The following is a 115,343-nucleotide window of genomic DNA, read 5'->3' on the forward strand; positions in this document are numbered from 1 at the left end:
GCTCACGGCCCGCGGCGCACGCACGTCGGCGGCGCTGTGGTGGGCCGGCAGCTCGGCCGTCGCCGTCGGGGCGATGACGCCGTTCCTGCTGTTCGCGCACAACCAGGTCTGGCAGGTCAACTGGATCTACCCGGTGAGCTGGCATTACGCGTTCGACATCATCTTGCGCCAGTATTTCGACCACAGCGTCGCGCTGGCCGTGCTGAGCGCCGTGCTGATCGTGGCGGCGGCGGTGGCCCGGCTGGCCGGGGTGCCGGCGCCGCCGGGCGACCTGCGCCGGTTGTTGATCCTCTGCGCGGCCTGGATGGTGATTCCCACCGCGCTGGTGGTCGTTTACTCGGCCGTCGGCGAACCGATCTACTACCCGCGCTACCTGATCTTCACCGCGCCCGCGATGGCCATCGTGCTGGCCGTCTGCATCGTCACGCTGGCCCGCCGCCCCTGGCCCATCGCCGGCGCGGTGCTGCTGTGCGCCGTTGCCGCGCTGCCGAATTACCTGTTCGTGCAACGCTGGCCGTACGCCAAGGAGGGCTGGGACTACAGCCAGGTCGCCGACCTGATCGGCTCGCACGCCGCACCCGGCGACTGTCTGCTGGTGGACAACACCGTGCCGTGGCGGCCCGGCCCGATCCGCGCGCTGTTGGCCACCCGGCCCGCGGCGTTCCGGTCACTGATCGACGTCGAACGCGGCGCATACGGCCCCAAGGTCGGGACGCTGTGGGACGGCCACGTCGCCATCTGGCTGACCACGGCCAAAATCAACAAATGCTCGACCATCTGGACGATCACCAATAAGGACAACTCGCTGCCCGACCATCAGTCCGGGCAATCGCTGCCACCGGGCAGCGCATTCGGGCAGGCCCCCGCATATCGATTCCCCGGCTATCTCGGCTTCCACATCGTCGAGCGGTGGCAATTCCACTACTCGCAGGTTGTCAAGTCCACCCGCTGACGACGACGGCCGCCGGCCGCGTGAAGTTCCGGATGCTGGGTAGCTTGACGGCATGCAGATCTGGCTGACCGGGGCGCCGCTGCTGGGCGGCAGCGTGCAGGGCGCGCGGCATGCCGTCGAACTGTTCGCGGCGTTCGGGTTGACGGCGCTCATCGGGCTGGAGCGCACCATCCAGGGCAAGAGCGCCGGTTTGCGGACGCAGACGATCGTGGGCACCTCCTCGGCGCTGATCATGTTGGTCAGCAAGTACGGCTTCAGCGACGTGCTGTCGGCGGGCAGCATCGTGCTGGACCCGTCTCGCGTTGCGGCCCAAGTGGTTTCGGGGATCGGATTCCTCGGTGCCGGCATCATCATCACCCGGCGCGGTGCGGTGCACGGTCTTACCACGGCGGCCGCGGTGTGGGAATCGGCGGCCATCGGTTTGGCCACCGGCGCGGGCCTGCTGCTGCTGGCGATCGCGGTCGTCGGGCTGCACTTCGTGAGCGCGCTGGCGTTCAATACGGTGGAACGCCAACTCAATGCGCGGCTGCGCGGCACGGTCCGGTTGCGCATCATCTACGCCAACGGCCGCGGCGTGCTGCGCGAGCTGCTGCGTCTTTCCGGGCAGCGCGACTGGCAGCTCACCGAGCTCGACGCCGACCCGCACGACATCGACGACGGCGAAGTCGCGGTGTCAATGACGTTGTCGGGAGCCAAGATCGCCGATGCGGCGCACGTCTTCGCCGAGGTGGACGGGGTCGCCGCGGTGCTGTCGGCCGATGATGCGACGGACTGAATTCAGCCGACGTTGCCGACCGGCTGCGCCTGGCGGGTGGCCCGGGTGGCGGCGTAAGAGACGGCCACCCCCGCCGCACTGAGCGCGGTGAAGACGGTGAACAGCAGGTGGGCGGCCATCTCGTCACCCCCGGTGGCGGTGTTGACGACGACGCCCGCCAACCCGGCGCCGATCGCGGCGGAGGTCAGCTGGACGGTGTTGATCGCCGCCGAAGCGGCGCCGCCCTCGGCCGGGTCGTTGACCGACGCCATGGCCCGCGCCGACAGATGCGGCCAGGCCATCCCGATGCCCGTGCCGGCGACCAGCAGCGCCACCGCCCACAGCGCGGCGGTCCAGGCCGACCCGTCGCCGTGCCGGGCCACCGCCCCCAGCGCCAGCCCGGACGCCGCCACGAGCGGCGCCACCATGACCACCCGTCCCACCGTGCGCGGGTTCTCCAGGGAGGCGCTGACGATCTCGCTGACCGTCCAGCCCAGCGCGAGCGCCGCTCCCAGGAAGCCGGCCGCGATCGGGGTGAGGTGGGCCAGCCGCTGACCGAACAGCGGCACATAGGTGTTCACCATCGCGGCGGCCATCAGCACGCCCATGGTCAGGTAGATCCACTTCAGCGGCCCCGGCGAGAACACGCTGGGCGGCAGGATGGCGGCATGCATCCGCCAGTCGACGATCACGAACAGCCCGACCAGCATGATCCCGGCCGCCAGTAGCCCGAAGGTCTCCGCGGTGTTGTGCGGGATCTGCGCCACGCTGACCGCCAGCGCGGCGACACCGATGATCAGCAGCGACCACACCGGCACCTTCATCCGGGGTATGGCGGGGGCCGGGTCGACGCGGGCCAGCGCGACCGGCACCAGCAGCGCCATCAGCGCGGTCAGGACGGCCATCACCACGAAGGCCCAGCGCCAGATCCCGAGCTGCGCGAACAGCCCGCCCGTCGCGGGCCCGACCACGGTCGCGACGCCCCACATCGCCGACACCAGCGCCGAGCCGCGGGTCCACAACCAGCGTGGCAGCGCCGAGTTGATCACCGCGTAGCCCAGGCCGGCCAGCAAGCCGCCGGCCACCCCCTGCATGGCGCGCCCAGCAATCAAAACATGCATATCGGGTGCGGCACCGCAAACCAGGCTGGCGACGCCGAACACGGCCAGCCCCAGCAGATACGACGCCCGCGCGCCGACGCGCAGCAGCATCGGATTGACCATGGTGGCCGCGACCACCGAGCCGACCAGATACAGCGTCGTCACCCACGCATAGAGCCGACTGCCGCCGATCTCGGCGATGGTGTTGGGCAACAAGCTGGTGGTCAGGAACTCATTCGTGGCGTAGAGCGCCACCCCGCCGGCGAGCAGGATCGAGGTCCTCAGATACCTGGCGCCCAGCAGCTCTCGCCAGCCGCCGGTGATGGTCGCCGCATCCGTCACCCCTCTACCGTATGGCGTGCCGCGGCGATGCGAGCTGGAGATCGGTTGCCAGCAAACTCATTTCAGGCCGGCGGCGTCCATCCCGCGCAGCTCCTTCTTCAGGTCGGCGATCTCGTCGCGGAACCGCGCGGCCAGCTCGAACTGCAGGTCGCGGGCCGCGGCCATCATCTGCGCGGTGAGGTCCTTGATCAGGTCGGCCAGCTCGGCGCGGGGCATGTTGGTGGTGTCGCGGCCCTCGACGATGCCGGCGCTAACGGCCCGGCCGGGCTCGCCCTGGGCGCGCCGCCCGCGGGACATGCTGCGCCCGGAGCCGATCTCGACGGTGTCGGTGTCGTCGGCCTCCCGGTAGACCTGGTCGAGGATGTCGGCGATCTTCTTGCGCAGCGGCTGCGGATCGATGCCGTGGGCCTCGTTGTAGGCGATCTGCTTGGCCCGGCGCCGCTCGGTCTCGTCGATGGCCTCCTTCATCGACTCGGTGATGGTGTCGGCGTACATGTGCACCTCGCCGGAGACGTTGCGGGCGGCGCGGCCGATGGTTTGAATCAGGCTGCGCGCGGACCGCAGGAAGCCTTCCTTGTCGGCGTCCAGGATCGCCACCAGCGACACCTCGGGCAGGTCGAGGCCCTCACGCAGCAGGTTGATGCCGACCAGCACGTCGTACTCGCCCAGCCGCAGCTGGCGCAGCAGCTCCACCCGGCGCAACGTGTCGACCTCGGAGTGCAGGTAGCGCACCCGGATACCCATCTCCAGCAGGTAGTCGGTGAGGTCTTCGGCCATCTTCTTGGTCAGCGTCGTGACCAGCACCCGTTCGTCGGCCTCGGTGCGCTTGCGGATTTCGCCGATCAGGTCGTCGATCTGCCCCTTGGTCGGCTTGACCACCACCTTGGGATCGACCAGCCCGGTGGGGCGGATCACCTGCTCGACGAACTCGCCGCCGGTCTGGCTGAGTTCGTACGGGCCCGGGGTGGCCGACAGGTAGACCGTCTGGCCGATGCGGTCGGCGAACTCCTCCCAGGTGAGCGGCCGGTTGTCGCAGGCCGACGGCAGCCGGAACCCGTACTCGACCAGGTTGCGTTTGCGCGACATGTCGCCCTCGTACATGCCGCCGATCTGCGGGACGGTGACGTGGGACTCGTCGATGACCAGCAGGAAGTCTTCCGGGAAGTAGTCGAGCAAGGTGGCCGGCGGCGAGCCCGGGCCGCGGCCGTCGATGTGGCGCGAGTAGTTCTCGATGCCCGAGCAGAATCCGACCTGGCGCATCATCTCGATGTCGTAGTTGGTGCGCATCCGCAGCCGTTGGGCCTCCAGCAGCTTGCCTTGGCCCTCCAGTTCGGCCAGCCGCTCGGCCAGCTCCTGCTCGATGGTGGAGATGGCGTGGGCCATTCTTTCCGGGCCGGCCACGTAGTGGGTGGCCGGGAAGATCCGCAGCGAGTCGACTTGGCGGATCACGTCGCCGGTCAGCGGGTGCAGGTAGTACAACGCCTCGATCTCGTCGCCGAAGAACTCGATGCGCACGGCCAGCTCTTCGTAGGACGGGATGATCTCGACGGTGTCGCCGCGGACCCGGAACGAGCCGCGGGTGAAGGACAGGTCGTTGCGGGTGTATTGGACGTCGACCAGCAGCCGCAGCAGGGCGTCGCGGGGCACCTCGGTGCCGACCCGCAGCTCCACCGAGCGGTCCAGGTAGGACTGCGGCGTGCCCAGGCCGTAGATGCACGACACCGAGGCCACCACCACCACGTCGCGGCGCGACAGCAGGCTCGAGGTCGCCGAGTGCCTGAGGCGCTCGACGTCGTCGTTGATGGAGCTGTCCTTTTCGATGTAGGTGTCGGTCTGCGCGATGTACGCCTCGGGCTGGTAGTAGTCGTAGTACGACACGAAATATTCAACCGCGTTGTGCGGCAACATCTCTCGCAGTTCGTTGGCCAGCTGGGCGGCCAGCGTCTTGTTGGGCGCCATCACCAGCGTGGGCCGTTGCAGCCGCTCGATGAGCCAGGCGGTGGTGGCCGACTTGCCGGTGCCGGTGGCCCCGAGCAGCACCACGTCGCGCTCCCCCGCCCTGATGCGGCGCTCGAGCTCGTCGATGGCGGCCGGCTGGTCACCGGCCGGCGCGTGCGGGCTGACCACCTCGAAGCGGCCGCCGGCTCGTACCAGCCCTTCGACGGCCTCCTCGGCCGGGCGGTACTCCGAATGCGCGACTACTGGATGTTCCGTGGCAAATGCCATGTCACCAGGGTAGAGGCGATCACCGACAAGTGCGGCGGGGCGGGTTCGCGAAGGTGGCTCACGCTGGTCGCGCGGTGACCGGATCGATCACGGTGGGTCGGCGTACAAGCGCGGTTCGTTGACCACCCGATGCGTTTGCTCCGGGCGGTGCTGCGCCAACGACGGTGCCGTCGGCGTGTAGCGATGCTCATCGTCGATGTCTGATGGGTGTTCTGGAAGGCCTGGGTGTCGATCGCCTCTCCAGCAGATCGTGTCGGTTTCCCCGGGCTGACGGGAAAAGTGCCCGGGCCAATTCTCCTCGAGATCTAGCAAGTAGTAGTACAGCACTGCCTCATCTACGTCCGGCCAGGGACTCGGGTCGAGGATCGATTCTCTGGTGTCGCGGACCAAGCCCCAACTGATGTCGGATGGCGGAGCCTGGTACACCAGGTACATCATCGGCCCTTCTGTCCATGCGTGCGACACCAGAAACGTGTAATGCCCTTCTGCCGCGTTGGCAAACTGGTTCTGGTTCACTATGTGTTGCAAGAGCTTTCGCAGAACGTCGGCTGCGAATGCGCGTTGCTCGTCCGTGTGTTCAGTTGATGGGCACATTGTTATTCACCCATGGCGGCGTCAAAGTCCACCCCGGACGGATCTCCACCACTCCACTTCCTCCCGGGAGGGGGAACATGGTGATCACCCCTTTCTGTCCCCCATCTGACACATCTGCGCGCCCAGAACGCGGATCGACGACGATCCTCATCGTCAGACTCTCGCCAGTGTCCTGGCAGCTCGCGATCCCCAGGGGACCTCTCGTGCAGTGAGCGCGATCGACCGAAACGTCATACCGAAGCGTACCGTCCGGCTGGCGCACGGGACGGCTGTGGGAAATCAGGTCTTTGAACACGTTGGGATTGACTATTCCGTGCTTCCAGTACGCCTTGTCCCACCCGAACCCCCTGTCCGTCTTAGCGTTGTAGTAGCCCCGCCGCAGCACGACATGGTTGCCGTCGAGATCGGTTGCCTCGGCCACCACCTCGTTGACTGGATAGGATCCGTTGGGCGGTGGATCTTCTTTGAAGGTGTGGTGGTCGACCGCTTGGAATTTCGGTTTGCGCTGAGGCGCATCGGAATCCGGGGTTTGCGGAAACGTGTCGCGGATTCCGGCCGTGGCCGCGGTGACTCTGCCGGCGACCTGCTGGTCCAGGGCGACCAATTCAGCGGCGCGCCGGCGTATGTCACCGGCGAAGGCTTGCGCCTGAGCCTGCCGGGCAGCTCGCTGCGCAGCCGAACCACCCGTCGAACGATCTGCGACCGACATGTCTTCGTACACATCGAAGCCCGACCGCGTGGCGTCCTCGACGGCGTAGCGGACTCGCGAGCGGGCCGCGACCAACTCGCAGGCGCCGCTTCGGGCGACTCCGGCCGCTGCCCGCAGTTGGTCGGCGACCCCGCTGGTCTTCCCCACGTCGTCGTGCGTCGCAGCGTGCAACGCGTCAGCCGCGCGGCCTCGCCAATCACTGGACAGACCGTCCCGCCAGACTTGGTGGATGACTGAGTAACTCCGCTCGCCGACGGCCTCCCAGTGGCGGGCGGCGTCGGTCAGGTGTTGGGTCGGCCACGCCAACACCTGCGAGAGGTCGGGGAACCCCGCCACCACTGCCATGGCCTACACGGGGACCGTCGAATGAGCCGCCGAACGGGCCACCGCGGCCATCGCGTCCGCCGAGTCCGCCTCGTTGGAGGCGTAGCGCCGGCCCGCCTCGGCGACACGACGTGAATGCGCCTGCACCCGGGTGGCAAGCCCAGCCGTGAAAGCCGTGACGTCGGCATGAGCGGCGTTGACCGCGGCCACGCTGGCCTGCCTCGGCAATCCCGAGGCCGTCGGCGCCGCTGGAACGTGCAATTCGCCCACTGCCGTCGCCCAGCGACCAGCCATCGCTGCCAATCCAGCGGGGTCCACCCGCACTGCCTGCATAGGTGGGGATTTTATTGGGAATGCGACGCGGCGAAAGTCAGTCAGCGCCAGGCCCACCCGTGCCACATGCGTCACGTGCGTACCTGTCCGGAAGGACAACGTGTCTCCCAAACCCCCTAGCGCATCCGCTAGCGAGTTTGAAACTCACCTCATGGTGTCCGGAGACCCGGCACCCCGAGGCGGCAAAAGGTGAGGCGCCCGGAGACGGCACCCGGAGTCGAGGCGCCAAAAGACAACTACCCAGCGGGACGCGTCCACGTGCGGGTGACCGGATCGCACTGCAGCAGGTAGCCGTCACTGGAGGTGCTCATGGCGAACACCGAGGTGCCCGGCCGGTCACACGAGCTGCCGGCCGCGTGCACGCCCATGGTGATCGGCGCCTTGGCCCAGCTGCTGCCCTCGCAGACGATCTGCTCGTTGTTGGTCGGGTCGTAGGCGACCTTGCCGACATCGCTGCACAGCCCGCCCAGCACCGGCGGCGCCGGCGCGGTCGCGGTGGGCGAGGCGTTGATCACCGAAGCGGGATCGGCCACGTTCACTCCCGGCGGCACGTCGCCGACCCGGGTGGCCACCACCGGCACCCGCACCACCGCCCCCTGAGCGCCGCACTCGTTGCTGAGCACCGTCTCGGTCTCGGTGCCGCGCAGCGTCCCGTCGCTCTGCGGCGCCAGCGACCAGGCGATCGTTTCCTGCTGAGTCGCCCCGGCCGGCCCGCCGGGCCGGGTGCAGCCCACCCGCTGCTGTTCGGGCGCGCCCTGCCAGTAACCGCCCACGAAGCGCAGCGTGTCCGTCTGGCCCCCGTCGGGACCGCCGGCCGCTTGATGGGTTGTGTCGTCCAACCGCGTCCCGGTGGCCGCACACCCGCTGCTGGTGCACGCCGACCGGAAGGCCCACCAGTTGGTACCGGCTCCGTCGTGGCGGATCCCGATGCCATTGGTGGTGCGCTTGGTCTGGTCGTAGTCCAGCTTGTAGGTCCCGTTGAGCACCGGTCCGCCCGCGATGGGCGCGGCGACGGCGGCGGGCGGCGACGGTTTCGACGCGAGCGCGGGGTTGGCCGGCGGAGCGCCGGGCTGAAACGAGTAGAGCACCGACCAGGTCGCCGCGACCGCGACGAGCACCGCGCACACCAACGCGGCGGCCCACCGGGTTTGCGGCGAGAACCGGTGCGTCACGGCGGCGATGACACGGCCCGGCCCGCGCCGGCGGTGCGCCGGCGACGCGACGGTGCGCGACCGGGCATCAGGGCCGATCGCCGCGGCGCCGTCGCACTCCCGGCCGACGGCGGCGGCGAACGCGCGACACTGGTCGAACCTGTCCTCGGGCGCCTTGGCCAGGGCCTGGCAGAACACCTCGTCCAGCGCGGCCAGCTCGGGCCGGAAATCGCTGAGCCGGGGCGGGTCCTCGTGCAGATGCTGACCGATCACCGCGATCGGGTTGGAGTGCTGGAAGGGCGGCGCACCGGTGAGCAGATGGAAAGCCGTTGCGGCCAAGGCATATTGGTCTGCCCGGCCGTCGATGGGCGAACCGGTCAGCTGCTCGGGCGCGGCATACGCCACCGTCCCCACCGCGACGTTGGTTTCGGTGATCCCGCTGATGTCGCCCAGATGCCGCGCAACCCCGAAGTCCGCCAACAAGATTCGCCGCTCCCCCGCTTCGGGATGGGTGAGCAGGATGTTGGCCGGCTTCACATCGCGGTGCAGTAGGCCGCGGGCGTGCGCGTAGTCCAGCGCGCCCGCCACCGCCTGCACGATGGCCGACACCTCGTCCAACGGCATGCCGTCGGGGTAGCTCTCTTTGACCAGCCGCGAGGCGTCGGTGCCCTCGACGTAGTCCATCGAGATCCACAGGTGGCCGTTGAATTCACCGCGGTCGTGCACGCCGACGATGTGCGGATGCCACAGCGTCGCGGCCAGATCGGCCTCCCGGTTGAACCTTTCGCGAAACTCGGGATCGACCGTCACCGCCTCGGCGAGCACCTTGATCACGTCGCGGCGCGGCAGCCGGGGATGCAGAGCCAGGTACACCTCGGCCATACCGCCGGCGCCCAGCTGCCGCAAAATGGTGTACCCGGCGAACGACGCTCCGTTGCCTATCGTCAGTCGCGGCCCGCCGGGCTCGCTATTCCCTTGCGCCGCTGCGGGTTCCGGGTGCGGACGGGAATCGACCGGCGGGATCCGGCGAAACAGCTGCCCGATGGGCATGCCGGGCAGCGACTGAAAACCCGCGCGCAGCGCCGCGCGGGCCTGTCGCGGGTTGCTCAACAGTCGCCGCCCGGCCCCGATGCGCCGGGTAGTTCCCTTGTGCTCGTTCACGTCTGCCTCGCCCCCTCGTCACCGGTCGCCTCCACTGTGATGCGGATCGCACCCGCGGCTGGTCCGGACGCAGTCTGCGTGCACCCCTCCCGTTCGAATAATGCCGCACGCCAGTGGGCGATTCGCCTCGGCAGGTTATGAAAGCGCTGTGAGTGACCGAACCGAAACAAAGGGAAGTCACAGCCGCTACTCATGGAGGCACTGTCGACGCGGGCCGATACTTGAGTGGTGACTCGACCCGCCCCGCCCATCCTGACAATTCGGCACGACGGGTCCCAACGATCCTTCGCAGCCGGCCACGAGGTGGTCGTCGGACGCCACGTGCAGGCCGATGTGCGCATCCCGGATCCGCGGATCTCGCGTGCGCATCTGATCCTGCGTTTCGAGCAGGGCCGCTGGCTGGCGATCGACAACGGCTCGCTCAACGGCACCTACCTCAACGGCTACCGGATGCCGGTCGTCGACATCCACGACGGCCAGAGCATCCACGTCGGAAACCCGCACGGCCCGCGGCTGACCTTCGCGCTGGGGCCGCAGCAGGGTCACGCGGGCCACCCGGCCCGGCCCCGGCCGAGTCATGACTCCGGGCCGCCGACCCTGACCTGGACCGCGATCACCGAGCAGACCAACCCGACGCGCCCGCCGCGGCGCCCGGTGCCGCCCCGCCGGCCGGCCCGACCGCCGAGCACACCGCCGGAGGAACGCACCGTCATCGTCCCCGGCTCGCCGGCCCGATCGCGCGTCGCCCCGGCGAGCGCTCCGGCCGGGCCACCGCGGACATCGCCCACGCCGGCAACGGAATTCACCGTGATCGACGCCAAGACGGCCGACGTGTCGAACCTGGCGACGCGGTTCGTGAAACTGCTGTCCCCGCGCGCCTCCTCGGCCGCGGGCACGGCCGGCGCCATGACGATCGGCCGTGCCGCCGACAACGACATCGTCGTCGCCGACGTCCTGGCGTCGCGCCACCACGCGACGCTGGTGCCCACGGCGCTGGGCACCGAGATCCGCGACAACAGCGTCAACGGAACCTTCGTCAACGGCACCCGGGTGGGTTCGGCGATCCTGTCCGACGACGACGTCGTCACCATCGGCAACGTCGACCTGGTGTTCCGCGACGGCACGCTGACCGAACGCGGCCAAACCGCAACGCGCAGCGGCGGTCTCGAGGTGCGCAACGTCACCTACGTCGTCGACGACGGCAAGCAGCTGCTCGACGACATCTCGCTGACCGCGCGGCCGGGAACGCTGACCGCGGTGATCGGCGGGTCGGGCGCCGGAAAGAGCACCCTGGCCCGGCTCATCGCCGGCTACACGACGCCGAGTTCGGGCTCGGTGACGTTCGAGGGGCACAACATTCACGACGAGTACGCCTCCCTGCGCAGCCGGATCGGCATGGTGCCGCAGGACGACGTGGTGCATCGCCAGCTGACCGTCAACCAGGCGCTCGGCTACGCCGCCGAACTGCGGCTGCCGCCCGACACCGGCAAGGCCGACCGCGCCCGGGTGGTCGCTCAGGTCCTCGAGGAACTCGACCTGACCAAGCACGCCGACACCCGCGTCGACAAACTGTCCGGTGGGCAGCGCAAACGCGCCTCGGTGGCCCTCGAACTGCTGACCGGGCCGTCGCTGCTGATCCTCGACGAACCGACCTCGGGCCTGGATCCCGCGCTGGACCTTCAAGTCATGACGATGCTGCGCCAGTTGGCCGACGCCGGCCGGGTGGTGCTGGTGGTCACCCACTCGCTGTCCTACCTGGACGTGTGCGACCAGGTGCTGCTGATGGCTCCGGGCGGCAAGACGGCCTACTGCGGCGCCCCCGACCGAATCGGCCCGGCGATGGGAACTACCAACTGGGCCAAGATCTTCACTCAGGTCGGCGCCGATCCCGAGGAGGCCAACCGCCGCTTCCGGGAACAGCGCGAGGCCCAGCAACGGTCCCATAAATCCGACCGCGCCGACGAGCCCGAAGATCTGGGCGAGCCGGTGCATACCAGTCTGCGGCACCAGATTTCGACGATCGCGCGCCGGCAGGTCCGGCTGGTGGTGGCCGACCGCGCCTACTTCGTCTTCCTGGCGCTGCTGCCGTTCATCCTGGGTTCGCTGTCATTGACCGTGCCGGGCCACAACGGATTTCGCGTTCCGGCGCCCGCGGCCGGGACACCCGACGAGGCCGCGCAGATCCTGGCCCTGCTGCTGCCGGCCGCGGCATTCATGGGAACCGCGTTGACGATTCGCGATCTGGTCGGCGAACGCGCCATCTTCCAGCGCGAGCAGGCGGTGGGCCTGTCGACCACCGCCTACCTGCTCGCCAAGACCGCGGTGTTCTGCGGCTTCGCCGTGCTGCAGTCGGCGATCGTGACGGCGATCGTGGTGATCGGCAAGGGCGCCCCGACGCGCGGCGCGGTGCTGTTCGGCCATTCCACCGCCGGCGCCGTCGCCGAACTGTTCGCCACGGTCGCGGCGACGTGTGTCGCCTCGGCCGTTCTGGGCCTGGCCATCTCGTCGCTGGTCCGCTCCAGCGAGCAGATCATGCCGCTGTTCGTCGTCACCGTGATGGCGCAGCTGGTGCTGTGCGGCGGCATGGTGCCGGTGACCGGCCGGCTGGGCCTGAACCAGTTGTCGTGGGCGATGCCGGCGCGCTGGGGCTACGCCGCGGCGTCGGCCACGGTGGACCTGCGCCATCTGGTGCCCGATTCGCTGCTGTCGCAGGATCGGTTCTGGCTGCACACGCCGGGGACCTGGCTGCTCGACATGGGCATGCTGGCCGCGCTCGCGCTGTGTTACGCCGTCTTCGTGCGGTGGAAGATCCGGTTGCGCCGGTGAGGAATGGGTGAACGGCCGGTAGGGTGACATCATCCACCCTCCCAAGCATGAGACGTTCGACCTGCGGGCCCGCACCAACACCGATCCGAAGGGCATCGTGCGGACCGTCGACGAGTATGCGGTGCGGCCGTGGGGCCTGTACCTTGCCCGCCCCACCCCCGGCCGCGTCCAGTTCCATTACCTCGAGTCGTGGCTGCTGCCGTCGTTGGGCTTGCGCGCCACGGTTTTTCACTTCAATCCCGGGCACGAACGCGATCACGACTACTACCTGGACGTGGGCGACTACCTGCCCGGGCCCACGGTGTGGCGTTCGGAGGACCACTACCTGGACATCGAGGTCCGCACCGGCATCCGCGCCGAGCTGACCGATGTCGACGAGTTGCTCGATGCCCTCCGGCACGGCCTGCTCACCCCGGAGGTCATCGAACGGGCGATCCAACGCGCGGTGGCCGCCGTCGACGGGCTGGCCCGCAACGGCTATGACCTGACCCGGTGGCTGAGCGAGATCGGCATGGAACTGACCTGGCGGGGACGCGCCGCGGCGCCGGGGCCGGCGCCGTGACCGACTTCGCCGCGCTGCCCGATTCCGTGCGTGCCGCGCTGCGAGACGAGCCCGTGCCCCAGTGGTGCTCGCCCACGCTGGCCACCCTCACCGAGAAGCGATTCTCCGACCCGCACTGGATCTTCGAGCGCAAGTTCGACGGCATGCGCTGCCTGGCCTTCCGCGACGGCGACCGGGTCCGGCTGCTGTCGCGAAACCGCAAGCCGCTCAACGGGACCTACCCGGAATTGGTGGAGGCGCTGGCCGCGCAGCGCGAGACGCGCTTCGTGCTGGACGGCGAGGTGGTGGCGTTCGAGGGCCGCCGCACCAGCTTCGCCCGGCTGCAGGGCCGGCTGGGCATCACCGACCCCGACGTGGCCCGGGCATCGCCGGTGCGTATCTACTACTACGTGTTCGACCTGCTGCATCTCGACGGCAAGTCGACCGTCGCGGTGCCGCTGATCTGGCGTAAGAGATTGCTGCGCAAGGCAATCGACTTCACCGATCCGCTGCGCTATGCACCGCACCGGGTCGGGGACGGGATGGCCGCGTACCGGGCGGCGTGCGGTCGTGGTGACGAGGGTGTGATCGCCAAGCGGGCCGAATCGGCCTATGACGGCCGCCGCTCGGAGAACTGGTTGAAGTTCAAATGCGTGCGCGACCAGGAATTCGTGGTCGGCGGCTACACCAGCCCCAAGGGCAAGCGGCTCGAGTTGGGCGCCCTGCTGCTGGGCTATTACCAGGGGGACCAGTTGCACTACGCCGGCAAGGTGGGCACCGGTTTCGACGAGGCGACGCTACACCGCTTGCACCAGCTGCTGTCCGGGATCGCTTGCGACACAACGCCGTTCACCCGGAGTTTGGTGCCCGAGGCCGGCGCGCACTGGGTGCGCCCGGAGCTGGTGGTCCAGATCGGGTTCACCGAGTGGACCCGCGACGGAAAGCTACGTCACCCCCGCTATCTCGGCATCCGCACCGACAAGGATCCCACCGAGGTGATCCGGGAGACGCGCTGATGCCGGAACTGCCCGACGTGGAGGGATTCCGGCGGCAACTGGCCGACGCGTTGCCGGGGCGACGCGTCCGGCGGGTGAAGGTGCACGATCCCGGGATCCTGCGCAACACCACCGCGACGACGCTGGCCCGCCGGCTGACCGGGGGGCGGTTCGCCGGCCCGCGACGACACGGCAAGTGGCTGGTACTGCCCACCGACGGCCCGACGCTGCTGATCCACAGCGGAATGACCGGCCGCCCCTACTATTGCGCCGACGGTGCCGCCGAGGACCGCTACCAGCGCCTCGTGGTGTCGCTGGACCAGGGCGAACTGCGCTACACCGATCTTCGCAAATTGCGGGGAGTGTGGCTGGCCGACGATCCCGACGATCTGGTGCCCATCACCGGCCGGCAAGGCCCCGACGCGCTGGGTCTTGGCCTGCGCGATTTCCGCGACGCGCTGACGGCGCGCTCGGCCCTAAGGCGGCAGCTCAAATCCGCGCTGATGGACCAGTCGGTGCTCGCCGGGCTGGGCAACCTGCTGGTCGACGAGATCTGCTGGCGGGCCCGGATCCGCCCCACCCGCGCGGTCGCGGACCTGGACGACGACGAGGTGAAGGCGCTGCACCGCGCGATGACGCAGGTGCTGCGCACCGCGGTGCGGCATGGCCGGGTGCCGGGCCTGCCGCGCTGGCTCACCGGCGCCCGCGACGCGCCCGACCCGCACTGCCCCCGCTGCGGCGGCCGCCTGGACCACGCCCGGGTGGGCGGCCGGACCACCCTGTGGTGCCCGCGCTGTCAGCCCGGGTAATCTCGGCGCATGAGCGCCAGCAACCACAGGTTGATGCCGATCGCCGCCCTGATCATCATCGCGGCCGGCTCCCAGCTAAGTCCGGCACCGGCACGGGCGGATCTGCACAACATCACCTACCGGGCCAGGATCGACGCCGTCACCACCGGCAGTCAGGCCACCTTTGTGACCAACGGCGGCCAGACCAACACCGCCGCGCTGAGTTCGATGCCCGGCAACGCCTTCGAGGCCGACACGGTGCTGCCCGACCCGCAGCAGGCCGGGATGCGCATCGTGCTGCACTTCCCCTACGCGGCGAACGTGCACTGCGAAATCGACGTGGACGACGACGTTTTCGTGCAGACCGATCAGATGGTCAGGCCGGCGCCGGGCAACACCGACCCCATGAACGGGGCCCTGCAATGCGGCGCACCGCTGCCCTGAGGCCCCGCGGCTAGGGTTTCCAGCCCGTCGAGTCGGCCCAATCCCAGGCCCGCCGGTAGGCGTCGCGAAACCACGGCTCCTTGACGGCGACGTAGGCGTCGATGTCACCGTCGGCCCGCTGTTCGGCGCTGCGCTTGACGGCCAGATAGTCGGCCCGAGCATCGGGGTCGGCGGTCAACCAGTCCACGAACAGCAGGGCGAACTGCTGGCCGGGCCAGCCGTCCACCCGGATGTGCACGTTGGTGGGCCGGCCCGGGTCCGCCGAGGCGTGAATCCGCTTGTGCCACAAGGCCGGATCGTCGGTGTGATCGTAGCGCTCGACGGTGCTGCGGGCGTCGGGCTTGGCGACGTCGGCGGTGATGTGTTCGAGGCGAGGGTATCCGGCGGCCAGCAACGGTTCGACGAGTTCGTCGGCGGCGGCCAGGGATTCCACGGTGATCTGGATGTCGATGACGTCCTTGGCCGCGAAATCCGAATCCCCGGGCAACGCCGTGGAGCCGACGTGGTCGACGCGCAGCGCCCGATGGCCGGATGCGGTCTTGAGCCGGTTGACGATTCGCTGCGCCTGGGCCGGCCACTCGGGATCGGGCGGCACCAACCGCACCGGCGCCCGGGCGATCTGACGCGTGCTCAGGTTGTGGGTGAACGGCACGATGCGCTCGTTCCACACCTGCTGGGCCCGTTGCACCAACTCCGCCGGGCTGCCCGAGTTGTCCAGCCAGATGTCGGCGACGGCGCGGCGCTGCTCGTCGCTGGCCTGAGCGGCGATCCGGGCGCGGGCGTCGGCTTCGGCCATGCCGCGCTGCTCGACCAGCCGCCGCAGCCGCACCTCGACATCGGCGTACACGATGACGACGAGCGGGAACAGCGGCGCCATACCGGATTCCACCAGCAGCGGAATGTCCTCGACCACAACGGAATCCGCGGGCACCGACGCGATTATCTCGGCGCGGCGCGCACCCACCAGCGGATGCACGATCCCGTTGAGCGTCTGACGAGCGGCGTCGTCGGCGAAAGCCTTGGCCGCCAACGCCGGCCGGTCCAGCGATCCGTCCGCGAGCAGGATGTCGCGTCCGAACGCCTCGACCAGCGCCGCCAGGCCCTCGGTACCGGGCCGGACCACCTCACGGGCGATGACGTCACCGTCGACGATGATCGCACCGCACTGCGCGAACGCGGAGGACAGCGCCGACTTGCCGGCGCCGATGCCGCCGGTCAACCCGATGCGCAGCATCAGCGAGCTGAATCAGGCGTTGCCGGCGAGCTTTTCCCGCAGCGCGGCCAGTTGGGCGTCGCTGGCCAGCGAACCGCCCGCCTTCTCCGCCGGTGCGCCGTTGCCGGGCGACTGCTCGCCGCCGGCGTGCCCGGCCGCCTCGGCCGCGGCGAACTTCTCCATCTGCGCGGTGTGCATCTTGTGCCGGCGCTCGGCCTCGGCGTAGCGGGCCTCCCACTCGGCGCGCTGCTTCTCGAATCCCTCGAGCCATTCGTTGGTTTCGGGGTCGAATCCCTCGGGGAAGATGTAGTTGCCCTGCTCGTCGTAGGAGTCGGCCATGCCGTACTTGGCGGGGTCGAACTCCTCGGTGTAGTCCTCGTTGGCCTGCTTGAGGCTCAACGAGATCCGGCGCCGCTCCAGGTCGATGTCGATGACCTTGACCATCGCGTCGTCGCCGACCGCGACCACCTGGTCGGGCACCTCGACGTGGCGCTCGGCCAGCTCGGAGATGTGCACCAGACCCTCGATGCCCTCCTCGACGCGCACGAACGCGCCGAACGGAACCAGCTTGGTGACCTTGCCGGGCACGATCTGGCCGATGGCGTGGGTGCGGGCGAAGTGGCGCCACGGGTCTTCCTGAGTTGCCTTGAGCGACAACGAAACCCGCTCGCGGTCCATGTCGACGTCGAGCACCTCGACGGTGACCTCGTCGCCCACCTGCACCACCTCGGACGGGTGGTCGATGTGCTTCCAGGAGAGCTCGGAGACGTGCACCAGGCCGTCCACACCGCCCAGGTCGACGAATGCGCCGAAGTTGACGATGGAGGAGACCACACCCTTGCGGATGGCGCCCTTCTGCAGCTGGTTGAGGAACTCGCTGCGCACCTCGGACTGGGTCTGCTCCAGCCAGGCGCGGCGGCTCAGCACCACGTTGTTGCGGTTCTTGTCCAGCTCGATGATCTTGGCCTCGATCTCCTTGCCGATGTAGGGCTGCAGATCGCGGACCCGGCGCATCTCGACCAGCGAGGCGGGCAGGAAGCCGCGCAGGCCGATGTCGAGGATCAGGCCACCCTTGACCACCTCGATGACGGTGCCCTTGACGGCCTCGTCCTTCTCCTTGAGCGCCTCGATGGTGCCCCAGGCGCGCTCGTACTGAGCGCGCTTCTTGGACAGGATCAGGCGGCCCTCTTTGTCCTCCTTGGTGAGGACCAGGGCTTCCACCTCGTCTCCCACGGAAACGACCTCGTTGGGGTCGACGTCGTGCTTGATGGAGAGCTCGCGGGCGGGGATGACCCCTTCGGTCTTGTAGCCGATGTCGAGGAGCACCTCGTCCCGGTCCACTTTGACGATCGTGCCCTCGACGATGTCGCCATCGTTGAAGTACTTGATCGTTTTGTCGATTGCGGCGAGAAAGTCCTCGCTGGAGCCAATGTCGTTGACGGCTACTTGGGGCGAGGTGACGGCGGGACTCGGCATGTTGTTGGGTTGCTCCGGACAGGTTTGGTCGTAGGGACAATTGGGATTTACCTGTCGAGGCTACTCGACTGTGCGCAAGCTGGCCAAACCCGGACCCGCCGCGTCACCCGGTCCGCTGCGCCACCCGGGTGGTGAAGGTGCCGTGATAGCTCATCGGGACATGAAACGGCAGCCACGCCTCCGCGACCGGCCCGTCGGCCACGTGCGCCGCGTCCACCACCATCAACCTGCTGCGATGCCGCGATTCGTCATAGCCGACGGTGAGCAGCCACCCGTCGTCCTCGGCGGTGCCGCCGGGCCGCGGCACGAAGATCGGCTCCACCAACACCTGCCCGGGTGGGCAGTACGTTTGCGCCTCGCCGGTGCGGTGGTCGACGCGGGCTATCCCTTGTCCGGGGAACCTGGCCGGGTCCTGGACGGTCAGGTAGGAGACGTGGTGGCGCATGGTGCCGCGGCGGGGGTCGATCTGGGGGAATTCGCAGCCGAAATCGGCCAGTGGCTCGCGAGTCACCCGGCCCGACGCCGCGATCCGGAACCGGGTGAGCACCACGGCGTCCTCGATGGCTCCGTAGTCGTCGACCTGCGCGATGTCCGAGCGGATGTGCGCGGTGTAGTTCTTCATGCCGGCGTAGGTCTGCGGCGCGAACCGCGGCAGTTCGACGACGACGTCGTCGCCGTCGTCGTAGGCGTTGGTGAAATGCCAGTGATAGAACGGGTCGGTCTCGACCACCCGGACTGCCCCGCCGTCGCGTGGGGCGAGCACGAAATACGACGGCGCGTCCGGCTTGAAACGTATGGATTCCCAATAAGATTGGCGGCCGGTCAACGCCCACGGGTTGATCCGCAGCGGGGACAGCACGAAGACGGCGTAGCGCGTGGTCAACGCCATGTCGTGCACCACGCCCATGCCCGGCAACGGCACCGCGCGCAGGTATCGCGTCACCCCGTCGGCGCCGGTCTCATACAGGCGCAGCCGCACCCGGGGCACCGCCTCGGCGGCCAGCTCCCGCAGCCGCCGCAGCCGCCGGGGACCGCGCAGCGCATGGCCGGGGTCGATGCGCGGGACGTACGGGTCGAAGCCGAAGTTGACCTTGGTGTTGGTCATCGGGTCGTAGCGGTAGTGCGCCGAATAGGCGCGCACCGGACCCCGCAGCGCCCCGCCCAGGTTGCACGGCCCGATGGTGTCCAGCGTGTCGAGGTCGAGTTCGTGCGGTGGCCCGCCCTCCCACAGCGCCAGCAGCTGGTTGCGGTTGACCATGACGCTGGTGTTGGCGGTGTTGGCCGGCAGCCGCAGCGCATTGGCCGGCGGGCCGCCGGGTCGCTGGTAGGCGAACCCGCGGTCGACCAGCCGCCCCGCAGCGGTCGACCTCAGGTAGTGGCGGGTGCGCACGAACCGGTTGCGGAACCGCACCCCGGACCCGTCGAGCACGAACGCGCTGACCATCCCGTCGGCGTCGAAAATGCTCTCGACTTGCGTCGATCCCACCGTCCAGCGGCCCGAGCCGTTGCGGTACAGGGTGCCGACGAGGCCGTCGGGCAAGGTGCCGGTGATGTCGGTGACGTCGAGGTCGGTTTCGCCGGCGATGTTTTCCCAGTAGCGCGACGGCGCTTGCACGTCTGCCAGAACCATAAAAGACAGTGTGTTTATTAATGGGGTCCGCTGTCAATGGTTCTGATGTCGTCGGCGTTGAACGGCAGCGCCGCGCCGCCGTCCCAGCACAGCGCGGTCAGGTGTTCGACGAGCTCGGCGCGGGGCATGGTGCCGGCGCGGCACCACCATTCGGCGGCCGACACCGCCGACCCGACGATGGCCCGCGACCACGGCGCGGCCGCCCGGCGGGCCTGCTCCGACCCCGAGGAGGTCGTCAGCATCTGTTCGACCGCCCCGGCCAGCTGTTCGAAGACGCTGGTGGACGGGTCGCCGGTCAGCGCCCGGTACAGGTCGGGCTCGGCCTGCATCCACGCGCTGATCACGTCGAAGAACAGCGCCATCCGCTGCCGTAGATCGGTGGAACCCGCTGCGCGCGTGGTGATTTCGCCGAGCAGCCGCTGCGCGGTTCGCCGGCTCAGCTCGGCCAGCAGCGCGTCCCGCCCGGGGTACATCGCGTAGACCGCCGACCGGACGAAGCCCGCCTCACCGGCGATGTCGACCAGCCCGGCGGACGGGCCCTTGGCCCGGATGGCCCGCTCGGCGGCGTCGAGAAGCGCGGTGCGCCGCTCGTCGGGATCGACCCGGGAACCGGCCGGGCGACCGCGACGGCGTCTCGCCGCAGGCATGGGCGGTGGTCCTCAGTGCGCCGCAGCGTCCCAGCTGCGGCCGTAGCCCACGGACACCTCCAGCGGGACGTCGAGCGGGTAGGCGCCGCCCATCTTGTCGCGGGCCAGCGCTTCCAGCTGCTCCCGCTCGCCGGCCGCGACCTCGAAGAGCAGCTCGTCGTGCACCTGCAACAGGATCCGCGACCGCAGGCCCGCCTCCTTGATCGCCTTGTCGACCTCGATCATGGCCACCTTGATGATGTCGGCGGCGCTGCCCTGGATGGGCGCATTCAGCGCCGCCCGCTCGGCGGCTTCGCGTACCTGCCGGTTGCTGCTGTCGAGCTCGGGCAGGTACCGGCGGCGGCCCAGCACCGTCGAGGTGTAGCCGTCCTTGCGGGCCTGTTCGACGACGGCGTGCAGGTAGTCGCGCACCCCGCCGAACCGGGCGAAGTAGGCGTCCATCTGCTCCTTGGCCTCCTCGGTGGAGATCTTGAGCTGTTGCGACAGCCCGTAGGCGCTCAGCCCGTAGGCCAGCCCGTAGGACATGGCCTTGACCCGGCGGCGCAGCTCGCCGGTGACCTCCTCGATGGGCACCCCGAAGGCGCGGGAGGCCACGAACGAGTGCAGGTCCTCCCCCGTGTTGAAGGCTTCGATCAGCCCGGCGTCCTGGGACAGGTGGGCCATGATCCGCATCTCGATCTGGCTGTAGTCGGCGGTCATCAGCTCGGCATAACCGTCGCCGACCACGAACGCGTCGCGGATCCGCCGGCCCGCCTCGGTGCGGATCGGAATGTTCTGCAGGTTCGGCTCGGTCGACGACAATCGGCCCGTCGCCGCGATGGTTTGGTTGAAAGTGGTGTGGATGCGCCCGTCGGAGGCCACCGAGTTGAGCAGCCCGTCGACGGTGACCTTGAGCCGGGTGGCGTCCCGGTGGGCCAAAAGGTGCTGCAGGAACGGGTGGCCGGTCTTGTCGAACAGCGACTGCAGGGCATCCGCGTCGGTGGTGTAGCCGGTCTTGGTGCGTTTGGTCTTCGGCATCTGAAGCTCGTCGAAGAGCACCGCCTGCAACTGTTTTGGCGAGCCGAGGTTGATCTGCTTGCCGATCACCGCGTACGCCGCCTCGGCCGCGTCGCGGATCTGGTGGGCGAAATCGCTCTGCAACTCGCTGAGCAAGTCCAAATCGACTGCGATACCGGCGTTTTCCATTCCGGCGAGCACCCGCTGCACCGGCAGCTCCATGCCGCTCAACAGCGAGGTGGAGTTGATGCGGGCCAGTTCCTCGTCGAGCGCGTCGGCCAGATCCAGCACCGCCACCGCCCGCAGGATCAGCGTCTGCACCGCCTGGTCGTCGGTGCCGTCGGTGTCATCCAGCAGCGAAAGCTGTTGCTGCTGAGGGTTTTCCGCGCGCAGCTCGCGGCGCAGATAGCGCAGCGCCAGATCGTCGAGGGAGAAGCTGCGCTGACCGGGCCGCACCAGGTAGGCGGCCAGCGCGGTGTCGGAGGTGACGCCGGCCAGCGTCCAGCCCCGCCCGGCCAGGTCGTGCATCGCCAGCTTGGCCTCGTGCAGCGCCTTGGGCGGACCGGGGTCGGCCAGCCAGGACGCCAGCGCGGCTTCGTCGTCGGGATCCAGCGCCGAGGTGTCGATGTAGCGGCCCTCGCCGTCGGCGGAGACGATGGCCAGCGCGGTGCAGTCGGCGTCGTAGGCCAGGTGGGTGCCGGCGACGGCCAGCCCGAAGCGCTTGCCGGAGCTGTGCTCGGCCAACCACACCGCCAGTTCGCCGGCTTCCAGCGCGCCGCCGCGCACGTCGAAACCCTCGTCGACCTCAGGCTCCACCGCGGCCAGGGTTTCAAACAGCCGGTCGCGCAGCACCCGGAACTCCAGGTCGTCGAAGAGCCGGTGGATCTGGTCGCGGTCCCAGGGCTGCAGCCGCAGCGTGTCGGGCGTCTGGGCCAGCGGCACGTCCTTGATCAGATCGGTCAGCTCGCGGTTGCGGATCACGCTGGCCAGGTGTTCGCGCAGCGCGTCGCCGACCTTGCCGCGTACCGAGTCGACGTTGTCGACCAGCGCCTGCAGCGACCCGTATTCGGCGATCCACTTGGAGGCGGTCTTCTCCCCCACACCGGGAATGCCGGGCAGGTTGTCGCTGGGGTCGCCGCGCAGGGCGGCGAAGTCGGGGTACTGCTGGGGGGTCAGCCCGTATTTTTCGACGACCGCCTCGGGGGTGAAGCGGGTCAGCTCGCTGACGCCCTTGCGCGGGTAGAGCACCGTCACGTTGTCGCTGACCAACTGCAGCGAGTCGCGGTCCCCGGTGACCACCAGCACCCGGTAGCCCTCGTTCTCGGCCTGGGTGGCCAGGGTGGCGATCAGGTCGTCGGCCTCGAATCCCGGCTCGGCGAGCACCGTGATGCCCAGCGCCGCCAGGACTTCCTTGGTGATGTCGATCTGGCCGTGGAACTCGTCTGGGGACGCCGAGCGGTTGGCCTTGTATTCCGGGTAGCGATCGGAGCGAAAGGTCTGCCGGGACACGTCGAAGGCCGCGGCGATGTGGGTCGGGGCCTCGTCGCGCAGCAGGTTGATCAGCATCGCGGTGAAGCCGTAGACCGCGTTGGTGGTCAGCCCGCCGCGGGTCTTGAAGTTCTCGGCGGGCAGCGCATAGAACGCCCGGAACGCCAGCGAGTTGCCGTCCAGCAGCATCAGTGTCGGCCGGTTTTGTTCCTCGCCGGCCCCGGCGGCGGTTTTGGTGGCGGTTTTCGTCGCGGCTTTCGTGGCGGGCACGGCTCTCACTTTAGGCACCCGCTACGACGAGTTCCGCCCCGCGACCGCGCCGCCGGCAGAACTGCAACACGTTTCAGTTTTGTGCTGCCGCTGGGTACGCTGACCCGGTGCCCGAAGTCATCCGACAACAACCGGCGGTCGAGGGATGGTTCGCCACCGACGAGGCCGGCGCCCCGCACCTGATCGGCAGCAAATGCCCCCAGTGCGGCACCTACGTCTTCCCGCCCCGGGAGAACAACTGCCCCAATCCGGGTTGCGACGGCGACGCGCTGGAATCGACTCCGCTGTCCAGGCGGGGAACGCTGTGGAGCTACACCGAGAACCGCTATGCCCCGCCCCCGCCCTACCCGTCCCCGGACCCGTTCGAGCCGTTCGCCGTCGCCGCCGTGGAGTTGGCGAAGGAGGGTCTGATCGTGCTGGGCAAGGTGGTCGAGGGCACGCTGGCCGCCGACCTGAAGGTCGGCATGGAGATGGAGCTGACCACGATGCCGCTGTACACCGACGACGACGGCGTGCAGCGCATGGTGCACGCGTGGAGGCGCGCATGACAACCCCGAGCACCCCGCCCGAACCGCTCTACATCCTCGGGGCGGGCATGCACCCCTGGGGCAAGTGGGGCAACGATTTCACCGAATACGGCGTGGCGGCGGCGCGCGCGGCTCTGGCCGAAGCCGGCCTGGACTGGCGTCAGATCCAGTTGGTGGCCGGCGCCGATACCATCCGCAACGGCTACCCGGGATTCGTCGCGGGCGCGACGTTCGCCCAGAAGCTGGGATGGAACGGCGTGCCGGTCAGCTCCAGCTACGCCGCGTGCGCCAGCGGGTCGCAGGCGCTGCAGAGCGCCCGGGCACAAATCCTCGCGGGCTTCTGCGATGTGGCCCTGGTGATCGGCGCCGACACCACGCCCAAGGGCTTCTTCGCCCCGGTCGGCGGTGAGCGCAAGAACGATCCCGACTGGCAGCGGTTCCACCTGATCGGCGCTACCAACCCCGTGTACTTCGCGCTGCTGGCGCGGCGGCGGATGGACCTCTACGGCGCCACACTCGAGGACTTCGCCCAGGTGAAGGTGAAGAACTCGCGCCACGGCCTGCAGAACCCGAATGCCCGCTACCGCAAGGAGGTGTCCGTCGAGGACGTGCTGGCCAGTGCGGTGGTGGCCGACCCGCTGCGGCTGCTGGACATCTGCGCCACCTCCGACGGCGCGGCCGCGCTGGTCGTGGCCAGCGCGAAGTTCGCCCGCGAACACCTCGGCTCGCTGGCCGGTGTGCCGTCGGTGCGCGCGGTCAGCACGGTGACTCCGCGCTACCCCCAGCATCTGCCCGAATTACCGGATATCGCAACGGATTCCACGGCCGCGGTGCCCGCGCCGGATCGGGTGTTCAAGGACCAGATCATCGACGCGGCCTACGCCGAGGCCGGTGTCGCGCCCGAGGACCTGTGCCTGGCCGAGGTGTACGACCTGTCCACCGCGCTGGAGCTCGACTGGTACGAGCACCTGGGCCTGTGCCCCAAGGGTGAGGCCGAGGCGCTGCTGCGCAGCGGCGCCACCACCCTCGGCGGCCGGGTGCCGGTCAACCCGTCCGGCGGGCTGGCCTGTTTCGGCGAGGCCATTCCCGCGCAGGCGATCGCTCAGGTCTGCGAGCTGACCTGGCAACTGCGGGGTCAGGCCACCGGCCGGCAGGTGGAGAACGCCACGGTCGGCATCACCGCCAACCAGGGCCTGTTCGGCCACGGCTCGTCGGTGATCGTCGCGCGATAGGGATTGCCGGCGGCGCGGGCTTCGAGTGTGAAGCCTGGGCTTCGAGTGTGAAGCCTGGGCGAGCCCCCTCGGCGTGTCGTCGCCAACGATGCACACTCAACGCCAACGATTCACACTCGACGGCGGCGGGCTACTCCTTGGGCGTGCCCAGCGTCTCCAGCACCACCTCGGCCACCCGCTTCATCGTGGTCCGCCGGTCCATCGCGGCACGCTGGATCCACTTGAACGCCTCGGGCTCGGTCATGCCCTGCTCGGTCTGCAGCAGGCCCTTGGCCCGCTCCACCAGCTTGCGGGTCTCCAGCCGCTCGGACAGCGTGGCGACCTCGCGTTCCAGCTCGGCGATCTCGCTGAACCGGCTGACGGCCAATTCGATCGCCGGGATCAGGTCGCTGATGGTGAACGGCTTGACCAGGTAGGCCATCGCCCCGGCGTCGCGGGCGCGCTCCACCAGATCGCGCTGACTGAACGCGGTCAGCACGACGATCGGCGCGATGCGCTTGCTGGCGATCTCGGAGGCCGCGTCGATCCCGTCGCGGCGCGGCATCTTGACGTCCATGATCACCAGGTCCGGGCGATAGCGCTCGGCCAGCTCGACGGCTTCCTGCCCGTCGCCGGCCTCCCCGACGATCTCGTACCCCTCCTCCCGGAGCATCTCGGCGAGATCCAGTCGAATGAGCGCTTCGTCTTCAGCGATCAGGACCCGGCGCGGCACAGCAGCGTCGGTGTCGGTCGTGGGGCCTGTCATGACGGACATTGTGTCGTGAACGCCTCAGACCAGCGAGCGCGGGGGCGGTGTGACGGGTGAGGACACCAAATCCTCTAAGGTGGTAGGCCGATAAGCCCTCGTATCCCAACTGGCAGAGGAAACGGATTCAAAACCCGTACAGTGTGAGTTCGAATCTCACCGAGGGCACCACCGCTACCCGCCGCACGCCGCCGGTCCGCGGCGTCCGGAATTTGCATTCATCCGATCCCACGGTCTGCGAAATCGACCAAATACCGACCATGGGTATGAAATAAGCGCAATTTTTAAACCTGGCGCCACCAAAAGCTCGAATTCGTCGCATTCCGGCGAAATAGCTGAGGCGCGACAAATGAATTCATCAAATCCTTTCGCCGGGACCCTCGAAAACACCGGCCGGGCTGGCGCGCAGACCCCTCGACAGCGCGGTCGCAGCCCAGTGGTGGGCACCGATCGAGACGGGCAGCCGAGTCAGCCGCCGATAGAACCGGTGACGCAAACCTGGTTTGCCGCAGACACATTCAGCCCCGGCGTATCGTTGCCGATCGAATCGCCGGCCACCCGAAGCAGCCAACTCGGCTGACCGCACGCGGCGCTGCAGCCGCCCATCAGCACCGCGGTGAGAACAAGGATTAACGCAAAAACGAATCTTTTTAGACCCGCCATCAGGCACCCCTTGGTCGAGGCGAACGCACGTCCGACACAGCCGTCGAACATGTGTCAGATAACCCAAACGAATGACGCGCAAACCCGATTACAACCCGATAACGAAAGTCGTATCAGACTTGGGAAACTTACGGGGGCGAAAACGGCGATATTCGTCCGACAGTCGACAAGATTGCCTGCTCAGCGGTTAGGCTTGCTGCGTGGCGGCCAAGAGTTGTGGTGCCGCACCGCTATGGCCAAACGGCTCGTCGAAGCGCCCGGACTGTGTGGCCGCGGCGCGGGCCCAGTCGCGTGCCCGCAACCAGCACTACGCCGACAGCGCCGCGCGCCAGTCCCGGGTACTTGCCATTGCCGCGTGGCTGGCCGTGTTGGTCTGCGCCGACTTCATCCTTCTGCAAGTGGTCACCGGGGCGTGGACCTGGCAGATCGTTTCGCTCAACGTCGTCGCCGCGTTGATTTTCGCGATCGTCCCGTGGCTGCACCGGTTCGGTGACCTGGTCGCCCCGCTGACCTTCCTCGGCGCGGCCTATGTCACCGTCTTCGTCAGCTGCTGGGACGTCGGCACGGCATCGGGCGGGCAGTACTTCTTCCTGGTGGGCGCCTGCCTGGTGCTGCTGGTGATGGGCATCGAACACACCGTGCTCGCGGCCGTCCTGGCCGCGATCGGTGCCGGGCTGGTGATCGCCGTCGAGTTCGCCTTTCCCCGCGACACCGGGCTGCAGCCGGCCTGGGCGCAGTCGATGTCCTTCGTGGTGACCATCGTCTCGGCCTGCATCATGGTCTTCGTCGCGGTGTGGTTCGCGCTGCGCGACACCCAGCGCGCCGAGGCGGTGATGGAGTCGGAGTACCAACGCTCAGAAGCGCTGCTGGCCAACATGTTGCCGGGCAGCATCGCCGAGCGGCTGAAGCACTCCGACGGCGACATCATCGCCGACAAATACGACGACGCCTCGGTGTTGTTCGCCGATATCGTCGGGTTCACCGAACGCGCCAGCGGCACCGCCCCGGCCGACCTGGTGCGGTTCCTGAACCGGCTCTACATCGCCTTCGACGAGTTGGTGGACAAACACGGCCTGGAGAAGATCAAGGTCAGCGGCGACTCCTACATGGTGGTCAGCGGCGTGCCGCGGGTCCGGCCGGACCACGCCGCCGCTCTCGCCGACTTCGCCCTCGACATGGTCAAAGTTGCTGCGGCACTGAAGGATCCGTACGGCCGACCGGTGCCGCTGCGGGTGGGGATGGCCTGTGGACCGGTGGTCGCGGGTGTGGTGGGCTCGCGCCGGTTCTTCTACGACGTGTGGGGCGACGCGGTCAACGTGGCGTCACGGATGGAATCCACCGACTCGGTGGGCCGCATCCAGGTACCCGAGACGATGTACGAGCGGCTCGCGCCCGAATTCGTGCTGCAGGAACGCGGCCGCATCGAGGTCAAGGGCAAGGGTGTGATGCGCACCTGGTATCTGATCGGCCGCAAGCCGGCCGAGGCGCCCACCGATCTGGTTACCGAGCAACCACACACCGCGCACGTCTGACCAAAGTCCCTGTACCACGGCCAGCGTTTGTGCCAGACTGCGGCCATGACTATGTCCCCTGGCTCCCCTGTTCCAAGCTTGCTGCCGCATCTGTGGAAATCCGCTCTGCTGTCGGGAATTCTGTCGCTTGCCCTCGGTGTCCTGGTGCTGGTGTGGCCGGGAATCTCCATCCTGGTCGCCGCAGTCGCCTTCGGCGTCTATCTGCTCATCACCGGTATCGCCCAGGTGGTATTCGCCTTCTCGCTGCATGTTTCGGCGGGAAGCCGGGTGCTGTTGTTCATCAGCGGCGCCGCCTCGCTGATTCTGGCGCTGCTGGCGTTCCGCCATTTCGGCCAGGGCTACGCAATTCTGCTGCTGGCCATCTGGATTGGTATCGGGTTCATCTTCCGCGGCGTGGCCACCACGATCTCGGCGGTCAGCGACCCGAACCTGCCGGGCCGGGGCTGGAACATCTTCCTCGGGGTGATCAGCCTGCTGGCCGGCATCGTCGTGCTGGCCTCGCCGTTCGAATCCATTGTCACGCTGGCGATTGTGGTGGGCGCGTGGTTCGTGGTCATCGGGGTGTTCGAGATCATCTCCTCGTTCGGCATCCGCAAGGCGTCCAAGACCCTCGCCGGCTGAGGCCGGCCGGTAGCGGAGGCCCGGGCCTATCTACTACACTCTGTCGTAGCCGTTGGTTCGGGCCTCCGCAGTTCGGGAGATGACGGATGAATGTCGTCGATATTTCGCGGTGGCAGTTCGGTATTGTCACCGTCTACCACTTCATCTTCGTGCCGCTCACCATCGGTTTGGCCCCGCTGCTGGCCATCATGCAGACGGCGTGGGTGGCCACCGGGAACACCGCCTGGTACCGGTTGACCAAATTCTTCGGCAAGCTGTTTCTGATCAACTTCGCCATCGGCGTGGCCACCGGGATCGTCCAGGAATTCCAGTTCGGCATGAACTGGAGCGAGTACTCGCGGTTCGTCGGTGACATCTTCGGTGCGCCGCTGGCGATGGAGGGACTGTTCGCGTTCTTTTTCGAATCCACCTTCATCGGCCTGTGGATCTTCGGCTGGGGCCGACTGCCCAAGCTGATTCACTTGGCGTGCATCTGGATCGTGGCCATCGGCGTCAACGCGTCGGCCTTCTTCATCATCGCCGCGAACTCCTTCATGCAGCATCCGGTCGGCGCGCACTACAACCCGGCGACGCGGCGTGCCGAGCTGGACGACATCTTCGCGCTGCTGTCGAACAACACTGCGCAGGCGGCGTTTTCACACACCGTGACCGGAGCGTTGCTGACGGCGGGCACCTTCGTCGCCGCCGTCAGCGCCTGGTGGATGGTGCGCTCCCGCGCCGGCGGATCCACCACGCCCGCCGCGGAAACCGAGGCCCGCACCATGTTTCGTCCGGCGGCCATCCTGGGCTGCGGGGTCGTGTTACTGGCCACCGTCGCCCTGTTCTTCACCGGTGACCGCCAGGGCAAGCTGATGTTCGTCCAGCAGCCGATGAAGATGGCGTCGGCAGAATCGTTGTGCCACACCCAAACCGACCCCGACTTCTCGGTGCTGACCATCGGCACCCACAACAACTGCGGCAGCGTCACCGAAGTGATCAAGGTGCACTACGTGCTGCCGTGGCTGGCCGAGGGCCGGTTCAGCGGCGTGACGCTGCGCGGGGTGAACGAGCTGCAGCAGCAGTACCAGCAGCGCTTCGGCCCCGACGACTACCGGCCGAATCTGTTCGTCACCTATTGGTCGTTCCGGCTGATGATCGGATTCCTGGCGATCCCGGTGTTGTTCGCGCTGACCGTGCTGTGGGTGACCCGCCGCGGGCGCACACCGCGGCAACGCTGGATATCGTGGTTCGCGCTGCTGACCATTCCCACCCCCTTCCTGGCCAACATCGCGGGGTGGGTGTTCACCGAAATGGGGCGCCAGCCCTGGGTGGTGGTGCCGAACCCGACCGGCGACCAGGCGGTCCGGATGACGGTCCGCGAGGGCGTGTCCAACCATGTGCCCGGCATGGTGATCACGTCGCTGGTGACCTTCACCCTCGTCTACGCGGTGCTGGCGGTGGTCTGGTTCTTTCTGCTCAAGCGCTACACCGTCGAGGGTCCGTTGGAACACGACGCGGAACCCGCTCCGCCGCGGGCACCCAGCGATGACGAGGTGGCGCCGCTGTCCTTCGCCTACTGACGGGGCACACCTACCACATAAGGAGCTGAACCGATGGGACTGCAAGAGGTGTGGTTCGGCATCATCGGGATGCTGTTCCTGGGTTTCTTCATCCTGGAGGGCTTCGACTTCGGGGTGGGCATGTTGATGGAACCGTTCGCCCGGGTCGGAATCGGTGAGCCAGAACCGTTGCGCCGCACCGCACTCAACACCATCGGCCCGGTGTGGGACGGCAACGAGGTGTGGTTGATCGTCGGCGGCGCGGCCATGTTCGCGGCCTTTCCCGGCTGGTACGCCACCGTGTTCTCCACGCTGTACCTGCCACTGTTGGCGATCCTGTTCGGGATGATCCTGCGCGCCGTGGCGATCGAGTGGCGCGGCAAGATCGACGACACCAAGTGGCGCGGCTGGGCCGATTTCGGCATCGCCGCCGGGTCGTGGCTGCCGGCGGTGCTGTGGGGGGTGGCGTTCGCCGTCCTGGTCCGCGGGCTGCCGGTGGACGCCGACGGCCACATCCACCTCTCCGTCACCGACGTGCTCAACCCCTACACGCTGTTGGGTGGCCTGGCCACCGCCGGGCTGTTCCTGTTGTACGGGGCGGTGTTCGTGGCGTTGAAAACGTCCGGTGCGATCCGCGACGACGCCTACCGCTTCGCCGTCTGGCTTTCGCTTCCGGTGACGGGACTGGTTGCGGGCTTTGGGCTTTGGACCCAGCTCGGCTACGGCAAGAACTGGACCTGGCTGGTGCTCGCGGTGGCGGTGGTGGCGCAAGTGGCGGCGGTGCTGTTGGTGTGGCGGCGCGCGTCCGACGGCTGGGCGTTCACCTGCCTCGCGCTGGTGGTCGCCGCCGTGGTGATCCTGCTCTTCGGCGCGCTGTATCCGAACCTGGTGCCGTCCACACTGGACAGCCGGTGGAGCCTGACCATCTACAACGCGTCCTCGACGCATTACACCCTCAAGGTCATGACGTGGGTAACGGCGATCATGGCCCCGGTGACGGTGGTGTACCAGGCGTGGACGTATTGGGTGTTCCGGCAACGGCTTTCGGCCGACCGGATCCCGGCGCCCGTCGGGCTGACAAGGCGCCCGTCCTGAGCGGTGAACACGGCACCAGCCGGGCGCCGCTGGACCCGAGACTGTGGCGGTCCTCGAGGCCGGTGCGCCGCTACCTGGTGGCGGCGGTGGGCTGCGGGGTGCTGATCTCGGGCTGCGCGATCGGCTCGGCCGTTGTGCTGGCCGGCATCGTCGCGCGCGTCGTCGGCGATACCTCCGCCGGCGGGATGCGCTCCTGGCCGGCGCCGCTGTCAATCCTGTTGGCGCTGTGGGCCGTCCGGGCGGTGGCGCATTGGCTGCAGGCCCGGCTGGGGCAGCGGGGAGCCAGCGCGGTGATCGCCGATCTGTCCGGGCAGGTGCTCGCCGCGGTCACCGCCCGCCCGCCCGCCGAGTTGGCCGCGCAACGCGACGAAGCGGCGGTGGTGGTCACCCGCGGCCTGGACGGGCTGCGGCCCTACTTCACCGGATACCTGCCGACGCTGATGCTGGCCGCCATCCTGACCCCGGCCACCGTGGCGGTGATCGCGGCCTACGACGTGAAATCCACCGTGATCGTGGCGATCACGCTGCCGCTGATCCCGATCTTCATGGTGCTGATCGGGCTGGCGACCCGTGACCGCTCCGCGGCGGCGCTGGCCGCGATGACCACCCTGCAGGCTCGGCTGCTCGACCTGATCGCCGGCATCCCCACCCTGCGCGCGCTGGGACGAAGCTCGGGTCCCGACCGGCGCATCGCCGAACTCGCTGCCGCGCACCGCCGCTCGGCGATGGCGACGCTGCGGATCGCCTTCCTGTCGGCGCTGGTGCTGGAATTGCTGGCCACGCTGGGGGTGGCGCTGATCGCCGTCGGCATCGGCCTGCGTCTGGTGTTCGGCGAGATGACACTGGCCGCCGGTTTGACGGTGTTGCTGCTGGCGCCGGACGTGTACTGGCCGCTGCGCCGCATCGGTGTGGAATTCCATGCCGCTCAAGACGGAAGAACCGCCGCCGGCGCGGCGTTCGCCCTCATCGGCGAGCCGGGCGGGCCGAGCGCCGCGAAGGTTCGCACCCGCACCGTCACCGCCCGCGGCGCGCCGATCCGTCTGGAACACCTCAGCGTGGCGGGTCGCGACGGCCAGGCGCCCTGCGACCTGAGCGCGGTGATCGAACCCGGCGCGGTGACCGTGCTGACCGGGCGCAACGGCGCCGGCAAGAGCACCACGCTGCAGGCGATTGCCGGCATCACGGCGCCGTCGTCGGGCCGGGTCACCGTGCGCGGTGTCGACGTCGCCGACCTGGCGCCGCGCGGGTGGTGGGCGCAGTTGTCCTGGCTGCCGCAGCGCCCGGTGCTGGTGCCGGGCACCGTCGACGACAACCTGCGGCTGTTCGGCGAACTCGACGACATCGAAACCGCCTGTGCCATCGCGGGTTTCGACACTGTGCTGGCCGAGCTGCCCGATGCGGGCGCCACCCTGCTGGGCCGCGGCGGAGTCGGCCTGTCCCTGGGTCAGCGGCAGCGGCTGGGCCTTGCCCGCGCGCTCGGATCGCGGGCCGCCGTGCTGCTGCTCGACGAGCCGACCGCGCACCTGGACGCGGGCACCGAAGAACGCGTGTTGCGGGCTGTCGTCGAACGGGCCCGCGCCGGCGCCACCGTCGTCGTGGTGGGGCACCGCGAGCCGGTCCTGGCCATCGGCGACCGGGTGGTCGCGGTGTCCGCCGACCGTGGAGCACGTTGTGCCGCGGCCTGATTCGTTCGCGTCCGCCTCCAGCGGCAGGCCGCTGCTGGCGGCCGCGGGCCTGCTGTCGCCCCGGCTGCCGCGCCTCGCCGCGGCGATCATGCTGGGGGTGCTGTCGCTGGGCAGCGCGCTGGCGTTGGCCGGGGTGTCCGCGTGGCTGATCACCCGCGCCTGGCAGATGCCGCCGGTGCTGGACCTGTCCGTCGCCGCGGTCGCGGTGCGGATGTTCGCGATCTCCCGCGGCGTGCTGCACTACTGCGAGCGACTGGTCACCCACGACACGGCCCTGCGGGCGGCCGGCGCCGCGCGGGTGGCGGTATACCAGCGGCTGACGCGCGGCGGCGCGGCGGCCGCCGTCCGGCTGCACAGCGGCGAGCTGGTGGCCCGGGTGGGCGCCGATGTCGACGAACTGGCCAACGTGCTGGTGCGCGCACTGGTGCCGATGGGTGTGGCGGCGGTGCTGGCGGTGGCGGCGACCGCGGTCGTCGCCGCGATCTCACCGGCGGCGGGCGGGGCATTGGCGATCTGCCTGCTGGTCGCCGGCTTCGTCGCGCCCCGCCTGGCGGGCCGGGCCGCCGCGACTCAGGAAGACATTGCGCGCCAACAGCATTCGCAGCGCGACAGCGCGGCGATGCTGGCGCTCGAACACGCCCCCGAGCTGCGCATCGCCGGTCTGCTGCCCGACGTCATCGCCGAATCGCAACGCCGCCAACGGGCGTGGGGCGCCGCCCTGGACGCGGCGGGCAAGCCGGCCGCCGTGGCCGAGGCGATGCCCACCGCGGCGATCGGGGCCAGCGTGCTGGGCGCGGTGGTGGCCGCCATCGGCATGGCGCACGCCGTCGCGCCCACCACCCTGGCGGTCCTGATGTTGCTGCCGCTGTCCGCATTCGAGGCGATGACGCCGCTGCCGGCCGCCGCCGTCCAGTTGACCCGGTCACGGATCGCCGCGCGCCGCCTGCTCGAGCTCACCGCGACAGAACCCCCGCGGCCGGCCGGGTCCGCACCCCGGCCGACGGGCCCGGGCCGGCTGACCGCCGACATCCAGTCCGGTCACGACGGCGCGGCCCGCGAGTCCCGCGTGACGCTGGACCTGCCGCCGGGGGCGCGGCTGGCCGTCACCGGCGCCAGCGGCTGCGGAAAGACGACGCTGCTGATGACGCTGGCCGGTCTGCTGCCGCCGCTGCAGGGACAGGTGGTGCTGGACGGCGTCGCGTTGAGCGAGCTCGATGAACGCGAGTTAGCAAGGGCCATCGTCTTTTTCGCCGAGGACGCGCATGTCTTCGCCACCACCGTCCGGGACAACCTGCTGGTGGCCCGCGGCGACTGCCCCGACGACGAACTGACCGACGCGCTGGGGGCGGTCGGGCTGGGCGACTGGCTGGCCGGGTTGCCCGACGGCCTGTCCACGGTGTTGACCGGTGGCGCGCAGGCGATTTCGGCGGGCCAGCGGCGCAGGCTGTTGCTGGCCCGCGCGGTGATCTCCCCCGCCCGCATCGTGCTGCTCGACGAGCCCACCGAGCACCTCGACGCCGGCGACGCCGAGCGGCTGCTGCGCGACCTGCTGGCGCCGGATTCGCGGCTGCTGTCCCCGCCGCGCACCGTGGTGGTGGCCACCCATCACCTGCCGGAGGGAATCGGCTGTCGCGAACTTCGCGTCGATCGGGGCCCGGCCGCCGGCTAGCGATGCCTACAGGTGCCGGCGGCGCGGCAGGAATTCCAGCGACAACAGCACGAACAGCAGCGGGACGATCTGGGTCATGGAGATCACCGCGTAGCGCCGCCCGTCCAGTGCATGCCACTTGCGCACGTACCGGTACAGCGACTCCAGCGCGATCAACGGGTCGAGCACGTGGGTCAACCGGTAGAAGATGCGCCGGGTCCAGCCGCGGTTCTTGTCCTCGAAGATCTCCGGGAACGCGGCGAAGGCCAGCGATACCCGTTGCGCCCCACGGTCTTTGCCGGCCATGACAATGTCGACGCTGAGCCGCTCGTCGAGTCCGTTGGGGGCGCCGCGGCGCCGCCACGGCACGTCGAGGGTGATGTCGCTGCCGCCGCCGGCGGTGGCGTAGCGGTGAAACGCCTGCACCTTGCCCGTCGCGTCCCTGGCTATGATCAACAAGATTCCGGGGAACCGCCCTTCGAGCACCCCGTCGAGGTTCATGTGGAAGCCGCGATCGGCGTGGGCCCCCTTGGACGACTCCCGCACCACCTCGGTCAGCTCGGCCAGCAGCTCGTCGCTGAGTTCCTGCTCGGCGACGATTTCGGTTGTGACGCCGCAGTTGTGGGTGCGTTTGACGGCCTGACGCAGGTTGCGGAACTTGCGGCCGACCATGTCGAAGCTGCTCACGTCGACGACCACGTCGCGCCCGATCGGTATGGGCCGCAACGTTTGTCCCAGGACCGCCGAGTCCTTCCACAACTCGAGGCGCCGCTCGCTGCAGCCCACCACGGCGATGCGCCATCCGTGGGCGTGGCAGGTGGCGGCGAAATCGGCGACCAGTTCCGGGAAGTGGGCCTCGTCGCCGATCGGGTCCCCGCTGACCACCGCGATCCCCAGCCGCGTCCGGTAGGCCAGCGCGGCGCTGCCGTCGGCGCTGAAGTGGTAGCTCTTGCCGGTCTGCATGGTGAACGGCGCCAGCGCGTCGTCGCGGGTGGCGTTGATCAGCTCCCATATTCGCGGCAGGTCGGCGGGCCGCGGGTGCGACGACGTCGGCCACATCAACACCGTTCCCGAGCCGGCGATCAGCACGTCGCCCAGCAGGTCGAAGGACAACACGTGCAGCCCCAGCCCCGCCAGCACGAAAAAGGCGGCGACGGCGGCGTGCATCGTCGTCACCGGCCGGCCCAGGAAGATCCCGCGCGCGATCCAGGCCACGGCGACCAGGACGGTCAGCGACCAGGCCAGCCGATCGGCGTAGTGCCAACTCGGATTGCTGTGGTGGTGCACGAGGATCTGGATCAACCAGCACGCCGCGCAGAACAGTGCCAGGGCTCCGATCAGCCGGGCCGCCCGCGAATCGGCGGAAACCACAACGCGTTCCCCCGCGCGCGGTTTGGTTGCGACGTCCACCACCGGCCCGTTCACCCTCACCTCCCGATGCGCTGACAACAGCCGGGCGGCTGTGCGCCGCCTCTGCACCGAATACCCGGCACCGTCAAAATTACGCCCGAGCCGGCTCGTATCGGCCGGTTTCGGGCCGATATCCTGCAGCTTTTGCGTAACGGTTTACCGGCGGGCGGAGGGAAAGTATTTCAGCACACCCTCCTGCACGACGGTGGCCAGCGGTTGCCCGGACCGGTCGAAGAAATGCCCGGTGCCCAGCCCGCGCGAATCCGCGGCCACCGGCGACGACGTGGAGTACAGCACCCAGTCGCTGAAGTCGACCTGACGGTGAAACCAGATGGAATGGTTGGCCGAGGCGGCGAAAATGCGGTCGAATCCCCAGGAAAGACCGTGCGTGGTGATGACGGAGTCCAGCACCGTGGTGTCCGAGGAGTACACCATGGTCGCGGTGTGCAGGACCGGGTCGTCGGGAAGCTTGCCCAGCGCCTTGACCCAGACCCGATTGTGGGGCAGCCGCTCCCCTTTCGTCCGCATCACCCACGCCGGGTCGTTGGTGTAGCGCCATTCGATGGGCTGCAGCGCGTTGACGAAGTGCGGCACGGTCTCTTCGTAGCCGCGCAGCAGTTCGCCGATCGTGGGTTGGGTCTCCGGGTCGGCCACCCGTGGCGGGTCGACGCCGTGCTCGAGTCCGCGGCCACCGGCCATGTAGGAGATCAGTGCCGAGGACAGCAGCGTGCCGTCCTGCACCGCGTCGACGCGGCGGTTGGCGAACCGCCGCTCGTCGCGCAGCCGGGTGACGCGGTATTCGATATCCTTGCCGGTGTCGCCGCCGTTGATGAAATGCACCGAGAGCGCGCTGGGGGGCAGGTCGTCGCGAATCAGGCTGCGGCTGCTGGCCACAAACGACTGCGACATGAGCTGTCCGCCGAACGTTCGCATCGGATTCTTGCTGGGATGCGATCCGACGAACAGATCGTCGGCGACGCGCCGGAGGTCCAGCGTCGCCAGCAGCTCCTCGAAGTCGGCCGTGGTGTTCGGCTCCTGGGATTCAGCGCCGGCTGGCACGAGTTCTCCTCTGGTTCGATGCGCCCGCCCGTTTCTCAGGCCGCGCAGCGGCCCGTGTCGTCGCCGGGCGGGCTAGACGTCGTCCTCGCCGATCCGGTGCACGTGGATCAGGTTGGTTGACCCTACTGTGCCAGGTGGCGCGCCGGCGACGATCACCACCAGGTCACCACGCCGGTACCGACCGAGTTCCAGCAGCGACTTGTCCACCTGGCGGATCATGCCGTCGGTGGAGGTCATCATCGGCACGATGAACGTCTCGGTGCCCCAGGTCATGGCCAGCTGGCTGCGCACCTCCGGCCATGCCGTGAAGGCCAGCAGTGGCAGCGGGGTGTGCAGCCGCGCCAGCCGCTTGACGGTGTCGCCGGACTGGGTGAACGCGACCAGCGCCTTGGCGTCCAGGCGTTCGCCGATGTCGCGGGCCGCATACGAGATCACCCCGCGTTTGGTGCGGGGCACGTGGGTGAGCGGCGGGCGGCCGTGGAGTTGTCCTCGACCGCGCAGATGATGCGCGCCATGGTCCGCACGGCCGCCAGCGGGTATTTGCCCACCGAGGTCTCCCCGGACAGCATCACGGCGTCGGCGCCGTCCAGCACGGCGTTGGCGACGTCGGAGGCCTCGGCCCGGGTCGGCCGTGAGTTCTCGATCATCGAATCGAGCATCTGGGTTGCCACGATGACGGGTTTGGCGTTTTCCCGGGCCATCTGGATGGCCCGCTTCTGCACCAGCGGAACCTCTTCCAGGGGAAGTTCGACACCGAGGTCGCCGCGGGCCACCATGATGGCGTCGAAGGCCAGCACGATGGCTTCCAGGTTGTCGACGGCCTCCGGCTTTTCCAGTTTGGCGATCACGGGCACCCGCCGGCCGACGCGGTCCATCACCTCGTGCACCAGCTCGACGTCGGAGGGCGAACGCACGAAGGACAGCGCGACCAGGTCGACGCCCAGCTGGAGCGCGAAGGTGAGGTCCTCGATGTCCTTGTCGGACAAGGCCGGTGCGGAGACGTTCATGCCCGGCAGCGAGATGCCCTTGTTGTTGCTGACCGGGCCGCCCTCGACCACGGTGCAGATGACGTCGTCGCCCTCGATGCCGTCGACCACCAGGCCGACCTTGCCGTCGTCGACCAGGACCCGGTCCCCGACCGCGGCGTCCTGGGCCAGTTGTTTGTAGGTGGTCGACACCCGGTCGTGGCTGCCTTCGCAGTCGGCGACGGTGATGCGGACCGTTTCGCCGTCGGCCCAGTAGGTGGGCCCGGTGGCAAAGCGCCCCAGGCGGATCTTGGGGCCCTGCAGATCGGCGAGCACGCCGACGGCGCGGCCGGTGGCGTCGGAGGCCACCCGCACCCGTTCGTAGGCGGCTTTGTGGTCGGCGTAGTCGCCGTGGCTGAAGTTCAGTCGGGCGACGTCCATTCCGGCCTCGACCAGCGCCAAAATCAACTCGTCCGAATTGGTCGCCGGGCCAAGGGTGCAGACGATCTTCCCGCGTCTACTCACGCCGACCCAGCATAGTCGTGTGCCCGCGTCCCGGCCCGCACATAACGCACGGCGCGCAGTGTGCTGTTACCCACCGAGAACAGTCGGAAACAGGGGGAAGGCGGGCAGGTTACGCAGCACTGTCCACACCAGGGTGGCGACGACGACCGCCGGCACCGCCGCCGCGGGCAGCGATCGCCGGCCGCGGGCGCGCCGAATCAGCAGGAACGCGGCCAGCGTCGGGACGGCGGCCAGCAGGAAGACGTTGTCGTGGACGGCGGCCCATAGCTCGCCGTGCAGCAGGTCGTGTGTCATACGCAGGCCGCCGCAGAACGGGCAATTCCAGCCGGTGAGCCATTTGAACGGACACGGCGGGTAGATCGACGCCGGATCGTGCGGGTCGGCCAGCCCGATGTAGCCGAGCGCGCCGCTGAGTGCCACGGCCGTCCCGGCCGCGACGTGGCGGCGATGACGGCCACCGCGCGCGAGCGGCTGGGATGGCATCACCTGCCCAGCATGCCAGATCGACGCCGGGTCATTGCCTGCCGCTAGCGGCCCGAGAGCCGGTCGCGCAGTCGCGCACCCCAGCGCCGTTTCGTTTCCGGCTGCTGCGGGGCGGTTTCGGGTTCCTCGGCGACGGGTTGCTCGGGCGCTTCGCCGGATTCCTCTTCGGGCTCTTCGCCGGAATCCGCTTCGGGCTCTTCGGTTTCCGGCTCTTCGGGCTCTTCAGCTTCTGGCGCTTCAGGTTCCTCGGCTTCCGGCTCGCCCGCCTCTTCGGCCGCTTCCGTTTCCTCGGATTCCGGCTCTTCGGCCGCTTCCGCTTCCGTTTCTTCGGATTCCGGCTCTTCGGCCTCTTCGGCCGCTTCCGTTTCTTCGGATTCCGGCTTCTCGACGTCCGGCTCCGCCGATTCTTCGGGCCGCTGCGCCGTCGCGTCGGCGCCGGCGGCTTCGGCGCCGTCCGCCGGCGCCGCCACACCCTCGGTCGCCGCCTCGGTCGTCGCCGCCACCGTCGCCGGCTCGGGCTCGGCGGGTTCCTCCTCGACGTATTGGTTGCCGCGCATGCTCTCCGGATCCTCGCGGCCCTTCGGCGCCGCCATCAGATACACCACGGCCCCGATGAACACGAACGTCGAGGTGAACGAATTGATCCGGATGCCGGCGATGTGGGTGGCGGTGTCGTCACGCAACAGCTCCACACAGAAGCGGCCCACGCAGTAGCCGGCCACATACAGCGCGAACAGCCGGCCGTGGCCCAGCGTCAGCCGTCGATCCGCGTACAGCAGCGCGACGAAAATCAAAAGATTCCACAGCAATTCGTACAGGAACGTCGGCTGCACCACCAGCGCGACCTGGCCCGTCGAGACGCCGTCCAGCGAATGCGGGTCGATGTATCCCGACGGGTCACGCCGGTAGAAGATCTCCAGGCCCCAGGGCAGGGTGGTTTCGCGGCCGTAGAGCTCCTGATTGAAGTAGTTGCCGAGCCGGCCGATGGCCTGCGCCAGAATGATGCCCGGCGCCAAGGCGTCCGCGAACGCCGGCAGCGGAATCCCATGTCGCCGGCACCCGATCCAGGCGCCGACCGCGCCGAGCGCCACCGCGCCCCAAATGCCCAGGCCGCCGTCCCAGATCCGCACCGCCGCACCGAATCCGGCGCCGCCGGGGCCCCAGTAGGTTCGCCAGTCGGTGGCCAGGTGATAGAGCCGCCCACCGACCAACCCGAACGGCACCGTCCACAACGCGATGTCATAGATGACGCCGCGTTCGCCGCCGCGCGCCTCCCAGCGGCGGTCACCGATCAGCAGCGCCGCCACGATCCCTGCGATGATGAACAACGCGTAGGCCCGGATCGGCACCGGTCCCAGATGCCAGACGCCCTGCGGCGGGCTGGGGAAATAGGCGAGCAGCTTGGTCACGAGGCGGCCGCCCTCTGCCGAACACCGGCGGCGAGTTCTTCAGTCAGCGCACGCAATGCGGTCAAACCTCCGTCCCCCAGCGCCGACACCAGCGCCGACCCGACGATGACACCGTCGGCGTAGCCGCCGATCTGGGCGGCTTGCTCGCGCGAGCGCACCCCGAGCCCGACCCCGACGGGTATGTCCGAGATCTCCCTGACCCTGCTCACCAGCTCCGGCGCGGCATGCGACACCGCGTCGCGCGCCCCGGTGACGCCCATCGTCGAAGCCGCATAGACGAATCCGCGCGACGCCTCGACCGTCAGCGCCAACCGCTGCGGCGTCGACGACGGCGCCACCAGGAAGATCCGGTCCAGCCCGTGCCGCTCGGAGGCCGCCAGCCACTGCCCGGCTTCGTCGGGGATGAGGTCGGGCGTGATCAGGCCGTAGCCGCCGGCCGCGGCCAGGTCGCGGGCGAACGCGTCGACCCCGTAGCGCAGCACCGGGTTCCAGTAGGTCATCACCACCGCGCGCCCGCCCGCCGCGCTGATCGCCTCGACCGCGGCCAGTGTGTCGCGCACCCGCACGCCGCCGCGCAGCGCGGCCTCAGTGGCCCGGGCGATGGTCGGGCCGTCCATCCCCGGATCCGAGTACGGCACCCCGACTTCGACGATGTCGCAACCCGATTCGACCAGCGCCACCATCGCCTGCACCGAGGTCGGCACGTCCGGGTAACCGGTGGGCAGGTAACCGATCAGCGCCGCCCGATCGTCGTCGCGGCACGCCTCGAAGATCGGCGACAGCCGGCTCGCCTGGCTCTGCTTGACGGTCATCGGTCGCTGGACCCCAACAGCCCGAACCACTTTGCCGCCGTCTCGACGTCCTTGTCCCCGCGCCCGGACAGGTTCACCACGATGATCGCGCCGCGACCCAGCTCGGGCCCCAACTTCAGCGCACCCGCCACGGCGTGCGCGGACTCGATGGCCGGGATGATCCCCTCGGTGCGGCACAGCACCCGAAACGCGTCCATCGCCTCGGCATCGGTGATCGGACGGTATTCGGCACGGCCGGTCTCGCGCAGATACGCATGTTCTGGACCGACTCCGGGATAGTCGAGACCCGCTGAGATGGAATGGGATTCGATGGTCTGCCCGTCTTCGTCCTGCAGCAGGTAGGAGAACGACCCCTGGAACGCCCCGGGCGAGCCGCCGCTGAAAGTCGCGGCGTGCCTTCCGGTTTCGACGCCGTCACCGGCCGCCTCGAATCCCACCAGCCGCACGCCGGGGTCGTCGATGAACGGATGGAAGATCCCGATGGCGTTGGAGCCGCCGCCGATGCAGGCCACCACCGCGTCGGGCAGCCGGCCCGCCTGCGCCTGGATCTGGGCGCGGGCCTCCAGCCCGATGATGCGCTGGAAATCGCGGACCATGGCCGGAAAGGGATGCGGCCCGGCCGCGGTGCCGAAGCAGTAGAACGTGTTGTCGGCGTTGGTGACCCAGTCCCGGAAGGCTTCGTTGATGGCGTCCTTGAGCGTTTTCGAACCGCTCTGCACCGAGACGACCGTCGCACCCAGCAGGCGCATCCGCGCCACGTTGAGCGCCTGGCGCTCGGTGTCCACCGCGCCCATGTAGATCACGCATTCCAGGCCCAGCAGGGCGCAGGCCGTGGCGGTGGCCACGCCGTGCTGGCCGGCCCCGGTCTCGGCGATCACCCGCTTCTTGCCCATCCGCTGGGCCAGCAACGCCTGACCGAGCACGTTGTTGATCTTGTGAGAACCGGTGTGGTTCAAGTCTTCTCGCTTGAGGAAGATCCGCGCGCCGGCCTGCTCGGACAGCCGCGCGGCCTCGTACAACGGCGACGGCCGCCCCGCGTAGTTCGCCTGCAGATAGTCCAGCGTGTCCAGGAAGTCCTGGTTGACGCGCTCCTTCTCGTAGGCGGTGGTGACCTCTTCGATGACGGCCATCAGCGCCTCCGCGACGTAACGGCCGCCGTACACGCCGAAATGCCCACCGGCGTCGGGTTCGTGACGGGTGGGTTCGGCGATCGCTGCGCTCGGAAGCGGAAGGTCCGGACGGGTCCGGGGGGAGATGTCCACCGTCACCAGGGCTCTACGCGGGGATGGCTCATCGGGTTCAACGTTTCGGCGGGGCGGCTCTTCACTGACGTGAGCGGTTAGCGAGCCGGTTTCGGACAGGACGGATGGGTGCCCGCGGTAACCAGGTCGGCGACCGCGGCGCGCGGGTCACCGCTTTTCACCAGGCCCTCGCCCACCAGGACGGCGTCGGCGCCCGCGCCGGCATACGCCAGCAGGTCGCCGGTGCCGCGCACGCCGGACTCGGCGATCCGGATCACGTTGCTGGGCAAGCCGGGAGCGATGCGGGCGAAGCAATCCCGGTCCACCTCCAGCGTCGCCAGATCGCGGGCGTTGACGCCGATCACCTTGGCGCCGGCCCGCAGCGCCCGGTCGGCTTCTTCCTCGGTGTGCACCTCGACGAGCGCGGTCATGCCCAGCGATTCGGTGCGGTCCAGCATCGACACCAGCGCCGACTGCTCCAGCGCGGCCACGATGAGCAGCAGCATGTCGGCGCCGTGCGCACGCGCCTCGTGGATCTGATACGGCTGCACCACAAAGTCTTTGCGCAGCACCGGGATGGAGACCGCGGCCCGGACCGCGTCCAGGTCGTCGAGCGAGCCGTGAAAACGCCGCTCCTCGGTCAACACGCTGATGATGCGGGCGCCGCCGTCTTCGTAGGCGCGGGCCAGTTTGGCCGGATCGGCGATGGTCGCCAGGGAACCCGCCGACGGGCTGGCGCGCTTGACTTCGGCGATGACGCCGATTCCGGGCTCGCGCAACGCGGCCATCACGTCGAGTGGCGGTGGCGCGGCGGCCGCGGCGGCTTTGATCTCCGACAGGCTGATCAGGGCTTCGCGCGCGGCAACGTCGGCCCGGACTCCTTCGAGGATGGAGTCAAGCACGGTAGCCGGACTCATGCCTGTCGTTTCCCTTCGCCCTGTCGCCCGCCGTCATCCCACGGCCACTTCGTTGTTCCCCAGCCGATTGCGACGACGTCAATGAAGGGTAGCGGCCCGCGGCTCGCGTCCCGTCACCGACCCTCGGTGTCGGACCCACTGGGTCGATCGGTCGGGTCGCGCCCCTCGTCAAGGGCGTCCCAGATCATCCGCTCCGACATTTCCGGCGTCTCCGGCTGCTCCAGCATCGCTCCGTCGGCCGCGTTACGTCGCGTAATCGAGCGGCGCGTCGCCGGTGTCGCGTACTTCATTGCGCTCGACCGGGCCGACTTCGGGTCCGACGCGGAACGCATCAGCAGCACGGCGGCGATCAGCGTGAGCGCGGCGACGGCCACCGTGATCCCGGCGCCCAGGTACCGCCGCTCGCTGCCGACCAGCGACATCACCGACAGGTGCGCCAGCTCGGTGCCACGCATCGCGACGTCGGGCACCGCCCACAGGCTGACGCCCAGGTAGCCGACCGCCAGGCTGGCCACCGCCAGCAGGCCGGCCAGCGCGCGCAGCAGCCACCCGCGCACCGCGATCGCGGCGACCGCGGCGGCCAGCAGCAGCAACGCCAGCGGCAGCAACGCCGTCGACCACGTCCCGCCGGACAGGGTCACCGCCTTGGGCGGCCCCAGCCCGTCGAACGAGCGGATCACCACCCACGGCAGGCGCGCGGCCACCCACAACCCCACGGCCGCGATCACCAGCAGCAGCTGGGCGATCCGGATCAACCAGCGGCCGTCCAGCCTCCGCGCGCGGGCCTCGGTCATCGCCGCGCACCCGGTTCGGTCAGCGTCTCGGCGGCCGCGATCGCGCCGAGCACCGCGCGCGCCTTGTTGGTGGCCTCGGTGTATTCGTAGGGGCCGTTGGAGTCCGCCACCACCCCGCCACCGGATTGCACGTAGGCGGTGCCGCCGCGCATCAGCGCGGTGCGGATGGCGATGGCGAAGTCCGCGTTGCCGGCGAAGTCCAGGTAGCCGACCACGCCGCCGTAGAGGCCGCGGCGCGTCTTCTCCACCTCTTCGATCAGCTCCATCGCCCGCACCTTCGGCGCACCCGATAGGGTGCCGGCCGGGAAGCAGGCCGTCACCGCGTCCAGGGCGGTCCTGCCCGCGTCGAGCACGCCGGTCACCGTCGAGACCAGATGCATGACGTGGCTGTAGCGCTCGATGTGGCTGTAGTCGTCGACCCGGACGGTGCCCGGCGCGCACACCCGGCCCAGATCGTTGCGGCCCAGATCGACCAGCATCAGATGCTCGGCGCGTTCCTTCTCGTCGGCCAGCAGCTCCTTTTCCAGCAGCTGGTCCTCTTCGTCGGTCTGCCCGCGCCACCGGGTCCCGGCGATCGGGTGGGTGGTCGCGACGCCGTCGGCCACCGTGACCAGAGCCTCCGGGCTGGACCCGACGATCGAAAAGTCCGTTCCCCCAGCATCATTCGGTACATGCAGCAGATACATGTAGGGGCTGGGGTTGGTGACCCGCAACATCCGGTACACGTCGATCGGGTCGACGTCGGTGTCCATTTCGAACCGCTGCGAGGGCACCACCTGAAACGCCTCACCGGCGGCGATCTGCTCGACGAGGTAGTCGACGATCTTGCCGTACTCCTCGACGCTGCGCTGCGCGCGGTAGCGCGGCTCGGGCCGCTCGAAGGTGGCCACGGTGGAGGCCAGCGGCTGGCCCAGCGCGGCGGTCATCACGTCCAGCCGGGCGACGGCGTCGTCGTAGGCCTCGTCGACCCGTTCGTCGGTCCCGTTCCAGTTCACCGCGTTGGCGATCAGCGTGATGGTGCCCTCGTGGTGGTCGACGGCCGCCAGATCGGTGGCCAGCAGCAGCAGCATGTCCGGCAGGCCCAGGTCGTCGACGGCCAGCTCGGGCAGCCGCTCCAGGCGCCGCACCAGGTCGTAGGCGAAGAAGCCGACCATGCCGCCCGACAACGGCGGCAGCCCGCTCAGCGGCCCGGTGGCCAGCAGGTCCAGGGTGGCGCGCAGCGCCTGCAGCGGATCGCCGCCGGTCGGTGCGTCCTGCGGCACCACCCCCAGCCAGCCGGCTTCCCCGTCGCGCACGGTCAGCGCCGACGGCGACCCGGCGCCGATGAACGACCACCGCGACCAGGACCGGCCGTGCTCGGCCGACTCCAGCAGGAAGGTGCCCGGGCGGTTGGCGGCGAGTTTGCGGTAGGCCGACAGCGGCGTCTCGCTGTCGGCCAGCACCTTGCGGGTCACCGGGACCACGCGGTGCTCGGCCGCCAGCTGGCGGAAATCCTCTCGTGAGGTCGTCGCGGCGAGGTGGGCGTGCACCGACCCATCCTCCCAGACGCGGCCCGGTGGCTCGGCCCGCCCGCGGCCCGGTGGCTCGGCCCGCCCGCGGATGTAACGCCACGGCGAATTCGCGGCCCATTTTCCGCCGTGGCGTTACGACCGGCGGCGGCGCGCGTAGCGTGTCGCCCATGAAACCTGGTGACACCGTCGCGGACTTCGAACTGCCCGACCAGACGGGAACGCCGCGCAAGCTCAGCGACCTGCTCGCCGCGGGGCCCGTCGTCCTGTTCTTCTACCCGGCGGCGATGACGCCCGGGTGCACCAAGGAGGCGTGTCACTTCCGCGACCTGGCCGCCGAGTTCGCCGCCGTCGGCGCCAACCGGGTGGGCATCAGCGCCGACCCGGTGGACAAGCAGGCCAAGTTCGCCGACCTGCAGAAGTTCGACTATCCGCTGCTGTCGGATACCGACGGCGCGGTGGCCGCCCAGTTCGGCGTCAAGCGCGGACTGCTGAGCAAACTGCTGCCGGTCAAGCGCACCACATTCGTCATCGACACCGACCGCACCGTGCTCGACGTGATCTCCAGCGAGTTCAACATGGACACCCACGCCGACAAGGCGCTGGCCACGCTGCGCGCCCGGGCCTGACCGTCACGGGCTGACCGCCAGGAAGACGTAGGCGGCCAGCAGCACCAGATGCACCTCGCCCTGCAGCCGGGTGGCCCGACCGGGCACGACGGTCAGCACGCTGATCACCACGGTCAGGGCCAGCAACACCAGCTGGATGGCGCCCAGCCCGAGCACCAGCGGACCCTTCAGCCAGATCGAGGCCAGCGCGATCGCCGGGATGGTGAGCCCGATGCTGGCCATCGCCGAGCCGTAGGCCAGGTTCAGGCTGATCTGGATGCGGCCCTGGCGGGCGGCCCGCACGGCCGCCAGGGTCTCGGGCAGCAGCACCAGCGCCGCGATGATCACACCCACGAACGTCTGCGGGAAGCCCACCGCGGTGACCGCCCGCTCGACGGCCGGTGACTCCTCCTCGGCCAGCCCCACCACCGCCACCAGCGCACACAGCAGCAGCACCAGGCTGACCAGCGCCTCGCGGGTGCTGGGCGGATCCGCGTGGCTCTCGTCCTCGAACAGGCTCTTCTGCCCCTTCTGCGCGATCGGCAGGAAGAAGTCGCGGTGTCGCACCGTCTGGGTGAACACGAACAGCAGGTAGACCAGCAGCGAGGCGACCGCGGCGAAGGTGAGCTGGCCGGGCGAGAACTCCTTGCCCACCTGGGTGGTGGTGAACGCCGGCAGCACCAGGCTCAGCGTCGCCAGGGTGGTCAGCGTGGCCAGCGCGGCGCCGCTGCCCTCGGCGTTGAACAACGTGACGCCGTAGCGGCGCGACCCGAGCAGCAGCGACAGCCCGGCGATGCCGTTGGTGGTGATCATCAGCGCGGCGAACGCCGTGTCCCGGGCCAGGGTCGCCGTCTCGTTGCCGCCGGACGCCATCAGCTCGACGATCAGCGCCACTTCGATGATGGTCACCGCGGCCGCGAGCACCAGCGACCCGAACGGCTCGCCGATCCGGTGCGCGACCACCTCGGCGTGATGCACCGCGGCCACCACCCCGCCGATCAGGAACAGCGCGGCCAGCGCGACCAGCACCGGCCCCAGTCGCTCGCCCCAGATCAATGCCAGCACGACGACGGCGAGCACCGGCACCACCACGGTCCAGGACAACACGTTCCGGGACAACCATTTCGACATTGCGTGCCATTCTCGTCCAAGTGATGCGCCGACGCCCCCGGAAGTGACTCCCGACACGCTGGTCAGGCGCCGGGCTCGACCTGCCGCCGGCCTGACCCCGCCCTAGTCCTGCGGGTGCAGCAGCACGTCGGTGTCGAAGCAGCTGTGGTCGCCGGTGTGGCAGGCGCCGCCGACCTGATCGACGGTCAACAACACGGTGTCGCCGTCGCAGTCCAGCCGCACCGAGTGGACGTACTGGGTGTGCCCCGACGTCTCCCCCTTGACCCACTGCTGGCCGCGTGAGCGCGAATAATAGGTTGCCTCACGGGTTTCCAGCGTGCGGGCCAATGCCGCGTCGTCCATCCAGGCGACCATCAGCACGTCCTTGCTGCCGCGCTCCTGCACCACCGCCGTGACTAGGCCGTCGGCGTTGCGCTTCAGCCGAGCGGCGATCTGCGGGTCGAGCGTCATCGCACCATCCTCACCGGTATGCCCGCCTCGGCCATGGCGGCCTTGACCTGTCCGATGGTCAGCTCCCGGAAGTGGAAAACGCTGGCCGCCAACACCGCGTCGGCCCCGGCCTCGATCGCGGGCGCGAAGTGTTCGGCCGCCCCGGCGCCGCCGCTGGCGATCACCGGCACGGTGACCGCGGACCGCACCGCCTGCAGCATCTCCAGGTCGAACCCGGCCTTGGTGCCGTCGGCGTCCATCGAGTTCAGCAGGATCTCCCCCACGCCCAGATCGGCTCCGCGGGAAGCCCATTCGACGGCATCGATGCCGGTGCCACGTCGCCCGCCGTGGGTGGTGACCTCCCAGCCCGACGGGGTGGGCACCGCGCCCGGCGGCACCGTGCGGGCGTCCACGGACAACACGATGCACTGGGAGCCGAACTGCCGCGCCATCTCCTCGAGCAGCTCGGGGCGCGCGATCGCGGCGGTGTTGACGGAGACCTTGTCGGCTCCGGCCCGCAGCAGCACGTCGACGTCGGCCACCGTGCGCACCCCGCCGCCGACGGTGAGCGGAATGAAGACCTGTTCGGCGGTGCGGCGCACCACGTCCAGCATGGTGGCGCGGCCCGACGACGACGCGGTCACGTCGAGGAAGGTGAGCTCGTCAGCGCCCTCGGCGTCGTAGACAGCCGCAAGTTCGACGGGATCGCCTGCGTCCCTAAGGTTTTCGAAGTTGACGCCCTTGACCACCCGCCCGTCGTCGACGTCCAGGCAGGGGATCACGCGTACCGCCAGGCCGGTGGAGTTCGGGCTCATCTCAGTAGTCCTCCGGTCGGCCGATATTGCCCAGGATGTCCAGGATCTCGGCGTGCGCGCCGGGTCCGGCGGCCAGCGCCGAATCCGAGGCCGGGGTCCACGGCCGCCCGGCCAGGTCGGTCACCACGCCGCCGGCGGCCCGCACCAGCGCCACCCCGGCGGCGTGGTCCCACACGTGCCCGCCGAAACTGACCGCCGCGCCCAATATCCCGTCGGCGACATAGGCCAGATCCAGGCCGGTGGAGCCGTGCATGCGCAACCGGGACGAGACCCGGCTGAGGTTTTCCAGCACCGCCATCCGGTAGCGCCCCGGGAACCGGCCGCGGGCGTCCGCGCTGAACGATCCGGCCCCGACCAGGGCGTCGGCCAGGTCGATGGAAGTCAGTGGCGGACGCGGGTTTCCGTTCTTGCGCAGCGGGCCGCCGGTCACCGCGGTGTAGCGCTGGTCGAGGAACGGCAACCAGGTCAGCCCGGCCACCGGGTCGCCGTGGTGCAGCAGGGCCAGCAGGATCCCGGCCATCGGGGACCCGGCCGCGTAGTTGAACGTGCCGTCCACCGGGTCGAGCACCCACACCCATTCCGAGTCGACGGCCGAACCGCCGAACTCCTCGCCGTGCACCCCGATACCGGTGGCCTCCACCAGCGCGGCGACCACCTGCCGCTCGATGGCGAGGTCGACGTCGGTGGCAAAGTCGTTGCCCTTCTTGCGGACCGCGGAGTCGGCACGATGACCGGCGAGGAAGGGCTTCGAGGCGTCGTCGAGGATCGCCGACGCCCGCGCCACCAACGCGTCCAGGTCCATGCGGCGTTACTCCGCGACCGCGGCCAGCGCCTGGGGCAGGGTGAATCGCCCGGCGTAGAGGGCCTTGCCGACGATGGCGCCCTCGACCCCGCGGCCGGTGAGCGTGGCGATGGCACGCAGGTCGTCCAGGCTGGACACCCCGCCGGAGGCGATCACCGGGGCGTCGGTGCGGTCGGCCACCGCGCCCAGCAGGTCCAGGTTCGGGCCGCCCAGCGTGCCGTCCTTGGTGACGTCAGTAACCACGTACCGCGAACAGCCTTGCCGCTCAAGGCGTTCCAGCACCTCCCACAGGTCGCCACCATCGGTTTCCCAGCCGCGGCCGCGCAGCCGGTGCTGCCCGTCGAGGATCTGGACGTCCAGCCCGACGGCGACCTTGTCGCCGTGCTCGCCGATCGCCCGGGCGCACCACTGCGGGTTCTCCAGCGCCGCGGTGCCCAGGTTCACCCGGGCGCAGCCGGTGGCCAGCGCCGCGGCCAGCGAATCGTCGTCGCGAATCCCGCCGGACAGCTCCACCTGCACGTCCAGCTTCCCGACCACCTCGGCGAGCAGCTCGCGGTTGGACCCGCGTCCGAACGCCGCGTCCAGGTCCACCAGATGGATCCATTCCGCGCCGTCGCGCTGCCAGCCCAGCGCGGCGTCCAGCGCCGAGCCGTATTCGGTTTCACTGCCCGCCTTGCCCTGTACCAAACGCACGGCGCGGCCGTCGACCACGTCGACCGCGGGCAACAAGATCAACACATTCCCTCCTGAGCTGCTTTTCACAGGCGCTCAATCCAATTGCGCAGCACGGCCGCGCCGGCATCCCCGCTCTTCTCCGGGTGAAACTGCGTGGCCGACAGCGGGCCGTCCTCGACCGCGGCCAGAAACGGCCCCTCGTGGCGCGACCAGGTCAGCACCGCCTCGGGCGAACCCTCCCACTGTTGGGCGGCGTAGGAGTGCACGAAGTAAAACCGGGTGTCGGCGTCGAGGCCGCGGAACAGCACGCTGCCCGGCCCGGATTCGACCACGTTCCAGCCCATGTGCGGGATTACCGGCGCCTGCAGGCGTGTCACCGATCCCGGCCACTGCCCGCATCCGGAGGTCTCCACCGAGAATTCGACGCCGCGGGCGAACAGGATCTGCATCCCGACGCACACGCCCAGCACCGGACGCCCCGCGGCGACCCGCTCGGCGATGATGCGGTCCCCGCCGATCTTGCGCAGCCCGGTCATGCATGCCTCGTAGGCGCCGACGCCGGGCACCACCAGTCCGTCGGCGGCCGCGGCGGCGTCGGCGTCGGCGGTCACCTGCACCGAGGCGCCGACCCGCTCCAGCGCGCGCTGCGCCGACCGCAGGTTGCCCGAGCCGTAGTCGAGGACAACAACCGATTTACTTGTCACAGAACACCTTTGGTGGACGGCACGTCCGACACCCGCGGGTCGGGCTCGACGGCCTGACGCAGCGCACGGGCCACCGCCTTGTACTGCGCTTCGGTGATGTGGTGCGGGTCGCGCCCGTAGAGCACCCGCACGTGCAGCGCGATGCGGGCGTTCATCGCCAGCGACTCGAACACGTGCCGGTTGATGACGGTGTGGTAGGGCACCGAGCTGCCGGCGATCGTGGTGTGCTGCAGGTGATCCGGCTCGCCGCTGTGCACGCAGTAGGGCCGGCCGGACACGTCGACGGCGGCGTGGGCCAGCGTCTCGTCCATCGGGATGAAGGCGTCACCGAAGCGGCGGATGCCCCGCTTGTCGCCGAGCGCCTGGCCCAGCGCGGTGCCCAGCGCGATGGCGGTGTCCTCGATGGTGTGGTGTGCCTCGATCTCGACGTCGCCCGTGGTGCGCACGGTCAGGTCGAAGCTGGCGTGGCTGCCCAGTGCGGTGAGCATGTGGTCGTAGAACGGCACACCGGTCTCCACGTCGACCCGGCCGGTGCCGTCCAGGTCGAGTTCGATGACGATGTCGGATTCCTTGGTGCGGCGCTCGATTCGCGCGCGACGGGCAGCTTGCACGGCGGTCATGGGGCTCCTAACACACGGTCGCGACCCGCTGCGCGCGGCTCGGCTGCGCTTGCGATCGCTCCTACGTTGACGGGGGCCAGCTCGGTGGCGGCGAGTTGGGCGCTGGCCCGCAGGAAGGCGTCGTTCTCCTCGGCCAGGCCAGTGGTGGCCCGCAGGTAGCCGGGGATGCCGACGTCGCGGATCAGCACGCCGGCATCCAGGTAGCGCTGCCAGCTGGCCGGCGCATCGGTGAACTCGCCGAACAGCACGAAGTTGGCGTCGCTGGGAATGACTCGAAAACCCATGCCGGTCAAGGCCGTTGACACGCGTTCGCGTTCGGCGATCAGCGCGGCGACGCTGCCCAGCGTGTCGTCGGCGTGCCGCAGCGCGGCCCGGGCGGCGGCCTGGGTCACCGACGACAGGTGGTAGGGCAACCGCACCAGCAGCATCGCCTCGATCACCGCCGGTGTGGCGATCAGGTAGCCGAGCCGGCCGCCGGCGAAGGCGAACGCCTTGCTCATGGTGCGGGTGACGACGAGCTTGGTCGGATACTCGCCCACAAGCTGCACCGCGCTGGGCTGTGACGAGAACTCGCCGTACGCCTCGTCCACGATCACGATGCCCGGCGCCGCGTCGAGCAGCCGGCGCAGGCCGGACAGCGAAACGCTCTGCCCGGACGGGTTGTTCGGGCTGGCGACGAACACCACGTCGGGCGTGCGCTCGGTCACGGCGGCCACCGCGGCGTCGACGTCCAGGCTGAAGTCGTCGGCCCGGGCGGCCTGCAGCCATTCGGTGCGGGTGCCGTCGGAGATGATGGGGTGCATCGAGTAGGACGGAACGAACCCGATGGCGCTGCGTCCGGGGCCGCCGAACGCCTGCAGCAGCTGCTGCAGGATCTCGTTGGAACCGTTTGCCGCCCAGAGGTTTTCGACTCCCAGTTGGACGCCGGTCTGGGCGGTGAGGTAGCGGGCCAGGTCGCTGCGCAGCTGCACCGCGTCCCGGTCGGGGTAGCGGTGCAGGTCCGCGGCGGCCCGCGCCACCGAGCGCACCACGTCGTCCACCAGCGCCCGGCTGGGCGGGTGCGGGTTCTCGTTGGTGTTCAGCCGCACCGGGACCGCCAATTGCGGTGCGCCGTAAGGCGATTTGCCGCGCAGGTCATCGCGCAGCGGCAGGTCGTCCAGCGTGGGTTGGGGAGTGGCCCGCTGGCCGGTCACCGCTCGAACCTCCGCCGTATCGCCTCGCCGTGCGCCGGCAGGTCTTCGGCCTGCGCCAGGGTGATCACGTGCCCGGACACGTCTTTCAGCGCCGCCTCGGTGTAGTCGACGACGTGGATGCCGCGCAAGAAGGTCTGCACCGACAGGCCGCTGGAATGGCGGGCGCTGCCCGCGGTGGGCAGGACGTGATTGGAGCCGGCGCAGTAGTCGCCCAGGCTGACCGGCGAGTATGGGCCGACGAAAACGGCTCCGGCCGCGCGGATCCGGCCGGCCACGGCCGCCGCGTCGGCGGTCTGGATCTCCAGGTGCTCGGCGGCGTAGGCGTTGACGACCGTGATCCCGGCGTCCAGGTCGTCGACCAGGATGATCGCCGACTGGCGTCCGCCCAGCGCGGCGGTCACCCGCTCGCGGTGCACGGTGGTCGGCAGCTGGGCGGCCAGTTCCGCGTCGGTGGCCGCGGCCAGCTCCTCGCTGGGGGTGACCAGCACGCTGCCGGCCATCTCGTCGTGCTCGGCCTGGCTGATCAGGTCGGCGGCCACGTGCGCGGGGTCGGCGGTGTGGTCGGCCAGGATCGCGATCTCGGTCGGCCCGGCCTCGGCGTCGATGCCGACCCGCGACCGGCACAGCCGCTTGGCGGCGGTGACGTAGATGTTGCCCGGCCCGGTGATCATGTCGACCGGCACCAGCTCGGCGTCTGCCCCCGGCGACGATGCGGATCGTGCGCGATCCGAGGAGAAGCCGGGCCATTCGGCCCCGGTATCGGTCCCGCCGTAGGCCAGCAGCGCCACCGCCTGCGCGCCGCCGACCGCCCACACCTCGTCGACGCCCAGCAGCCGGGCCGCGGCAAGGATGGTCGGATGCGGCAGCCCGTCGAACTGGGCCTGCGGCGGGCTGGCCACCACCAGCGACGCGACGCCGGCGGCCTGGGCGGGCACCACGTTCATCACCACGCTGGACGGGTAGACGGCGTTGCCGCCGGGCACGTACAGGCCCACCCGCTCGACCGGCACCCAGCGCTCGGTCACCGTCGCGCCCGGTCCCAGCGTGGTGGTGACGTCGGTGCGGCGCTGGTCGGCGTGCACGGCGCGGGCGCGGTCGATCATCACCCGCAGGGCGTCGGCGACGGCCGCGTCCAGGTCGGCCAGGGCCTTGTCCAGCGCCGCCTCCGGCACCCGGACCGCCGCCGGGCGGACACCGTCGAAGGAGGCCCCGAACTCCAGCGCGGCGTCGGCGCCGCGCTCGGCCACCGCCTGCACGATGGGTCGCACCTTGGGCAGCACCGTCTCCACGTCGGCGCCGCCGCGCGGCAGCGCCGACCGCAATCGGGCAGCGGTCAGCTCGGCGCCCCGCAGGTCGATGCGGGCCATCGGTGACGCTGGGGTGGGACTCACGGTGTCCATTGTCCCAGAGGAACTCAAGTCGATATCCGGCCGGTACAGCGCCTGGATCGCGGCCGGTACAGTGCCCGTATCGAGGCCGGGATCGAGGCCCTACCCCGCGCCGACAGCACGAGCCGACCCCACGGAGCCGCCATGTCCGCCAAGGATCATCCCAACAACGCCCCGGGCGTCCCGATGGTATTTCCAGTCTGGTTTGAGAACCTTCAGGTCAAGTACCTGAATTCGGCGATCAAGCCGCTCGCGCGTTTTCTTCCCGGGACCGCGACCATCAAGCATCGTGGCCGCACGTCCGGCAAGCAGTACGAGACCGTCATCACGCCCTATCGCAAGGGCAACACCCTGGCGATCGCGCTGGGCCACGGCAAGACGAACTGGGTCAAGAACGTGCTGGCCGCCGGCGAGGCGGACGTGGTGTTCGGCCGCGACCGCTCGGTGCACCTGATCAACCCGCGGATCCTGCCGGCCGGTTCCGACGGCGCAGGCCTGCCGTTCATGGCCCGCGTCCAGCTGCGCTGGATGGGGGTTTTCGTCGCCGACATCGCCTGAGCCGATCGGCGTCGAGTGTGCACTGGTGGCGCCGACACGCCGAGAAGTCGCTACCTGGTGCTACACCGAACGCCCAGGATGCCCACTCGGGCGCCCAAGGCGCCCAGGATGCCCAACCCGCTACATGTCCAGGCCGATGTCGAGCACCCGCACCGAATGGGTCAGCGCGCCGACGGCCAGGTAATCCACCCCGGTCGCGGCGTAGTCGGCGGCGTTCTCCAGGCTGAGGCCGCCGGAGGACTCGAGCAGGACCGCGGGCGCGCGCGCGTCGCGCCGCTGCACGGCCATCTGCGTCTGCCACACCGGGAAGTTGTCCAGCAGCACCAGTTCGGGCTTTTCCGGCAGCACCTCGTCGAGCTGCTCAAGCGAGTCGACCTCCACCTCGCAGGGCAGCTCCGGCGCCGCGTCCCGCACCGCCCGCAGCGCGTCGACCACCGACCCGGCCGCCACCACGTGGTTGTCCTTGATCAGCGCGGCGTCGCCGAGACCGAGCCGGTGGTTGACGCCGCCGCCGACCCGGACCGCGTATTTCTGCAACGCCCGCAGGCCGGGCAGGGTCTTGCGGGTGTCGCGCACCTGGGCCTTGGTGCCTTGCACGGCGGCCACCCAGTGCGCCGTCGTGGTGGCGATCCCGGACAGGTGGCAGATCAGGTTCAGCATGGTGCGCTCCGCGGTCAGCAGACCGCGGGTTTCGGCCCGCACGGTCAGCAGCGACTGGCCCGGCTGCAGGTGGGCGCCGTCCTCGACGCGGTCGAGCACCTGGTAGCCGCGGGCGCCGAGCACCTCGTCCAGCACCAGCAGCGCGATGTCCACCCCGGCGATCACGCCGGGCTGCCGGGGCACCATCGACGCGGTGGCCACCGCCTCGGCGGGCACCGTCGCCAACGTGGTGACGTCGGGCCCGTAGCGCAGGTCCTCGACCAGGCCGCGCCGGATGATCTCGCGCGCCGCGGTGAGCTCGCAGTCCGAGATCATCGTCACACCACCGCCGCCAGCGCCTGCACCAGCACCGAGTTCTGGTCGTCGGCCAGTCGCAGCAGGTTGCTGCGCGCCTGCTCGGGCGCGGCCTGCGGATGCTCCTCGCGGTGGTGGCAGCCGCGGCTCTCGGTGCGGGCCAGGGCCGCGGCCGCGACCGCGCGGGCGGCGACGGCCAACGCCACGTCCTCGAAGTCGCGGCGGCCGCCGATGCTGCGGGCCGGCGCCTGCGACAGGGTGGCCGACAACCGGGTCAGCCCGGCCGCGTCGCGCACCACCGACGCGTCGCGGCTCATCGCGGCCTGCAACTCCGCGCGCGGCGGCGCGGTGTGCGCAACGGCTCGGGCGCCAGCGCGCGGGGCGGCCGGCCTCCGCCGCATGCGCGGCCGCCGCCCTGCCGGCCCGGCCCCCGACCACCAGACCTTCCAGCAGGCTGTTGGACGCCAGCCGGTTGGCGCCGTGCAGCCCGGTGCGGGCCACCTCGCCGGCGGCGAACAGGCCGGGCAGCTCGGTCCGGCCGTACACGTCGGTGACGACGCCGCCGCAGCTGTAGTGCGCCCCGGGCACCACCGGGATGGGTTGGCGCACCGGGTCGATGCCGGCGGCCCGGCAGGCCGCCGTCACGGTCGGGAACCGGTCGGCGAAGTCGAAGATGTGCCGCGCGTCCAGGTAGACGCAGGCGTCGCCGGTGGCTTTCAGCCGCGCGTCGATGGCGGCGGCGACCACGTCGCGCGGCGCCAGGTCGCCCATCGGGTGCACCCCTGCGGTCACCGAATCGCCTTGGGAATCAATCAGTTTCGCTCCCTCGCCGCGGATGGCCTCGGTGACCAGCGGGCGCCGACCGCCGCCGGCGCCGGGGGTGAAGAGCATGGTGGGATGGAACTGGATGAACTCCAGGTCGCTGACCGCGACACCGGCCCACAGGCCCAGCGCGATGCCGTCGCCGGTGGAGCCCTCCGGGTTGGTGGTCGCGCCGTAGAGGTGCCCGAGACCGCCGGAGGCCAGGATCACCGACGGCGCGCTGATGATCCCGTAGCCGTGCGGGTTGCCGACCAGCACGCCGGTGACGGCTTCGTCGCCCATGGAGCCGTCGTGCAGCACCCGCAGCGCCACGTGCCCGGTGCGGATGTCCAGCATCCGTGCGGCGTGGTCGAGCGCGCGCTGCACCTCGGCGCCGGTGGCGTCGCCGCCGGCGTGCACGATGCGGCGCCTGGAGTGCCCGCCCTCGCGGGTCAGCGCCCACTGGCCGGGGGCCGATTCGTCGAATCGCGCTCCGTCACCGACCAATTCGGAGACCGCCGCGTACCCGTCGGCCACGATCGAGTAGACCGCCTGCGGGTCGCACAGGCCCGCGCCCGCGACGACGGTGTCGGCGACATGGGCCTCGACCGAATCGTCGTTGTGCGGCAACACCACCGCGATGCCGCCCTGCGCGTAGTGGGTGGCGGTGGCCCCGCGCGCCTGGTCGGCCTTGCTCAGCACGACGACGCTGCGGCCGGCGCGGTGGGCGGCCAGCGCGGCGGCCAATCCGGCGACGCCGGTGCCGATCACGACGACGTCGGCGCTGTGTGTCCACTGGGGACGGGCGATCATTCGCCACCGCCCGGTTGGCCGATCTCGATCATGCGCTGCACGCTGCGCCGGCCGGCAGCCGCGATGCCGGGATCGACGTGCACCTCGTCGGCGCCCTCGACCAGGCAGCGCAGCAGAGCCGCCGGGGTGATCATCTTCATGTACCGGCAGGAGGCACGGTCGTTGACGGCCTGGAAATCGACTTGCGGTGCGGCCCGGCGCAATTGGTAGAGCATGCCGACCTCGGTGGCCACCAGCACCTTGCGCGCGCTGGTGGTGTTCGCGGCATCCAGCATGCCGCCGGTGGACAGGATCTTGACCCGGTCCGCGGGGAAGGCTCCCTCCCCCGCAAGGTACAAAGCCGAAGTGGCACAACCACATTCGGGATGGACGAACAGCTCGGCATCGGGGTTGGCGCGCGCCCGCTCACCCAGTTCGTCGCCGTTGATGCCGGCGTGCACGTGGCATTCGCCGGCCCACACGTGCAGGTTTTCCCGGCCCGTCATCCGGCGCACGTGCGCGCCCAGGAACTGGTCGGGGCAGAACAGCACCTCGCGGTCGGGGTCGATGGACGCCACCACGTCGACCGCATTGGACGAGGTGCAGCAGATGTCGGTGAGCGCCTTGACCGCCGCGGTGGTGTTGACGTAGGAGACGACGACCGCGCCGGGGTGTTCGTCCTTCCAGGCGCGCAGGTCCTCGGGCGTGATGGAGTCGGCCAGCGAGCAGCCGGCGCGCTGGTCGGGGATCAGCACCGTCTTGTCGGGGCTGAGGATCTTGGCGGTCTCGGCCATGAAGTGCACCCCGCAGAACACGATGGTGTCCTCGGGTGCCTCGGCGGCGATCCGCGACAGCGCCAGCGAGTCGCCCACGTGGTCGGCCACGTCTTGGATCTCGGGCAGCTGGTAGTTGTGCGCCAGGATGGTGGCACCGCGCAACTTCGCCAGGCGGCGAACCTCGGCGGCCCACTGCGCATCGCCGTCCACACCGGTGTAACCGGTGGGCGAGTCGGTGATGTCGGCAACCATGTCTTCAGCGAGCGTGTCCATGCGATTGAGCACCGTCATGGCGGCTCCTTTCCGGCCAGGAGGTTTTCGACTTATAATCGAAAACATGGCCCATGGTAGCACCGCGCACGAAGTGCTCGCGGTCGTGTTCCAGGTTCGCGAAGCAAGCGAACCGGTTACGAAGGGGCGCCATCGGGCGAAACCGCAGCTGAACGTGCTGTTATGGCAGCGGGCCAAGGAGCCGCAGCGCGGGGCGTGGTCGCTGCCGGGCGGGCGGCTGCGCAACGACGAGGACATGACCACCTCGGTGCGGCGCCAGCTGGCCGAGAAGGTCGACCTCAAGGAACTGGCGCACCTGGAACAGCTCGCGGTGTTCTCCGACCCGAACCGGGTGCCGGGCACCCGGATGATCGCGTCCACTTTCCTGGGCCTGGTGCCCTCCCCCGCCAGTCCGGAGCTGCCGCCGGACACCCGCTGGCACCCGGTGAACTGCCTGCCGCCGATGGCCTTCGACCACGGTCAGATGGTGGACAACGCGCGGGCCCGGCTGATCGCCAAGCTCTCCTACACGAACATCGGATTCGCTTTGGCGCCAAGGGAATTTGCCCTGTCCACGCTGCGCGACATCTACGGCGCCGCGCTGGGCTATCAGGTCGACGCGACGAACCTGCAGCGGGTGCTGGCCCGGCGCGGGGTCATCACCGCGACCGGCACCATCGCCCAGTCCGGGCGCAGCGGCGGGCGTCCGGCCGCCCTGTACCGGTTCACCGACGCGGCGCTGCGGGTCACCGACGAATTCGCCGCACTCAGGCCGCCCGGCCTGCCAGGCTAGGCTGGCACAACGGCGTCGTCAGGCGACGCGGTGCTCGACCACACCGGTGGCGCAGGCGACCACGCCCGTAGTGTCGAGAAGTCGCTCACAATGCGGCGATTACGTTTTGGCCACCCGCTGTTCGTACGCGACAATGCCGGGTGGCCACGAAGGGAGCCTCAATGGCGGAGCTCGGCAATCTGGCAGGCACGCACGGCGCGGAATGGATCGCCCGGCCGCCGCACGAGGAACTGCAGCGCAAAGTGCGTCCGCTGCTGCCCTCCGACGACCCGTTCTACCAGCCGCCGCTGGGCTTCCAGCATGCCGAACCCGGCACGGTGCTGCGTTCGCGCGACGTCGAGCTGGCGTTCCTCGGCCTGATTCCCCAGCCGATCAAGGCCGTCCAGCTGCTCTACCGGACCATGGACATGAACGGCGAGCCGGAGGCGACCGTCACGACGGTGATCGTCCCGGCCGACGCCGTGCCGGGCCGGCCCTGCCCGCTGCTGTCCTACCAGTGCGCGATCGACGCCGTGTCGTCGCGTTGCTTCCCGTCCTACGCGCTGCGGCGTCGGGCCAAGGCGCTCGGGTCGATCGGCCAGTTCGAACTCTTCCTGATCACCGCCGCGGTCGCCGAGGGCTGGGCGGTCTCGGTGCCCGACCACGAGGGCCTGCGCGGCCTGTGGGGCGCGCCGTACGAACCGGGTTACCGGGTCCTCGACGGCATCCGGGCCGCCCTGGGCTCCGAACGCCTCGGGCTGTCCCCGTCCGCCCCGATCGGGCTGTGGGGCTATTCCGGCGGCGGGCTGGCCAGCGCCTGGGCCGCCGAGACGTGCGCCGAATACGCGCCCGAACTCAACGTGGTGGGCGCGGTGCTGGGCTCGCCCGTCGGCGACCTGGGCAACACCTTCCGCCGGCTCAACGGCAGCTTCCTGTCCGGGCTGCCGGCGCTGGTGGTGGCCGCGCTGGCGCACATCTATCCCGACCTGGACCGGGTGATCAAGGAGCACGCCAACGAGGAGGGGCGCGCCCTGCTGGACTCGCTGGAGAAGATGACGACCGTGGAGGCCGTCATCCGGATGGCCGGCAAGAACATGGGCGACTACCTCGACGCGCCGCTCGAGCAGATCCTGTCCACGCCGGAGGTCACCTACGTCTTCGACCACATCAGGCTGGGCGCCGCCGTCCCGACGCCGCCGGTGCTGATCGTGCAGGCCGTGCACGACTACCTGATCGACGTGCACGACATCGACGTGCTGGCCGACGCCTATTCCGCCGGCGGCGCGCAGGTCACCTACCACCGTGACGCCTTCAACGAGCACATGATGCTGCACCCGCTGTCGGCGCCGATGACGCTACGCTGGCTGACCGATCGCTTCGAGGGCCGCCCCGTGACCGAGCACCTGATCCGGACCACCTGGCCGACGATGTTCAACCCGATGACCTACGTGGGCATGGCCCGGCTGCTCAAGATCGCCGCCAAGGTGGTCACCGGCCGAAAGATTCACCGCCGCCCGCTGTGACGGCCGCTTCCGCGGCGCGCGCATCGGTCGGCGCGGTCGGCGGCAGCGCACCCAGGTCGTCGCGGGCGTCGGCGGCCGCCCGCACGGCGTACACCAGGGCGGCGATCCCGGCCGGCCACATCAGGCTGACCGCGATCTGCAGCGGACCGTCCGAGAAGAACACCGGCGGCGCCTGGATCACGTAGGCGACCGACGGGCTCTTGCCCAGCGGCACCGCGTCGAAGTCCAGGGCGCCGTAGCGCAGCCGCACCAGCCCCGCGCCCACCGCGGCGGCGACGAGGGCGGCCGTCACCATCGCGACGGACAGGGCCGCCACCATGCCGGGTCCCCGGTGCCGGCGCGACTGCCAGGCCGCCACCGAGGCCACCACCGCCAACACGGTCAGCAGGCCCAGCAGCAGGGTGGGTGCGACGAAGAAGTGCTCGGACTCGTTGCCCAGGTAGTCGTGCACCCGCTCGCCGGAGCGGGTCAGCGCCACCACCGCGCGGATCGGCGGGGCGATCCACGCCCACAGCGCGCCGAGCGACGCGCCGACGACCGCCGACCCGGCCACCACGACCAGAAGGGCGCGCAGCTCGGCCCGGCCGGGCAGCCCGACGGCGGCGACGTCGCCGGTCGGCGCGGCATCGGGTTGCCCGCTCACCGCTGGGTCTCCAGCTCGGCGGAGTCGACCTGACCGTGCCTCGAGCAGCGCGCCCGCCAGCCGTCGGGGCGAACCTGGACCACCATCCGGCGCCCGCACGCCGCGCAGAACCGGGGAGGCTCCAGACCCAACTGGGCCGCCGTCGGCACCACGGTGCCCCCTAGTTCCCCGGTGTAGACGTTGTAGACGCCGGCGCCGACGACTTCGCCCAGGGCGCCCAGATCACCAACCACAAGTTTCCAACCCTAGCCGCGCGGGCGACAAACCGGCGTGCGGGCCGGCTCAGAGGCTGGCATTGAGCCCCTTGAGGGGCATTTGCAGATCGTCCAGCAATTCCAGGTCGGATTCGGCCGGACGCCCCAGCGTGGTCAGGTAGTTGCCGACGATCACGGCGTTGATGCCGCCCAGGATGCCCTTCTTGGCGCCCAGGTCGCCGAGGGTGATCTCGCGGCCGCCGGCGAACCGCAGCATGGTGCGCGGCAACGCCAGCCGGAAGGCGGCCACCGACTTCAGCGCCTCGGTCGCCGGCATCACCTCCAGGTCGCCGAACGGGGTGCCCGGGCGCGGGTTGAGGAAGTTCAGCGGCACCTCGTCGGGACCGAGCTCGGCCAGTTCGGCGGCGAATTCCGCACGCTGCTCGAGGGTTTCGCCCATGCCGAGGATGCCGCCGCAGCAGACCTCCATGCCGGCGTCGCGCACCATCGACAACGTGTCCCAGCGCTCTTCCCAGGTGTGGGTGGTCACCACGTTGGGGAAGAACGACCGGGCCGTCTCCAGGTTGTGGTTATAGCGGTGCACGCCCATCTCGGCGAGCTGCTCCACCTGCTCGGCGGTCAGCATGCCCAGCGAGCAGGCGATGTTGATCTCGACCTCGTTGCGGATGGCCTCGATGCCGGCCGCGACCTGGGCCAGCAACCGCTCGTCGGGGCCGCGCACGGCGGCCACGATGCAGAACTCGGTGGCGCCGGACTTGGCGGTCTGCTTGGCCGCCTCGACCAGGCTGGGGATGTCGAGCCGGGCGCTGCGCACCGGGGACGCGAACAGCCCCGACTGCGAGCAGAAGTGGCAGTCCTCGGGGCAGCCGCCGGTCTTCAGGCTGATGATGCCCTCGACCTCGACCTCCGGGCCGCACCAGCGCATCCGCACCTCGTGGGCCAGCGCCAGCAGGTCGTCGAGCCGGTCGTCGGGCAGCCGCAGCACCTGCAGCACCTGGTCGCGGCTCAATCCCTGGCCGCCCTCCAGTACCTGGCGCCGCGCCACCGCCAGGATGTCCTCGTCGTTGCCGGTCTCGGCCGTCGGTCGCGTCGCCGCTTGCGTCACCAGGTACTCCCCTGCCTCTTGCGGGTGCCCGCGCGTGCGGGCACGTCTGCCATCGATGGCAGCCTGAACGAAAAGGTGTTCAAAGTAGGGTAACGGCCGAGCAACTCCAACCACCCCTGGGTATACGACCATGGTGACCGCGCACGCCCAATTCCTGGCGCACCACTATCTGCTGCTGGCGGTGCCGGCGTTCCTGCCTGCGGTGATCGTGGTGGCCGTGGTGCTGTACGTGGCGCTGCGCGACCGGCGGGCCGACCGGACCAGCACGTCGGCAGGAGCGGAGCCGGCCGGCCCCGACACACCGGACGAAAACCGTGATTGACGCGCCGTGGATCTGGGCATTAAACAATCAATCACGAACCTACTTGGCAGTAATGAGCGGTTGACTTAATCGGATCCTCCGGGGTGGCCCGGCGCGGTTGGGAGGCACGACGATGCGGTCGGACGAACTGACGATTGTTGCTGAGGCACCGGCGCGCGGTGCGGGGTTGAACCAGGTGATCGGGCTCTCGCTCGCCGCGGTGGTGATCACGCTGCTGATGCTGTGGGTCGGCCACGCGCACCGCACCCACCGCATCCAATGGCTGACCCGCATCGCCGACAAGATGGGCGAGAAGTTCCACCGGCCCAACTGGGTCGCCCTGCCGGTGCTGATCTTCACCACGTCGATCATCTGCGCGCTGTTCGGCTTCATCTGGGACGTCAGCTGGCACATCGGCAACGGCCGCGACCCCGGCCCGCTGGCCAACCCGGCGCACTACTTCATCATCATCGGCCTGTTCGGAGTGTTTTTGGGCGGCATGGTGTCGGTGGTGCTGCCGTTCGACAAGCCCGGCCCGGCGGCGGTGCGCATCACCCGCAACTGGTACGCACCGGTCGGCGGTGTGCTGATGGCCGGCTGCGGGCTGTACGCGATGATCGGCTTCCCCCTCGACGACATCTGGCACCGCATCTTCGGGCAAGACGTAACACTGTGGGGCCCAACGCATTTGATGATGATCGGCGGCGCCGGCTTTTCGCTGTTCGCGGTGTTGATGCTGGAGCGCGAAGGCGAGGCCGCCGAGGGTGAGGACGTCTACCACAGCGTCTTCATCAGGTTCTTGCGCTACCTGTCCTTCGGCGGCATGTTCATCGGCCTGTCGGTCTTTCAGATCGAATACGACTTCGGCGTCGAGCAATTCCGGCTGGTGCTGCAGCCGATGATGATCGCCGGCGCGGCGGCGCTGGCCGCGGTCGCCGCCCGCATCACGATGGGCCGCGGCGCGGCGCTGATCGCGGCCGTCTTCGCCATCGCGCTGCGCGGCGCCGTCGCGGTGCTGGTCGGGCCGGTGCTGGGCGCCCCGCTCAACTGGTTCCCGTTGTATCTCGGGCCCGCGCTGGCCGTCGAGTTGGTCGCATTGACGCCAATCTTCAAGCGCCCCATCGTCTTCGGCGCGGTGTCCGGCCTGGGGGTGGGCACCCTCGGGCTGTGGCTGGAGTCGCTGTGGATCTCGGCGGTGTACCACTACCCGTGGCCGGTCAGCATGTGGGCCGAGGCGCTGGCCATGGCGGTGCCGGTCGCCGTGCTGATGGGCATGTGCGGCGCCATGTTCGGCATGGTGCTCACCGGGCAGCGGCTGCCGGGCCGGGCCATCGGCATCTCGGTGGTGGTGGCCACGGTGCTGGTGATCGGCGGCGCGGTGGCCAACGGCCTGCACATCGTGGTGCCGCGGCAGAACAACGCCACCATCCTGCTGACCGACCTGCCCAGCCCACCCGGGCAGCGGATGGTCTCCGCCGACATCCAGCTCATGCCGGCCGACATGGTCAGCCCGGATCCGGAGTGGGTCACGGTGCTGTCCTGGCAGGGCCGGATGCAGAACCACCGCGGCCTGCAGATCGACCACCTGGCCAGGGTCGGCCCCGGCCACTACCGGTCGACGCAGCCGCTGCCGGTGTGGGGCACCTGGAAGACGCTGCTGCGAGTGCAGGACGGTTACACCATGACCGCGGTGCCGATCTACGAGCCGGCCGACGACGCGATTCCGGCGGCCGAGGTTCCGGCGCTGTCGGCGATGAACCGCCCGTTCGTCCAGGAGATCACCATCCTGCAGCGGGAACGCGACCAGAACGCGCCGGTGTGGTTGTTCACCGCCGGCTCGATCGTGGTGCTGTGTTTGACCCTGATGGTGATCGCCAGCCTCACCTGGGGCGCCGGCCGGCTCAACAACGCCGTCGGCGAGCCGGAACCCGTCGAGGACAAGCAGCCGATCCCCCGGGCGGCGTAACCGATGACGCTTCGAGGCACCCTCATCGCGGCGTGGGTGGCGGCGCTGACGTGCGGCCTGGTCGGCTGCGGCGGCTCCCCCGATAAGACCGCGGCCGCGCCGCTGGTCATCGACGTGACCATCGCCCAGGGACAGGTGACGCCGACCAACGCCACCCTGCAGGCCAAGGTGCACCAGCAGATCACCCTGCACGTCACCAGCGATGCCACCGACGAACTGCACGTGCATTCGACGCCGGATCACAAGTTCGCCGTCGCCGCGGCGCCCCACCAGACCTTCCAGTTCGCCGTCGACGTGCCCGGCAACGTCGCCGTGGAGCTGCACCACCTGGACCGCACGATCGCGACCATCCAAATACAGCCGTGAGCCCCGCCCCCGCGGCGGTGGTGCTCGCGCACGGGCTGGGCGGGTCCGGCGACCTGCCGGTGCCCTACGCCTATGCGATGGTCGGCGCGGCGTGGGCGCTGACCTTCACCTTCGCCCTGGTGGCCTTCGCCTGGCGGCGGCCGCGGTTCGATCCGCTCAAGCCGGGCCGGGCGCTGCCGGCGGCGCTGACCGCGTTCGTCGACGCCCGGGCCACCCGATACACCGCGGCCGGGCTGGCCCTGGCCGTGGCGGCGTGGGCGGTGGCCGCCGGTGTCTGGGGGCCCGAGTCCGACGCCAACGCGCTGCTCGGCGCCTTCTACGTGCTGCTGTGGGTGGGGCTGGTGGCGGTGTCGCTGGCGATCGGGCCCGTGTGGCGGGTGATCTCGCCGATCCGCACGCTGTATCTGCTGGCGCGGCGGGTCGTCCCGGAGCGGCTCGCCCGGCCGCGGCTGTCCTACCCAAAGCGCTGGGGGTACCGGCCCGCCGCGCTGGGCCTGTTCGCGTTCGTGTGGATGGAGCTGGCCAGCCCGAACCCGGCGGCACCATCCTGGGTGACGGGCTGGCTGCTGGTCTACGCCGTGCTGATGGCCGCCGGGGCGTGGCTGTGCGGGCAGCGCTGGCTGGCCCGGGCCGACCCGTTCGGGGTGTACAGCATGGCCGTCTCCCGGCTGTCGCCGTTTCGCCGCAATCCGCGGACCGGCCGGATCGTCGTCGGCAACCCGCTCGACCACCTGCCGTCGCTGCCGGTGCGGCCCGGCGTCGTGGTGCTGCTGGCGGTGCTGCTCGGCTCCACCGCGTTCGACAGCTTCTCGTCGTCGCCGACCTGGCGGGGCTTCTCCGATCGGCTGACCCGCGAATTCGCGGCCCCGCCCGCGCTGGCGTCGTCGGTGCTGCGCACCCTCGGCCTGATCGTGTTCATTTGCGTTGTGGCCCTGACCTTTTCACTGGCGGCACGGGCCACCGGCGGGGTCGACGCGCAGCAGCGCCGCGCGTTGCCCGGCCAGATGGCGCATTCGCTGATCCCGATCGTGGTGGGCTACATCTTCGCGCACTACCTGTCCTATCTGGTGGAGCGGGGACAGCAGGCGGTGTTCGCGCTGGCGGACCCGTTCGGCCGGGGCTGGAACCCGCTCGGCCTGGCGCATCTGCAGGTCGCCTACGTGCTGTCCATGCATCCGCCGGTGCTGGCCGCGATCAAGGTGACCTGCGTGGTCACCGGCCACATCGTCGCGGTGATCGCCGCGCACGACAAAGCGCTGCGGCTGCTGCCGGCCGGTCACCAGCTCACCGGGCAGCTGGCGATGATGCTGGTGATGGTCGGCTACACGTTCACCGGTTTGTATCTGCTCTTCGGGGGGTAGGCGTTGCGGCGTGCGCCGCTATCCCGCAACCCGCCCGGCCCCCAGCGATTGATGGCGCGGCGCTCGAGGGAGCAGCCCGCACCGGACCCGCAGCAGCCGGCTCGGCAGGCTGGACGCCGCCGGCCGGGGCTGTCGTGGATCAGCATCCAGTCCAAGGTGATGGTGATGCTGTTGGTGTCCAGCCTGGCGTCGCTCGGGGTGATCGGGGCGGTCGAGTACGTCGCGGCGCGCAATGCGCTGCAGCCGGCCGCGTCCGAGCGGATGGTGCAGCTTCGCGAGGCACAGAAGCGGGCCATCGAGACGCTGTTCTCGGACCTGTCGGACTCGCTGGTGGTCTACAGCCGCGGATCCACCGCGCTGGAGGCGGTGCAGGCGTTCACCGCCGGCTTCGACCAGTTGGCCAACGCGCCCGTGGATCCGGCGCAGCAACGGGCGCTGGTGGACTTCTACACCGAGCGGCTGATCAAACCGTTCGAGCGTGACACCGGCAAGAAGTTGGCCCTGGACGCGGTGCTGCCCGCCGACAATTCGCAGCGGTACCTGCAGGCGCACTACACCGTGGCGGCGGGCGGACCCTTCGAGGGAACGGGGTCCGCGCCCGACGACGCCGGCGACGGCAGCGCCTGGTCGGCCGCCAACGCCCGCTTCAACGATTACTTTCGCGAGATCGCGACCCGCTTCGAGTACCGCGACGCGTTGCTCCTGGACACCCGCGGCAACGTCGTCTACAGCGTGCGCAAGAGCGCCTCGCTGGGGACCAACATCCTCACCGGCCCCTACCGGCAGTCCAATCTGCGCGGCGCCTACGAGAAGGCGATGGCCGCCAACTCGGTGAACTTCGTGTGGATCACCGACTTTCAGCCCTACCAGCCGCAGCTCGGCCAGCCCACCGCGTGGTTGGTCGCGCCGATCGGCGCGCCGGGCAGGGCGGCGGGCGTGCTGGCGCTACCGCTGCCGATCGCGAAGGTGAACCGGATCATGACCGCCGACAAGCAGTGGAGAGCCGCCGGCATGGGCCGCACCGCCGAAACCTACCTGGCCGGACCGGACAACCTGATGCGGTCGGATTCACGGTTGATCCTCGAAGACCCTGAGCGCTACGCGCGCGACGCGGTCGCCGCCGGCACGCCGCGCAACACCGTCGACACCGCGATCCGCTGGGGCGGCACCACCCTGGTCCAGCCCGTCGCCACCGCGGCCGTGCGCGCCGCGCAACGCGGCGAGACCGGAACCGTCACCGACACCGGCTACCTGGGCCGGCGCGAACTGGCGGCGTATGCCCCGCTGTCCCTGCCGAATTCCGACCTGCACTGGTCGATCCTGGCCACCCGGGAAACCGCCGAGGCCAACGCCCGTGTGGTGTCCCTGACCCAGACCCTGGTATTGACCACTACCGCAATGGTTTTCGTGATCTGCGTGGCCGCCCTGCTGGTCCCCAGATGTTCGTGCGGCCCATCCGCAGGTTGCAGGCCGGCGCCCGGGAGATCAGCGCGGGCAACTACGACGTCACCATCCCGGTCACCTCGCGCGACGAGATCGGTGAACTCACCGCCGCTTTCAACGACATGAGCCGCAACCTGCAGATCAAACAGGAGCTGCTGGGCGAGCAACGCAAGGAGAACGACCGGCTGCTGGCCTCGTTGATGCCCGAGCCGGTCGCGCGCCGCTACCGCGAGGGCGAACAGACCATCGCCCAGGAACACCAGGACGTCACCGTGATCTTCGCCGACATCGTCGGGCTGGACGAGATCTCCGCCAAGCTCTCCGGCCGCGAGCTGGTGGGCGTCGTCGACGAGCTGGTCCGCGAGATCGACTCCGCGGCGGAAACCCTTGGCGTGGAACCGATTCGCACGCTACACAACGGATACCTGGCCAGCTGCGGCCTGAACGTTCCCCGCCTGGACAGCGTGCAGCGCACCGTCGAGTTCGCGGTCGAGGTGCAGGGCATCATCGCCCGGTTCAACGGCAGGACCGGCTACCACCTGGGACTGCGGGCCGGGATCAACACCGGCAACGTGGTCAGCGGGCTGGTCGGGCGCTCCAGCCTGGTCTACGACATGTGGGGCGCGGCGGTCAACCTTGCGCACCAAACACGAAGCAGCACAACGCAAACCGGGATCTACGTCACCTCGAAGGTGTATGAGGTGATGCGCGACATCCGCCACTTCACGCCGGCCGGCACGGTCACCGTCGGCGGGGTCGAGCAGCAGATCTGGCAGTTGTCGGAAAGGACCGGGCCGTGAGCACCTTTGACTCGTCGTCGCTGTACTGGGCGACCGCGGTGGTCTTCGGCCTGCCGCTGCTGCTGATCGTCCTCACCGAATGGCACCAGAGCCTGGTCCGCAAGCACAGCCCGCTGGCCCGGCCCGCCTTCCTGCTGCGCAGCTACCTGATCCCGCTGGGCGCGCTGCTGGTGCTGCTGGTGAATGTGGCCAGGATGCCCGCCCAGTTCACCTCGGTGCGGGTGCTGGCAACGGCGTTCGGCTTCGTAGTGGTGGTGCTGCTGCTGTCCGGGCTCAACGCCACCATCTTCGAGGGCGCACCGGAAGGCTCCTGGCGTCAGCGGGTTCCGGGCATCTTCCTGGACGTGACCCGCTTCGTGCTGATCGGTGTCGGGCTGGCGGTCATCTTCTCCTACGTGTGGGGCGTTCGGGTGGGTGGCCTCTTCACCGCGCTGGGCGTGACATCGGTGGTGATCGGCCTGATGCTGCAGAACTCCGTCGGCCAGATCGTGTCCGGGCTGTTCATGTTGTTCGAGCAGCCGTTCCGCATCGGCGACTGGCTGGACACCCCGGCGGCGCGCGGCCGCATCGTGGAGGCCAACTGGCGGTCGGTGCACATCCAGACCGGGCACGGGCTGCAGATCACGCCCAACTCGGTGCTGGCCACCACCTCGTTCACCAACCTCAGCCGCCCGCCCGGTGGGCACCAATTGACGCTCACCGCAACGTTTTCCGAGACGGACCCGCCCGACCGGGTGTGCGCGCTGCTGCGCCGGGTCGCTGACGCGCTGCCGCAACGCCGGCCCGACGCGGTCGCGGCGGCGGTGCCCGCCGGAGGGGGCGAATACCACGTCACGATCGGATTGACCTCGCCCGCCGACGATTCCGCCGCGCAGGCGACGCTGCTGCGCTGGCTCTGGTACGGCGCGCGCCGCGAGGGTCTGCGCCTCGACGGCGCCGAGGACGACATCTCCACCCCCGAGCGCATCGAGCGGGCGCTGCGCATGGTGGTCGCCCCGGCGCTGCGGCTGGGCCCGCCGGATCAGCAGGCGTTGGTGTCGCACGCCCGAATCGTCCGGTACGGGGCCGACGAGATCGTCGAGCACGCCGGCCGCGTCCCGGAGAAGATGACCTTCCTGCTCGCGGGCGGGGTGCGGTTGACCGCCACCGCCCCGGACGGATCGGTGGTCGCGGTCGGCGGCCTGGACGAGGGCTCCTTTCTGGGAGTGACCGCGCTGACCCGCCAGCCCAACCTGGCCGACGCGCAGGCCGTCGCGGAGGTGACCGCGCTGGAGATCGACCGCGAACACCTCGTCGAATTGGTGACCGGCAAGCCGTTGCTGCTGCAGGACCTGGGTCGCACCATCGACGAGCGGCGCGCCCTGGTGCACCGGGCGGTGACCGCCGAGCCGACGCCGTCCCGGGAGCCGGTGTCGTAAGCCATCGCTGTCGTCCCGGGCGACAAGGAACGGGTCAACGCCGATCTGCTCGACTTCCTGCGCCGCTGAATCCCCGCCTAACCGATCGGGTGCTCGACCTTCTTGTTGCCGTCCCAGCGGCGCAAACCCACGAAGCTGCACTCGATCTGGGTGGGCCGGCCGGCGATGCGCAGCGCCCGGCCGAGTTGGGCGCCGCCGACCCGGCGGGCCATGGTGACGTGCCCGGTCCACTGGCCGGGCAGGCTGTTGGGCATCGGTGCGGGCCGCAGGTGCGGGGCACACAGCCGGTGCACCTGGGCGTGCAGGTCCAACAGTTCGCCGGTGGGCACCACCAGTCGGGCGAAGACCACGCTGCCCCGGCCGAACAGCACCGGCGCGCCGATCAGGCACGGCAGCGGTAGCCGGGTACACAGCGGGGCCAGCAGAGCGTCTACGTCGGCGGCGATCGCCTCGGCGACCGCCAGCGTCACGTGCGGCCGGCTCGCCGGCGCCTGGCTGGGAATTCCGGCCGCAGCCAACGCTTTCCAGGTCTGCCGGATGGCCGCCTCGGTGTCCGGGTCGAAGACCAGCTCGATCGAGTGGACCATCAGCCGGCCAGCGCGGTGACCCAGTCGCGGTCGAATGCGCCGGCGCTCACGGCCTCGAACTCGGCGGCGGCCAGCGCCGCCGCCCCCGCGGGCAGCACGGCGCGCACCGGGGCAAGCGCCTCAAGCGCGGGCCGATTCGACGTCTCGACCGGGCCGGGATGTTCGGGCCAGGCGCCGATCACCAGCCCGGCACACGAAAGGCCCTGCGCGGCAAGCGCTTCCAGGGTCAGCGCGGTGTGGTTGAGGGTGCCCAGCGCCGGCCGGACCACGACCAGTACCGCCGCGCCCAGCGCGACGGCGAGATCGCGTGCGGTGACACCGTTTTCGCCGAGCTCGACCAGTAGTCCCCCGGCGCCCTCGACCAGGGTCAGCCGCCCCGGCCGGTCCAGCTCGCCGATGAACCTCAGCAGCTGCTCGCGGCTGGGCAAGGCCATCCCCGCCGCGGCGGCGGCGGCCACCGGCGCCAGCGGCCGCGGGTAGCGGGCCAGCCCGGCCAGCTCGGTCACCCCGGACAGCCGGGCCACCTCGGCGAGGTCGTCGTCGCCGTCGTCGGTGCCGGTCTGCACCGGTTTGCACACCGCCACGTCGATGCCGGCGCGGCGGGCGTGGCAGGCCAGCGCCGCCGTGGCGACCGTCTTTCCGACCCCGGTGTCGGTGCCGGTGACGACCAGAACCGTCACGGCCTCAGCCGAGCCCGGCGAGCACATCGGTGAGCACCCGGCGCGCGACCTCCAGTTCGGCGTCGTCCAGCGACGCGCGGGCGGTCAGCCGCAGCCGCGACGTCCCGGCGGGCACCGTCGGGGGACGAAAGCAGCCCACCCGCACACCGGCATCCAGGCAGGCGGTCGCGGCGGCCACCGCCACGTCCGGGTCGCCCAGGATCACCGACACCACCGCCGACTGCGGCACCTCGCGAACCCGGCAGACCTCGGCCAGCACGCCGGCGTGGCGCAGCACCGCACCGACCCGCCAGGGTTCGGCGCGCAGCACGCCCAGCGCGGCGCGCGCCGCGCCCACCGCCGCCGGGGCCAGGCCGGTGTCGAAGATGAACGTGCGCGCCGCGTCGATCAGATGGGCCCGCACCGCCGCCGGCCCCAGCACCGCGCCGCCCTGGCTGCCCAGCGCCTTGGACAGCGTGGTGGTCATGACCACGTCGGGCGCGCCGGCCAGGCCGGCCTCGAACACCAGCCCGCGCCCGCCGCCGCGCACCCCCAGGCCGTGCGCCTCGTCGACGATCAGCAGGGCCCGGTGCCGGCGGCACACCTCGTGCAGCTCGCGCAGCGGCGCCAGGGCGCCGTCGGTGGAGAACACCGACTCGGTGATGACGACGGCGCGTTCCTCGTCGCGGTCCGCCAGCGCCGCCAGCACCGCGTCGACGTCGCGATGCGGCGTCACTACCACCCGCGCCCGCGACAGCCGGCAGGCGTCCACCAGCGAGGCGTGCGAGTACGCGTCGGAGACCACCAGCGCCCCGCGGCCCGACAGGCCCACGACGGCCCCAAGGTTGGCCGCGTAGCCCGACGAGAACAGCAGCCCGCTGGCCGCGCCGACGTAGTCGGCGAGCTCGGACTCGAACTGCTGGTGCAGCTCGGTATCGCCGGTGACCAGCCGCGACCCGGTCGCCCCGGCGCCCCACAGGCGCAGCGCGGCGACCCCGCCGTCGATCACGTCGGGGTGCTGGGACAGCCCGAGGTAGTCGTTGGAGGCCAGGTCCAGCTCGGTGGCCACGGGCGGCCGCGGCCGCAGCGAGCGGCGCAGCCCGGCCGCGCGGCGCTGCTGTTCGACCGCGTCCAGCCAGGCCAGCGGGGAAACCTCGATGGGTGCTTTCATCGATCTAGAGCCTACGAGAGCCGAGGCGCGCGGCGACCTGCACCATCGCCGAGGCGATCCGGGCGATCTCGTCGGGCGGGCAGATGTAGGGCGGCATGGCGTAGATCAGGTTGCGGAACGGGCGCAGCCAGACGCCGTGGTCCAGCGCCGCCGGGGTGGCGACGGCCAGGTCGACGGGCCGGTCGCATTCGATGACGCCGATGGCGCCGCGCACCCGGACGTCGGTCACGCCGGGTAGCTCCCGGGCGGGTTCCAGCCCGGCCGCCAGGCCGGCGGAGATCTCGGCGACCCGCGACCGCCAGTCCTGCCCGAGCAGCACCTCGACGCTGGCCACCGACACGGCGCAGGCCAGCGCGTTGGCCATGAAGGTGGGCCCGTGCATCAGCGCCCCGGCCTCGCCGGCGCTGATGGCCTGCGCGATGTCGGTGCTGCACAGGGTGGCGGCCAGGCTGAGGTATCCGCCGGTCAGCGCCTTGCCGACGCACATGATGTCGGGGCTGACCCGGGCGTGGTCGGCGGCGAAGAGCTCGCCGGTGCGGCCGAACCCGGTGGCGATCTCGTCGAAGATCAACAGCACGTCGTGCCGGGTGCAGGCCTCGCGCAGGTCGCGCAGATACCGCGGGTCGTGGAACCGCATGCCGCCGGCACCCTGCACGACGGGCTCGACGATCACCGCGGCCAGCTCGTCGGCGTGCCGGGCCAGCTGCGCCTCGAACGCCGCGCTGTAGGCCGGGTCGTAGTCACGGGGCACCTGCGGGGCGAACACCTGCCGGGCCAGGATGTCGGTCCACAGCGAATGCATGCCGCCCTCGGGGTCGCAGACGCTCATCGGGGTGAAGGTGTCGCCGTGGTAGCCGCCCCGCCAGGTCATCAGCCGGTGCTTGGCCGGCCGGTGGCGGCTGCGCCAGTACTGCAGCGCCATCTTCACCGCCACCTCGACCGACACCGACCCCGAGTCGCTGAAGAACACGGTGTCCAGCCCGGCCGGGGTGATGCTCACCAGCAGCTGGGCCAGCCGCGCCGCGGGTTCGTGGGTGAGCCCGCCGAACATGACGTGGTTCATGGCGGCGAGCTGGTCGGACAGCGCCGCGTCCAGCACCGGGTGGCCGTGGCCGTGGATCGCGGTCCACCAGGAGCTCATGGCGTCGAGCGCCCGGACCTCGGCGCCGTCGCGGATCAGGGTCAGCCAGGCGCCGCGGGCGCCGACCGCCACCACCGGGGCGACGGATTCGGCGCCGATGGTGCTGTAAGGGTGCCACAGGTGCGCGGCGTCGATCGCGCTGATCTGCTCGGGCGTCAGCCCGGCCTTCGCCGCGGGCATAGTGATCGAGGGTAGAGCAGCCGATTCGCGCAAAACCGGGCCGTCGGGAAGCATGGGACAGCATGGCCACGCCGCAGCCGCCCGACGGGTCGGGCCCCGACGCAGGGCCCGCCGGCCCGGGCTGGTCCGGCGACGCCCGCGGCCCGGTGGCCGAATACGACGAGGAAGCGCCCCGGGTGCTGCGCCTGCGGCTGGCGGCGTGGGACGTCGTCTGCACCGTCGCCCTGCTGGTCCTGCTCGCGCTGCTGGCCACGGCGACGTCCTGGCCGGAGCGGCTGTTCGGGTTTCTGGCCAATGTCTGCGAGGACGAGACCTGCGGGCCGGTCCCCTACGGGCTGGATCTGTACATCCATCCGGTGGTGTGGGGCGGCATCGGTGCGGCGCTGACCGCCGCCGTGGTGGGCCCGGTGGTGTCCCTCCTGAAGGGCTGGTACATGTCCTTCTGGCCGGTGCTGTCGTTGGCGCTGGTGATGATCAGCTCGGTGGCCGGATCGATGCTGACGATGTTCAGCGAACGCTACTGGCTGTGATCGGGCCGCCCGGCGGCGCCGCCGTTCGCTAGCCGACTGAGACCGAAATCACAACTGCGCATACGGGATTCGCCGCGGCAGTCACCGTCGGGTCACGGTACGACAAAAAATCCCCCGCGACCCTGGCGGCTAAGACCTTCTGTTGTCAAAGTGGCTCTTGTGACTGGTGTGAATACAGCGGTTCGGCCGGCTGGTTCACGCCGCAAGTGGCATGGACGGCGTGCGATCCCAGCGTGGGGGTCCTCGCCCGGTCCATGAACCGGGGCGGACGCGCGAGGTCACCGCGCCGAGGCCCGACGAGTGCCGGAGAGGCCAGGAAAGGCCAGGAAAAATGAAACGCATCTACGCCTTCGCGATCGGTTTGGCCCTGCTCGGGGCGCCGGCGGCGCCGATGGTGGTTCCCGCCGTCGCGACCGCCGACCCGGGCGTCAGGGCGATGGACTATCAGCAGGCCACCGACGTGGTGATCGCGCGCGGTCTGTCGCAGCGCGGTGTGCCGTTCTCCTGGGCCGGCGGCGGCATCAACGGCCCCACCCGCGGCACCGGGACCGGCGCCAACACCGTCGGTTTCGACGCGTCCGGGCTGATGCAGTACGCGTACGCCGGCGCCGGCATCAAGCTGCCGCGCTCGTCCGGCGCGATGTACCGCGTCGGCCAGAAGATCCTGCCGCAGCAGGCCCGCAAGGGTGACCTGATCTTCTACGGCCCCGAGGGCACCCAGAGCGTCGCAATGTACCTGGGCAACAACCAGATGCTCGAGGTCGGCGACGTGGTGCAGGTGTCGCCGGTGCGTACCGCCGGCATGGCGCCCTACATGGTCCGGGTGCTGGGAACCACGGCGCCCACCCAGCAGGTTCCGCAGCAGGCGCCGCTGCAGCAGACCCCGGCGCAGCAGGCGCCCTTGCAACAGACCCCGGGCCAGCAGGCGCCCTTGCAGCAGACCCCGGGCCAGCAACTGCCCACCCAGCAGGCCCCGCTGCAACAGGTTCCGGGGCAACAGGTTCCGGCGCAACAGGTTCCGGCGCAACAGGTTCCGGGGCAGCAGCTGCCCACCCAGCAAGCGCCCCAGCAGGCACCCCTGCAGCTGGCGCCGACCCAGCAGGCGCCGCTGCAACAGCTGCCGACCCAGCAGTCACCGCTGCAGCAGCTGCCGGTCCAGCAGTCGCCACTGCAGCCGGCGGGCGCCGGGCTCACCCGGTAGTCCCGGACCCTGCGCGCCCGTCCGACACCCGCCACCTGCTCCCCCGCCGCGCGCGCGTCAGGAGTCGGTGGCGGGTTTTCGGTAAATTAGCGGTCGATCATGCAGACCCCGTCCCCGTCCCCAGCACCGGTCGCCGCCGCCGATCCGGGCACCTCGGGAGCGCGCACGCCGGGGTCTCGCGGGTTCTACCGCTACGACCTCGACGGCTTGCGCGGCATCGCCATCGCCCTGGTCGCGGTGTTCCACATCTGGTTCGGCCGGGTTTCCGGCGGCGTCGACGTGTTCCTGGCGCTGTCCGGATTCTTCTTCGGCGGCAAGGTCATTCGCGCCGCGCTGAACCCCGCGGTGGCGCTCTCGCCGGTGGCCGAGGTGATCCGGCTGGTCCGTCGCCTGGTTCCGGCTCTGGTGGTGGTGCTGGCCGGCTGCGCGGTGCTGACCATCCTGGTGCAGCCGGAGACGCGCTGGGAGACCTTCGCCGACCAGAGCCTGGCCAGTCTCGGCTACTACCAGAACTGGGAGCTGGCCAACACCGCGTCGGACTACCTGCGGGCCGGTGAGGCCGTCAGCCCGCTGCAGCACATCTGGTCGATGTCGGTGCAGGGCCAGTTCTACGTCAGCTTCCTGGTGCTGATCGCCGGCCTGGCCTACCTGTTCGGCCGCCCCCTGGGCGCCCGGCTGCGCACCCTGGTCCTGGTGGTGCTGGCCGCGCTGACGGTGGCCTCGTTCGGCTACGCGATCGTCGCGCATCAGCAGAACCAGGCGGCCGCCTACTACGACAGCTTCGCGCGGGGCTGGGAATTGCTGCTCGGCGCCCTGGTCGGGGCGCTGGTGCCGCGGATCCGCTGGCCGATGTGGTTGCGCACGCTGTTGGCGACGGTGGCGCTGGGCGCGGTGCTGTCCTGCGGGGCGCTGATCGACGGGGTGCAGGAGTTCCCGGGGCCGTGGGCGCTGGTGCCGGTCGGCGCCGCCATGCTGATGATCCTGGTCGGCGCCAACCTGGCCGGCGATCGCCTGCCGCTGCCGAACCGGCTGCTGGCCACCCGCCCGCTGGTCGAGCTGGGCGCCATCGCCTACTCGCTGTACCTGTGGCACTGGCCGCTGCTGATCTTCTGGCTGTCCTACAGCGGCCACAAGCACGCCGGCTTCGTCGAGGGCACGGTATTGCTGCTGGTGTCCGGCGTGCTGGCGTACCTGACCAACCGCCTGGTCGAGGACCCACTGCGGCACCGGGGCTCCGCGCGGCCGGCGCCCCGGCCCGCCGCGCCGACGGTGCCGTGGCTGGCGCGGGTGCCGCGGCCGACGATGGCGCTGGGGTCGGCGATCGTGCTGCTCGGTGTGACGCTGACCGCGACCTCGTTCACCTGGCGCCAGCACGTCACCGTGCTGCGCTCGGCCGGCAAGGAACTCAGCGTCCTCAACCCGCAGGACTATCCCGGCGCCCGGGCCCTCACCGAACACGTGCGGGTGCCCACGCTGCCGATGCGGCCCACCGTCCTGGAGGTCAAGCAGGACCTGCCCGCCTCCACCCGGGACGGCTGCATCAGCGACTTCGTCAACCCGGCCGTGGTCAACTGCACCTACGGCGACGTGACCGCCGACCGGACCATCGCGCTGGCGGGCGGATCGCACGCCGAGCACTGGCTGCCGGCCCTGGACATGCTCGGCAAGCTGCACCACTTCAAGGTGGTGACCTACCTGAAGATGGGCTGCCCGCTGTCGACCGAACAGGTCCCGCTGATCATGGGCAACAACGCCCCCTACCCGCAGTGCCGCGAGTGGGTGCAGCGCACCATGACCAAACTGGTCACCGATCGGCCCGACTACGTCTTCACCACCACCACCCGGCCGTGGAACATCAAGACCGGTGACGTGATGCCGGCGACCTACATCGGGATCTGGCAAACGTTGTCCGACAACAACATTCCCATCCTCGGGATGCGCGACACCCCGTGGCTGGTGAAAAACGGCCAGCCCTTCGACCCGGCGGACTGCCTGGCCAAACGCGGCAGCACCGCCCAATCGTGCGCCATCAAGCGATCCGACGTGCTCTCCGAGCGCAACCAGACCCTCGACTTCGTCGGGCAATTCCCGCAACTCAAGGTGCTCGACATGTCGGATGCGATCTGCCGGGCCGACATGTGCCGGCCGGTGGAGGGAAACGTGCTGATCTACCATGGGGCCCATCACATGTCGCCCACCTATGTGCGGACCATGGCGCCCGAATTGGGCCGGCAGATCGCCGAGAGCACCGGTTGGTGGTAATCGGCCCCGTAATCGGCTCTGCCGCCTCGAAATACCCCGAAATATGTCCACGCGGCCCGCGCGTGCTTCCCACCGCAGCACGGCCGCAACCTTCGTGAGCGCCGCGCGGCGCGGATAAGGTCAAGAGGTGTCAAGCAACGAACCCGCTTCAGCAGCAGGCGGCGGTACTCACCAACCCGAGGTGCCTACCGTCTGGCCGGGCAGCCCCTACCCGCTGGGGGCGTCCTACGACGGCGCCGGGACGAACTTCTCCCTGTTCTCCGAGATCGCCGAGAAGGTCGAGTTGTGTCTGATCGACAGCCGCGGCGCCGAGACCCGGATTCCGTTGGACGAGGTCGACGGCTACGTCTGGCACGCCTATCTGCCCAACATCAACCCCGGTCAGCGCTACGGGTTTCGCGTCTACGGACCGTTCGAACCGTCGGCCGGTCACCGCTGCGACCCCAGCAAGCTGTTGCTCGACCCGTACGGCAAGGCTTTTCACGGCGACTTCACCTACGGCCAGGCGTTGTTCTCCTATGACCTCAAGGCCGTCGCGGCCGGCGGCGACGACGCCGACCCCGGGATCCCGCCCATGGTCGACTCGCTGGGCCACACCATGACCAGCGTGGTGAGCAACCCGTTCTTCGACTGGGGATCGGACCGGGCCCCGCTGACGCCCTACCACGAAACCGTCATCTACGAGGCGCACGTCAAGGGCATGACCCAGACCCACCCCAGCGTCCCCGAGCAGCTGCGGGGCACCTACGCCGGGCTGGCGCACCCGGCGATCATCGACCACCTCAAGTCGCTCAACGTCACCGCGATCGAGCTCATGCCGGTGCACCAATTCATGCACGACTCGCGTCTGCTCGATCTGGGACTTCGAAACTACTGGGGCTACAACACATTCGGCTTCTTCGCCCCGCACAACCAGTACGCCGCCAACCGCAACTCCAGCGTCGCGGAGTTCAAGTCCATGGTGCGCAGCTTCCACGAGGCCGGCATCGAGGTCATCCTCGACGTGGTCTACAACCACACCGCCGAAGGCAACCACCTGGGCCCGACCATCAACTTCCGCGGCATCGACAACGCCGCCTACTACCGGCTGGTCGACACCGACCTGCGGCGCTACAAGGACTACACCGGCACCGGCAACAGCCTCAACCCGCGCCACCCGCACGTGCTGCAGCTGATCATGGACTCGCTGCGCTACTGGGTCACCGAGATGCACGTGGACGGATTCCGCTTCGACCTGGCCGCCACCCTTGCCCGCGAGCTGCACGACGTCGACCGGCTGAGCGCGTTCTTCGATCTGGTGCAGCAGGATCCGATCGTCAGCCAGGTCAAACTGATCGCCGAGCCGTGGGATGTCGGCGAGGGTGGCTACCAGGTCGGGAATTTTCCGGGTTTGTGGACCGAATGGAACGGGAAGTATCGCGATACTGTGCGCGATTACTGGCGGGGTGAGCCCGCAACCCTGGGCGAGTTCGCGTCCCGGCTGACCGGGTCGTCGGACCTCTACGAGGCGACCGGCCGCCGTCCCAGCGCCAGCATCAACTTCGTCACCGCGCACGACGGGTTCACGCTGAACGACCTGGTGTCCTACAACGAGAAGCACAACATGGCCAACGGGGAGGACAACCGGGACGGGGAAAGCCACAACCGATCCTGGAACTGCGGTGTAGAAGGCCCCACCGACGACCCCGACATCACCGAGCTGCGCTACCGCCAGATGCGCAACTTCTGGGCCACCCTGATGGTCAGCCAGGGCACGCCGATGATCGCGCACGGCGACGAGTTCGGCCGCACCCAGAACGGCAACAACAATGTCTACTGCCAGGACTCCGAATTGTCTTGGATGGACTGGTCTTTGGTCGACAAGAATTCCGACCTGCTGGCGTTCGCGCGCCGGGCCACCACGTTGCGCACCAAGCATCCGGTGTTCCGCCGGCGCCGGTTCTTCGAGGGCGAACCGATCCGCAGCGGCGACGAGGTGCGCGACATCGCCTGGCTGACACCCGGCGGCCGGGAGATGACGCACGAGGACTGGGGGCAGAGCTTCCACAAATGCGTGGCGGTCTTCCTCAACGGCGACGCCATCACCGCGCCCAACGCCCGCGGCGAGCGGGTGGTCGACGACTCGTTTCTGTTGTGCTTCAACGCCGGTGAGCAACCGGTGCAGTTCGTGATGCCGGGCGGCGACTACGCGAAAGAGTGGACGGTGGAACTGGACACCAACGAACCGACCGGCCGCAAAGAAGGCGCCGAGCCGCTGGTGGTGCACGCCGAAGAAGAGCTGACGCTGCCCTCGCGTTCGCTGCTGATATTGCGTAAGACGTTGTGACGCATGGGTTTACCCGTTCTATCCAGCTACCGGCTGCAGCTGCGCGGTGAGTCCAGCGGGTTCGCGTTCACCTTCGCCGACGCGGAACACCTGCTGGACTATCTGGACGACCTCGGGGTGACGCATCTGTATCTGTCCCCGATCATGACCGCGACCGCGGGGTCCAGCCATGGCTATGACGTCACCGATCCCACCACGGTGTCGGCCGAGCTCGGCGGCCGCGACGGGCTGGCCCGGCTGTCGGTGGCGGCCCGGGCCCGCGGCATGGGTCTGGTCGTCGACATCGTGCCCAACCACGTCGGGATCGACGCGCCCCGGCAGAACCCGTGGTGGTGGGATGTGCTGCGAAACGGCCATTCTTCGCCGTACGCAACGTTTTTCGACGTCGACTGGGATCTCGACGAGGACGGCCGGATCGTGCTGCCGGTGCTGGGCTCCGACGACGACGCCGCCGACCTCACGGTGGACGGGGAGCTGTTGCGGCTGGGCGATCTGGCGTTCCCGATCGCGCCGGGCACCGCCGGCGGCACCGGGCCCGAGGTGCACGACCGCCAGCACTACCGGCTGGTCGGCTGGCGCAACGGCGTCTGCGGCTACCGCCGGTTCTTCTCGATCACCTCGCTGGCGGGGTTGCGGCAGGAGGACCCCGCGGTGTTCGACGCCACCCACGCCGAGGTCGGGCGCTGGTTCGCCGAGGGGCTCGTCGACGGCGTGCGCATCGACCACCCCGACGGCCTGTCCGATCCGTGCGGCTATCTGGCCCGGTTGCGCGAACTCGTCGGCCCGGACGCCTGGATCGTGATCGAGAAGATCCTGGCCGTCGACGAGGCGCTCGAGCCCACCCTGCCGGTCGCCGGCACCACCGGCTACGACGTGCTGCGCGAAATCGGCGGCGTACTGCTGGATCCCAACGGCGCCCCGGCGCTGACCGCGCTGGTGGACTCCTCCGGCGTCGACTACCAAGCGATGCCAAAGATGCTGGCCGAGCTCAAGATCCATGCCGCCACGGTCACGCTGGCCAGCGAACTGGGCCGGTTGCGCCGCAGCATCGCGGCCGCCGCCGGCGTCGATCACCCGCTGCTGCCCGAGGCGATCGCCGCGCTGCTCACCAACATCGGGGTGTACCGCTGCGACTACCCCGGCCTGGTCGCACTGCTGCCCACCGCCCTGGCCGAAACTCAGTCCGCGGCACCGCACTTGGGCCCGGCGCTGCAGGTGCTGGCCGCCGCGCTGGCCCGCGGCGGTGAGCCGGCCACCCGGCTGCAGCAACTCTGCGGGGCCGTCACCGCCAAGGCCGTCGAGGACTGCCTGTTCTACCGCGACGCCCGGCTGGTGTCGCTGAACGAGGTGGGCGGCGAGCCGCACCGCTTCGGCGTCGGCGCGGCCGAGTTCCATCACAGCGCCGCCACCCGCGCCCGGCTGTGGCCGCACACCATGACGACGCTGACCACCCATGACACCAAACGCGGCGAGGATGTCCGGGCCCGCATCGGGGTGCTGTCCCAGGTGCCGTCGCTGTGGACCGAGTTCGTCGCCCGCTGGGAGGTCGCCGCCCCCTCCCCCGACCCGGCGACCGGACAATTCCTGTGGCAGAACATCTTCGGCGTCTGGCCGGTCACCGGCGAGGTCACCGCCGCGCTGCGCGAGCGGCTGCACGGCTACGCCGAGAAGGCCATCCGGGAAGCGGCCTGGCACACCTCGTGGAACGACCCGGACGCCGCCTTCGAGGAGGCGGTGCACCGGTGGCTGGACACCGTGCTGGACGGTCCGGTCGCCGGGCAGCTGACCGAGCTTGTCGCCCAACTCAATCCCCATGCCTCCAGCGACGCGCTGGCCCAGAAGCTGCTGGCGCTGACGGTGCCCGGGATACCGGACGTGTACCAGGGCACCGAGCTGTGGGACGACAGCCTGGTCGACCCGGACAATCGCCGCCCAGTCGACTACCGGGCGCGGCGCGCCGCGCTGCAGGCGTTGGAGCATCCGAAGATCCGGGTGGTCACCACCGCCCTGCGGGTGCGGCGGGCCCATCCGGATACCTTCCTGCACGGCGACTACGCCCCCCTGCTCGCCGACGGGGACGCCTGCGATCACGTGCTGGCCTTTACCCGCGGCGCCGACATCGTGGTGGCGGTCACCCGCTGGACCGTCCGGCTGGCCGAAAAAGGTTGGGGCAACACGGTGTTGCCGCTGCCCGACGGCACCTGGAAGGACGCCCTCACCGGCAGCGTCGTGGACGGGCCGACGTCGGCCGCGCAGTTGTTCGCCGAACTGCCCGTCGTGCTGCTGGAGCGACACCATGACTGAGCAGAAGACCGAATTCCGGGTCTGGGCACCCAAACCCGCGCGGGTTCGACTGGACGTCGAGGGCCGGCCGCACGCCATGTCACGCACCGACGACGGGTGGTGGCACGCCGCGGTGGCCTGCGCGCCGGATGCCCGCTACGGCTTCCTGCTCGACGACGACCCCACCGTGCTGCCCGACCCGCGTTCGCCGCGCCAACCCGAAGGGGTGCACGCCCGCTCGCAGCTGTGGGATCCGGCCGCCGCGACCTGGACGGACTCCGCCTGGCCGGGCCGCTCGACCCACGGCGCGGTGATCTACGAGCTGCACCTGGGCACGTTCACCGCGGCCGGCACCTTCGACTCGGCCATCGAGAAGCTGGACTATCTGGTCGACCTGGGAGTCGACTTCGTCGAACTGATGCCGGTGAACTCGTTCGCCGGTACCCGCGGCTGGGGCTACGACGGGGTGCTGTGGTACAGCGTGCACGAACCCTACGGCGGCCCGGACGGGTTGGTGCGCTTCGTCGATGCCTGCCACGCAAGGGGTTTGGGCGTACTCATCGACGCGGTGTTCAACCACCTCGGCCCGTCCGGCAATTACCTGCCGCGGTTCGGCCCCTACCTGTCGTCGGCGAGCAACCCGTGGGGCGAGGGCATCAACATCGCCGACGCCGACTCCGACGAGGTGCGCCGCTACATCATCGGATGCGCACTGCGCTGGATGCGCGATTTCCACGCCGACGGTCTGCGGCTGGACGCCGTGCACGCGCTGGTGGACACCACCGCCATTCACATCCTCGAGGAGCTGGCCACCGAAACAGACTGGTTGGCAACACAATTGGGCCGTCCGCTGTCGCTGATCGCCGAGAGCGACCTCAACGATCCGCGGCTGATCACCGCGCGCGAACGCGGCGGCTACGGCCTGACCGCGCAGTGGGCCGACGACATTCATCACGCCATCCACACCGCGGTGTCCGGCGAACGCCAGGGCTACTACGCCGATTTCGGCAGCATCGCCACGCTGGCGCACACGCTGCGGCACGGCTACTTCCACGCGGCGACGTACTCGTCGTTCCGGCGCCGCCGGCACGGGCGGCCGCTGGACACCTCCGCGCAGACCGGCATCCCGGCCACCCGGCTGCTGGCCTACACCTGCACCCACGACCAGGTCGGCAATCGCGCCCTGGGCGATCGGCCGTCGCAGAACCTGACCGCCGGGCAACTGGCCGTCAAAGCGGTCCTGGCGCTCCTATCGCCGTATACCGCAATGCTTTTCATGGGTGAGGAGTATGGGGCCTCGACCCCGTTCCAGTTTTTCAGCTCGCATCCCGAACCGGAGCTGGCCCGGGCCACCGCCGAGGGACGCAAGACCGAGTTCGCCGAACACGGATGGGACGCCTCAAAGAAGGGGGAGATCCCCGACCCGCAGGACCCGCAGACCTTCGCCCGGTCCAAGCTGAACTGGGACGAGGTCGGCACGGGCGAGCACGCCCGCCTGCACCGGCTGTACCGAGACTTGATCGCGTTGCGGCACAACGATCCCGACCTCGCCGATCCGTGGCTGGAGCACCTCACCGTCGACTACGACGAGGATCAGCGCTGGATCGTGCTGGCCCGGGGCCGGCTGCGCATCGTGTGCAATCTGGGTGCCGAGCCGGTGACGGTCCCGGTCGGCGGCGAGCTGATGCTGGCCTGGGACGAGCCGACGGTCGACGCTGACACCACGGCGTTGCAAGGCCATTCGTTCGCGATTCTGTCGACGCCGGGGCAGCCTGTGGATAACTGATGGCGGGCGGGCGGCATCGCGCCGCATGATGCGGCCATGAGTCATTCTGAATTCGGCCACCGACTGCGACGGATCTGCTCGTGCAAACCGGACCGTCGCGGCGCCCGGCGCCCGGTGCGCCACGACGTACCCCCGCACGCCAGCATCGAGATGCTGTGGAAGGGCCCCGGCATCGACATGCCCGGCGACGGCGCCTGATCCGCGGTCAGACGATGGGCCGCCCGCTGGGGCGCACCGCCTGTGCGACGGCGTCGGCGAGCGGTTCGATCTCGTCGGGTGTCAGGTCGGCGATGGTGATGCGGATGCCCGCCGGCGTCTGCATCCGGAACCGGGCACCCGGCGCGGCCGCCCAGCCCGCGCCGAGCAACCGGGATACCGCGACCGCCTCGTCGGGAACGCGAACCCACACGTTGAGCCCGGACCGGCCGTGCGCGTCGACACCCCGCTCGGCCAGCGCGCCGCACAGCCGGCGGCGGCGGTCGGCATAGCGCCGCTCGGCCGTCGCGACGAGCTCGGACGCCGCTGTGTCGGACCATAATTCGACGGCCAGCTGCTGCAGGACGTGGCTGACCCAGCCCGGGCCGAGCCGCAACCGGCCGTGCACCCGATCCACGGTGCGCTGGTCGCCGGCCAGCACCGCCACCCGCAGGTCGGGGCCGTAGGCCTTGGACGCCGAGCGGACGAACGCCCAATGCGTGGTGCAGCCGGCCACGGGGTGCAGGGCCGCACCGGAAATGCCCGCGCAGTGGTCGTCTTCGACCAGCAGGACGTCGTCGGCCCGCCCGGACAACAGATCTCGCAGCGCCGCGGCGCGTTCCGCCGACAGCGCGGCACCGGTCGGGTTCTGCGCGCGCGTGGTCAGCACCAGCGCCCGCGCTCCGCGGCCCAACGCGCGGGCCAGGTCCTCGGGCAGCGGCCCGGCGTCGTCGACCCGCACCGGCTCGGCCGAAAACCCGAGTGCGGCAAGCAGATCGAGGAGATTCGCCCAGCCCGGATCCTCGACGGCGACGCGATCACCGGGACGCAGATGTGCGGTCAGCGCGCGCTCGATGCCGTCCAGCGCGCCGCTGGTCAGCGCCAGGTGATCGGCGGGCACGCCGTCGGCGGACAGCGCGGCCCGGGCGTACTCCGCCAGCGCCGGCGAGATGGCCGGCTCGCCGTAGAGGACCGCGCGGCCGGAGGCCGGGCGGGCCGGCGCGGCGGCGGCGAGGGGTAACAGGGCGGGGTGCGGGTTGCCGGTCGACAGGTCGCGCACGCCGGCGGGGACGTCGAGCCCGAGCAGCGATCGCGGGGTGGTCGCCGGCCGGTGCCGCACCCGGGTGCCGCGCCGGCCCGCGGTCTCGACCGCGCCCCGATGCCGCAGCAGGCGGTAGGCCGCCGCGGCCGTGTTGGCGTTCACGCCGAGCCGCGCAGCCAGCTCGCGGACCGGCGGCAGTGCGTCGCCGGGCGCCAGCGAGCCGGCCGAGATGGCCGCTTCGATGCTGGCGGCTATGGATTCCGCACCCGTCCCGGTTATGCTCTTTTGTACCGCCACGCAACAGATTATGTACTAGGACAAAATCGTATGTCGACCGAAGCCGACTACCAGCCGACGCCGCGCAGCACGCCGACCCGCTACCGGGAACGGGCGCGCTACGACCGCCGCACCGTCCACCGCATCCTGGACGAGGCGCTGATCTGCCATCTGGGCTACCTGAGCGGCGGACGCCCGGTGGTGTTGCCGACGACGCACGCGCGCCGCGGCGAGACGCTGTACCTGCACGGTTCGACGGGCGGCGGGCCGGTGCTGGCGGCCAGGGCGGCCGCGGCCGCGGGGGCGGGACTGCCGGTCTGCGTCACCGTCACGCTGGTCGACGCCCTGGTGCTGGCGCGCGCCGCGATGCACCACTCGGTGAACTTCCGCTCGGTCGTGGTGCTGGGGGACGCGCGGGTGGTCGACGATCCGGCGGAGAAGTCGCGGGCGCTGAGCAGCCTGCTCGATCACATCGCGCCCGGGCGCGCCGCCGACTGCCGGGCCCCCGACGCCCGGGAACTGGCCGCCACCGGGGTGCTCGCGCTCGACCTGGCCGAGGTGTCGGCCAAGGTGCGCAGCGGCCCGCCGGTCGACGATCCGCAGGACCGCGCGCTGCCGCACTGGGCCGGGGTGGTGCCGCTGCAGCTGAGCGCCGGCCCGCCGGTGCCGGCGCCGGACCTCGACCCGGCCGTTCCGCTGCCCGGCTACCTCGGGTAGCGGCGACTCACGCCTGCCGTTGCCGCTCGCGGGCCGGGCGGGTGTTGTCCCACCAGGTTCCGACGAGCATGACGGCGAACGCCCAGGCCGTGCCCAGCATCCAGCCGGAGAGCACGTCGCTGAGGTAGTGGACGCCGAGGTAGATCCGCGAGAACCCGATCAGCAGGACCGCGCCGATGGCGAGCGCCCACACCAGCACCCGCCCGGTCCACCCGGGAATCAGCCAGCGGGTGAGCAGCCACGCCGAGATGGCCATCATCGCCGCGGTGCCGGTGGCGTGCCCGGAGGGGAACGAGTACCCGTCGGCGTCGACGAGGGCGAACGGCAGCGGAGGGCGATGGCGACCCACCAGCGCCTTGGCGGTGAACAGCATGACCGGGACCCCGGCGCCGGCCACCACCGCGAGCAGCACGGGCCGCCACGACCGGTACCGCCACGCGGCGACCACGGAGATCGGGAGGGCCAGCGCGGCCAGGAACAGCGGGCCGCCCGCGACGGTGATCGCCTGCAGGACGGTGGTCAGCCACAGATCGCGGTGGGCCGCGAGCCATCGGGTCACCGGGTGGTCGATGACGGCGATGCCGTCGCCCTCGAGCACGTCGTCGAGCACTTCGGTGAAGCCGACCGCCAGCAACGCGACCGCCGCGAGCCCGAGAAGCAATGCCACACCGGCGATCTCGCTCACCGGAAAGCGGCGCGCCAGCGCCCGCCCCCGATCGCCGATCCGGTCGCGCAGCCAGGCCAGCGCCTCATCGACCACGGCGTTGTGGGTCGCCCGCTGCCAGAGCCGCTGCAACGGGTCGGCGCGCCGGGCGATCCACACGGCCGCCCACCCCAGCAGCACCAGCGACGCGAGGACAGCGGCGCTGACCAGCCCGAAACCGGCATGACCGGGTCCATACGGTGGGGGCATGTATCGGATTTAGAGCAGCAGGTAGCGGTAGGCCGGCGAGCCCGGCTTCAGGGTCTCGACGTGCAGCTCGGTCGCCCGCATTCGGGCCAGCAGGCCGTCCAGGTCGGCCGAGGACCCCAACTGGATGCCCACCAGCGCCTCGCCGGTCTCCCGGTTGTTGCGCTTGACATACTCGAACAGCGTGATGTCGTCGTTGGGGCCGAGCACCTCGTCGAGGAACCGGCGCAGCGCGCCCGGCTCCTGCGGGAAGTCGACCAGGAAGTAGTGCTTGAGGCCCAGGTGCACCAGGGACCGCTCCAGCACCTCGCCGTAGCGCGACACGTCGTTGTTGCCGCCGGAGATCAGGCAGACCACCGTCGAACCGGGCTCGATGTCGGCCTCCAGCAACCCGGTGACCGACAGCGCGCCCGCGGGCTCGGCGATGATGCCCTCGTTCTGGTAGAGGTCGAGCATCGCGGTGCACACCGCGCCCTCGTCGACCGTGGTGATCGACACCATGTCGCCGGCGGCCGCCAGCGCGGCATAGGTCAGGTCACCGGCCCGCCGCACCGCGGCACCGTCGACGAACTGGTCGACGTGGTCCAGCGTCACCGGCTCGCCGGCCGCCAGGGCGGCCATCATCGCCGCGGCCCCGGCCGGCTCGACGCCGAGCACCGCGGTGGTGTCGGTGCGCTCGGCGAGGTAGGTGGTGATGCCGGCGATGCAGCCGCCGCCGCCCACCGGGACCACCACCAGGTCCGGCTCGGTGTCGAGCTGGTCGAGCAGCTCGACGGCGATGGTGCCCTGGCCGGCGATGGTGCGCAGATCGTCATAGGGCGGGACGAGGGTGGCGCCGGTGCTCGCCACGTCGGCCAGCGCCGCCTCGGCGGCCTGGTCGTAGGTGGTTCCGCCGACGATCAGCTCGATGAACTCCCCGCCGTGGTAGCGGATCCGGTCCCGCTTCTGCAACGGCGTCTTGGCCGGCACGTAGACGCGGCCGTGCACCTGCAACATCCGGCAGGCGTAGGCGAACCCCTGGGCGTGATTGCCCGCCGACGAGCACACCACGCCCGCGGCCAGCTCCGTCTCGGACAGCTGCACCAGCAGGTTGTAGGCGCCGCGCAGCTTGTAGGAGCGCACGATCTGCAGGTCCTCGCGCTTGAGGTAGACCTGTGCGCCGGTGATCGCCGACAGCCGGTCGCTGAACTGCAACGGGGTCGGCGTGACCACCGCGGCGATCCGCTTGGCCGCGTCGTCGATGTCAGCCGCTGAAAGCGGCGCGACGCTCGGGGACTGACTCAATTCGGCGGACACGGACTAATGGTGCCATGCGGGCTGGTCAACTACGGAATTCAGGCGACCGGGGTCAGCACGAACACCGGGATCTGGCGGTCGGTTTTGGTCTGGTATTCGGCGTAGTCGGGCCAGGCTTCGACGGCCCGCTGCCACCAGACGGCCTTCTCGTCGCCGAACACCTCCCGGGCGTCGTACTCCCGGGTGACCGGGCCGTCCTGCAGTTCGACCCGGGGGTTCTTCTTGATGTTGTGGTACCAGACCGGGTTCTTCGGCGCCCCGCCGAGCGAGGCGACCACGGCGTACTGCCCGTCGTGCTCGACCCGCATCAGCGGCGTCCTGCGCAGCTTGCCGGTCTTGGCGCCGACCGTGGTCAGCACGATGATGGGCTTGCCCTTCATGTCGGCGGCCTCGGCCCCGCCCGATGCGACGTACTTGTCGGCTTGCTCGCGGGACCAATCCCACGGGCTGGGTGCGTATTCACCTGAAAGCGGCATGACCCAACCTTAAGCGCGGTCCGGGTGGGGCGGCCCGACGGCTGGGCGCGCGACGAACGAACGCAGACGGCGCCGGGTCTGGTGGTCGGGCGCCCCGGGTTCGCCGTCGCTGTGCCGGCCGCGGGTGTAGTCGCCCTGCCACGGCACGCGCTCGTCGGCCACTTCCTGCTCGCGCCCCAGCGCGCCGCGCGAGCTCAGGAAGAACTCGTGCTTGCGGTGCAGTTCTTCGTCGGACTCGATCGGCCGCAGTTCCGGGGCGAACTCCTCCAGCTCGGCCCGCCGCTGCGGCACGATCATGCAGATCGGCTCGTCCACCTCGAACCGCACCGGCATGAATTCCCGGGTGAATTTCCAGTTCATGCTGAAACTCGAACTGGACCAATCGGTTTCGACGATGCCCTCCAACGGCGATATCCCGTCCTTGGGATGGTTGGCCGGTCCGCGGACCAACAGGTTGTAGCCCGGCGGGGTGCGGAACAGGATCGGCAGATGCCAGGTCAGGATGCCGAAGCCGAAGTGACTGTCCGGCAAAAACTGACCGCTGGCACGGGTGTCGGGCACGATCGTCAGGCTGGTGCGATCATCACCGCCCATCCACGTCGCGGTGAAGGCGCTGCGGTTGCGCACCTCCCAGCCGCTCTGGTTTGCGATCAACATCGGCAGGCATCGGTGCGGCCAGCCCTGGCGCATCTGCGACATCCAGGCGCGCCCGATCGGCGCGGGGGCGATCGGCGGCGCGATGTCATGGGTGATGTACCCGATCAACGGGCGCTGCGGCCCCTCGGACTGCTCCGTCATCAGATCCTCGCTTCACCGGCTCGCTGGTCCCCTACAGGCATAGCGCACGCCGGGCGTCGGCGCGCGCGGCACAGTATCGGGACCGGACGTGAACGTTTCGTGTCGAGTGCTTGCGTGCTATACCCCGGGGCGGCGCGGCGAGCCGAACGGGTTCAGCGCGTCCGCGCCAGCTCCGCGATGGTGTTGACGCGCCGGATGGCGGTGGCGATCTCGTCGGCGAACTGCCGGCGCCGTCGCGCGATATCCGGGTCCTCGAACCCGTCGACCAGCTCGCGGTGCCGGGCCAGGCGCAGTGCCGTCTTGAACAGTTCCATCGACCGCGACTCGGCATTGGCGATTCGGCGCTGCAGCTCCCACTGCTTGCCGACCTGCAGGCACTCCGCCAGAAACGCCTGCTCGTCGAACGAATCGTCCTCGTAGCAGGCCAGCCGGTCGGCGACAATGTGATAGGCGTCCAGGAACGGGCGCAACACCAGGTGCGCCAGCAGCAGGTCGGCCTGCTCCAGCAGCCCGCGCACCACGGCGGCACCGGCGGCCTTGCCGGTGTCCACCGGATCCTCGGCGGGCCCGATCAGCCGCACCTCGTCGGCGAGCTCCTTCTCGAACTGGGCGCGGGCGGAGAACAGGAACTCGAACTTGAGCAGCTCCCGCAGTTTCAGCGCCTCGTCGCGCACCGTCGCCGGCAGCACCGATCCGTCCCCGGACGTCTCGGAGACTTCGACGGCGGCCAGCAGCGCCGTCTCGGCGATGGCCCGGTCGACCAGGATGTGGATGGCGGTGTTGCGGTAGAAGGCGGCGACCAGGTGCTGGTCGGTGCCGATCCCCCACACCGCCTCGGTGCCGGCGTCGTAGACGTTGACCACGCCGGAGGCCACCAGTTGGTGCAGGGTCCAGCGGATGGTGGAGCGGTTGGTCAGATCGGCCGCCCCGGCCACCACCCAGTTGCGGGCGGCGATGTAGCTGGCCAGCGGTCGCACGGTGGCCAGCACCTCGCTGAGGGTCAGCGACCGGTCGGCGCCCAGCAGCGCCAGGCTGACCACCGCGGTCGGGGTGACCGGCGTGGCGCGGTTGATGCGGTGCTCGACGTCCAGGGCGATGCGTTCGATCTCGGTTTGGCTGCCCGACTCCTCGGCCCGCAGCTCCTCGAGCCGCTTGCGCAGCGGCAGCGGCTCGCCGAAGTCCAGATACGCCCGGCCCAACCGGGTGCCCTGCTGGCGGGCGAGCCGGATCAGGAAGCGGAAATCCTCGGGCCGTTTCGCCGCGCCGTAGGCCTCGGTGGTCATGGCCTCCACTTCGTGCAGCTGGTCGTACACGATCGAGGTCGGCACCAAATACACTTCCGGGCCGTCGATTTCGTCGACCGCGTCGGCGAGGTAGCGCAGGATCCCGAACACCGGGGGCCGCAGCTTGCCGGTCCTGGTGCGGCCGCCTTCGATGGACCAGCTCAGGTTGGCGTGGTTTTGCACCAGCTGGGCGGCGTAGGCGCGCAACACGAAGCGGTAGACGGGAAGGTCCTTGGTTTGGCGCCGGATGAAGATCGCCCCGGTGCGCTTGGCCCAGGCGCCCATCGGGAAGAAGTTCAGGTTCGACCCGCCGAAGGTGAGCGCGGGGAACAGCCGGTTGGCCAGGATCACCTCGGGCAGCAGCATGCCGTCCAGGTACGAGCGATGCGAAAAGGCAAATGCCAGTGTGGCTTTGCGATCCAGCTTGCGCAGCGCCGCGATCTGGTCCTCGTCGATCAGCACGTCGTAGGCCCGCATCAGCCAGCGACTGAACCCGCGCCAGGCCGCCACCGCCGACTCGTCGAGCGAGGCCGCCATCTCGCGCAGGTAGCCCGCGGCCTCGGCGCGCACATCGGCCGGGTCGCGGCCGAGCTCGCCGGCCAGGCTGCGCAGCCGCTCGTCGTACCAGGGCGCGCCCAGCAACTGCACGACCTCGGCCGGGTCGGTGGCCAGCGGCGACGTCGCTTCGTCCAGAATGCCGGTGCGCTGCAACAGCTTTCGCATTCCGACGCGACCGATCTCGCGGGCGCTGCCGGCCGGCCCGCCGGTCATACGGGCTGCACCGCGGCGGCGGCGGGCTCGTGCACCTCGGGCGGAGGTGGATCGGCGTAGAGCTGCTCGATCTCCTCGGCGTATTTCGCCATGATCGGCTTGCGCTTGAGCTTCATCGTCAGCGTGATCTCGTCGCCGCCGGGCTCCCACAGCGTGGGCAGGATGCGGAACCGTTTGATCTGTTCCACCCGCGACAGTTTGGCGTTGCCCGCCGCCACCCCGGCGGCGATCTGGGCGATGACGTCCGGGTCGGCGGCCAGCGCGGCCGGCGACGCGTCGGACAACCCGTGCCGGGCGGCGTACGGGCCCACCGAGTCGGCGTCGAAAACCAGCAGCGCGGTGTTGTACGGACGCCCGTCGCCGATGGTGATCATCACGCCGATCATCGGGCAGGCGGCCAGGATGGCGTTCTCGATGTTGGCCGGCGACATGTTCTTTCCGGCCGCGTTGATGATCAGCTCCTTCTTGCGGTCCACCACTCGCAGGTAGCCCTGCGCGTCGGCCTCCAGGATGTCGCCGGTGTGCAACCAGCCGTCGGCGTCGATGGCCTCGGCCGTCTTCGCCGGTTCCTTGCGGTAGCCCTTCATCACCAGCGGGCCGCGCACCAGGAACTCGCCGTCGTCGGCGATCTTGCCCTCCAGCCCGGGCAGCAACTTGCCGACCGAGCCCAGGCGCGCGTCGCGGGGATGGCTGACGGCCGCCACACAGCTCAGCTCCGACATCCCCCACACCTCGGCGATCGGGATGCCGATGCCGGCGAAGAACGCCAGCGTCTCCTTGGGAATCGGGGCCGCCCCCGACACCGCCCAGCGCAGTTCGCCGAAGCCCAGCCGCTCACGCAGTTTCGAGAGCACCAACTTGTCGGCCCGCGCCCATTCGGTGGCCAGCTCGTCGGGTATCTGCTCGCCGGCGACCAAGGCCGCGGCGCGTTGGGCGGCCACCGACATCGCCCACTGCAGCGCCGCCCGGGTGGCCTCGTCCTGCTCGTTGGCGACGGTGAATTCGATTCCCGCCTTGAGCTTTTCCCATATCCGCGGCACCGCCGCCCACACCGTGGGTCGCACGTCGGGCAGCGCCGCGGCGATGGCGCGCGGGTCGTCGACCACGGTCACCTGCGCGCCGAAAACCTCCAGGCCGTAGAGCCCCATCGCGCGGTCGGCGATGTGCGCCGACGGCAGATACGACGTGACCCGGTCGCCGAATTTCGACGGCAGCACCGCGTTGAGCGCGTGGCACTCGAACAGCAGGTTGGCGTGGGTCATCTCCACGCCCTTGGGGTTTCCGGTGGTTCCCGAGGTGTAGATGAGCGTGACGACGTCGTCGGGCCGGACCGACCGCCAGGTCGACTCGAAGTCGAAATCCCTTGGGGCGGCGGCATACAGCTGCTCGACGGAGATGGTGCCCGGCGGGGCGCCGTCGATGCAGACGATGTGTTCGACGGGCGCGCCACTGGCCCGGATGCGGTCGACGTACTGCTGTTCGCAGATCGCCACTTTGGTGCCGGCGTTGTCGAACAGGTAGGTCAGTTGCTCGGCCGGCAGCGTGTTGTACACCGAAAACGACGTGGCGCCAAGGTGTTGCGCGCCGATCTCCAGCGGGTAGAACTCGATCCGGTTGGCCATCATCAGCGACACCGTGTCGCCGCGCCGCACGCCCAGCCCCGCCAGCCCGGCGGCGACCTTGCGGACCTGCTCGGCGAGCTCTCGCCAGGTCAATGTCTGGGTGGCCCCGGGGGTGCGCAGCACGACCGCGTCCGGGTCGATCGCGGCGTTGCGCTGGAATGCCTCGCACAAGGTGGCCGGACGTTCCGCCGTCATTTCCGCTCTCCTTGCCCCGGATCAGAACCTTCTGGCTGAGCGTACGTCCGGGCCGACGGGTGCGGGCCGGGTTGGGTGAATGCCGCAGGTGCAGGCGTCGATCGACGGGCAGGTGCACCGCATCCCCCACTCGATGACGGCGCGGGCCCGGGTCAGCGAGTCCAGCTGGGCGTCGATCTGGGCGAGTTTGGCCCGGGCCAGCGCGCGGCTGGCCGGGCGTCCCGGCGCGTCGTCGGCGAACAGGCGCTGGATCTCGTCCAGCGCGAAGCCGGCGGTCTTGCACAGCGCGATCACCTCGAGCCGGGACAGCACGGCCTCGTCGTAGCGGCGCTGCCCGCCCAGCCGGGTCGGGGCGGGCAGCAGGCCGATCTGCTCGTAGTAGCGCAGGGTGGTCGCGGCGACCCCGCTGCGGCGCGCGACCTCGCCGATGGTCAGCATGGGCGACTCCCGGGTTCGTACTTGACTTAGAGTTAACTCTAAGTCGTTGACTGGGTCCATGCCGCATCGATCCTTCGCCGAGTTGCACACCGACCGCTACGCGCTGCTGCGGTCTTTCCGCCGCGACGGCAGCCCCGTCGACACCCCGATCTGGTTCGCCGTCGACGACGACGGCGTGTTGTTCCGCACCAAGGTCGGGCCCAAGACCCGCCGGCTCGCCGCGCATGCCGGCGTGGAGCTGGCGGCCTGCGACTACCGCGGCCGGGTCCGCCCGGGCGCGACGACGCTGGCGGGGCGCGCCACGATCCTTTCCGGCGCGGACGCCGAGCGCGCCAACCGCCTGCTGCACCGGCGGTACGGCTGGCAGTGGAATATCGTGCCGCTGCTCAAGATTCCCGGCGTGACGAACGTGCACCGGGACCTGTGCCTGCGCGAGAAGCTGCGCCGGGCCCGCGATCGCGGAGTATGGCCGGACAGCGTCATCGTGCGGGTGCAGCCCATGTAGGCGCCGGGGGCGCGGCGAGCGCGGCGGCCCCGCGCCTGCCCCCGGCGAGCGTGAAGTTAGTTTCACGGTCGCGGCCGAGCGTGAAACTAACTTCACGCTCGGCGCGCCGAAGACCCGCTACCCGCCGAGGCAGCCGGGGCCGAGCAGCTCTTTGAGGTCGCCCATCAACGCCGGCGACGGCGTCACCCGCAGCGACGCGTCCAGCTCCAACGTGGTGATCCGGTCGCCGCTGATCAGCCGCAAATGCACCTGCGAGGTTCCCGGGTGACGGGCCAGCACCTGCTTGAGCGCGGTGACCTTGTCGATGGTGCACTGCCGCGTCGGCAGGCTGACCGCCAGCGGCCGGTCCACCTGGGCAATGGAAAAGTCCGGCACCACAAGCTCATTGGCGATCAGCGCGATCCGGTCGTCACGGATCGCCACCTTGGCGTTGATCAGCACCACGGCGTCGTCGGCGATGTCGGCGCCGTAGGTGGAGTAGGCGTGCGGGAAGAACATCACCTCGATGCCACCGGTGAGGTCCTCCAATTGCGCTGACGCCCAAGGCATCCCGTTCTTGTTGACCCGCCGGTTGACCGACGCCAGGATGCCGCCGACTCGCACCTGGGTCTCGTTGGGCACGTCGCCGTCCAGGATGGCCGGGATCTGGGTGTCCACCTGCGCGGCCAGCAGATGCGCCACCCCGTTGAGCGGATGCCCGGACACGTAGAGCCCCAGCATCTCCCGCTCCAGCGCGAGCTTGTGCTTGTCCTCCCACTCGTCGTCGGGCACCTTGATGGTGAACACCGACTCGGTGCAGCCGCCGTCGCCGCCGAACAGGTCGAACTGGCCCATCGCCTCGGCCTTCTTGGTGCCCAGCACCGAATCGACCGCATCGGTGTGTACCAGGAACAGGCCCTTGCGCGCGTGCTTGAGCGAGTCGAACGCGCCGGCCTTGATCAGCGACTCGGTCACCTTCTTGTTGCAGGCCGAGATGTCGATCTTGTTCAGGTAGTCGGAGAAGTCGGTGAACTTGCCCTTCTCTTCGCGGGTCTTGATCAGCGAACCGACCACGTTGGCGCCGACGTTGCGCACCGCGCCCAACCCGAAGCGGATGTCCTGGCCGACCGAGGCGAAGTTGACCAGCGACTCGTTAACGTCCGGCGGCAACACCGTGATGCCCAGCTTGCGGCAGTCGGCCAGATAGACCGCGGCCTTGTCCTTGTCGTCGCCCACCGAGGTCAGCAGCCCCGCCATGTACTCGGCCGGGTAGTTGGCCTTCAGATACGCGGTCCAGTACGACACCAGCCCGTAGCCGGCGGCGTGCGACTTGTTGAACGCATACCCCGCGAACGGAAGAATGGTGTCCCACAAGGCTTTTACCGCCTTCTCGGAGAACCCGTTGGCGGTCATGCCCTCGTAGAAGCCCTTGTACTCGGCCTCGAGCACCTCGAGCTTCTTCTTGCCCATCGCCTTGCGCAGCGCATCGGCCTTACCCATGGTGTAAGAGGCCACCTTCTGGGCGATGAACATGATCTGCTCTTGGTAGACGATCAATCCGTAAGTCTCGGCGAGGATTTCGCGCAGCGGCTCCTCAAGCTCGGGGTGGATCGGCTTGATCGGCTGGCGGCCGTTCTTGCGGTCGGCGTAGTCGTTGTGGGCGTTCATACCCATCGGCCCGGGGCGATACAGCGCCAGCACCGCCACGATGTCGTTGAACTCGGTGGGCTGCATGCGGCGCAGCAGATCGCGCATCGGCCCGCCGTCGAGCTGGAACACGCCCAGGGTGTCGCCGCGCCCCAGCAGCTCGTAGGTGGCCTTGTCGTCCAGCGGCACCGACTCCAGGTCGAGGTCGATTCCCCGGTTGGCCTTGATGTTGTCCAGGGCGTCGCCGATGATCGTCAGGTTGCGCAGGCCCAGGAAGTCCATCTTCAGCAGGCCGATGGCCTCACACGACGGGTAGTCCCAGCCGGTGATGATGGCCCCGTCCTGCGGCCGCTTCCACAGCGGGATGGCCTCGGTCAGCGGCTCGCTGCTCATGATCACCGCGCACGCGTGCACGCCGGCGTTGCGGATCAAACCCTCCAGACCGCGGGCGGTCTGGTAGATGGTGCGCACGTCGGGGTCGGTCTCGATCAGGCCGCGCACCTCGGCGGCTTCCTTGTACCGCTCATGGCTGGGGTCGGTGATGCCGGACAGCGGGATGTCCTTGGCCATGATCGGCGGCGGCAGCGCCTTGGTGATCCGGTCGGCGATCGCGAAGCCCGGTTGACCGTAGTGGATCCGCGCCGAATCCTTCAGCGCCGCTTTGGTTTTGATGGTGCCGAAGGTGATGACCTGGGCGACCCGGTCGGAGCCCCACTTGTCGGCGGCGTAGCGCACCATCTCGCCGCGGCGACGGTCGTCGAAGTCGATGTCGATGTCGGGCGCCGACGGCCGCTCCGGGTTGAGGAACCGCTCGAACAGCAGGCCGTGCGGAATCGGGTCGATGTTGGTGATGCCCAACGCGTAGGCCACCAGGGAGCCGGCCGCCGAGCCACGCCCGGGCCCCACCCGGATGTCGACCGAGCGGGCGTAGTTGATCAGGTCGGCGACGATCAGGAAGTAGGACGGAAAACCCTTGTCGCAGATGACCTTGATCTCGTATTCGGCCCGGTCGATGTAGTCCTGGCCGACCCCGTCCGGGAATCGCCGCCGCAGCCCGGCCATCACCTCGTGGTGCAGCCAGCTGGCCTGGTCGTGACCCTCGGGCACCGGGAAGACCGGCATCCGGTCGCGCGGCGTCCACACCTCCGCGTAGGACTGCACCCGTTCGGCGATCAACAGGGTGGAGTCGCACGCGCCGGGCACCTCGGCGTCCCAGATCTGGCGCATCTCGGCGGCCGACTTGAGGTAGTAGCCGTCGCCGTCGAACTTGAACCGGTTCGGGTCCGAGAGCGTCTTGCCGGTCTGCACGCACAGCAGCGCCTCGTGGTTGTGCGCGGCGTCGCGGGTGACGTAGTGGCAGTCGTTGGTGGCCAGCGGCGGGATGTTCAGCTTGCGGCCGATCTCCAGCAGGCCGCCGCGGACCCGCTGCTCGATGGACAGGCCGTGGTCCATCAGCTCGAGGAAGAAGTTGTCGGCGCCGAAGATCTCGCGCCACTTGGCCGCCGACTCGAGCGCCTCGCGGTCCTGGCCCAGCCGCAGCCGGGTCTGCACCTCCCCGGAGGGGCAGCCGGTGGTGGCGATGATGCCGTCGGCGTGTTCGGCGATCAGCTCGGCGTCCATCCGCGACCACTTGCCCAGCTGGCCCTCGAACGAGGCCAGCGAGGACAGCTTGAACAGGTTGCGCAGGCCGGCCGCGTTCTCGGCCACCATGGTCAGGTGGGTGTAGGAGCCGCTGCCGGACACGTCGTCGGCCTTCTGGCTGGGATCCCCCCACAGGATCCGCCGGGTGTCGAACCGGGAGCCCGGCGCGATGTAGGCCTCCACGCCGATGATCGGCTTGATCCCGGCCTTGGTGGCGGCGTTGTAGAACTCGCTGGCGCCGAACATGTTTCCGTGGTCGGTCATCCCGACCGCGGGCATGCCCAGCCGTTCCACCTCGGCGAGCATCGGGGTGATCTTCGCGGCACCGTCCAGCATCGAATACTCGGTGTGGTTGTGCAGGTGCACGAAGGACGAGTGGTTCATAGGGACGCCAGTCTATGACCGAGGACCGACGGGTTTCGGGCGTGTCGGGTCCGTGTGTTGGGTTTTATCCGTAGAGCTCGACGAAGTTACGCAGCGACCTCTGCACGTCGCCCTTGACGGCGCGCGCGGCGGCCGATCCGACCGGCCCGAACAGCGCCCGACCGCCCAGCTCGAGCCGCAGGCCGAGGGTGGAGCCGTCGCCGGTGGGCCGCACGGTCAGCGAGACGGCGTACTTGGTCCCGCCCTTGCCCGAGCCCGTCATCGCCACCCGGTGCGGCGGTTCCCAGGTGGTCACCGTCCAGGTCACCCGGTTGCGAAAGCCCTTGGCGCGGGCCACGCCGACGACCTGGGTGCCCTCGCCCAGCTCGTCGGGCAGTTCACCGCGCCAGGCCTCGTGCAGCACCAGCCAATCGCCCAGCTCCGACAGGTCGGACACCCGGTCCCACATCTGCTGCGGGCTCATCGGCACCTCGGCGGTCATCTCCACGGCGGCCATGAGTTTCCTCCTCGCTCCCCCCGCGTCCACCCCACGCTGGCGTGACGCTCGGCACCGAACACCACGCTGGCGTGGCGCTCGGCGACACTCAGCGCTTTGGCCCGCCGCGGAACCGGTTGCCGATCCGGATGCCCGGCAGCAGCAGGCTGCGCGGAGCGAAACGGCCGCCCGTGCTGACCACCTTGGGCACCACGCCCGGCACCACGGTGCGACGGCCGGTGAGCATGCCGCCGATCGCCGCCTCGGCCACGTCCCGCGGCGAGACCTGCGCGATCGGGATGCTGAACCGCTCGGCGTTGGCGATCTCGGCCCACTCGGTGGGCACCGGCCCCGGACACAGACAGGTGACCGACACCCCGCTGCCGTGCAGCTCCTCGTGCACGGCCTCGGAGAACGTCTGCACGAACGCCTTGGTCGCCGAGTAGACGGCCATGTAGGGAACCGGCTGAAAACCCGCGATCGACGCGATGTTCAGCACCGCGCCCGCCCCCCGCGACACCATGCCGGGCAGCGTCGCGTGCGTCAGCTCCATCAGCGCCAGCGCGTTGAGGGTGACCTCTTCGCTCTCGCGCTCCATCGGCAGCTCGTGGAAGACCCCGCTGGTGCCGAAGCCCGCGCTGTTGCACAACCCGGCGATCGATTCGCTGCGCAGCCGGCCGGCCAACCGGGCACGGGCCTTCGAGTCGCCGAGGTCCAGCGGCAGCACCTCGACGCCGACCGAGTACTGCCCGCCCACCTCGTTGGCGAGATCGTCGAGCCGCTCACGGCGCCGGGCGACCAGCAGCAGCGGGAAGCCACGGCGGGCCAGGCCGCGCGCCAGTTCGGCGCCGATGCCGGACGAGGCGCCGGTGATGACGACGGTGGTCGCGATGTCGGGTTTGGGAAGGCTCATCGTCTCACCAATGTATCCCTCGGGTCGCCCGCACGAACGTTTCGCTGCGCGCGTCGAATTCGGTTGCGTCGGCTGCGGATTCATCGCCCTTGGCGGCGCTGGAGTCGCCGAACATGGCGAACGCCCGGTTGCGCACCCGGTCCATCACGGCCGGGTTGACCGCGTCGGCGACGGCGGCGAACTGCCCGAACGGCGAGCTGGCCCGCCGCGGCCGGTGCACGATCGCGTCGGCGATCACCCCGGCCGCCTGCTCGGGCGTCAGCGCCGGGAACTTGTCGTACAACGTGGTCGGGCTGATCATCGGGGTGCGCACCAGCGCCATGTGCACGGTGGTGAATTTGACGTTGTCGTTGACGACTTCGGCCTGCAGCGCGTCGCACAGGCTGTCCAGCGCAGCCTTGCTGGCGATGTACGCCCCGAACCGCGGCGCGCGGGTCTGCACCCCGACCGACGACACGTTGATGATCTGGCCGAAGCCGCGCTCGCGCATGCCGGGGATGAACTTGAGGATGAGCTGCACCGCGCCCAGGTAGTTCAACTGCATGGTGCGCTGGTAGTCGTGGATGCGGTCGTAGGACAGCTCCAGCGAGCGCCGGATCGAGCGGCCCGCGTTGTTGATCAGGATGTCGACGCCGCCCAGGTCGTCGAGCACCCGATCGGCCATCGCGGCGATGGCGTCCATGTCGGACAGGTCGCACGGGTACACGTGGGCGCTGCCACCGTTCTCCCGGATTTCGGAGGCGACCTTCTCCAGGTTCTCCCGGGTGCGGGCCACCAGCGCCACGACACCGCCCGCCTCGGCGATCTTCTTGGCGGCGGCCTCACCGATGCCCGAGGAGGCGCCGGTGATCAGGACGGTCTTGGCGTCAACGGCCTCCTCGAGGGTGCGGCCCTGCACCGCGTCCAGCAGGTTCCGCAGATAGAACGGCCGGTATCGCCCGGCCGAGTTCGGGGTGTTGATGATGTTGGAGACCGCCGCGAGGGGCTTTTCCACCAGGTTCGTCAGGTCACCAAGGTTCATTGGCTTCGGCTCCCCCGCCCTCGCGCAACTGATGTGACGTGCGTCATGACGCCAACCTAGGACAAAAGCGCCCCGCGTCGATGCGGATTGCGGTCATGCGCCCCGACGCGGTCTCTCACCGTTCCCTTAGGCCGACCGCCAGATATGGGCAATCCGCTTGTTACACAGAGCAATCCGGGTGTGACCGCGCCCTAACTGACGGGCAACGCCGCGATGTTCCAATCGTGGTCATGAAAATTCTGGCGCGCTTCCGCAAGGCCGAGCCGGCCAGCATCTACGACCGGATCGGCGGGCACGAGGCGCTCGAGGTGGTGGTCGAGGACTTCTACGTTCGGGTGCTCGCCGACGAGCAACTGTCCGGATTTTTCACCGGCACCAACATGAACCGGCTCAAGGGCAAACAGGTGGAGTTCTTCGCTGCCGCGCTGGGCGGGCCGCACCCCTACACCGGGGCGCCGATGAAGCAGGTGCACCAGGGCCGCGGCATCACCATGCACCACTTCGGTTTGGTGGCAGGGCATTTGGCCGACGCGCTGACCGCCGCCGGCGTGCCGTCGGAGACGGTGAGCGAGATCCTGGGGGCGATCGCGCCGCTGGCGCCGGAGATCGCGACCGGCGAGGCGAAGGCGACGGTCTGAGCGTTGCGCCTAGCATGCCTGGCATGCGGCGCACGTTCGAGGATCTGCTCGCCGAAGCCGAGGCCGCCCCGGTCGACGGCTGGGATTTCTCCTGGCTGGACGGCCGTGCCACCGAGGAACGCCCGTCGTGGGGCTACCAGCGCCTGCTGCGCGACCGGTTGTCGACGGTGTCGGCGGCGCTGGACATTCACACCGGCGGCGGCGAGGTGCTGGCCGGGGCGGGCCCCTTCCCGCCCACCATGGCGGCCATCGAGACCTGGCCGCCCAACGCCGCGCTGGCGACCGCACGGCTGCATCCGCTCGGCGCGGTGGTGGTGGCGGTGCGCGACGAGCCGCCGCTGCCGTTCGCCGACCACGCCTTCGACCTGGTGACCAGCCGGCACCCGGTCTCGGTGTGGTGGTCCGAGATCGCGCGGGTGCTGCGGCCCGGCGGCAGTTACTTCGCCCAGCACATCGGGCCCGCCACCATGGGCGAGCTGGTCGAGTACTTCATCGGGCCGCAACCGCAGAAGTGGGCCGAGTTCCACCCCGACGCGCTGCGCGCGCAGGTGGCGGCGGCGGGCCTGCGGGTGGTCGAGGTGCGCATGGAGCGGTTGCGGGCCGAATTCTTCGACATCGGCGCCGTCGTGTACTTCCTGCGCAAGGTGATCTGGACGGTGCCGGACTTCTCCGTGGCGCGCTACCGCGACCGGCTGGCCGAACTGCACGAGCGCATCGAGTCGCAAGGCCCGTTCGTCGCGCACCCGACTCGGGTGCTCGTCGAGGCCCGCAAGCCGGAGTGATCAGCCTTCGTCGCGCAGCACGTCGAGCGCGTGCTGCAGATCCGGCGGGTAGGGGCTGACGATCTCCATCCGCCGGCCGTCGGCCGGGTGCGCGAACGACAGCGACCGCGCGTGCAGCCATTGGCGTTGCAGCCCAAGCTTTTTCGCGAGCTTGGGGTCGGCGCCGTAGACCAGGTCGCCGCAGCACGGGTGATGCAGCGCGGAGAAGTGCACCCGGATCTGGTGGGTGCGGCCGGTTTCCAGGTGCACGTCGAGCAGGCTGGCGGCGACGAAGGCCTCGACGGTGTCGTAGTGGGTGAGGCTGTGCCGGCCGTCCTTGGTGACCGCGAACTTCCACTCGCCGCCGCGGTGCCGCCCGATCGGGGCGTCGATGGTGCCGCTGGACGGGTCCGGATGTCCTTGCACCAGCGCGTGATAGCGCTTGTCGACGGTGCGTTGTTTGAACGCCCGCTTGAGCAGGGTGTAGGCGCGCTCGGACAGCGCCACCACCATCACCCCGGAGGTGCCGACGTCGAGGCGGTGCACGATGCCCTGCCGTTCGGGCACCCCCGAGGTGGTGATCCGGTAACCGGCGGCGGCCAGGCCGCCGAGCACCGTGGGTCCGGTCCAGCCCACCGACGCGTGCGCGGCCACCGCGGCGGGCTTGTCGACGGCGACGATGTCGTCGTCGGAGTACAGGATGGTCATGCCCTCGATGTCGACCGGGGTGTTCTGCGGCGGCGCCGGCGCCTCGGGCAGGCGCACGTGCAGCCACGCCCCGCCGGTCAGCCGATCGGATTTGCCGGCCGGCACCCCGTCCAGTTCGACACCGCCGTCCTCGGCCAGGGCCGCCGCCGCGCTGCGGGACAGTCCCAGCAGGCGGGCCAGCCCGGCGTCGACGCGCATGCCCGCCAGTCCCTCCGGGACCGGCATCGAGCGCTCAGTCACGGCTCTGGTCGGCCTTTTTCCGTCGACCGACGGTGTCGAAGTCGTAGCCGAAGATCGACAGGACGACCAGCAGGATGGCCCCGCCGACCACCGAGGGGTCGGCGACGTTGAACACCGGCCACCAGCCGACCGACAGGAAGTCCACCACGTGGCCGCGCAGCGGCCCGGGGGCCCGGAAGAAGCGGTCGACCAGGTTGCCCATCGCGCCGCCCAGGATCATGCCCAGGCCCACCGCCCACCAGGGCGACACCAGCCGTCGTCCCATCCAGAAGATGCCGACCACCACGCCGGTCGCGATCAGGGTCAGCACCCAGGTGTAGCCGGTCGCCATCGAGAAGGCGGCCCCGGAGTTGCGAACCAGGGTCCAGGTCACCGTGTCGCCGATGATCGGCACCGGCTGGCCGGGCGGCAACAGCTTGACGGCCAGCACCTTGGTGACGATGTCCAGGGCCAGGACTGTCGCGGCGACCGACAGCAGCAGACGCAGCCGTCGCGGCGGCCGGTCCTGCGGCGCGGTCGATCCCGTTGGTTCTTCAGGCACGCTCATATCATCCCCTACCGCGTCCGTAGACCGGAGACGTGCGGGCGGCGGCGATGCGCGATGATTCCCCCATGGCCCGCCTCACCGTGATCGCCACCGGGGGCACCATATCGACCGGCACCGGCGCCGACGGGGTGCACCGGCCCTGCTACAGGGGGGCGGATCTGACGGCCCCGTTCCGCGCCGATCACGACGTCGAGGTGGTCGACCTGCTGGCGGTGGACAGCTCGGAGCTGACCCTGGCCGACTGGGATCGGATGCGCGGCGCGGTGACGGCGGCGCTGGACGGCGGCGCCGACGGCGTGGTGATCCTGCACGGCACCGACACCATGGAGGAGACCGCGCTGTGGCTCGATCTGACCTACGACGGGCCGGCGCCGGTGGTGTTGACCGGCGCGATGCGCAGCGCCGACGCGCCGGACGCGGACGGTCCGGGCAACGTGCGCGACGCCCTGGCGGTGGCCGCGCATCCGGCCGCCCGCGGGCTGGGCGTGCTGCTGTGTTTCGCCGGCCGGGTGCTGCAGCCGCTGGGCCTGTCCAAGGTGGCCACCGAGGACTTGAGCGGCTTCGCCGGCCGGCTGGTGGGCACGGTCGCCGGCGATGTCGCGCTGACCGGCCCGAAAACCCGGCCCTACCTCGGTGACCTGGGTGCCGCCGCGGCCCCGCGGGTGGACATCGTCGCGGCGTATCTGGGCAGCGACGCGGTGGCCCTGGACGCCTGCGTGGCCGCCGGGGCCCGGGCCGTGGTGCTCGAGGCGCTGGGTTCGGGTAACGCCGGGCCGGCGGTGGTCGACGCGGTGCGCCGGCACTGCGGCACCGGGGTGGTGATCGCGGTGTCCACCCGGGTGCCCGGCGGGCGGGTCGGCGCGAGCTACGGGCCCGGGCACGAGATGGCCGCCGCGGGGGCGGTGCCGGTGCCCACGCTGCGGCCGCCGCAGGCCCGGGTGCTGCTGATCGCCGCGCTGGCCGCCGGGCTACCGGCCGCCGACGTCCTCGGCCGGTGGGGCTGACGACTCCTGCAGGCCCTCGACGTAGTCCGGCCAGTCCAGCGAATCGACCGGGTTGGCGCGCACCAGCTCGGCGCTGTCGGCGGGGAAGGTGCGGGCCGGGCCCGGGCCGGAGGTGCGGGTCTCGAACCGGGCGGTGACCACGCCGTGCCCGGCGCCCTGCACCCAGCCGTGCCCCAGGTCGGGGTGGGCGACGTCGTCGCCCACCCGCCAACCCGCGTCGTGTCCGGGCCCGAACATTGCCTCGGCCGCGGTCTCGACCGACTGCGAATCCGATTGCGGCGCAGACATTTCCAGGTCCGGGAACAGCGACTCCTGACGCACCTCGCTCAGCCCGGAAAACCCCACCCCGAGCAGGCGGATCGGCCCGATCTCGCGCGGGTCGAGCAGCAGCCGCCGGGCCACGCCGACCAGCGCGGCGGCCTCGGTGGTCGCGTAGGGCAGGGTCGCGGAGCGGGTCAGCGTGCTCATGTCGGACTTCTTCAGCTTGACCGTGACGGTGCGCGCGCCCCGGCCGTCGCGCAGCAGGCGGTGATGGGCGTGCTCGGCGATCGGTTCGATCGCCTCGCGCAGCTGCTCGAGGGTGGTCAGGTCGGCGGCGAAGGTCGACTCGGAGCTGATCTGTTTGGCTTCGGCGCGTTCGGCGACGGGCCGGTCGTCGATGCCGCGGGCCAGCCGGTGCAGCGCGGGGCCGATGGTGGCGCCCAGGATGTTGGCGGCCTCGGCGTCGGTCAGCGCGGCCAGCTCGCCGATGGTCTCGATGCCCAGCCGATGCAGCTTCTCCTCGGCGACCGGCCCGATCCCCCACAGCCGGCGCACCGGCAACCCGCCGAGCAGCTCGCGTTCCTCGGCGCGGCGCACCACCCGGACCCCGTCCGGTTTGGCCAGGCCGGAGGCGATCTTGGCGATCTGCTTGCCCGAGCCGGCGCCCACCGAGGCGATCAGCCCGGTCTGCTCACGAACCCGTCGGCGCAACTGTTCGCAGAACGCCTCGACGTCCTCGGCCGGCGCGCCGGCGAGTTGGGCCGGCTCGCCGAACCCCTCGTCGAAGGACAGTTGCTCGACGACGGGCACCACGGCGCGGATGGTGTCGAAGACCCTCCTGCTGGCCACGCCATAGACCACGCCGCGCGGCGGCAACACCACCGCGGAGACGCCGACCAGCCTCTTGGCCTGATGCATGGGCATGGCCGAGCGGGCGCCGAACACGCGCGCCTCGTAGCTGGCGCCGGCCACCACGCCGCGGCCACCCAAACCACCCACCAGCACCGGACGCCCGCGCAGCGTCGGGCGGGTGAGCTGCTCGACGGACGCGAAGAACGCGTCCATGTCCAGGTGCAGCACCCATCGGGACTCCACCCGATCGATGCTATTGCCCGGGCCTGCTGCGGCCCGGGCTGACCGCGAGAGTGCATCTACCGACGCTGCCTCTCGGGAAACACGTCGCTGGTTGCACTTTCGCGGCTCACAGCGGGCAGCCCGCCGCGCGCAGCGCCCCCCGGATCCTGCCCACTAAGACGTCCGGCCGATTACGCAACAGGTCCGCGCTCACCCGGATGATCCGCCAACCCCGGCGCTCCAATTCTGCGACCCGGTCAATGTCCTTGGCGCGGATGCGCGGATCGGTCCAGTGTTGGGCGCCGTCGTATTCGACGCCCACCCGCCACTGCTCCCACCCCAGATCGATGCGAGCCAGCACGAAACCCCAGTCGTTGTGCACCGTGATCTGGGTGCTGGGTTTGGGCAATCCGGCGCCGACGATCGCCAGCCTCGTCCGGGTCTCTTGCGGCGACTCGGCCCCTGCATCGATAAGAGGCAGCACCCGTCGCAACTGACGCACGCCTCTGGCGCCGCGGTGGGCCCGCATGAGCGGTTCGACACACTCGGTCGTCAGCCCCGTCGCCCTCGCCAACGAATCAATCGCTATGACCGCGGCCACCAAGCCGGGTCGCCGTCCCAGGTCGTACGCGGTGCGCGCAGGCGTCGTCACCGGCACACCGCGGACTTCGGTGATCTCGTCAGGCAGCAACGTCTCATTGCGGGCGACGATCAATGGCGGCGGCCGCTTGCGATCAGTGATCAGTTCGGCGGGTGCGCGCGGATCGACCCATTGCGCGCCCAGCAACGCGGCCGCCGAGTTGCCGGCGACCACCGCCCGCCTGCCTGACCACAGCCAGGCAGCTATCGCCCGGTCGCTGGCGGTGAAGTCGGCACCGCGCTGGTAGACGTTGCGATAGATCCGCGTGCACGAGCGCCGCAGGTCGCGCTCCGTCAGCGTGCCTGCGCTCAGCGCCTCGGTGCCCACAAACAGCTGCCCCTCGCCCATGGGCGGAGGCTGCCACACAGCTCCGACAACCGACGAGAGTGCATCTACCGACACCGTTACTCGGTAAATGCGTCGCCAGTTGCACTTTCGCGGCTCAGACTTTGGAAATGCTCACCCGCACGCCGTCGCCGATCGCGACGGGGTCGGCCGGCTCCCCGAATTCGAAACGGGTGGCCAGGATTTCACCGGCGATCAGGTCGCGGTGGGTGTGCGCCCACTCGGCCCGCTCGGCGGGCACCGACATCACGACGCTGATCCGGTCGGAGACGTCCAGCCCGGTCGACTTGCGCAGCTCCTGCAACTCGCGGATCCGGTCCTTCGCCCACCCCTCGGCCTCTAGCTCCGGGGTGACGGTGCCGTCGAGGACCACCAGGCCGGCCCCATTCGGCAGGGCCGCGGTGAATTCCGGGTCGGCGGCCACCAGCCGTGAGCTGTACTCCTCGGGCAGCAGTACCGCCGGGCCTGCGGTCAGGGTGCCGTCTGCGTTGACGACGCCCTCCCCCGCCTTGACCGCCTTGATCGCCGCCTGCACGTCCTTGCCCAGCCGCGGCCCGGCCACCCGGGCGTTGACGGTCAGCTCGAAGGTGCCGTAGGTGTCGATCGCGTCGGTCAACTCGACGCTCTTGACGTTGAGCTCGTCGGCGATCAGGTCGACGAACGGCGCCAGGTGTTGCGGATTCTCCACCGCCACAGTCAGTTTCGGCAGCGGTAGGCGCACCCGCAGCTTCTTTGCCTTGCGCAGCGAGGAGGCGGCCGAGCACACCTCGCGAACCTGGTCCATCGCCGCGACCAGGCCGGGGTCGGCGGGCAGCTCGCCGCTGCGCGGCCAGTCGGTCAGATGCACCGAGCGTCCGCCGGTCAGGCCGCGCCAGACCAACTCGGTGACCGAGGGCAGCAGCGGCGCGGCCAGCCGCGCGGTCACCTCCAGCACGGTGTGCAGCGTGTCGATGGCGTCGGCGTCCTCGCTCCAGAACCGCGAACGCGACCGTCGCACATACCAATTCGTCAGCGCCTCGGTGAACTGGCGCAGCTGCTCGCAGGCCCGCGAAATGTCGCAGGCGTCCATCTCCCGGGTCAGGTCGTCGCGCAGTTCGGCGAGCTTGGCCAGGATGTAGCGGTCCAGCACCTGGGTCGAATCCGTGCGCCAGGTACCGACTTTCGGCGCGTAGAGGGCCAGGAAGCTGTAGGCGTTCCAGAACGGCAGCAGCACCTGGCGCACGCCGTCGCGGATGCCCTGTTCGGTGACGATGAGATTGCCCCCGCGCAGGATCGGCGAGGCCATCAAGAACCAGCGCATGGCATCGGAGCCGTCGCGGTCGAACACCTCCGACACGTCGGGGTAGTTGCGCAGCGACTTGCTCATCTTCTGTCCGTCGGAGCCCAGCACGATGCCATGGGCCACACAGGTTTTGAACGCCGGCCGGTCGAACAGCGCGGTGGCCAGCACGTGCAGGGTGTAGAACCAGCCGCGGGTCTGCCCGATATATTCGACGATGAAGTCGCCGGGGTAATGCGTCTCGAACCAGTCCCGGTTCTCGAACGGGTAGTGGACCTGCGCGTACGGCATGGACCCCGAGTCGAACCAGACGTCGAGCACGTCGGGGATGCGGCGCATGGTGCTGCGACCGCTCGGGTCGTCGGGGTTGGGCCGGGTCAGCTCGTCGATGTAGGGCCGGTGCAGGTTGTCCGGCCGCACCCCGAAGTCGCGCTCGAGTTCGTCGAGGCTGCCGTACACGTCGATCCGCGGGTAGGCCGGGTCGTCGGACTTCCACACCGGAATCGGGGTGCCCCAGTAGCGGTTTCGTGAGATCGACCAGTCGCGGGCGCCGGCCAGCCACTTGCCGAACTGGCCGTCCTTGACGTGTTCGGGATACCAGGTGATCTGCTGGTTGAGTTCGACCATGCGGTCCCGGAATCGGGTGACCGCCACGAACCAGGACGACACCGCCCGATAGATCAGCGGGTTGCGGCAACGCCAGCAGTGCGGGTAAGGGTGCTCGTAGGTTTCGTGGCGCAGCAGCACCGGCGCGTTGGCCGCGGCGGCGCCGCTGCCGTTCTTCAGGTCCCGGATGATCTGCGGGTTGGCGTCGAAGACGTTGAGGCCCTGGTAATCCGGGACGGCGGCGTCGAAGCGTCCGTTGGAGTCGACCGGCGTGACCGGGGCGATGCCCGCGGCGTCGGCGACGGCCATGTCGTCCTCGCCGTAGGCCGGTGCCAGGTGCACGATCCCGGTGCCGTCCTCGGTGGTGACGAACTCGCCGGCCAGCACCCGAAATGCGTTGGGGCTGTCCATGAAATACGGGAACGGCGGCAGGTACCGGGTGCCCAGCAGCTCGGCGCCCCGGTAGCTGCCCAGGATCTCGGGCTCGGGGCCCAGCTCGCGGGCGTAGGCGGCCAGCCGCGGCTGGGCCAGCACGAAACGACGGTCGCCGGAGCGCACCTGCACATAGGTCACCTCCGGGTGGACGGCGACGGCCAGGTTGGACGGCAGCGTCCACGGCGTCGTCGTCCAGATCAACAGGTGCGCGCCGTCCAGCTCGCCGCCCACCACCTTGAACCCGACCGTCAGCGCCGGGTCCTGCCGGCTCTGGTACACGTCGTCGTCCATCCGCAATTCGTGGTTGGACAGCGGGGTTTCGTCGCGCCAGCAGTACGGCAGCACCCGGTAGCCCTCGTAGGCCAGGCCCTTGTCCCAGAGCTGCTTGAACGCCCAGATCACCGACTCCATGTAGGGCAGGTCGAGCGTCTTGTAGTCGTTGTCGAAATCGACCCAGCGGGCCTGGCGGGTCACATAGGCCCGCCACTCGTCGGTGTAGCGCAACACCGATTCGCGGCAGGCGTCGTTGAACGCGGCGATGCCCATGTCGTCGATCTGCGATTTGTCGGTGATGCCCAGCTGGCGTTCCACTTCCAGTTCGGCCGGCAGCCCATGGGTGTCCCAGCCGAAGCGGCGCTCCACCTTGTTGCCGCGCATGGTGCGGTAGCGCGGGACGATGTCCTTGACGTAGCCGGTGAGCAGGTGGCCGTAGTGCGGCAGCCCGTTGGCGAACGGCGGCCCGTCGTAGAACACGTATTCCTCGGCGCCGTCGCGGCGGGCGATGCTGGCCCGGAAGGTGTCGTCGCGGGCCCAGTAGTCGAGCACCTCGAGCTCGAGCGCCGGGAAGTCGGGCGCGCCGCCGGCCGGCTTCGGGTAGGTCTGGACGGAATCCGCCGGCTGAGCCTCGCGGTCAGCCTGGAACCCGAGATTGTCGGTCACGATGCGCGTTGTCTCCTGTGCCACGGTGCAAACCGGGGACGACGACGCGCTGGCTGCGCGAGCGCCGCGGTACCACCCCGCTTGCCGCGCTTTCGCGTGGCCACTCGAGTGCGGCTGTGACGGGCCTACCCGTTCGGTTCTACTGAGCCGCCCCGCCGGGCCGGCCGTTCTTCCGAAGGCTCCCCGGTGATGGCCGGATCGACGCCAGTACGACGATTCTACGAAACCCCGCAACCGCGGGTCCGCTCCAAGGGGCTACCTGGTCTCAGGGGTCGCCTGCGGCCGGGAAGCCCCTTGGAGCGGTGTAGGTTCGCTGTCCATTTTCAGGCCTGGACTTCCAGCACACCCACCCGCCACAGCGCCGCGTACACGTGGCGCAGCGGGATGCTCAACAGGCGGGCGGCGCCGTCGACCAGCGGGTCGCCGCCGGCACCGAACGGCGCGCCGCTGCCCCGGCGGGTCTTGGGCGCGGGGGCCGCGATGGTGTCGGTGTCGCGCACCACCCGCAGGGTCGGGGCGGGCGCCACGGTGGCCACTTCGTCGTAGAAAGCTGCGGTCATGATCGCCTCCTGGCGGAGAAATACCAACGGGGACTACGGGGACTGACGTGTCCCGTCCCGGGGTTGGTTCCGATCTTCGGAGAACGCTTGGCCGGCAAGGGTTTTCGCGTTGGCGACGGCTCAGCCGAGCGGGTCGCGCCGGAGACCGGGTCGGGACGAAACACGGTTCGGACTTCGGTCCGGACTGTCACTGGAACTCATGTGTCCCTCACCTCCTCGCGGTCCCGGCGCATGCGGGGGTCGCATGCGATCTACGCGCAGCATGAGGAGCAGAACCCGACGATCGTCGGCGATCCGCACCCCTCTCGTCAGAGCTTTGACACCACACGACGTGTCCTGGCCCGAACGACAATCCGAGCCGGAAGCCACCTGGGCTCAACCCTTAAGCCGGGAGGAGCTGTCCTGACCCGGGGCGTCTTTCGACGTTCGGGGTCAGTGGCCTGTATTCGTGTAGACGCCTCACCTAACGAGGTGCTTACCCGACCGATAATGCACGAGCGCTCCGACACGGTCAAATCCCCCGCCAGCGTGTCCGCGATTCTTTACGCGTTCCGTGGGGGCGCCTACAGCATTCGGTCAGCTACCGGCACTGACCTGGCCGTATGGCGATGGCCGATCAGTTTTCGATCAGGCCGTCGAGCCGTCCGACGGTGTCGATGAACTCCTCGACCATGTCCAGCACCACCGCGCGGGCGGGGCGGATCCGGTCCAGCGAGCCCACCACCTGCCCGACGAAGTAGGTGGCCAGCTCGCGGGCCTTGGCGCCCGGCTGGGTGGCGGCGGCGTTGATCCGCAGCTGCGGCTCGGTGATCAGCGCGGTCTGCAGCGGCATGCCCAGCGGGTCGGGGTTTTCCGGGCGGTCCCACTCGTCGGTCCACGCGGTGCGCAGCATCCGGGCCGGCTTGCCCGTCATCGAGCGCGACCGCACGGTGTCGGAGGAGGTGGCGGCCAGGAACTTCTCCTTGACCACCGGCACCGTCTCGGCCTCCTCGGTGGTCAGCCACACCGACCCGCACCACACGCCCTCGGCGCCCAGCGCCAGGGCCGCCGCGATCTGGCGGCCGCGGGCGATGCCGCCCGCGGCCAGCACCGGCACCGGCGCGACGGCGTCGACCACTTCGGGCACCAGGACCATGGTCGCCACCTCACCGGTGTGCCCGCCCGCCTCGGTGCCCTGCGCGACGATCAGGTCCACCCCGGCGGCGGCGTGCCGTTGGGCGTGCGCGGTGGTGCCGGCCAGCGCGGCCACCAGCACATCGCGGTCGTGCGCGCGTTCGACGAGGTCGGGCGGGGGCGGGCCGAGCGCGGAGGCGATGAGCCGGATGTCGTGGGCGAAGGCCACGTCGAGCAGCGGCTGGTAGGTCTTGGGCGAGATGTTCAGGCCGCCGGCACGGATGTCCGCGGCGGGCGCGGTCACCCCGTAGCGGGCCAGCAGGTCGTCGACGAACGCGCGGTGCTCGTCGGGCAGCAGGGTGCGGGCCTGGCCGGCGTCGATGCCGCCCTGCTCGGCGCCGACGTATTTGGGTGGCAGCAACAGGTCGACGCCGTAGGGCTTGCCGCCGGTCTGCTGCTCGATCCAGTTCAGTTCGTTGTCCAGCCGTTGCGGGCTGTGCGCGGTGGCGCCCAGGATGCCGAATCCACCCGCATTGGTCACCGCGGCCACCACGTCGCGGCAGTGGCTGAACGCGCAGATCGGGAATTCCACCCCGAGCAACTCGGCGACCCTGGTTCTCATTGCCCGACGCTAAGAGCTCTCGACAGAGAAGTCAATCGGTTACGGCCGTGGGTGATTCGGCGTCAGCTCGCGGGCTCCCGGCCGTCCGGAGGCCAGCTCGCCACCCCGTCCTCCAACGGCACCTCGAGGCTCTGCAGGATCGAGGCGACCATCCGCCACGCGCCGATGACCGTGACCAGCTCGACGAGAACCGTTGTGTCCCGCTTGAATTCGTGCTCGCACTGCGCCCAGCTGGCGGCGCTGACCGAGCCGTGGCGCACCACGTCGTCGGTGGCGGCCAGCACGGCCCGCTCGGTGGGCCCAAACCCCGGGTAGTTCCGCCAATCTCGCACCCCGAGCAGATCGTCGCCGGGCACGCCGAGCCGGGACGCGACCCGCCAGTGCTGCGTCCACTCGTAGTCGCAGCCGGTGAGCCAGCCGATGCGCATGATGATCAATTCGCGCAACCGGGAATCCAGCGCGCCGTGCCAGAGCATGGTGGCGAGCAGGTCGTTGATGGCACGGGCCAGCGGCGGATGGTTGAGCAGCACCTGGAAGATGCTGAGCTCGGCCATGTAGTTGGGCACGGCTGCTTCGTCGGCGGCGGCCTTGGCTTCGTCCAGGGGCAGTTTGGGCAGGCGCGCTGTGGGCATCGGGTGAGCACTCCTCGGTACTGGCGGGACCGTCGCGTTCTACGGTCATGGTAGCCAGCGCCGGGCGCGGCGACGACGGCCTACGCGCCTATCACCAGAGCCTTTGCGGCCCAATATCTTTCAGAGCAAGCCCAGCAACTGCAGGTCGGTCACGTATTTGACGATGACCGGGGCGGTGATGTGCGGGATGTCGTTGTCGGCGCCAATTTTGGCTTCTTGCACCGCGGCGCGGAACCGCTCGGTGGGCCCCAGGCAGCCGCGGGCCGGGTCGGCCGGCGGCACGTGCCGGGCGTTGCGCAACGCCAGCAGCTGCAGCACCGACTGGTGGCGCTGCCGTTCGGGCAGGGCGTGCAGCGCGGTCTCCATCCGGTGCAGCCACTGGTCGAAGTCGTCGACCCGCTCGATCGGGTAACCCGCCTCGATCAGCCAGTCGACGTACTCGTCGAGCCCGATGCCGTCGTCGTGCGGGTTCATCACGTGGTAGGTCGCGAACCCGGTGCCGGCGTCCCGGCCCACCTGGGCGCCCAGCGTGGCGATCGCCTCGGCGACGAACTCGACCGGCAGCGCGTCGAAGTGCGCGCGCTGCCGGTTGCCGTGCGCGTCGAGCCGGTAGAACGAGCGCGGCGCCACGCCGCTGGCCACCACGCTGAACAGCAGCCGGGTGAACATGTCCGGCAGGTTGAGCTGGCCCGCGTAGCTGGTGTCGGCCAGGATCATGTCGCAGCGGAACACCGAGACCGGCAGCCCGCACAGGTCGTGCGCCTCGCGCAGCAACACTTCGCCGGCCCACTTGCTGTTGCCGTAGCCGTTGCCGTAGCCGCCGTCGATGGTGCGGATCGGCCCGGCGACCCGGATGTCGGCGTCCTCGGTGAACGCCGACGGCTCGATCTGGTCGCCGACGTTGGCGGTCGACACGTAGCTGTACGGCTTGAGTCTGGTGGACAGCGCCAGCCGGATCAGTTCGGCGGTGCCGGCGACGTTGGGGCCGAACAGTTCCTGGTAGGGCAGCACGCCGTTGACGACGGCCGCCGCGTCGACGATCAGGTCGACGGTGTCGGCCAGCCGCTGCCAGGTCCGATCGTCCAGGCCGAGGTTGGCGCGGCCCTTGTCGCCGGCGATGACTTCGAGGTGGTCGGCGGCCAGTTCGTGGAAGTACCGCAGCAGGGCGGGATCGCCGCTGTCGAAAGTGCGCTCGAGGCGGCGCCGCGCGTCGTCGTCCGAGGCGGCCCGCACCAGACAGATGAGTTTCCCGTCGGCCAGTTCCAGGCGTTCCAGCCATTGCAGCACCAGGTAGCGGCCCAGGAAGCCGGTGGCGCCGGTCAGCAGCACGGTGCGCACCTCGGCGCCGGGGCCGGGCAGCGCGGGTGCGGCGGACAGCGTCGCGGCGTCGATGAACTTGTCCAGGGTCAGGTCGCTGGCGTACACCTCGGTGGCGTCGCGGCCGTGCACCGATGCGAAGTCGGCCCGAAGGCCTTGCGCCACAGCGGGATCGGCGTTCAGCCGCTGGCTCAGGCTGCGCACCGAGGGCGCCTCGAAGACGGCCCGCACCGGCAGGTGGATGTCCAGCGCGTTGTAGATGGCCGCGACCAGCCGCATGGCCGACAGCGAGTCGCCGCCCAGGTCGAAGAAGGATTCCTGCACCCCGACCCGCCGCGGCAGCCCCAGCACCTGGGCGTAGAGCCAGGCCAGGATCTCCTCCACCGCGCCGGCCGGGGCCAGGTAGTCCTCGGGGCCCTGGTAGTCGGGGGCGGGCAGGGCGCCGGTGTCGAGTTTGCCGCTGGGTGTCAACGGCAGCGCGTCCAGCACCAGCACCGCGGCGGGCACCATGTAGCCGGGCAGCCGTTCGGCCAGCGCGGTGCGGAGCTGCGCCGGGTCGGCGGTCCCGGTGACGTAGCCGACCAGCCGCTTGTCGCCGGGACGGTCCTCGCGGGCGATCACCGTCGCCTGCTCGACGCCGTCCAATTCGGCCAGGGCGGACTGGATTTCGCCGAGTTCGATGCGGTAGCCGCGGATCTTGACCTGTTCGTCGGCGCGGCCGAGGTATTGCAGTTGCCCGTCGGCGCCCCACCGGACCAGGTCCCCGGTGCGATACATCCGCTCGCCGGCGCCGCCGAACGGGCAGGCCACGAACCGCGACGCCGTCAGGCCGGGCCGGCCCAGGTAGCCGGTCGATACCCCGGCGCCGGCCACGTACAACTCGCCGACCACACCGGGGGGCACCGGCCGCAGGTGTGCGTCGAGCACTCTCAGCGCGGTCCCCGGCACGGGCGCACCGATCGGCGGCGCCTCGGGGCCAGGGGTCAGCGGCGCGCTGACGGCGGCGACGATGGTGGTCTCCGTGGGCCCGTAGACGTTGATCATCACCCGGCCGGGCGCCCAGCGGTCCACCACCTCGACCGGGCAGGCCTCGCCGGCGACCGCCAGCGTCGTC

The 115,343-nt window shown here is 70.0% G+C and carries 94 protein-coding genes, 1 tRNA gene, 6 pseudogenes and 1 riboswitch (2 of these 102 cut by a window edge); of the genes and pseudogenes, 38 read left to right on the top strand and 63 right to left on the bottom strand.

What is annotated here, in order from left to right:
- On the top strand, positions 1 to 952 hold the 3' portion of the coding sequence (locus NF20_RS08120) for a glycosyltransferase family 39 protein (protein WP_033711502.1). Its footprint begins 632 nt before the window's first position; the window shows 952 of its 1,584 coding nt (coding positions 633–1,584); its start codon lies off the left edge, out of view; its stop codon occupies positions 950 to 952.
- Between the two features lie 52 nt (positions 953 to 1,004).
- Entirely contained in the window at positions 1,005 to 1,727 is a 723-nt protein-coding gene (locus NF20_RS08125; RefSeq protein ID WP_033711501.1) for an MgtC/SapB family protein, read from the top strand.
- A gap of 2 nt (positions 1,728 to 1,729) precedes the next feature.
- On the opposite strand, the gene NF20_RS08130 is transcribed toward NF20_RS08125, so the two are convergent.
- From NF20_RS08130 to NF20_RS08150, 6 genes are all read right to left on the bottom strand, one after another.
- Complete coding sequence (locus NF20_RS08130) at positions 1,730 to 3,148, bottom strand: MFS transporter (protein WP_033717251.1); 1,419 nt, start codon at positions 3,146 to 3,148, stop codon at positions 1,730 to 1,732.
- Positions 3,149 to 3,205: 57 nt separating this feature from the next.
- A complete protein-coding gene (uvrB, locus tag NF20_RS08135; RefSeq protein ID WP_003876248.1) occupies positions 3,206 to 5,374 on the bottom strand; it encodes an excinuclease ABC subunit UvrB in 2,169 nt (722 codons plus the stop codon).
- A gap of 87 nt (positions 5,375 to 5,461) precedes the next feature.
- Positions 5,462 to 5,890 carry a hypothetical protein gene (locus tag NF20_RS26150; RefSeq protein ID WP_224112776.1) on the bottom strand — a complete coding sequence of 143 codons (429 nt, stop codon included), beginning with the start codon at positions 5,888 to 5,890 and terminating at the stop codon, positions 5,462 to 5,464.
- A gap of 61 nt (positions 5,891 to 5,951) precedes the next feature.
- Complete coding sequence (locus NF20_RS08140; RefSeq protein WP_033711499.1) at positions 5,952 to 7,022, bottom strand: hypothetical protein; 1,071 nt, start codon at positions 7,020 to 7,022, stop codon at positions 5,952 to 5,954.
- Positions 7,023 to 7,025: 3 nt separating this feature from the next.
- On the bottom strand, positions 7,026 to 7,334 hold the full coding sequence (locus NF20_RS08145; protein WP_033711497.1) for a hypothetical protein: 309 nt from the start codon (positions 7,332 to 7,334) through the stop codon (positions 7,026 to 7,028).
- 236 nt (positions 7,335 to 7,570) lie between these two features.
- Positions 7,571 to 9,646, bottom strand: a complete 2,076-nt coding sequence (locus NF20_RS08150) for a serine/threonine-protein kinase (RefSeq protein WP_033711496.1) — start codon at positions 9,644 to 9,646, stop codon at positions 7,571 to 7,573.
- Between the two features lie 225 nt (positions 9,647 to 9,871).
- On the opposite strand from NF20_RS08150, the gene NF20_RS08155 reads away from it, so the two are divergent.
- The 5 genes from NF20_RS08155 to NF20_RS08175 all read left to right on the top strand — a co-directional run bounded on the left by NF20_RS08155 (position 9,872) and on the right by NF20_RS08175 (position 15,240).
- Positions 9,872 to 12,472 (top strand): ATP-binding cassette domain-containing protein, encoded by a 2,601-nt coding sequence (locus NF20_RS08155; RefSeq protein ID WP_179299272.1) that lies wholly within the window; start codon positions 9,872 to 9,874, stop codon positions 12,470 to 12,472.
- A 97-nt stretch (positions 12,473 to 12,569) separates the two neighbouring features.
- Positions 12,570 to 13,034 carry a DUF402 domain-containing protein gene (locus NF20_RS08160; protein ID WP_019732265.1) on the top strand — a complete coding sequence of 155 codons (465 nt, stop codon included), beginning with the start codon at positions 12,570 to 12,572 and terminating at the stop codon, positions 13,032 to 13,034.
- Positions 13,031 to 14,029, top strand: coding sequence for a non-homologous end-joining DNA ligase (ligD, locus tag NF20_RS08165; RefSeq protein ID WP_019732266.1), 999 nt, complete (start codon positions 13,031 to 13,033; stop codon positions 14,027 to 14,029). Before NF20_RS08160 ends, ligD begins: the two co-directional genes overlap by 4 nt.
- On the top strand, positions 14,029 to 14,817 hold the full coding sequence (locus NF20_RS08170; RefSeq protein ID WP_033711494.1) for an Fpg/Nei family DNA glycosylase: 789 nt from the start codon (positions 14,029 to 14,031) through the stop codon (positions 14,815 to 14,817). Before ligD ends, NF20_RS08170 begins: the two co-directional genes overlap by 1 nt.
- A gap of 9 nt (positions 14,818 to 14,826) precedes the next feature.
- The gene (locus NF20_RS08175; RefSeq protein WP_003876239.1) at positions 14,827 to 15,240 is read left to right on the top strand and encodes a hypothetical protein; all 414 of its coding nucleotides are present in this window, start codon (positions 14,827 to 14,829) and stop codon (positions 15,238 to 15,240) included.
- Between the two features lie 10 nt (positions 15,241 to 15,250).
- Here the strand turns inward: NF20_RS08175 and coaE are convergent, their stop codons facing one another.
- The 5 genes from coaE to polA form a co-directional block, all read right to left on the bottom strand.
- Positions 15,251 to 16,474: a dephospho-CoA kinase gene (gene coaE, locus NF20_RS08180; protein WP_033711493.1), complete on the bottom strand. Its 1,224-nt coding sequence runs from the start codon at positions 16,472 to 16,474 to the stop codon at positions 15,251 to 15,253.
- Positions 16,475 to 16,486: 12 nt separating this feature from the next.
- Complete coding sequence (rpsA, locus tag NF20_RS08185; RefSeq protein WP_003876237.1) at positions 16,487 to 17,929, bottom strand: 30S ribosomal protein S1; 1,443 nt, start codon at positions 17,927 to 17,929, stop codon at positions 16,487 to 16,489.
- A gap of 103 nt (positions 17,930 to 18,032) precedes the next feature.
- Positions 18,033 to 19,559, bottom strand: coding sequence for a carotenoid oxygenase family protein (locus NF20_RS08190; RefSeq protein ID WP_019732269.1), 1,527 nt, complete (start codon positions 19,557 to 19,559; stop codon positions 18,033 to 18,035).
- A 17-nt stretch (positions 19,560 to 19,576) separates the two neighbouring features.
- A complete protein-coding gene (locus tag NF20_RS08195) occupies positions 19,577 to 20,206 on the bottom strand; it encodes a TetR family transcriptional regulator (protein WP_019732270.1) in 630 nt (209 codons plus the stop codon).
- A 12-nt stretch (positions 20,207 to 20,218) separates the two neighbouring features.
- The gene (gene polA / locus NF20_RS08200) at positions 20,219 to 22,879 is read right to left on the bottom strand and encodes a DNA polymerase I (RefSeq protein ID WP_162291300.1); all 2,661 of its coding nucleotides are present in this window, start codon (positions 22,877 to 22,879) and stop codon (positions 20,219 to 20,221) included.
- 188 nt (positions 22,880 to 23,067) lie between these two features.
- Here polA and NF20_RS08205 point away from each other — a divergent pair, with 188 nt between their 5' ends.
- Entirely contained in the window at positions 23,068 to 23,508 is a 441-nt protein-coding gene (locus NF20_RS08205) for a Zn-ribbon domain-containing OB-fold protein (RefSeq protein WP_003876233.1), read from the top strand.
- The gene (locus tag NF20_RS08210) at positions 23,505 to 24,719 is read left to right on the top strand and encodes a lipid-transfer protein (protein WP_033711527.1); all 1,215 of its coding nucleotides are present in this window, start codon (positions 23,505 to 23,507) and stop codon (positions 24,717 to 24,719) included. Before NF20_RS08205 ends, NF20_RS08210 begins: the two co-directional genes overlap by 4 nt.
- Before the next feature lie 130 nt (positions 24,720 to 24,849).
- Here the strand turns inward: NF20_RS08210 and NF20_RS08215 are convergent, their stop codons facing one another.
- Positions 24,850 to 25,464 carry an ANTAR domain-containing response regulator gene (locus NF20_RS08215; RefSeq protein ID WP_031348925.1) on the bottom strand — a complete coding sequence of 205 codons (615 nt, stop codon included), beginning with the start codon at positions 25,462 to 25,464 and terminating at the stop codon, positions 24,850 to 24,852.
- Between the two features lie 94 nt (positions 25,465 to 25,558).
- Here NF20_RS08215 and NF20_RS08220 point away from each other — a divergent pair.
- A tRNA-Leu gene (locus NF20_RS08220) sits at positions 25,559 to 25,635 on the top strand.
- 297 nt (positions 25,636 to 25,932) lie between these two features.
- Here the strand turns inward: NF20_RS08220 and NF20_RS27135 are convergent.
- Positions 25,933 to 26,178 (bottom strand): hypothetical protein, encoded by a 246-nt coding sequence (locus NF20_RS27135; RefSeq protein WP_080555747.1) that lies wholly within the window; start codon positions 26,176 to 26,178, stop codon positions 25,933 to 25,935.
- A 149-nt stretch (positions 26,179 to 26,327) separates the two neighbouring features.
- Here NF20_RS27135 and NF20_RS08225 point away from each other — a divergent pair, with 149 nt between their 5' ends.
- The 6 genes and pseudogenes from NF20_RS08225 (at position 26,328) to cydC (ending at position 34,361) form a co-directional block, all read left to right on the top strand.
- The gene (locus NF20_RS08225; protein ID WP_019732274.1) at positions 26,328 to 27,659 is read left to right on the top strand and encodes an adenylate/guanylate cyclase domain-containing protein; all 1,332 of its coding nucleotides are present in this window, start codon (positions 26,328 to 26,330) and stop codon (positions 27,657 to 27,659) included.
- A gap of 27 nt (positions 27,660 to 27,686) precedes the next feature.
- Entirely contained in the window at positions 27,687 to 28,280 is a 594-nt protein-coding gene (locus NF20_RS08230) for an HdeD family acid-resistance protein (protein WP_010949157.1), read from the top strand.
- 86 nt (positions 28,281 to 28,366) lie between these two features.
- A complete protein-coding gene (locus NF20_RS08235; protein ID WP_019732275.1) occupies positions 28,367 to 29,839 on the top strand; it encodes a cytochrome ubiquinol oxidase subunit I in 1,473 nt (490 codons plus the stop codon).
- A gap of 33 nt (positions 29,840 to 29,872) precedes the next feature.
- Positions 29,873 to 30,913 carry a cytochrome d ubiquinol oxidase subunit II gene (cydB, locus tag NF20_RS08240; protein WP_003877743.1) on the top strand — a complete coding sequence of 347 codons (1,041 nt, stop codon included), beginning with the start codon at positions 29,873 to 29,875 and terminating at the stop codon, positions 30,911 to 30,913.
- Between the two features lie 86 nt (positions 30,914 to 30,999).
- Positions 31,000 to 32,598, top strand: a complete 1,599-nt coding sequence (gene cydD / locus NF20_RS08245) for a thiol reductant ABC exporter subunit CydD (RefSeq protein ID WP_033711526.1) — start codon at positions 31,000 to 31,002, stop codon at positions 32,596 to 32,598.
- Positions 32,585 to 34,361 (top strand): annotated as a pseudogene (gene cydC / locus NF20_RS08250) (thiol reductant ABC exporter subunit CydC). The gene cydD and the pseudogene cydC overlap by 14 nt, the downstream one beginning before the upstream one ends.
- Here the strand turns inward: cydC and NF20_RS08255 are convergent.
- The 10 genes and pseudogenes from NF20_RS08255 to NF20_RS08300 all read right to left on the bottom strand — a co-directional run bounded on the left by NF20_RS08255 (position 34,274) and on the right by NF20_RS08300 (position 45,390).
- Positions 34,274 to 35,671, bottom strand: coding sequence for a bifunctional lysylphosphatidylglycerol flippase/synthetase MprF (locus NF20_RS08255; protein ID WP_033711490.1), 1,398 nt, complete (start codon positions 35,669 to 35,671; stop codon positions 34,274 to 34,276). The pseudogene cydC and the gene NF20_RS08255 sit on opposite strands and share 88 nt — an antisense overlap.
- 141 nt (positions 35,672 to 35,812) lie before the next feature.
- Positions 35,813 to 36,715 carry an acyl-CoA thioesterase II gene (locus NF20_RS08260; protein ID WP_033711489.1) on the bottom strand — a complete coding sequence of 301 codons (903 nt, stop codon included), beginning with the start codon at positions 36,713 to 36,715 and terminating at the stop codon, positions 35,813 to 35,815.
- Between the two features lie 72 nt (positions 36,716 to 36,787).
- Positions 36,788 to 38,205 (bottom strand): annotated as a pseudogene (pyk, locus tag NF20_RS08265) (pyruvate kinase).
- Between the two features lie 66 nt (positions 38,206 to 38,271).
- Positions 38,272 to 38,625, bottom strand: a complete 354-nt coding sequence (locus NF20_RS08270; RefSeq protein WP_033711487.1) for a DUF2752 domain-containing protein — start codon at positions 38,623 to 38,625, stop codon at positions 38,272 to 38,274.
- 107 nt (positions 38,626 to 38,732) lie between these two features.
- Positions 38,733 to 40,097 carry a prolipoprotein diacylglyceryl transferase gene (locus NF20_RS08275; protein ID WP_033711486.1) on the bottom strand — a complete coding sequence of 455 codons (1,365 nt, stop codon included), beginning with the start codon at positions 40,095 to 40,097 and terminating at the stop codon, positions 38,733 to 38,735.
- Positions 40,094 to 40,909: a tryptophan synthase subunit alpha gene (gene trpA, locus NF20_RS08280; RefSeq protein ID WP_033711485.1), complete on the bottom strand. Its 816-nt coding sequence runs from the start codon at positions 40,907 to 40,909 to the stop codon at positions 40,094 to 40,096. Before trpA ends, NF20_RS08275 begins: the two co-directional genes overlap by 4 nt.
- Positions 40,906 to 42,177, bottom strand: a complete 1,272-nt coding sequence (trpB, locus tag NF20_RS08285; protein ID WP_033717252.1) for a tryptophan synthase subunit beta — start codon at positions 42,175 to 42,177, stop codon at positions 40,906 to 40,908. Before trpB ends, trpA begins: the two co-directional genes overlap by 4 nt.
- A 71-nt stretch (positions 42,178 to 42,248) precedes the next feature.
- The gene (gene trpC, locus NF20_RS08290; RefSeq protein WP_003877736.1) at positions 42,249 to 43,067 is read right to left on the bottom strand and encodes an indole-3-glycerol phosphate synthase TrpC; all 819 of its coding nucleotides are present in this window, start codon (positions 43,065 to 43,067) and stop codon (positions 42,249 to 42,251) included.
- A gap of 113 nt (positions 43,068 to 43,180) precedes the next feature.
- Complete coding sequence (locus NF20_RS08295; protein WP_050593689.1) at positions 43,181 to 43,861, bottom strand: TIGR02234 family membrane protein; 681 nt, start codon at positions 43,859 to 43,861, stop codon at positions 43,181 to 43,183.
- Positions 43,858 to 45,390 (bottom strand): anthranilate synthase component I, encoded by a 1,533-nt coding sequence (locus NF20_RS08300; RefSeq protein ID WP_011725308.1) that lies wholly within the window; start codon positions 45,388 to 45,390, stop codon positions 43,858 to 43,860. The genes NF20_RS08295 and NF20_RS08300 overlap by 4 nt, the downstream gene beginning before the upstream one ends.
- A gap of 149 nt (positions 45,391 to 45,539) precedes the next feature.
- Between NF20_RS08300 and NF20_RS08305 the strand changes: the two genes are divergently transcribed.
- Positions 45,540 to 45,998, top strand: coding sequence for a peroxiredoxin (locus NF20_RS08305; protein ID WP_003876214.1), 459 nt, complete (start codon positions 45,540 to 45,542; stop codon positions 45,996 to 45,998).
- Positions 45,999 to 46,001: 3 nt separating this feature from the next.
- Here the strand turns inward: NF20_RS08305 and NF20_RS08310 are convergent, their stop codons facing one another.
- From NF20_RS08310 to hisD, 9 genes are all read right to left on the bottom strand, one after another.
- Positions 46,002 to 47,108: a calcium:proton antiporter gene (locus tag NF20_RS08310; protein ID WP_033711484.1), complete on the bottom strand. Its 1,107-nt coding sequence runs from the start codon at positions 47,106 to 47,108 to the stop codon at positions 46,002 to 46,004.
- Between the two features lie 102 nt (positions 47,109 to 47,210).
- The gene (gene hisI / locus NF20_RS08315) at positions 47,211 to 47,558 is read right to left on the bottom strand and encodes a phosphoribosyl-AMP cyclohydrolase (protein WP_033711483.1); all 348 of its coding nucleotides are present in this window, start codon (positions 47,556 to 47,558) and stop codon (positions 47,211 to 47,213) included.
- The gene (gene hisF / locus NF20_RS08320) at positions 47,555 to 48,352 is read right to left on the bottom strand and encodes an imidazole glycerol phosphate synthase subunit HisF (protein WP_003876211.1); all 798 of its coding nucleotides are present in this window, start codon (positions 48,350 to 48,352) and stop codon (positions 47,555 to 47,557) included. The genes hisI and hisF overlap by 4 nt, the downstream gene beginning before the upstream one ends.
- A gap of 1 nt (position 48,353) precedes the next feature.
- Positions 48,354 to 49,154 carry an inositol monophosphatase family protein gene (locus NF20_RS08325; RefSeq protein WP_033711482.1) on the bottom strand — a complete coding sequence of 267 codons (801 nt, stop codon included), beginning with the start codon at positions 49,152 to 49,154 and terminating at the stop codon, positions 48,354 to 48,356.
- Positions 49,155 to 49,160: 6 nt separating this feature from the next.
- Positions 49,161 to 49,892 (bottom strand): bifunctional 1-(5-phosphoribosyl)-5-((5-phosphoribosylamino)methylideneamino)imidazole-4-carboxamide isomerase/phosphoribosylanthranilate isomerase PriA, encoded by a 732-nt coding sequence (priA, locus tag NF20_RS08330; RefSeq protein WP_019733572.1) that lies wholly within the window; start codon positions 49,890 to 49,892, stop codon positions 49,161 to 49,163.
- Between the two features lie 20 nt (positions 49,893 to 49,912).
- Positions 49,913 to 50,533, bottom strand: a complete 621-nt coding sequence (gene hisH / locus NF20_RS08335; RefSeq protein WP_009977381.1) for an imidazole glycerol phosphate synthase subunit HisH — start codon at positions 50,531 to 50,533, stop codon at positions 49,913 to 49,915.
- Positions 50,530 to 51,153 carry an imidazoleglycerol-phosphate dehydratase HisB gene (hisB, locus tag NF20_RS08340; RefSeq protein WP_019733573.1) on the bottom strand — a complete coding sequence of 208 codons (624 nt, stop codon included), beginning with the start codon at positions 51,151 to 51,153 and terminating at the stop codon, positions 50,530 to 50,532. The genes hisH and hisB overlap by 4 nt, the downstream gene beginning before the upstream one ends.
- Positions 51,150 to 52,346, bottom strand: a complete 1,197-nt coding sequence (locus NF20_RS08345; protein WP_019733574.1) for a histidinol-phosphate transaminase — start codon at positions 52,344 to 52,346, stop codon at positions 51,150 to 51,152. The genes hisB and NF20_RS08345 overlap by 4 nt, the downstream gene beginning before the upstream one ends.
- A complete protein-coding gene (gene hisD, locus NF20_RS08350) occupies positions 52,343 to 53,746 on the bottom strand; it encodes a histidinol dehydrogenase (RefSeq protein WP_011725311.1) in 1,404 nt (467 codons plus the stop codon). Before hisD ends, NF20_RS08345 begins: the two co-directional genes overlap by 4 nt.
- A gap of 132 nt (positions 53,747 to 53,878) precedes the next feature.
- Between hisD and NF20_RS08355 the strand changes: the two genes are divergently transcribed.
- Complete coding sequence (locus NF20_RS08355; RefSeq protein ID WP_009977387.1) at positions 53,879 to 54,292, top strand: nitroreductase family deazaflavin-dependent oxidoreductase; 414 nt, start codon at positions 53,879 to 53,881, stop codon at positions 54,290 to 54,292.
- A 120-nt stretch (positions 54,293 to 54,412) separates the two neighbouring features.
- Here NF20_RS08355 and nadC read toward each other — a convergent pair whose 3' ends face one another.
- From nadC to nadA, 3 genes and pseudogenes are all read right to left on the bottom strand, one after another.
- Positions 54,413 to 55,267 (bottom strand): carboxylating nicotinate-nucleotide diphosphorylase, encoded by an 855-nt coding sequence (nadC, locus tag NF20_RS08360; RefSeq protein ID WP_003876203.1) that lies wholly within the window; start codon positions 55,265 to 55,267, stop codon positions 54,413 to 54,415.
- Positions 55,268 to 55,269: 2 nt separating this feature from the next.
- Positions 55,270 to 56,860, bottom strand: a pseudogene (locus NF20_RS08365) (L-aspartate oxidase).
- Entirely contained in the window at positions 56,857 to 57,906 is a 1,050-nt protein-coding gene (nadA, locus tag NF20_RS08370) for a quinolinate synthase NadA (protein ID WP_011725314.1), read from the bottom strand. Before nadA ends, NF20_RS08365 begins: the two are co-directional and overlap by 4 nt.
- A 46-nt stretch (positions 57,907 to 57,952) precedes the next feature.
- On the opposite strand from nadA, the gene NF20_RS08375 reads away from it, so the two are divergent.
- On the top strand, positions 57,953 to 58,678 hold the full coding sequence (locus tag NF20_RS08375; protein WP_019732226.1) for an NUDIX hydrolase: 726 nt from the start codon (positions 57,953 to 57,955) through the stop codon (positions 58,676 to 58,678).
- 161 nt (positions 58,679 to 58,839) lie between these two features.
- Positions 58,840 to 60,180: a lipase family protein gene (locus tag NF20_RS08380; protein WP_003876198.1), complete on the top strand. Its 1,341-nt coding sequence runs from the start codon at positions 58,840 to 58,842 to the stop codon at positions 60,178 to 60,180.
- Here the strand turns inward: NF20_RS08380 and NF20_RS08385 are convergent.
- The 3 genes from NF20_RS08385 to bioB are packed head-to-tail and all read right to left on the bottom strand — an operon-like array spanning position 60,146 to position 62,143.
- Positions 60,146 to 60,823 carry a DUF2567 domain-containing protein gene (locus tag NF20_RS08385; RefSeq protein ID WP_011725316.1) on the bottom strand — a complete coding sequence of 226 codons (678 nt, stop codon included), beginning with the start codon at positions 60,821 to 60,823 and terminating at the stop codon, positions 60,146 to 60,148. The two genes, NF20_RS08380 and NF20_RS08385, sit on opposite strands and share 35 nt — an antisense overlap.
- Positions 60,820 to 61,056, bottom strand: coding sequence for a hypothetical protein (locus NF20_RS08390; protein WP_019734543.1), 237 nt, complete (start codon positions 61,054 to 61,056; stop codon positions 60,820 to 60,822). Before NF20_RS08390 ends, NF20_RS08385 begins: the two co-directional genes overlap by 4 nt.
- A gap of 49 nt (positions 61,057 to 61,105) precedes the next feature.
- The gene (gene bioB, locus NF20_RS08395; RefSeq protein ID WP_009977401.1) at positions 61,106 to 62,143 is read right to left on the bottom strand and encodes a biotin synthase BioB; all 1,038 of its coding nucleotides are present in this window, start codon (positions 62,141 to 62,143) and stop codon (positions 61,106 to 61,108) included.
- A gap of 130 nt (positions 62,144 to 62,273) precedes the next feature.
- On the opposite strand from bioB, the gene NF20_RS08400 reads away from it, so the two are divergent.
- The 6 genes and pseudogenes from NF20_RS08400 (at position 62,274) to NF20_RS08425 (ending at position 69,798) form a co-directional block, all read left to right on the top strand.
- Positions 62,274 to 62,465, top strand: coding sequence for a hypothetical protein (locus NF20_RS08400; RefSeq protein ID WP_019733939.1), 192 nt, complete (start codon positions 62,274 to 62,276; stop codon positions 62,463 to 62,465).
- 112 nt (positions 62,466 to 62,577) lie between these two features.
- Positions 62,578 to 64,410 carry a hypothetical protein gene (locus NF20_RS08405; RefSeq protein ID WP_011725318.1) on the top strand — a complete coding sequence of 611 codons (1,833 nt, stop codon included), beginning with the start codon at positions 62,578 to 62,580 and terminating at the stop codon, positions 64,408 to 64,410.
- 3 nt (positions 64,411 to 64,413) lie between these two features.
- Positions 64,414 to 64,776 (top strand): hypothetical protein, encoded by a 363-nt coding sequence (locus NF20_RS08410; protein ID WP_003876192.1) that lies wholly within the window; start codon positions 64,414 to 64,416, stop codon positions 64,774 to 64,776.
- A complete protein-coding gene (locus NF20_RS08415) occupies positions 64,773 to 66,137 on the top strand; it encodes a hypothetical protein (protein WP_009977407.1) in 1,365 nt (454 codons plus the stop codon). Before NF20_RS08410 ends, NF20_RS08415 begins: the two co-directional genes overlap by 4 nt.
- 51 nt (positions 66,138 to 66,188) lie before the next feature.
- Positions 66,189 to 68,380, top strand: a pseudogene (locus NF20_RS08420) (adenylate/guanylate cyclase domain-containing protein).
- On the top strand, positions 68,377 to 69,798 hold the full coding sequence (locus tag NF20_RS08425; protein WP_011725320.1) for a mechanosensitive ion channel domain-containing protein: 1,422 nt from the start codon (positions 68,377 to 68,379) through the stop codon (positions 69,796 to 69,798). The pseudogene NF20_RS08420 and the gene NF20_RS08425 overlap by 4 nt, the downstream one beginning before the upstream one ends.
- Before the next feature lie 77 nt (positions 69,799 to 69,875).
- Here NF20_RS08425 and NF20_RS08430 read toward each other — a convergent pair whose 3' ends face one another.
- From NF20_RS08430 to NF20_RS08445, 4 genes are read right to left on the bottom strand one after another with little or no spacing between them, the layout of a single operon-like run.
- Entirely contained in the window at positions 69,876 to 70,385 is a 510-nt protein-coding gene (locus NF20_RS08430) for a 2'-5' RNA ligase family protein (RefSeq protein WP_011725321.1), read from the bottom strand.
- Positions 70,385 to 71,065: a dethiobiotin synthase gene (gene bioD / locus NF20_RS08435; RefSeq protein WP_011725322.1), complete on the bottom strand. Its 681-nt coding sequence runs from the start codon at positions 71,063 to 71,065 to the stop codon at positions 70,385 to 70,387. The genes NF20_RS08430 and bioD overlap by 1 nt, the downstream gene beginning before the upstream one ends.
- Positions 71,066 to 71,069: 4 nt before the next feature.
- Positions 71,070 to 72,215: an 8-amino-7-oxononanoate synthase gene (locus NF20_RS08440; RefSeq protein WP_011725323.1), complete on the bottom strand. Its 1,146-nt coding sequence runs from the start codon at positions 72,213 to 72,215 to the stop codon at positions 71,070 to 71,072.
- A 4-nt stretch (positions 72,216 to 72,219) separates the two neighbouring features.
- Positions 72,220 to 73,536, bottom strand: a complete 1,317-nt coding sequence (locus tag NF20_RS08445; protein WP_011725324.1) for an adenosylmethionine--8-amino-7-oxononanoate transaminase — start codon at positions 73,534 to 73,536, stop codon at positions 72,220 to 72,222.
- Positions 73,537 to 73,598: 62 nt separating this feature from the next.
- Here NF20_RS08445 and NF20_RS08450 point away from each other — a divergent pair, with 62 nt between their 5' ends.
- The 7 genes and pseudogenes from NF20_RS08450 to NF20_RS27620 all read left to right on the top strand — a co-directional run bounded on the left by NF20_RS08450 (position 73,599) and on the right by NF20_RS27620 (position 84,122).
- Positions 73,599 to 74,066, top strand: coding sequence for a hypothetical protein (locus tag NF20_RS08450; RefSeq protein WP_011725325.1), 468 nt, complete (start codon positions 73,599 to 73,601; stop codon positions 74,064 to 74,066).
- Between the two features lie 331 nt (positions 74,067 to 74,397).
- Positions 74,398 to 75,087, top strand: a pseudogene (ripD, locus tag NF20_RS08455) (NlpC/P60 family peptidoglycan-binding protein RipD); the annotation flags it as partial.
- A gap of 279 nt (positions 75,088 to 75,366) precedes the next feature.
- Entirely contained in the window at positions 75,367 to 77,529 is a 2,163-nt protein-coding gene (locus NF20_RS08460; RefSeq protein WP_011725327.1) for an acyltransferase family protein, read from the top strand.
- 127 nt (positions 77,530 to 77,656) lie between these two features.
- The gene (gene glgX / locus NF20_RS08465) at positions 77,657 to 79,855 is read left to right on the top strand and encodes a glycogen debranching protein GlgX (protein WP_011725328.1); all 2,199 of its coding nucleotides are present in this window, start codon (positions 77,657 to 77,659) and stop codon (positions 79,853 to 79,855) included.
- A 3-nt stretch (positions 79,856 to 79,858) separates the two neighbouring features.
- On the top strand, positions 79,859 to 82,159 hold the full coding sequence (gene treY, locus NF20_RS08470; RefSeq protein ID WP_009977427.1) for a malto-oligosyltrehalose synthase: 2,301 nt from the start codon (positions 79,859 to 79,861) through the stop codon (positions 82,157 to 82,159).
- Complete coding sequence (treZ, locus tag NF20_RS08475; RefSeq protein WP_011725329.1) at positions 82,152 to 83,924, top strand: malto-oligosyltrehalose trehalohydrolase; 1,773 nt, start codon at positions 82,152 to 82,154, stop codon at positions 83,922 to 83,924. Before treY ends, treZ begins: the two co-directional genes overlap by 8 nt.
- Before the next feature lie 36 nt (positions 83,925 to 83,960).
- On the top strand, positions 83,961 to 84,122 hold the full coding sequence (locus NF20_RS27620) for a hypothetical protein (protein ID WP_009977430.1): 162 nt from the start codon (positions 83,961 to 83,963) through the stop codon (positions 84,120 to 84,122).
- A gap of 7 nt (positions 84,123 to 84,129) precedes the next feature.
- Here NF20_RS27620 and NF20_RS08480 read toward each other — a convergent pair whose 3' ends face one another.
- On the bottom strand, positions 84,130 to 85,458 hold the full coding sequence (locus tag NF20_RS08480; protein WP_011725330.1) for an aminotransferase class I/II-fold pyridoxal phosphate-dependent enzyme: 1,329 nt from the start codon (positions 85,456 to 85,458) through the stop codon (positions 84,130 to 84,132).
- 30 nt (positions 85,459 to 85,488) lie between these two features.
- Between NF20_RS08480 and NF20_RS08485 the strand changes: the two genes are divergently transcribed.
- Positions 85,489 to 86,154, top strand: a complete 666-nt coding sequence (locus NF20_RS08485) for a pyridoxamine 5'-phosphate oxidase family protein (protein ID WP_011725331.1) — start codon at positions 85,489 to 85,491, stop codon at positions 86,152 to 86,154.
- Between the two features lie 7 nt (positions 86,155 to 86,161).
- Here NF20_RS08485 and NF20_RS08490 read toward each other — a convergent pair whose 3' ends face one another.
- From NF20_RS08490 to NF20_RS08520, 7 genes are all read right to left on the bottom strand, one after another.
- Positions 86,162 to 87,067, bottom strand: a complete 906-nt coding sequence (locus tag NF20_RS08490; RefSeq protein WP_011725332.1) for a phosphatase PAP2 family protein — start codon at positions 87,065 to 87,067, stop codon at positions 86,162 to 86,164.
- 9 nt (positions 87,068 to 87,076) lie between these two features.
- Entirely contained in the window at positions 87,077 to 88,360 is a 1,284-nt protein-coding gene (gene ilvA / locus NF20_RS08495) for a threonine ammonia-lyase (RefSeq protein WP_003876174.1), read from the bottom strand.
- 38 nt (positions 88,361 to 88,398) lie between these two features.
- Entirely contained in the window at positions 88,399 to 88,836 is a 438-nt protein-coding gene (locus NF20_RS08500) for a nitroreductase family deazaflavin-dependent oxidoreductase (protein WP_011725333.1), read from the bottom strand.
- A gap of 9 nt (positions 88,837 to 88,845) precedes the next feature.
- Positions 88,846 to 89,634, bottom strand: coding sequence for a DUF6065 family protein (locus tag NF20_RS08505; RefSeq protein ID WP_009977439.1), 789 nt, complete (start codon positions 89,632 to 89,634; stop codon positions 88,846 to 88,848).
- A gap of 152 nt (positions 89,635 to 89,786) precedes the next feature.
- Entirely contained in the window at positions 89,787 to 91,688 is a 1,902-nt protein-coding gene (locus NF20_RS08510; RefSeq protein ID WP_011725334.1) for a lysophospholipid acyltransferase, read from the bottom strand.
- On the bottom strand, positions 91,685 to 93,505 hold the full coding sequence (gene fadD11, locus NF20_RS08515; RefSeq protein ID WP_011725335.1) for a fatty acid--CoA ligase FadD11: 1,821 nt from the start codon (positions 93,503 to 93,505) through the stop codon (positions 91,685 to 91,687). The genes NF20_RS08510 and fadD11 overlap by 4 nt, the downstream gene beginning before the upstream one ends.
- A 21-nt stretch (positions 93,506 to 93,526) precedes the next feature.
- The gene (locus NF20_RS08520; protein WP_011725336.1) at positions 93,527 to 93,943 is read right to left on the bottom strand and encodes a helix-turn-helix domain-containing protein; all 417 of its coding nucleotides are present in this window, start codon (positions 93,941 to 93,943) and stop codon (positions 93,527 to 93,529) included.
- Between the two features lie 58 nt (positions 93,944 to 94,001).
- On the opposite strand from NF20_RS08520, the gene NF20_RS08525 reads away from it, so the two are divergent.
- Positions 94,002 to 94,448 carry a PPOX class F420-dependent oxidoreductase gene (locus NF20_RS08525; protein ID WP_011725337.1) on the top strand — a complete coding sequence of 149 codons (447 nt, stop codon included), beginning with the start codon at positions 94,002 to 94,004 and terminating at the stop codon, positions 94,446 to 94,448.
- A gap of 117 nt (positions 94,449 to 94,565) precedes the next feature.
- Here the strand turns inward: NF20_RS08525 and dnaE are convergent, their stop codons facing one another.
- From dnaE to NF20_RS08545, 4 genes are all read right to left on the bottom strand, one after another.
- The gene (gene dnaE / locus NF20_RS08530; RefSeq protein WP_011725338.1) at positions 94,566 to 98,099 is read right to left on the bottom strand and encodes a DNA polymerase III subunit alpha; all 3,534 of its coding nucleotides are present in this window, start codon (positions 98,097 to 98,099) and stop codon (positions 94,566 to 94,568) included.
- Positions 98,100 to 98,163: 64 nt separating this feature from the next.
- The gene (locus NF20_RS08535; RefSeq protein WP_003876166.1) at positions 98,164 to 98,595 is read right to left on the bottom strand and encodes an SRPBCC family protein; all 432 of its coding nucleotides are present in this window, start codon (positions 98,593 to 98,595) and stop codon (positions 98,164 to 98,166) included.
- Between the two features lie 88 nt (positions 98,596 to 98,683).
- Positions 98,684 to 99,487, bottom strand: coding sequence for an SDR family NAD(P)-dependent oxidoreductase (locus tag NF20_RS08540; RefSeq protein WP_003877701.1), 804 nt, complete (start codon positions 99,485 to 99,487; stop codon positions 98,684 to 98,686).
- Positions 99,488 to 99,491: 4 nt separating this feature from the next.
- Positions 99,492 to 100,508, bottom strand: coding sequence for an SDR family NAD(P)-dependent oxidoreductase (locus NF20_RS08545; protein WP_011725339.1), 1,017 nt, complete (start codon positions 100,506 to 100,508; stop codon positions 99,492 to 99,494).
- Positions 100,509 to 100,738: 230 nt separating this feature from the next.
- On the opposite strand from NF20_RS08545, the gene NF20_RS08550 reads away from it, so the two are divergent.
- Both NF20_RS08550 and NF20_RS08555 read left to right on the top strand, forming a co-directional pair.
- On the top strand, positions 100,739 to 101,146 hold the full coding sequence (locus NF20_RS08550) for a group I truncated hemoglobin (RefSeq protein WP_009977448.1): 408 nt from the start codon (positions 100,739 to 100,741) through the stop codon (positions 101,144 to 101,146).
- Between the two features lie 23 nt (positions 101,147 to 101,169).
- The gene (locus tag NF20_RS08555) at positions 101,170 to 101,928 is read left to right on the top strand and encodes a methyltransferase domain-containing protein (RefSeq protein WP_033711479.1); all 759 of its coding nucleotides are present in this window, start codon (positions 101,170 to 101,172) and stop codon (positions 101,926 to 101,928) included.
- On the opposite strand, the gene NF20_RS08560 is transcribed toward NF20_RS08555, so the two are convergent.
- Together NF20_RS08560 and lspA are read right to left on the bottom strand one after the other, a co-directional pair.
- Positions 101,929 to 102,855 (bottom strand): RluA family pseudouridine synthase, encoded by a 927-nt coding sequence (locus tag NF20_RS08560; protein ID WP_003877698.1) that lies wholly within the window; start codon positions 102,853 to 102,855, stop codon positions 101,929 to 101,931. It abuts the gene before it with no gap.
- Entirely contained in the window at positions 102,848 to 103,396 is a 549-nt protein-coding gene (gene lspA / locus NF20_RS08565) for a signal peptidase II (RefSeq protein ID WP_011725343.1), read from the bottom strand. The genes NF20_RS08560 and lspA overlap by 8 nt, the downstream gene beginning before the upstream one ends.
- Positions 103,397 to 103,449: 53 nt before the next feature.
- Here lspA and NF20_RS08570 point away from each other — a divergent pair, with 53 nt between their 5' ends.
- Positions 103,450 to 104,406, top strand: coding sequence for an asparaginase (locus tag NF20_RS08570; protein WP_031348054.1), 957 nt, complete (start codon positions 103,450 to 103,452; stop codon positions 104,404 to 104,406).
- On the opposite strand, the gene NF20_RS08575 is transcribed toward NF20_RS08570, so the two are convergent.
- From NF20_RS08575 to NF20_RS28675, 7 genes and pseudogenes are all read right to left on the bottom strand, one after another.
- Positions 104,371 to 105,747: a DNA polymerase IV gene (locus NF20_RS08575; RefSeq protein ID WP_019732749.1), complete on the bottom strand. Its 1,377-nt coding sequence runs from the start codon at positions 105,745 to 105,747 to the stop codon at positions 104,371 to 104,373. The genes NF20_RS08570 and NF20_RS08575 overlap by 36 nt on opposite strands.
- Positions 105,748 to 105,868: 121 nt before the next feature.
- Positions 105,869 to 106,729 (bottom strand): DUF559 domain-containing protein, encoded by an 861-nt coding sequence (locus tag NF20_RS08580; protein WP_019732750.1) that lies wholly within the window; start codon positions 106,727 to 106,729, stop codon positions 105,869 to 105,871.
- A 94-nt stretch (positions 106,730 to 106,823) separates the two neighbouring features.
- Entirely contained in the window at positions 106,824 to 109,985 is a 3,162-nt protein-coding gene (gene ileS, locus NF20_RS08585) for an isoleucine--tRNA ligase (RefSeq protein WP_050485458.1), read from the bottom strand.
- 323 nt (positions 109,986 to 110,308) lie between these two features.
- Complete coding sequence (locus NF20_RS08590; RefSeq protein WP_009977455.1) at positions 110,309 to 110,545, bottom strand: Rv1535 family protein; 237 nt, start codon at positions 110,543 to 110,545, stop codon at positions 110,309 to 110,311.
- A gap of 293 nt (positions 110,546 to 110,838) precedes the next feature.
- Positions 110,839 to 111,023, bottom strand: a riboswitch (M-box (ykoK) riboswitch).
- A gap of 138 nt (positions 111,024 to 111,161) precedes the next feature.
- Complete coding sequence (locus NF20_RS08595) at positions 111,162 to 112,280, bottom strand: NAD(P)H-dependent flavin oxidoreductase (RefSeq protein WP_011725348.1); 1,119 nt, start codon at positions 112,278 to 112,280, stop codon at positions 111,162 to 111,164.
- 62 nt (positions 112,281 to 112,342) lie between these two features.
- Entirely contained in the window at positions 112,343 to 112,912 is a 570-nt protein-coding gene (locus NF20_RS08600; protein ID WP_011725349.1) for a carboxymuconolactone decarboxylase family protein, read from the bottom strand.
- 120 nt (positions 112,913 to 113,032) lie between these two features.
- Positions 113,033 to 115,343 (bottom strand): annotated as a pseudogene (locus NF20_RS28675) (amino acid adenylation domain-containing protein); its annotated part runs 15,861 nt beyond the window's last position; the annotation flags it as partial.

This window comes from Mycobacterium sp. MAC_080597_8934 (assembly GCF_000523975.1).
Lineage (GTDB): Bacteria > Actinomycetota > Actinomycetes > Mycobacteriales > Mycobacteriaceae > Mycobacterium > Mycobacterium avium.

Bases quoted from the DNA above. Each gene is read 5' to 3' on its own strand.
- NF20_RS08505 (WP_009977439.1), bottom strand. From the start codon at position 89,634: ATGACGGAGCAGTCCGAGGGGCCGCAGCGCCCGTTGATCGGGTACATC.
- NF20_RS08500 (WP_011725333.1), bottom strand. From the start codon at position 88,836: ATGCCGCTTTCAGGTGAATACGCACCCAGCCCGTGGGATTGGTCCCGC.
- trpC (WP_003877736.1), bottom strand. From the start codon at position 43,067: ATGAGTCCGGCTACCGTGCTTGACTCCATCCTCGAAGGAGTCCGGGCC.
- NF20_RS08380 (WP_003876198.1), top strand. From the start codon at position 58,840: ATGGCGGAGCTCGGCAATCTGGCAGGCACGCACGGCGCGGAATGGATC.
- coaE (WP_033711493.1), bottom strand. From the start codon at position 16,474: ATGCTGCGCATCGGGTTGACCGGCGGCATCGGCGCCGGCAAGTCGGCG.
- uvrB (WP_003876248.1), bottom strand. From the start codon at position 5,374: ATGGCATTTGCCACGGAACATCCAGTAGTCGCGCATTCGGAGTACCGC.
- NF20_RS27135 (WP_080555747.1), bottom strand. From the start codon at position 26,178: ATGTTCGACGGCTGTGTCGGACGTGCGTTCGCCTCGACCAAGGGGTGC.
- hisI (WP_033711483.1), bottom strand. From the start codon at position 47,558: ATGACGCTCGACCCGCAGATCGCCGCTCGGCTGAAGCGCAACGCCGAC.
- NF20_RS08125 (WP_033711501.1), top strand. From the start codon at position 1,005: ATGCAGATCTGGCTGACCGGGGCGCCGCTGCTGGGCGGCAGCGTGCAG.
- NF20_RS08215 (WP_031348925.1), bottom strand. From the start codon at position 25,464: ATGACAGGCCCCACGACCGACACCGACGCTGCTGTGCCGCGCCGGGTC.
- NF20_RS08555 (WP_033711479.1), top strand. From the start codon at position 101,170: ATGCGGCGCACGTTCGAGGATCTGCTCGCCGAAGCCGAGGCCGCCCCG.
- NF20_RS08235 (WP_019732275.1), top strand. From the start codon at position 28,367: ATGAATGTCGTCGATATTTCGCGGTGGCAGTTCGGTATTGTCACCGTC.
- NF20_RS08405 (WP_011725318.1), top strand. From the start codon at position 62,578: ATGCGGTCGGACGAACTGACGATTGTTGCTGAGGCACCGGCGCGCGGT.
- NF20_RS08295 (WP_050593689.1), bottom strand. From the start codon at position 43,861: ATGACCGAGGCCCGCGCGCGGAGGCTGGACGGCCGCTGGTTGATCCGG.
- trpA (WP_033711485.1), bottom strand. From the start codon at position 40,909: ATGACCGTCAAGCAGAGCCAGGCGAGCCGGCTGTCGCCGATCTTCGAG.
- NF20_RS08550 (WP_009977448.1), top strand. From the start codon at position 100,739: ATGAAAATTCTGGCGCGCTTCCGCAAGGCCGAGCCGGCCAGCATCTAC.
- NF20_RS08375 (WP_019732226.1), top strand. From the start codon at position 57,953: ATGGCCCATGGTAGCACCGCGCACGAAGTGCTCGCGGTCGTGTTCCAG.
- NF20_RS08595 (WP_011725348.1), bottom strand. From the start codon at position 112,280: ATGAGAACCAGGGTCGCCGAGTTGCTCGGGGTGGAATTCCCGATCTGC.
- NF20_RS08305 (WP_003876214.1), top strand. From the start codon at position 45,540: ATGAAACCTGGTGACACCGTCGCGGACTTCGAACTGCCCGACCAGACG.
- NF20_RS08545 (WP_011725339.1), bottom strand. From the start codon at position 100,508: ATGAACCTTGGTGACCTGACGAACCTGGTGGAAAAGCCCCTCGCGGCG.
- NF20_RS08195 (WP_019732270.1), bottom strand. From the start codon at position 20,206: ATGCCTGCGGCGAGACGCCGTCGCGGTCGCCCGGCCGGTTCCCGGGTC.
- NF20_RS08170 (WP_033711494.1), top strand. From the start codon at position 14,029: ATGCCGGAACTGCCCGACGTGGAGGGATTCCGGCGGCAACTGGCCGAC.
- polA (WP_162291300.1), bottom strand. From the start codon at position 22,879: ATGCTGCTGGACGGCAACTCGCTGGCGTTCCGGGCGTTCTATGCGCTG.
- NF20_RS08410 (WP_003876192.1), top strand. From the start codon at position 64,414: ATGACGCTTCGAGGCACCCTCATCGCGGCGTGGGTGGCGGCGCTGACG.
- NF20_RS08355 (WP_009977387.1), top strand. From the start codon at position 53,879: ATGTCCGCCAAGGATCATCCCAACAACGCCCCGGGCGTCCCGATGGTA.
- rpsA (WP_003876237.1), bottom strand. From the start codon at position 17,929: ATGCCGAGTCCCGCCGTCACCTCGCCCCAAGTAGCCGTCAACGACATT.
- NF20_RS08460 (WP_011725327.1), top strand. From the start codon at position 75,367: ATGCAGACCCCGTCCCCGTCCCCAGCACCGGTCGCCGCCGCCGATCCG.
- NF20_RS08145 (WP_033711497.1), bottom strand. From the start codon at position 7,334: ATGCAGGCAGTGCGGGTGGACCCCGCTGGATTGGCAGCGATGGCTGGT.
- NF20_RS08485 (WP_011725331.1), top strand. From the start codon at position 85,489: ATGTCGACCGAAGCCGACTACCAGCCGACGCCGCGCAGCACGCCGACC.
- NF20_RS08325 (WP_033711482.1), bottom strand. From the start codon at position 49,154: ATGGACCTGGACGCGTTGGTGGCGCGGGCGTCGGCGATCCTCGACGAC.
- NF20_RS08445 (WP_011725324.1), bottom strand. From the start codon at position 73,536: ATGCCCGCGGCGAAGGCCGGGCTGACGCCCGAGCAGATCAGCGCGATC.
- NF20_RS08140 (WP_033711499.1), bottom strand. From the start codon at position 7,022: ATGGCAGTGGTGGCGGGGTTCCCCGACCTCTCGCAGGTGTTGGCGTGG.
- treY (WP_009977427.1), top strand. From the start codon at position 79,859: ATGGGTTTACCCGTTCTATCCAGCTACCGGCTGCAGCTGCGCGGTGAG.
- NF20_RS08520 (WP_011725336.1), bottom strand. From the start codon at position 93,943: ATGCTGACCATCGGCGAGGTCGCGCGCCGCAGCGGGGTCGCCGCGACC.
- NF20_RS08175 (WP_003876239.1), top strand. From the start codon at position 14,827: ATGAGCGCCAGCAACCACAGGTTGATGCCGATCGCCGCCCTGATCATC.
- fadD11 (WP_011725335.1), bottom strand. From the start codon at position 93,505: ATGACGGCGGAACGTCCGGCCACCTTGTGCGAGGCATTCCAGCGCAAC.
- NF20_RS08440 (WP_011725323.1), bottom strand. From the start codon at position 72,215: ATGAAAGCACCCATCGAGGTTTCCCCGCTGGCCTGGCTGGACGCGGTC.
- NF20_RS08190 (WP_019732269.1), bottom strand. From the start codon at position 19,559: ATGGTTCTGGCAGACGTGCAAGCGCCGTCGCGCTACTGGGAAAACATC.
- cydB (WP_003877743.1), top strand. From the start codon at position 29,873: ATGGGACTGCAAGAGGTGTGGTTCGGCATCATCGGGATGCTGTTCCTG.
- NF20_RS08580 (WP_019732750.1), bottom strand. From the start codon at position 106,729: ATGGGCGAGGGGCAGCTGTTTGTGGGCACCGAGGCGCTGAGCGCAGGC.
- treZ (WP_011725329.1), top strand. From the start codon at position 82,152: ATGACTGAGCAGAAGACCGAATTCCGGGTCTGGGCACCCAAACCCGCG.
- NF20_RS08430 (WP_011725321.1), bottom strand. From the start codon at position 70,385: ATGGTCCACTCGATCGAGCTGGTCTTCGACCCGGACACCGAGGCGGCC.
- hisB (WP_019733573.1), bottom strand. From the start codon at position 51,153: ATGACCGCCGTGCAAGCTGCCCGTCGCGCGCGAATCGAGCGCCGCACC.
- nadA (WP_011725314.1), bottom strand. From the start codon at position 57,906: ATGACGGTGCTCAATCGCATGGACACGCTCGCTGAAGACATGGTTGCC.
- NF20_RS08510 (WP_011725334.1), bottom strand. From the start codon at position 91,688: ATGACCGGCGGGCCGGCCGGCAGCGCCCGCGAGATCGGTCGCGTCGGA.
- NF20_RS08450 (WP_011725325.1), top strand. From the start codon at position 73,599: ATGGCCACGCCGCAGCCGCCCGACGGGTCGGGCCCCGACGCAGGGCCC.
- NF20_RS08310 (WP_033711484.1), bottom strand. From the start codon at position 47,108: ATGTCGAAATGGTTGTCCCGGAACGTGTTGTCCTGGACCGTGGTGGTG.
- NF20_RS08210 (WP_033711527.1), top strand. From the start codon at position 23,505: ATGACAACCCCGAGCACCCCGCCCGAACCGCTCTACATCCTCGGGGCG.
- NF20_RS08600 (WP_011725349.1), bottom strand. From the start codon at position 112,912: ATGCCCACAGCGCGCCTGCCCAAACTGCCCCTGGACGAAGCCAAGGCC.
- hisD (WP_011725311.1), bottom strand. From the start codon at position 53,746: ATGGACACCGTGAGTCCCACCCCAGCGTCACCGATGGCCCGCATCGAC.
- dnaE (WP_011725338.1), bottom strand. From the start codon at position 98,099: ATGAACCACTCGTCCTTCGTGCACCTGCACAACCACACCGAGTATTCG.
- hisF (WP_003876211.1), bottom strand. From the start codon at position 48,352: ATGAGCCCGAACTCCACCGGCCTGGCGGTACGCGTGATCCCCTGCCTG.
- NF20_RS08525 (WP_011725337.1), top strand. From the start codon at position 94,002: ATGCCGCATCGATCCTTCGCCGAGTTGCACACCGACCGCTACGCGCTG.
- NF20_RS08535 (WP_003876166.1), bottom strand. From the start codon at position 98,595: ATGGCCGCCGTGGAGATGACCGCCGAGGTGCCGATGAGCCCGCAGCAG.
- NF20_RS08400 (WP_019733939.1), top strand. From the start codon at position 62,274: ATGGTGACCGCGCACGCCCAATTCCTGGCGCACCACTATCTGCTGCTG.
- NF20_RS08490 (WP_011725332.1), bottom strand. From the start codon at position 87,067: ATGCCCCCACCGTATGGACCCGGTCATGCCGGTTTCGGGCTGGTCAGC.
- NF20_RS27620 (WP_009977430.1), top strand. From the start codon at position 83,961: ATGAGTCATTCTGAATTCGGCCACCGACTGCGACGGATCTGCTCGTGC.
- NF20_RS08570 (WP_031348054.1), top strand. From the start codon at position 103,450: ATGCGCGATGATTCCCCCATGGCCCGCCTCACCGTGATCGCCACCGGG.
- nadC (WP_003876203.1), bottom strand. From the start codon at position 55,267: ATGATCTCGGACTGCGAGCTCACCGCGGCGCGCGAGATCATCCGGCGC.
- NF20_RS08540 (WP_003877701.1), bottom strand. From the start codon at position 99,487: ATGAGCCTTCCCAAACCCGACATCGCGACCACCGTCGTCATCACCGGC.
- NF20_RS08590 (WP_009977455.1), bottom strand. From the start codon at position 110,545: ATGACCGCAGCTTTCTACGACGAAGTGGCCACCGTGGCGCCCGCCCCG.